Here is a 114126-nt window from a genome sequence, read left to right as displayed (position 1 = left end):
GCGGGCGTGGCGGAGCATCGAGACATGGTGCTCGGCGACGACGAGCAGCACGATCAGATCATGATCTGCGTGTCGCGCGCCCGCAGCGAAGAACTCGTGCTGGATCTTTGAACCCATCCCCATTGCATTGATTGCAGATACGCAGGTCAGGAGAAGCGCTAATGCTTACGCATGAAGAAAACGAATTGCTGTGCCGCGTCGAAGGCGACGCGCCGATGGGCCAGTTGATGCGTCGTCACTGGACGCCGGTCTGTCTCATCGAGGAAGTGAGCGAGCCGGACGGCGCGCCGGTGAAGGCGCGTGTGTTCGGCGAAGATCTCGTCGTGTTCCGCGATACCGACGGCAACGTCGGCGTGATGGACGAATACTGTCCGCACCGCCGCGTGTCGCTCGTGTATGGACGCAATGAGGACTGTGGCCTGCGCTGTCTTTATCACGGCTGGAAGATGGACGTGAAGGGCAACGTCATCGAAATGGTCTCGGAGCCCTCATGCAGCGACATGACGAAGAAGGTCCGTCACAAGGCTTATGAAACGAAGGAATGGGGCGGCTTCGTCTGGGCCTACATGGGTCCGCAGGATGCGATCCCCGCGTTCGTTGCGCCCGCGTGGGCGCCGACCGAGGAGACGCGCGTAAGCATCGCCAAGGTCATCGTGCCGTGCAACTGGGCGCAGATACTCGAAGGCGCGATCGATTCCGCGCACAGTTCGAGCCTGCATTCGTCGGACTTCGTGCCTGCACGCGTGGGCGGCGCGGAAGCCACCGCGAAGAACTGGCTGCGTCCGTCGACGGACAAGGCGCCGCGCCTGCAAGTGCATCGCACGAGCTATGGCTTCCGCTATGCCGCGCTGCGCCGGCCCATCCAGAATGCCGCGACGCATGACTATGTGCGCTCCACCGTGTTCGTCGCGCCGGCCACCGCGCTGATCCCGCCGAACAACCTCTACAACGTCGCCAACATCAACGTGCCCTGCGACGACACCAGCACCGCTTTTTATTTCATGGCGTGGGGGCATCCGGACAAGACGCCGGAAACCGAGACGTGGCGCAAGTTTCTCGGGCAACAGGCGGGCGTCGATCTGGATGCGACGTACCGGCCGCTGCGCAATCACGACAACCGCTTCTGGCAGGATCGCGAGGCGATGAAGAATGGCAACTTCACCGGCATCAAGGGCTTCCCGAATCAGGACATCGCGATGTGGGTGACGATGGGTCCGATCGCCGATCGCACCGAAGAAAGGCTCGGTGCCAGCGATGTCGCCGTGGTCGAGTTCCGCCGCCGCATGCTCGACGCGTTGCGGGAATTTCAGGCAGGCGAGGCTGGTATCGGTACGGGAGAGCAGGCGATTCCGCGCCACGTGTGCTCGTTCCAGGCGATGGTGCCGAAGGACACGGATTGGAAGCAGTTTCCCGCGCATCCGGTGTGGGTCGAGCCGGCTGTGGAAGCAGCGCCGGAGCTTGAAACGAACTACCAGGTGCAGGTCTGATGGAGCCGCTGCGGCTTGGAATCGTGGGCCTCGGGCGCGCGTTCTCGTTGATGCTGCCGACCTTTCTCGCGGATCCGCGCGTGCGGCTGGTCGCGGCATGCGACCCGCGCGAGACGGCGCGTGCGCAGTTCACAGCTGACTTCGATGCGCCGGCCTTCGCGGATATCGAGGCGCTCGCGCGCCGACCGGACATCGATGCGCTGTACATCGCCAGTCCGCATCAGTTTCATGCGGCGCATGCGCGTGTGGCGGCGGGGCATGGCAAGCACGTATTGGTCGAGAAGCCGATGGCGCTCTCGCTCGCCGAATGCGACGCGATGATCGACGCATGCCGTGAGGCGCATGTGCATCTGATCGTCGGCCATTGCCATAGCTTCGACACGCCCTATCTGCGCACGCGCGCGTTGCTTTCGTCGGGTGCATACGGCGACGTGAAGATGATCCAGGCGCTCAACTTCACCGACTATCTGTATCGGCCGCGCAGGCCCGAGGAATTGCAAACGGAAGAGGGCGGCGGCGCGGTGTTCAGTCAGGCGGCGCATCAGGTCGATATCGTGCGGATGCTCGCCGGAAGCCGCGTGACGCGCATCCGTGCGGCGGTCGGCCGCTGGGACGCCGCGCGCCCGACCGAAGGCGCGTACACGGCGACGCTGTGGTTCGAGAGCGGGGCGTTCGCGACGCTCTCGTACAACGGCTATGCGCACTTTGATTCCGACGAATGGACCGGATGGATCGGCGAGATGGGGCAGCCGAAGCATGCTTCTGATTACGGCACTGCACGCCGCAAGCTGGCCCGTGTGCAGTCGCGCGATGAAGAGGCGCGCCTGAAGGCTGCGGGCACGTATGGCGGCGCGGCTTATTCACCCACTCAACCCGATGCACGTTGGCATCAGCACTTCGGGCCGCTGATTGTCTCTTGTGAACGGGGCGACCTGCGGCCTTTGCCGGACGCCATCGTTGTGTATGGGGACGAACGCTGTGAACGCATCGCGCTCGATGCGCCGCAGGTGCCGCGCACTGAAGTCATCGACGAACTGATCGCCGCCGTGCAGGGCGATATCGCGCCGCTGCACGACGGCGTATGGGCGCGCGGCACGCTGGAAATCTGCCTTGCGATGCTGCGTTCGAGCGCGGAGCAGCGCGACGTGCTCATCGGCCGCGAGACGCTTACAACACAGGAACTTTGAATATGAGCAAGCTGAATTTGTCGGTCGCGGTGGGCAACTACGACCGCATGCGGCCGCTGGTGGATGGTGAGGTGCAGATCGACGGCGTCGATCCGGTGTTCATGTTGCAAGACCCGGAAGAGATTTTTTTCCGCGCCTTCCGTCATGCGGATTACGACATCTGCGAACTGTCGCTCTCCAGTTACAGCGTGAAGACAGCGGCGGGCACGAGTCCGTATATCGGCGTGCCGGTGTTTCCGTCGCGCGCGTTCCGTCATACGTCCATCTACGTGCGCAACGATCGCGGCATCGATACGCCTGCCGATCTGAAGGGCAAGCGCATCGGTGTGCCCGAGTATCAGTTGACCGCCAATGTATGGGCACGTCTGTTTCTCGAGGAAGATCACGGTGTCAAGGCATCGGACGTAACATGGGTGCGCGGCGGTTATGAAGAGACCGGCCGTGAAGAAAAGATCACGCTGAATCTTCCCGCCGATGTGCGTCTGGAGAACGCGCCGTCGAATGCGACCATCACAGGCATGCTCGCGTCCGGTGAAATCGATGCGGTGATCGGCCCGCGCGCGCCCTCGTGTTTCACGAACGGTCATCCGAACGTGAAGTATCTCTACGACGATCCGCAGAAAGCCGCCGCCGACTGGTACACGCGTACCAAGCTGTTTCCGGTGATGCATCTGCTGGGCGTGCGGCGCACGCTCGCCGAGCGTCATCCGTGGCTACCGGGCGCAGTGGCCAAGGCGTTTGAGAAGAGCAAGGCAGTAGCACTTGCAAAGTTGAGCGACACGTCCGCAACGAAGGTGACGCTGCCTTTCGTCGAGGAACAGTTGAGCAACGCGCGCCGCTTGATGGGCCACGACTTCTGGTCGTATGGTTTTGCGCCCAACCGGCATGTGTTGTCGCGCTTTTTGAAGCGGCATCATGACGAAGGTCTGTCGAGCCGGCTGCTGCAACCGGAAGAGCTGTTTCATCCGGCCACGCTGGAGAGCTTCAAGATCTGATCGGAGGGGTGTCCATGAAAGTCGAAGGGCAATGTCATTGCGGCGCGATCGCCTATGAAGCTGACGTCACGCCAGGAACCGTCGCCATCTGTCATTGCGCGGACTGCCAGACGCTGACGGGCTCGGCGTTTCGCGTGAATATCGCTGCGCCAGCGGAGAGCTTTCGCATCCTGAGAGGCGAGCCCAGACGGTATCTGAAGACTGCCGACAGCGGTGCGCGCCGCATCCACGCGTTCTGCGCGGAGTGCGGCGGGCCGGTGTATTCATCGGCGGAAGAGAACCCTTTTTCTTATTCGTTGCGAGTCGGCGCGCTGAAGCAGCGTTACGAACTCGGCGCGCCGAAACGGCAATCGTGGATGCGGCGGCGCTTCGACTGGCTCTCGGGTCTCGGCTCAGCGGAGGTGTTCGAAGGGCAGCCTTGAAGAGATAAACCTCTATTGCGTCCACGTTCGTTCGTGCTCATGCTCTCGTGACTGACTTACACGACCAAGCACGACCAAGCACGACCATGCACGACCAAGCACGACCAAGCACGACCAAGCACGACCAAGCACGACCAAGCACGACCAGGCACGACCTGACACGGAGACGTGAATGAGCAAAGTAAAAGTTGCCGGCTTCGGCGTTTCACTCGATGGCTTTGCTGCGGGCCTCGCTCAAAGCCTCGAACATCCGCTCGGCGTGCGGGGCCACGAACTCTTCCAGTGGTTTTTCCCGACGCGCACGTTCCGCGCGATGCAAGGCAAGGACGATGGCGATACCGGCCTCGACGATAGCTTCGCTCACCGCGCGATGGACAACTTCGGCGCCTTCATTCTCGGCCGCAACATGTTCGGGCCGGTGCGTGGAGCATGGCCCGACGATCAATGGAAAGGATGGTGGGGCGAAGATCCGCCTTATCACGCGCCCACGTTCGTGCTGACGCATTACGCGCGGCCTTCCATCGAGATGCTCGGCGGCACCACGTTTCATTTCATCACTGGCGGGATCGACGAAGCGCTGCACCGGGCCCGCGAGGCAGCGGGCGCACGGGACGTCAAGATCGGCGGCGGGGTTTCGACGGTGAAGCAATACATTCAAGCGGGCCATGTCGACGAGATCCATCTTGCGATGGCGCCCGTCGCATTGGGCGCTGGAGAATCACTCTTCGACGGGCTGGATCTTCATGCATTGGGATACCGGACCGTCGAGCATGTTCCGACCGAACGCGCCACGCACATCGTGCTGATGCGCTGAAGACCGCCGCGCTCAGATCACCACGTCGTTGGAAAACGCCGACGCGAATGCATTCAACGCCTCGATCAGCGCGGCATCGCCTGACTTTGTTGCCGTGCGCAGACGCGTGACGTCGGCGGCGAGGTTGGCGACGAAGCCGTGCAGCGCGTCGTTGGTCATCGCGATGCCTTCGTGCCGCTCGAAGAACGCCGATGCCTTCTCCGCCAGCAGGATGAGTGCAGCGGCATCGCCACCGGGCTGACGGGCGCCGTCACGGCATTGCAGCGCGAACGCGCGAATATCGGTCAAGCCCAGACCCCGTCTCGATAGCGATGCCGCTGCCAGTTCCAGATTCATAGTTGCTTCTCCAAAGATGAGGCGTCGCGCTGTGCGACCGGTCAGACGAAGGCGTTGATGCTGTCATACAGCAGCGCCACGCCGTCCATGAAATCGACGAGACGCATGGCCTCGTCGGGATTATGCGAACCGTTCTGGTTGCGCACGAAAATCATCGCGCTGCGAATGCCGGCTGCGGCGAACATGGCGGCGTCGTGACCCGCGCCGCTCGGCACGTGCGGCGCGGGCAGGTTCAGTGCTTGCGCATGCTGTTCGAGCAACGCGATCCAGCCCGCATCCATGCGCGCAGGCGCGGTCTGCAACAGCGCGCCCGTTTCGAAGCGCACGCCATGGGAGGCAGCCGTGTCCGCGAGCGTGCGTTCGAACACGTCGAGCACCTGCGCCAGCATGTGCGGGTCCGCGCTGCGTGCTTCAAAGCTGAAATCGACTTCGCCTGGAATGCGCGAGATCGCGTGCTGTTCCGCGCGCGTGCCGAACACGCCGCACGTGATCACGAGGTCCGCGCCCTCGGCAAGCGCGCGCTTCCAGTACGCATCGAGCGCGCTGACCACGTGCGCTGCCGCGAACACCGCATCGTGACGGCGTTCGCGCGGCACCGCGCCCGAATGACCCGGCTCGCCGATACAGCGCACGTTGCGATAGCGCACGTTGCCACGTATGGACGGCACGATGGCGACCGCGCGTTGCGCATCGTCGAGCAGCGCGCCCTGTTCGATATGCAACTCGATATAGCCCGCGACGTCGTTCGCATCGAGCAGCACATCGCCCGCCGCGATGGCTTCGACGTCCGCGCCTGCTTCGCGCATGCAGGCCGCAAGCGTTTCGCCCGTCGAGCGCTGTTGCGCGTCCAGCGTCGCGCGCGGCAAGCGGCCGAAGAGCGCGCTGGAGCCGATATACGCCTTGCCGAACCACGCGCTTTCTTCGCCGCGCAGCGCGAGCACGCGCAGCGGATGCGTGCCGCGTCGCATTTCGTCGCGCTGCCGCATGAGGCACAGCAGACCCGCGATCACGCCCGCGAGGCCGTCGAAGTTGCCGCCCTCCGGCACGGAGTCCATGTGCGAGCCGCACAGGATGGGCCGCGTGCATGCGTCGTCGGGATGCGAGAAGGTGACGTTGCCCGCGCGATCGACGTGTGCGGCGAAGCCTTCTGCCTGCGCGAACGCCGTCAGCAGTTCGAGCGCACGGCTTTCGCCCGCGCCATACGATGCGCGTGTCACGCCTCTGCCTTCAGCTGTGGCTTCGCGCACTGTGTCGAAGAGCTGCTGTGCGATGTGCGCGTAATCAATCGATGCCGTCATGCGAGTGCGCTCATGCATCATGGGCCGCGGCGAGAAACTGGCGCAGTTCGTCGGTGCGCGGCTGGTTGAAGAGCACGTCGGGTGCGCCGCTTTCATGAATGCGCCCTTGATGCAGGAACACCACGCGATCGCAGACCTCGCGTGCAAAGCGCATTTCGTGCGTGACCATCACGAGCGTCATGCCGCCTGCCGCCAGTTCCTTCATCACCGCGAGCACTTCCTGCACGAGTTCCGGATCGAGCGCGGACGTGATCTCGTCGCATAGCAATGCCTTGGGCGACATGCACAGCGCACGGGCAATCGCCACGCGTTGCTGCTGTCCGCCGGACAGTTGATCGGGATAGGCATCGAACTTGTCGCTGATGCCAACGCGTTCCAGTTGCAGGCCCGCTTGCATGCGTGCTTCGGCGGACTTCATGCCGAGCACGATCATCGGGGCGAGCATCACGTTGCGGCCGATGCTCAAATGCGGAAACAGATTGAACTGCTGGAAGATCATGCCGACCTGAGTTCGTAACTGCTTGAGTGCCGCGGCGTCGTCGGACAGGGGTGTTCCCGCCACATCGATGCGGCCGCCGTCGATGCTCTCCAGCCCGTTGATGCAGCGCAGGAGCGTGCTCTTGCCCGAGCCGCTTCTGCCGATCAGCGAAATGACTTCGCCGTGGCCGATGTTCAGGTCGATGCCCTTGAGCACTTCGTTGCCGCCGAAGCGCTTGGTGACGTGGTCAATTGCGATAAGGGGCATTGAAATGCTTCTCCAGATGGCGGCTCAGCGCAGACAGCGCCGAGCACAGCAGGAAGTACAGCAGCGCGACGAGCCCGAAGGTTTCGAGCGGCCGGAAGGTCGTGTTGCTGATCATCGCGCCCGCCTTCGTGAGTTCGACGAAGCCGATGATCGACGTGACCGAGGTGTTCTTGACGATCTGCACGCAGAAGCCGACGGTCGGCGCGACGGCGAGACGGCCGGCCTGCGGCAGCACGATGTGGCGGTATTGCTGAAGGCGCGTCATCGCCAGCGAAGCCGATGATTCCCACTGTCCGCGCGGCACCGCTTCGATGCAGCCGCGCCAGATTTCAGCGAGAAACGCCGCTGACCACAGCGACACCGCCATGCCCGCCGCGAGCCACGCGGGCACGTCGAAGCCGCACAGCGCAATGCCGAAGAACACGATGAACAGTTGCATCAACAGCGGCGTGCCCTGAAACAGTTCGATGAAGGCGGCCGCCACAGCGCGCGGCATGCGTGCGGGCGTCAGACGCAGCCACATGATCGCGAACGCCAGCGCGCCGCCGCAGACGAAGGCGACGCACGAGAGCGCCACGGTCCAGCGCAGCGAGGCGAGCAACACGCGCAGGATGTCCCACAGGGTGAATTCCATGGCGGCTTATCTCGCAGGGCGCGCGGTCACGAAGCGCTTGCCGAGCGTGCGCAGCGCATGGCGCAGCGCGATGGCGAGCAGCAGATACGTGAGCGTCGCGGTGGCGTAGGTTTCGAACGAGCGGAAGGTGCGGCCCTGAATGAAGTCCGCCACATGCGAGAGGTCCATCAGCGCGATCTGCGAGCAGACCGAGGTCGTCAGCATCATGATGATGAACTGGCTGGTCAGCGCGGGCCATACCTTCTGCAATGCGGGCCGCAGCAGTACGTGACGGAACGTTTGCAGACGCGTCAGCGCGAGGCTCGCGGCGGCTTCATGCTGGCCGCGCGGCGTGGCCGCAATGGCGCTGCGCAGGATCTCGGTGCCGTATGCGCCGAAGTTGATCATCACGGCCAGCAGCGCGGCCTCGATGGCATCGAGCCTGACATGCAGTTGTGGCAGGCCGAAGAAGATGAAGAACAGTTGAATCAGGAACGGCGTGTTGCGGAACACTTCCACATAGGCACGCGTGATGGCGCGGGCCCACGGCTTGCCTTCCGCATGAATCCACGCACCGGCGATGCTCAGCGCGAACCCGCCGAGGCCGCCGGCGATGCTGACGGCAAGCGTCATCGCCACGCCCTGGGCGAGCAGGGGCAGATACGGCGCAATCGCGCCGAAGTCGAATTGATAGGACATGGTCTGAGGCTATCCGGAGCCGATGCGGCGGAAGGGCGCTTCACTGCCTCATGCAACGCATGGGAGGCGGATGAGGCAGTGGAGCGCGTCAGGGTTTTGCGTCGAGCGGTTGCTTGAGCCACTGGCGCGACAACGCGTCGAGCTGGCCGCTGGCCTTCTGTGCCGTGAAGACGCTGTTGACGGCGGCCAGCATGGCGCTGTCGCCTTTGCGCACGGCGGCGCAGACCGGCGAGTCGATCAGCAGCAGCTTCTGTGCGAAGTGCTTCTGCGGATTGTCGGCCAGCAGCTTCGCGCCGACGATGTTGCCCGTCGCGAGGTATTCCGTCTGCCCGGACAGGAAGGCCGCCACGGCCGAACTGTTGTCCTGGTAGCGCGAGAACAGCGTGCCGGCCGGGGCGTTCTTCGTGATGAACAGGTCTTCCTGCGAGCCTGTTACCACGCCGATCTTCTTGCCCTTCAGGCCGCCGACGTCCGAGAGCGCGTCGGTTTGCGGGCCGAACACCGCCGTGTAGTACGGCGCGTACGGCGAGGTGAAGTCGATCACTTCGGCGCGTTGCGGATTCTTGCCGAGATTGAGTACGAGGTCGACCTTGTTGGTGACGAGGAACGGAATCTTGTTGGCCATCGTCACCGGCACGATCTGCAGCTTCACATGCAGCGCGGCGGCGGTCAGCTTCGCCACTTCGACATCGTAGCCATGGAGTTCCATGTCGCTGCCCACCGAGCCGAACGGCGCGTAATCCTGCGGCACCGCGACGCGGATCACGCCGGTCTTCTTCACGGTGTCGAGCGTGTCGGCCTGCGCGGCCGGGGCGTGGCTCAGCAGCGTCATCGCGCAGGCAACCGATAACATGGCCGCACCCAGGCGGCGCTTGAACGTAGCGGTGAGACTCATCGTGCAGACTCCGGAATGGACTTCAGGAAAGCGTGGAAGGCTTCATCGAATACCGCGGGGGTTTCCAGCATCGGCGAGTGGCCGCTGTCGGTCATGGCGGCGAGCGTGCTGTTCGGCAGGCCATCCAGGAGGCGCTGCGCATGCTCCATCGTGCGGCCGCTGTCGTGCGCGCCCCAGACCACCAGCGCGGGCAGTTGCACGCCGGGCAGGTGCGTGCGCATGTCGGTCTCGATCAGCGAGGACTGGATGTCGATCATCGCTGTCAGCGGCGCGGCCTTGGCGCGCTCCACGTAGCCGTCGAAGAAGGGCTGCGGCAGTTCGCGGAACCAGTGCGCGCTGATCTCGCGCATCGTGTCGATGCCTTCGTTTTCCAGTTGCGCGAGCAGTGCGCGGCCGAGCGCGTGATTGGTCATCGAGGGACCTGTGCAGACCAGCACGATGCCGCCGAGCTTTTCCTGATAGCGCACGGCCGTCATCTGCGTGACGACGCCGCCCATTGAATGACCGACCACAACGGGACGTTCCAGTTCGAGCCGGTCGATGAACGCGGCCACGCGGCGCGCGAGCGCCTCGATGGTGAAGCCATCGGGCGGCGCGTCGGAGCGCAGGAAGTTGTCGATGGCGAGACCGCGATAGCCGGGCGGCAGCGCGTCGATGGTGCGTTGCCAGAGTTCGGACGAGCTGCCGAAGCCGCCGTGCAGGAAGATGACCGGGCGGCCTTCGCCACCGCTGTCGGTGTAATGAACGCGGGCGCCGTCGAGTCGGATGATGGGCATGAAGTGCTCCTGGTTGGATGGAGCGAGTATCGGGCGGCAAAACCAGCGGGCCAACGTTCATTTTTATGATTTGACGCAGATTTATGGTCCATGTAACTTTTTTGAGTCACGGACCACCATTAAAAAAAGCAACGTATGGAGAGTTTTCGCGCCATCGGGGAGCGCCTGAAATGGCATCGCCAGCAATTGAAGATGACCGCCGACGAAGTCGCCGAGGCCATCGGCGTCTCGCGCGCGCTGTTGCACCGGTATGAAGCGGGCAATATCGTCAAGCTGGAAACGCTCGAAAAATTTGCGCGGGTATATGGCATGTCGCCGAGCACGCTGCTCGGGCTCGGCGCCGAATATCTGACCGACGGGTTCCGCTTTTTTGAGCGGGTCGCGAGCCTGGAAGAGAAGGCGGACCGGGTGTCAGTCGTGTTCGGGCCGCTGATCTACGTGCTGAGTTCCGCGGGTTACGACCGCTCGCTTGCGCGCAGCTTGCACGATCCGCAGGACCTCGATCCGCTCACGCCCGCCGAAGGCCAGCGTCTGTTGCAGGTCCTGGAGCGGCGCAAGGCGATCTTCCGTTTCCGCCAGCCGGCCATGGTCAACATCGTTCCGTTGAGCAGCATCGAGCGCTATCTTGCCAACGGACTCGCGGTGACGGCCGACAAGCCGTATGCGGAGCGCGCCGAACTCAGGCGCGAGGCCGCGCGCGAGATCGGGCATATGGCGGACCTGATCGCTTCGCCGCCGATCCATGTGCAGATCGGCCTGACAACGCAGCCCTTGCCCACCTCCGGCTATCAGATCATCCACGCGGAAGGGCGGCGGTATCTCGTGAACAGCCCGTTCCGGATCGGTCAGCCGACCAACCTGCGCTACGGCGTGGGCACCATCACGGAAGATCCCGAGGCGCTGGCCAAGCACGATCATCTGACCGGAACGCTGTGGCAAAGCGCGTTGAAGGGAGGGCAGGCGGTGCTCGAGCTACATCGGCTTATCAAGAAGTATTCGGACTGAGTGTGATGGTTTGCGGGTGAGGGCACGAAGGCGTGGCTCAAGCCTTGTGGTCCGGAGGCGAGCGAACTTCGCGCTGACCGCATCGAGCCGGCTTTGCCTCCCTGCGTGAGTTTGAAGAACCTGGCTTGCCTCGTGCCCTTCCAGGTCCGTTGCGACGAGACAGGGTTCGCGCGTGCATCGCCTTGCCGGAACGCGAACCCCTTTCGGCATGATGTGCGCTTAGTAGTAGCGCCAGTGTCCCGGTATCCATCGGCCATAGGGCCCATAGTGCGCAGGCACCCATACATATGGCGCTTGCGCTACGACCGGCGGCACAACGACAACGGGCGCAAGCGGCGCGACCACGACGGGCGCAGGCGCCGCGACTACGACGGGCGCAGGCGCCGCGACTACGACGGGCACAGGCGGCGAAGCCGTCACTACGGCGGCAGGCGCCACCACAGGAGCCGTCTGCGCTGACGTCACGGCCGTATCGGCAACGGGGTCTGCCGCCACGGGCGCGGCCGCCACGGGCGTGGCCGGCAAGGGGCCGAGCAGCTGGCCACTGGGCGTGTCATACACTGCGCACCCGCCCAGTCCGAGTCCCAGACCCAGCACGGTGATTGCAAGGAAGGTTTTCATGGTTTCGCCACTCCAGCCATAAAGAGTCGAGCCAGCCTCTTCGAGAGGTCCGGCGGCACGCACGCGCGTAATGGAACGGTCAGGGTGAATCATCTCCAGTGCCCCGGAACCCAGGCGCCGTAAGCGCCATAATGCGGCGGCACCCATTGCGCGGCAGGCAAGGGCTCCACCACACATCCGCCGAGCATCCCGGCCAATAAACCCGACACGATAAATAATCTGAATAGCCTGTTCATTTGCAGCTCCAATAGCAAATCAAAGATGGGGGGGTGAACTGTCGTTGCGCCGTCATTCGGTCTACCACCGGCGATAGCCGCCGTGGTAATAGGCGACCCGCGCATGCCATCCGTAATACGGATGCCACCATCCCCAGCCGACCCCGGCGTGATAGCGCCACAGATAGCCCGCGGCCGGCGCCAGACCCACAGGCGCGGCATAGACCACTCCCGGCGGCGCGACCATGGGCAGCGGCGCGACGACGACAGCCGGAGGCGGCGCGATCACAACAGCCGGAGGCGGCGCGACCACGAAAGCCGGAGGCGGCGCGACGGCCACGACAGGCGCCACGATGACCTGCGCCTGGACGTTCGAGCGATAGAGCGCGCCTGCGAGCGCAAGAAGGGTGGCGGTGGCTTTCATGATCGGTTGAACCTCGTAGGACGTTATTAAATTGATTCGCGCAATCACATTTCCGGGCGACACGTTTTTTGAAACGGTAGTGAGCCGCTTTGCATAAACCGCGCGTGAACATGACATTAGCCAATCGTGCGTATTACCTCGAACGAGAATCTCGTTGGTAATAGCTCTTTAACGTCGCTGTGCGTTTTGAACCGTCGCGTCCGTCCGGCTTTACGTGTAACGGAATATTTTTCGCCGATAAATAACGGAATACGTTTCGAAATTTAAAACGATGTGCGATGAGAAAAACTTGAGAATGGAAACGATTGGAACGCGCGCGTGCTATCCGCTCATCTACTGACCAAAGGAAGGTCTGCTGGCGCAGTCGCGGCGGCGTCCCGGCGCTCGTGTTTTCAAAGGCTTTGCTTGTCGATGAAAAGCTGCATCAGCAGCTCATCGTGCGCCCCGTCCCGCGGCGAACATTGAGTTACGTTCGAGCCCGAATTGCTCGAATCCGAGCGATGCATACAGCCGTATCGCGGCTGCGTTGTCCGCGTTCACGGTCAGGTTCAACTGCGTGATGCCCGGCGTGCGCTGCGCGAAGGCGATGGCTTCATCGAGCAAGCTGCGGCTGATGCCTTTGCCTCTCATGTCCTGGGCCAAATACACACCCCAGACGAAGGCCTTGTGACTCAACTTCCGTAGAGCCTCGCGCTTCACGCCTGCGATGCCGATCAGGCGCGATCCTTCAAAGCAGCCGAACACGCCCTGGTCGTCGTTTGTGTTGAGCATGCGCTCGATATGCGCGGCGGAGCGGTCCACTTCTTCTTCATGACTCGATGCAAACGATGCCGGACATTCGCTGAGTCCGGCGAGCCGCAGCGCCTGGAACGAGGATGCGTCGGCTGCGGTGAGAAGACGAACAAGCATGGCGGCTCCGCGATTCATGAGGAAGACGATCCTTACTCATGGCTTTCGAAGGGAACATATTTCCGGCTTTACGCGCGGCAAGCGCAACGTCCCCACGCGCTGACCATCAAGTCTCAGTCATGTGAGCCGACATACGTTCGAAGGAACGCCGCACGGTGCCGCGCATCGTCACAGATGCGCACGCAGCCACTGCCACGCGAGCGGTCCGCAGATCACGCTCCAGGTCATGACACCGATCACGAGCGCCACCGTCACTGCCGCGCTGCCGCAGTCCTTCGCGCGGCCGGACAGTTCATGGCGTTCGAGCGAGATGCGGTCGATAGCCGCCTCGATGCTCGAATTGATCAACTCGACCAGCAGCACGAGCAGCACCGAGGCAGCCAGCAAGACGCGCTCGGCGCTCGTGACTGGCATGAGGAACGCGATCGGCAACAACACCACCGCGATGCACACCTCCTGGCGGAACGCGCTTTCCTCGCGCCAGGTCGCGACGATGCCGTCGCGCGAATGACGCAGCGCGAAGAAGCCGCGCAGCAGGCCGCTGCGTTTGCCGTTGCCCGGCTTGGAAGGAGGCATGGCCTTGGACGATGACTGCGAAGTAGAGGGACGAACCATGACGCGTATGTGGCGTTTGTGTTGAAGGGATTTGATGCGGATACAAATTGTTTCAAATTATGCTACTGTTGCGCCCGCTGTTTCGCAACGAACGTGCGCAATGCGCTTGACAGACAGCATAAAAACAACAACGGACCGCGCCTTGCCGCCGTATGCCGCATGCATCTTTTGCTTCTGCACTGTGCCTCAGAAAGTCATTGCAGTCCGCGCCATCGCGACGCTGCCGCCTTCCGCGCGCATCGTCCGACCTCTTTCCTTTCATTGCCGTCCCGCTGCCCGTCCCGGTCGCAGCGCATCGATCGTCGTCCCGTCTCACATCATCAAGCACGCAGCCTTGAAGCACGCGGCGTGCGGCCGTAAAACCCGGAAGCTGATCTGTCGATGAAACCAGTCGTCTCGTTCTGCATGTCTCTCGCGCTGGCCGCCAGCGCCCTGTACGCCGCCGTGCTGCCTGCCGCGCAACTCGCACCGCCAGCCGCGGCCGCGCTGAATCCTGCCGCGTCTGCAAACGCCTCCACGATCCACGTGCCGTTCGCGGCGCTCGGCGCCTATCAGGCGATGCATCTTCGCGGCCTCGAAGATGCGCGCTCCATTGCGCTCGGCGTGCGGCTCGACCGCGTCGTGACCGGCGCGCGGCTGCGTCTGCGCTATACCTATTCGCCGTCGCTGGTGTTTCCGCTGTCGCATGTGAAGGTCTCGCTCAATAACGAGGTGATCGCCACGGTGCCCTTCGACAAGGATCACGCCGGCTCCATGGTCACGCAGGACATCGTGCTCGATCCGAAGCTGCTGACCGACTATAACCAGTTCGGGCTGCGCTTCATCGGTCATTACACGCTCGATCATTGCGAGGATCCGGCCAACACCGCGCTGTGGGCCGACGTCAGCCCGACCAGCGAATTCATTCTCGACACCGCGCCGATCAAGCTCCCCGACGATCTCGCGCTGCTGCCCGCACCGTTCTTCGATGCCCGCGACGTGAGCCGTCTCACGCTGCCGTTCGTGCTGCCCGCTTCTCCCGACAACGCGACGCTGCGCAGCGCCAGCGTGCTCGCGTCGTGGTTCGGCGCGCTCGCTGATTATCGTCAGGCGCGCTTTCCCGCGTTGAACACGCTGCCGACGGACCAGCACGCGGTGGTCATCGGCACGCGCGCGCAGTTGCCCGCGAACCTGACGCTGCCGGCCATCGATGGCCCGACGATCCTCGTCACCGACAACCCGGCGTCCACGGACCGCAAGCTGCTCATTGTGACGGGCAACGACGCGGCGCAAGTCGACGACGCCACCGCTGCACTGGTGCTCGGCCGCACGGCGATGTCCGGTGCGTCGGTGAAGGTTGCGCACGTGGATATCGGCAAGCCGCGCGAGCCTTACGATGCGCCGCGCTGGATGCCGACCGACCGGCCCGTGAGCTTCAAGGAACTCGTCGACGATCCGTCGCAACTGCAAGTGACGGGCGGCGCGCCCGACGCCATCCGCCTGAACCTGCGCGTGCCCGCCGACCTGTTCTCGTGGAACAGCGCGGGCGTGCCGCTCAATCTCCGTTACCGCTATACGGCGCCGACGGTGCAGAACAATTCGGCGCTGGCCGTCGATATCAACGAGCAGCTCGTCAAATCGTTCCGCCTGCCGGCGGCCAAGAGCGACGACAGCCAGGGCCGCTTCAGCCTGCCGATCCTCGCGAGCGCCAACAACGGCGCGAACAATGCGCTCGACATTCCGGCGTTCCGCGTCGGCAGTTCCAATCAATTGCAGTTGCGCTTTACGCTTGAATCGCAGAAACAGGGCTTGTGTGCGGGCGTGGCGTCGAATCCGGCGCGCGCGGCCGTCGATCCGGACTCGACCATCGACTTCTCTGGTTTCGTGCATTACGCGCAACTGCCGAATCTCGCGTTCTTCGCCAATAGCGGCTTTCCGTTCACGCGCTATGCGGATCTCGCGCAGACGGCTGTCGTGATTCCGGACCGGCCCGCCGCGAACGAACTCGAAGCCTTGCTGACGATGATGGGCCACATGGGCCAGTGGACCGGTTTTCCGGCGCTGCGCGTGAGCATCGCGCGTCCGGGCGATGTGCCGGGGCTTGCACAGAAGGATCTGCTGGTGATCGGCGGAGCGCCTTCGTCGCCGGTGTTCGCGCGCTGGCGCGATGCGTTGCCGCTTTCCATCGCGAGCACGGCGGCCACGCCCGATCAGGCCGCGCAAGGCGGCATGACGCGCGCGTCGTTCTCGATCGGCGAGCGCTGGCGCGACGGCAAGCTCGTCACGCACGGCGGCGCGTCGCTCGACCAGAGCGGGCCGATTGCCGCGCTGATGGGCTTCGAATCGCCGGGCACGAAGGGACGCAGCGTCGTCGCGCTGGCCGCGACGGGCGCCGGCCGTCTCACCGATCTGCTCGACGTGCTGGAACGGCCCGACCGCGTGGCGCAGGTGCAGGGCGATGTGTCGCTGGTGCGGCGCGGCGGCGTCGACAGCATGCGTGTCGGCGATACCTATCTCGTCGGCTATGTGCCGTGGTACGCGAAGCTGTGGAGCCGTCTGATGCTGCATCCGGTGCTGCTTGGTTTGCTGGGCGCGCTTGCGGGGCTGCTGATCGCGGTCGGCGCATTCGCCGCGCTGCAGGAACTGGCTGCACGCCGCCGGGGCATCTGAACGATGAAGCGCATCCCCGGACTTGAGCCGATGCTGGCCCTGGCCGCGTCTGCGGTCTTGTTTGCGGTATTCGCGGCAGCCGCCGTGCGCAGCGGCGGATGGCGGCTCGCACTGGCGCGACGGAGCAGGTAGATGAAGGCTCTGTTTGTGAGGCGCGGGTGCGCCGCTGTGGCGATGATGTTCGCGTGTGCTGGTGTGGCGGGTGCACGCGGCACAACCAACGCAACCAACGCAACCAACGCAACCAACGCAACCAACGCAACCACCGCAACCAACGCAACCAACGCAACCACCGCAACCACCGCAACCACCGCAACCACCACAACCACCGCAACCCGCATGGCGCCCCCCGCCGCGTCTCGCACTTGCCTCCCAGCCACCAACACCGCACCTCTCTCAACTTGGCCGCGCTGGGAAGTCTTCAAGCGCGACTTCGTCTCGAAGGAAGGCCGGGTAATCGACGTGGGTTCCGCCGATGCGCGCACCGTCTCCGAAGGCCAGTCCTACGCGCTGTTCTTCGCGCTGGTGGCGAACGACCGCGTGAGCTTCGACACGATCCTCCACTGGACTGAAGACGAACTGGCGCAAGGCGATCTCACGTCGCATCTGCCCGCCTGGCTGTGGGGACGCGACGACACGGGCAGCTTCCGCGTGCTCGACACGAACGCCGCATCGGACGCCGATCTCTGGATTGCCTACGCGCTCATCGAAGCGGGCCGCGCGTGGGGTGAACGCAGTTATACGGCGCGCGGCGCGGCGCTTGCCCGGCGCGTGCTCGACACCGAAGCCGCGCAGTTGCCGGGTCTCGGTCTCACTTTGCTGCCGGGGCCGGTGGGCTTTCATCCGGCGGCCGATACCTGGCGCGTCAATCCAAGTTATGTGCCGTTGCAGGTGCTGCGCGGCATCGGCGGGTCGCTGCCTGACGATCCGCGCTGGCAGCGTCTCGCCGCGACGAGCGCGCGCATGCTGACCGACACGGCGCCGCATGGCTTCTCGCCCGACTGGGCGCTGTATCGCGTGCAAGGGGGCTTCGCTCCGGACGAGGACACGCAGGCCGAGAGCGCCTACAACGCGATTCGCGTGTATCTGTGGGCAGGTCTGCTCGACGCCGCCGATCCGGCGCGCGCAGCGCTGCTTGACCGCTTCGCGCCGTTCGCCGCCTATATCGCGGAACACGGAGCGCCGCCCGAGCGTATCGATACACGCAATGCACAAGCCGGCGCGAACGACGGCAACGCGGGCTTCTCCGCCGCCGCCGTGCCTTTCCTCGCAGCACGCGGCGAGACCGCACTCGCCGACACACAGGCGGCACGTGCCGCGAACGCCGCCGCGCCGGGCTATTACACGAGCGTGCTGACGCTGTTCGGCCTGGGCTGGCGCGAAGGCCGCTATCGCTTCGACGCCGACGGCCGCCTGCACGTCGCCTCGCTCGATACACGCGTTTGCGAGGGTGCGAAGTGAAGCAGACGCGCCCGATCTCATTCAAACGCCTGCGCATGGCGCTGGTTTCGCTGAGCGCGGTGTGCGCGTTGCCGTGTGCCGTGATGCCGGCGCATGCCGCTGACTCTCGCGCGCCGGTTCAGACGGCGCACGAGCCCGTCATGCCCGTGCTCGCCGAGCGTCTCTACGGCACCGCGCGGGCGTGGGGCAACAAGCATCGGGACGACCTCGCGCTGCAGGCCATCGACAAGGCCTTGCTGATCGCTCCGAACGATCCGCGCTTGTTGGCTGAACGCGTGCGCATCCAGTTGCGGCTCGGCCGGGCGCAGCAAGCGCTCGCCACGCTCACCCGCATGAAGACGCTCGCGCCGGACGCGCTGCTCACGCGCCAGCTGGACGACGAGTATCGCGTCGCCGTGAGCGGCCGTCAGGAAATGGCGACCATCCGGCTGTTGTCGCGCAGCGGCCAGTCCGACGAAGCGGCGCGCCGGCTCGGCGCGTTGTTCCCGCACGGCGCGCCTTCCGGTGCGCTCGGCGCCGAGTACTACCAGATCATCGCGGCGACGCCTGCGCGACGCCAGGAAGCACTCGATGCATTACGACGCCGCGTCGCTGCCGATCCCGCCGACGTCGATGCCGCGCAGACCCTGGCGCGCCTGCTCAACAGCAGCGACGCGACGCGCGCGGAAGCGAACCGCATCGCGTGGAATCTCGCGACCCGCGACGACACCGACCGCAATGCCGCGCTCGATGTCTGGCGTCACGTGCTGCAATCGGCGGGTGCGGATGTCGCGTATTTGCCGTCCTTGCGCGCCTATCTCGCGCTCGTGCCCGACGACACCGAATTCAAGGACCGCGCCGCGCTGCTCGACGCGCGCGTCGAGGCGCAGCATGCGCTCGAACGCGATCCGGACTATATCGCGCAACAACGCGGCCTCGCGGCGCTGACGCGCGGCGATCTCGCCGCTGCGGCGCCCTTGCTCGCGCGCGCGGCGGCAGCGCGGCCGAACGATGCGGACGCTGTCGGCGGCCTGGGCATGGTGCGCATGCGCGAGGGCAATCGCGACGAAGCGCGCGTGTTGTTCGAACGTGCCGCCTCGCTGGGCGGCGACGATCGTTCGAAATGGCAGAGCCTCGCGCGCACGGCGCTGTTCTGGGGCACGCTTGCGCATGGCCGCGATGCGGCCGCCGCCGGCCGGCCCGCCGATGCCGAGCGCTATGCACGTCAGGCGCTCACGCTCGATCCGGGCAACGCCGACGCCAGCGTGCTGCTCGCCGATGCCTTGCTCGCGCAGGGCGACTTCAAGCACGCCGAGCCGCTGCTGCGCGCGCAGCTCGCCGGCCGCGCGCCGAGCATGCCGGCGTTGCGCAGCACGCGCACGCTGCTGGAGAGCACGGGACGCGCCGACGAAGTGGAGCCGTTGATCGCGGCATTGCAGATGCGCTTCACGTCCGCCGAAGATCGCCAGAGCCTGGTGGAGATGCGCGCGGACAAGGTCGCGTCCGACGCGAAGCAACTCGCCGATCAGGGCCGCAATGGCCCGGCTGCGCAGCGCTACGAGGCGTCGTTGCGCATCGAGCCGGATCAGCCGTGGACGCGTTTCGCGCTGGCGCGTCTCTATCAGAACCTGGGTCTGCCGCAACTCGGCCGCGCCGTGATGGATGACGGTCTGGCACGCGCGGGACAAGGCGAGAAGCAAGGCGAAAACGCGGCGCAGATGCATTACGCAAGCGCGCTCTATCGCAATTCGCTCGACGATCTGGCGGGCGCGCAAGCCGCGCTCGCGGGCGTTCCGGAGTCCGCGCGCAGCGACGCGATGCGCGCGCTGTCCCGCAACCTCGACGCCCAGCAAGCCTTGCTCGATGCCCGCGCGGCCTACGCGCGCAACGACATTGACGCCGCGGAGCATGCGCTGTTGCGCGCTGAAACGCTGGCGCAGGACGATCCGAACCTGCTTGCGTCGGTGGGTTCGCTGTATATCGATCATGGCGACACGCAGCGCGGTCTTGCGCTGATGCGTGACTGGATGGATGCCCATCCGGAAGCCACCGATGCCGACGTGCGCCTGCGCTACGGCGACCTGCTCGGCAGCGCGCGCCGCGAGGACGCGCTGGCAGCGACCCTCGCCACGGTGCGCCGCGACCCCGCGCTCACGCCGCGTCAGGCTGAACGTCTGGAAGACCAGGCGCTGCGCATGACGTTGCGTCAGACCGACGACGCCATCGACGCAGGCGACTATGCGCGCGCGCAGACGCTGCTTGCCGGCGTGAGCGCAGCGGGCCGCCGCGACAAGCGCTATGCCTTCGAAGTGGCGGATCTGGCGCGCGTGCAGGGCGACTATGCGCAGGCGCGCGCCGCGCTCGCACCGGTGCTCGCCGCCGCGCCCGACGATGCCGAAACGCAGCTCGCCCTCGCGCGCGTGCTCGGCGACGATGGCCAGCGCCGCGACGCGCTCGCGCTCGTGCAACGGGTGGTGGATGCCGCCGCGCCCGGCGATATCGACACACGCCTGTCGGCGGCGCGCCGTTATTCGGCGCTGCATCGTCCGCTGGCGGCGCAGGCCATCACGCAGCCGTTGCGCGTCACGTATCCGGCGCGGCCGGACGTGACCGTACAGGCCGGGCGCGTCGCGGAAGACCTCGGCGCCTATGAGGAAGCGGCGTCGCTGTATCGCCTCTCGCTGGATCAGGAGCGCGCAGCGGGCATCACGCCGGGCTTCAGCACGCCGGCGGGCGCGTCGGGTTTTGCAAGCGGCTACGCTCGGGCCCGCCCGACGCCCGCGCAAACCGCTCTCGACGACCTCGACCAGCGGCGCGATCCCGAAGTGGAAACGGCATGGATTCCCGCGTACAAGTCCGGCGATGCGGGCGTCTCGGCGTATCGCGCGCAGCAGGTGCCGATCTACGCGCAGATTCCGTATCGCTACGACGGGCATTTCTTCGTCCACGCCGACGCCGTGCATCTCGATGCCGGCACGCTCGACATCAGCGGCATCGACCGGACTTCGGCCACGCCAAGCCTGCCTTACGTGGTGCAGACCTTCGGCACGAACGCCGGCTTCTACGACGGCACCGCGCAGTCGGCGGCGCAGGTGGCCCAGTACCTGAAGACCTCGCCGGTCACGACGGGCGACCTGCATCAGCACGCCAACGGACTGGGCGGCGGCGTGGGCTATCAGTCCGACGCATGGCGTCTCGATCTGGGCTCGTCGCCGGTCGGCTTCCCGGTGCATTACCTGGTCGGCGGCGCGCGCTACAAGTTCGATGCGGGTCCGGCGAGTTTTTCGGTATCGGCCTCGCGCCGCGCGGTCACGAGCAGCGAGCTGTCATACGCGGGCCTCACCGATCCGCTCACGCACGTCACCTGGGGCGGCGTGCGGCGTGACGGCATCGACCTGCACATGGGCGTCGACTTCGGCCGCGTCAGCGCCTTCGCGGATCTCGGCGCGGGTGTGCTGAGCGGACGCAACGTCGCGAGCAATCAGGAGTTCATCCTGCGCACGGGCTTCACGGTGCCGGTCTACGAACGCGGCGCGATGCGCGTGCTGACAGGCCTCGTCGGCAATGCCTGGCACTACACCGACAACCTGCGCTATTACACCTTCGGACAGGGCGGCTATTACAGCCCGCAGCGCTATCTGTCGCTGGGCGTGCCGATCGAATGGATGGGCAAGCGCCATGACTTCCGCTGGGACATCACGGCGACGGTCGGCGTCTCCAACACCTACGAAAAGGATTCGCCGTACTTCCCGAACGGCCTGCCGAATACACCCGGACTGAGCCAGACGAACCTCGGCAACCTCGTGTTCGGCGGCAGCTCGACGCGCGGCGTCGGCTTCTCGTACGGGCTCGGCGCGACGCTCGAGTATCGCGTGAATCCGCATCTGGTCGTGGGCGGGCGCGTGAGCATCGATCACTCGCATGACTATGCGCCGAGTTCCGGGATGATCTATGCACGCTTCGCGTTCTCGGCACGCAAGGACGAATACCGCATCGGGCCGCAGCCGGTGCGTCTCTATTCGAGCTATTGACATGCATCCGACCCCCCTGAGCGACGCGCGCGACGCGTCATCGAAAGCAGGACAGACCGACGTGAGCAACGAGACTGACCGCCACGGCGGAAGCGGCGTGTTCGCCGCGCTCGCGCAGTGGTTGCGCGGACGCCTGACCGAAGGCGAGCACACGGCGAGCCGGCTCGCCATCGAGGCTTTGCCCGACGATCTCGCGACGCTCGCGCCAGGCGCGCTGCATGCCGTGCACGTTACGCCGGGATCGCCGGAATGCGACGCGCTGATCTGGTCCAGCGCGCGCGCCGCGAACACGCGCCACGTGACGGTCGTGCTGGCGCGCGAGCGGGCGCAAGCGGCTGCTCGCCTGCGCGAACTCGGTTTCTCCGGCGCGGCGGCGCAGGGCTGGCCGCGTCATCTGAACGTGCTGGCGATGCCGGCCGATGCGCCCACCGAAGCCGGCGCAGAAGGCCCCGTAACCGAGCCGCCCGCGTTCGCGCGGCTGTTCGGCGGACTGCGCGCGCTGAAGCGTTTTGGCTTGCGGCGCGGCGCGCTGGTGTTTGTCGAAGGCGCCGGGCGCTGGTTCAGCTGGAACGATCAGGCCGCGCTGGCGCGGGAAGGACGTCTGTTGTCGGGCTGGTGCGCTTCGCGCGGCATCACGATGGTGCTGCTGCTCGGCCCGAACGCCGGCGAGGAGGAAGACGACCTCGACGACGCCCCGCCTTACGCCGGCCGCAGCGAACTGAACGGCGCGTGCGCGGGCGTCGCGCGGGTGCGCCGCTCGCATGGCGAACTGCTGTGGCAAGTGGATTTCTGGCGCGCGGGCAAGGCGCTCGTCACCGGCGACGTGCGCGCGCTGCGCTTCACCGGCGATGGCCGCCTGACCGTCGCACCGCAGGAGCGCGTCGCGACGGATCAGGCCGGGCAGCAGTCGCGTCTCGCTCGCGATGAACAGCGCGTCGTGACCTGCCATGCCGTCACCGGCGCTCAGGCCGGCGTGCCGCACGACTGGGAGGTACTGGCGGATCGCGATGCCGTGGTCGCCGAATGCGAGGGCGCGCGCGGCGCGACCATCGTGCTGGCGTATCGCAACCGCGCGGAACTGGACGCGCTGTGCGCCGCCGTGCATACGCTGCGCCGCCGCTGCGGCCGCGCGCTGAAAATCGCGGTGGTGGAGCGCGGCGAAGTGCTGCGTCATCAATACGAACTGCTGATGCTGAGCCTGGGCGCGAATCTGGTTGTCGGACGCGACGTGCCGTTCTCACGGCTCGAATCGCTGTTGCAGTCGTTGCAAGGACAGCTCTATACGCGCGCGCTGGTGCCGGACTATCGCACGGCGCTGGCCGCGTCGCTCGCGGATGCCGCGCTCGGTTATCTCAACCTCGCCGCCTTCTGCGCGCACACCCATGGCGCGCTGGCGCGCGGCGCGCTGCTGCGTCTGCCGCACGTGCTGGCCCGGCTCACGCTGCCGCCCGCGCTCGCGCACGTCGAGGCGCTGGGGCAGTGCCATCCGCGCCGCGCGGGCGATGTCTTCACGGCGGACGCCACGCATCTCTATGTGTTCCTGTTCGGTTGCCGTCAAGCCGATGCAGGCGCCGCGCTGGCGCGCATCTTCACGGCGCCGGTGGAGAGCATCGCGAAGGACGTGACCTATCTGGCGAACGAGCAGATCGAAGCAGCGTTGCAGGTGCTCGAAGCCGCGAACCGGCGCGCGCCCGCTGCGGACTATACGGATTTGTTCGCAGCGTCTTCACGACCCCAGATCGCACACGTTGAGCAAGAACCGCAAGCAGCCGATTCCATCGAGCGCGCCCGCGCTGAACTCGCGGCAATCGAACACGCGCTGCACGAGGACACCCGCCGGCACGCGGCGCTCGACGAACTGCACGGCAAGCAACGCGTGCGCCGCGCGGTGCCTGCGCGCATGCCGCTCGCCGAACCGAGGAATTGAACCATGGACATCCTGTTGTTCTCCGTGATGATCGGCGCGCTCGCGGGCGTGCCCGCGTGGATGATCTGGCAACGCGCGAGCGCGCGGCGCGGCCTGGCCGATCTGCGCGGCTTCGATCCGCGCGATGCGGTGTCATGCATGATCGAACCGGTCGCGCTCAACGCGCGCCTGCTGCCCGAGCGCAGCGACGAGGCTCGCTCATGAAAACCATCGCCCTGATTTCCACGGCGGGCGGCGCGGGCCGCACGACGCTTGCCGCCGCGCTCGCAACCTTGCTGGCCCGCGCGGGACGCGAGGTGGTCGCGCTCGATCTGGATCCGCAGAACATGCTGGGCGCGCATCTCGGTCTCGACGAATTGCCGCCGTCCGGTATCGCTCAGGCGCTGACCGGCGCGGCGCGTCACTGGCACGATCACACCTTCCGCAACGAAGACGGCGTGCTGTTCGTGCCGCATGGCCAGGTGACGCTCGCCGAAGCCGCCGCGTGCGATGCCCAGCTCGCGGCGCAGCCGCGCTGGCTCGAACGCGCGCTGGGCGAGATTGGCTTGCCGGAAACGGGCGTGGTGCTGCTCGATACGCCGCGCTATCCGTCACCCCAGGCGGATCACGCCGTGCGCGCCGCCGATCTCGTCCTGTGCGTGACGCCGCCCGAACCCGCCGCCTGCGCGACGCTGGTCGCGCGTCTGGCCGCGCTGCGCGAAACCTGTGCCGACGTGCGGCTGGTCGTGAACCGGCTGAACCCCGCGCGCGAGATGCAGCGCGATCTGCTGGCGATGCTGCGGGTCGCCTCGCACGGCGCGTTGCTCGCACAGCGCATCCATGTCGATGCCGCGCTGCCCGAAGCCTTCTCGCGCGGCGCCTGGCTGTTCGACGAAGCGCCGCATTCGCAGGCATCGCACGACCTGCATGGGCTCGCGCATGAACTCGATGCGTGGCTGCCCGCGAAAACAGCGGACGTGACGGCATGAAGCCCTTTCGCAAGCACGCTATCGACTGGATCGCGCGCGGACTCGGCGTGCCGGACACGCGTTCGGCGATCGACTGGTGGATCCGGATATTTTTCAAGCCGCCGCGCGCGGGCCGTCGCGACATCGCGCGTGAACTGCTGCGGGCCTTCGTGCTGACGTGGGCGCGCGAGTGGGGTGTCATGGACGTGCGCAATCCGTGGGCGTGGCTGCTGCGCGCGTTCGTGCGGCCGCCGCGTGCCGACGCGAAGCGCGCGCGCGTGCGTCTCGCCGCCATGTCGCGCGTGCTTGGAAGGGTGTCGGCGCCCATTGGACACGCGCTGGCGTGGGCGAAACGCGCGATCGAGGCACAGATCGACAAGCTGCCATGGTCTCGCTGGGGCGCGCATCTCGAAGGCGGCGCGAACGGCCTCGGCCGCGTGCGTTTCCTGCTGCCTGTGCTGGCCGCCATCGGGCTGCTGCTGTGGGCGCTGGTCGGCACCTCGCCGCTCGCGGGCCATGGGCAGTTCGGCTTCTTTGCCGTGCTGATCGGCGTGGCGCTGGTCATCCGCCGCATTCCCGGACGCATGCCGGTGCTGATTCTCGCGGCCATCGCGCTGCTCGTCACCGCGCGCTATGTCTGGTGGCGCACCACGCAGACGCTCGACTTCCGCACGCCGGGAGAAGCGGTGGTGGGTTACGCGCTCTTCGCCGCCGAAGCCTATACGTGGATGATCCTGCTGTTCGGCTTCATCCAGACGGCCTGGCCGCTCGACCGCAAGGTATCGATGCTGCCCGCCGATCCCGCCCTGTGGCCGAGCGTCGACGTCTATATTCCGACCTACAACGAACCGCTCGCGGTCGTGAAGCCGACGCTGTTCGCGGCGCAGGGCATCGACTGGCCGGCGGACAAACTGCGCATCTATCTGCTCGACGACGGCCACCGGCCCGAGTTCGAGGCGCTCGCGCGCGAGGCGGGCATCGGCTACATCACGCGCGATGACAACCAGCACGCGAAGGCGGGCAACATCAACCGCGCGCTGGCGAAGACGCAGGGCGACTACATCGCGATCTTCGATTGCGATCACGTGCCCACACGCTCCTTCCTGCAAGCGACGATGGGCACCTTCTTCGCCGATCCAGCATGCGCGATGGTGCAGACGCCGCATCATTTCTTCTCGCCCGACCCGTTCGAACGCAATCTCGGCACCTTCCGCCGCGTCCCGAACGAAGGCAGCCTGTTCTATGGTCTCGTGCAGGCCGGCAACGACCTGTGGAACGCCACCTTCTTCTGCGGCTCGTGCGCGGTCATCAAGCGCGCGCCGCTGGAAGAGGTGGGCGGCATCGCCGTGGAAACCGTGACGGAAGATGCGCATACGGCGCTCAAGCTGCATCGGCGCGGCTATACGACGGCGTATCTGCCGACCGTGCAGGCTGCGGGTCTCGCCACCGAATCGCTCGCGAGCCACATCAAGCAGCGCACGCGCTGGGCGCGCGGCATGGCGCAGATCTTCCGCATCGACAATCCGTTCATTGGCCGGGGCCTCGGCTTCTTCCAGCGCCTGTGCTACGGCAACGCGATGCTGCACTTCTTCTACGGCATCCCGCGCCTGGTGTTCCTCACCATGCCGATGTGGTACCTGTTTTTCCAGATGTACTTCATCAACGCGGCGGCGACCACGATTGCGGGCTTCGTGCTGCCGTACATCGTGATTGCGAACATCGCGAACTCGCGCATGCAGGGCAAGTACCGCCACTCGTTCTGGGCCGAAGTGTATGAGTCCGTGCTGGCGTGGTACATCGCGCTGCCGACCACCATCGCGTTCTTCAGCCCGAAGCACGGCAAGTTCAATGTGACGGACAAGGGCGGCCGCATCGACCAGACCTATCTCGACTGGGCGATGAGCAAGCCGTATCTGATCCTGCTCGGCCTGAACGCGGCGGCGATGGCCTTCGGTCTCTACCGCCTCGCCTTTAATGCCGGCGACGAAGCCGCGACCATCCTGATGAACGTTTTCTGGACGCTCTACAACCTCGTGATGCTGGGCGCGGCGGTGAGCGTCGCGCGCGAGGCGCGGCAGGTGCGCGTCACGCACCGCATTGCGATGAACATGCCCGCCACGCTCGTGCTCAACGACGGCAGCACGGTTGCGTGCCGCACGAGCGACTACTCGACGGGCGGTCTCGGTCTCGTCGTGGAAGCGGGCGCGCTGGACCTGCGCGCGGGCGATACGCTCGGCGTCGTGGTGACGCGCGGCGAGCGGCCGTTCCATTTTCCGGTGCGCGTGTCGCGGCATGCGGGCGCGCATCTGGGCGTGCAGTTCGATGCGCTCACGCTGGAACAGGAACGCCGGCTCGTGCAATGCACGTTCGGCCGTGCCGATGCGTGGCTCGACTGGGAAGATCACAGCGAGAAAGATGCGCCGCTCAAGGGCCTGAAGGAAGTGTTGCTGATGGGCTTCGAAGGCTATGCGCGTCTGTTCGACGGCGCGCGGCGCACGTTGCTCGCATGGCTGTCGCTGGACCGGGCGCGCTATTGAACGCGGCGTTCAAAAGATTTGCACGGCGCGCCGTTCAGGAAAGGGCGCGCCAAACACGAGCACGACAATGACATTCTGGAACCTGTATTTCATCATCAAGCTGGCGCTGTTCTCCACGGGCCATCTGCAACCGCTGTGGTGGGCGAACATTGCGTTCGCGCTGGCGCTCGCGATGAGTTCGCCGCTGCGCGCGCGACTGTGGCGCGCGGTGCGGCTCGTCGCCGGACTGGCGATTGGCCTGCCGCTCATGTATCGCGAGGCGAACGTGCCGCCGTTTGCGCGCATCGTCGAGGAGTTCGGCAATCTGCGCACCTTCAGCTTCGACTATTGGCTCGAACTGCTGCCGCGCTTTCTTCCGCCGATGCTGATCGTCGTCGCGTTGTGCGGGCTGGTCGCGTATCTCGTCGTCAACCGCTGGCTGCGCGTGGCGACCTTCGTGATCATTGCGTTGCTCGCGCTGCCGATGTGGCAAGGCGCGAACGCCGTGCTCGCGCGCCTGCATGCCGCGCCGCAAGACACGGCCGTGGCTGCGGCGGGCACTGGGCCGTCGAGCGGCCCGCTGGACTATAACGCGACGCTCGCCGCTTTCCGCGCGAAGGAATCGCAGCGGCAGGTGAGCTTCGGGCATCTGTCGGCGGATCAGAAGGAACAGTTCGATGTCATCGTTCTGCATATCTGCTCGCTCTCGTGGGACGACCTCGATGTATCGAAGGAGCGCAATCATCCGTTCCTCTCGCACTTCGACTATCTGTTCACGAACTTCAGCACGGCGGCGAGCTATAGCGGTCCCGCCGCGATCCGCGTATTGCGCGCGGCGTGCGGACAGGAAGCGCATGCGGACCTGTACAAGGACGCACCCGCGCAATGCCACCTGATGGCCGACCTTGCGCAAGCGGGCTATACGCCGCAAGTGACCTTCAATCACGATGGTCACTTCGACAATTTCACGCAGGTGGTGAAGGACAATCTCGGCGTGCCGAACGTGACGATGGTGCCCAACACCGGCGCGCAGGTCGGCATGCATGCGTTCGACGGCTCGCCGATCATGGACGACTACGGCACGCTGGCGAACTGGTATGCGCAACGCGCGCAGGTGCCGGGTCCGGTCGCGCTCTACTACAACACCATCAGCCTGCACGACGGCAACAAGCTTCCCAACAGCAAGCTCACGAGCCTGGAGTCGTATCCGGTGCGCGTCAACAAGCTGATGAGCGACTTCGACCGTTTCGCCGATCTGATCCAGCAATCGGGCCGGCGCGCAGTGATCCTGTTCGTGCCCGAACACGGCGCGGCCCTGCGCGGCGACAACAATCAGGTCGCCGGCCTGCGCGAGATTCCGACGCCTTCCGTCGTGCATGGACCGGTGGGCGTGCGTCTGGTCGGCTTCACGGGCAATCATGGGCCGACCACCGTCGTCGATCAGCCGACCAGCTTCCTCGCGGTCGCGCAGTTGTTGTCGAACCTGGTGTCGAACAGCCCGTTCAAGCCGGGCGTGACGCTCTCGCAATATGCGGCCAATCTCCCGCAAACGCCGATGATCGGCGAGAACGAAGGCACCGTCACGATGAAGACGGCAAACGGCTATGTCGTGAAGACGCCGGACGGCGTATGGCTGGAGCAGAAATGAGCGATGCGTTGCAGGGCGCGAAGCCGCCACGCGGACAGCATGACGTTGCGGCGCTGGCGCACAAGCTGGAAGGGCTCGACGCCGCACGTTATTTCGATGCCCAAGCCGATGATGAATACCGCGCGGCGCTGCGACGCTGGACGACGCTCGCGCGGCTGATGGGTCTCGCGCCTGCGCAGGGCGCTGCGAACCACGAAGCGCCGCTTGCTGCGCTCAGTACCGCCAGGTCAGATTGACGCTGCCATTGATCGGCGCGCCATACGTGCCATAGCTGTATTCCGTCGTGGCCCAGTACTTCCGGTTGAGCGCGTTGTTCAACGTGCCGGTGATGCTGAAGTGGCGGTTCACATCGTAGCGGGCCATCAGGTCGAGTTCGACATACGAGCCCTGATACGCCGTTCCCAAACCTTCCTCCACGTAACGTGTGGCGCTTTGCCAGCGCACGCTGCTGCCGAGCATGAGCTTGTGATCGAGCCAGGGCAGCCGATATGTGGTCGAGAGATGCGCCGACTTGCGCGGCACGAACAACTGCGTGGATTGCCCGGTGTTGTCGTAGACCCGCAGGATGGTCGCGCCCGCGCTGACGTTCCAGTCATGCGTCAGTTGCCCGGCAATCTCCGCTTCGATGCCTTGCGAGGTCGCGTCGCCCGCCGAGTAATAGTAGTTCGCCGTGTCCGGATTGAAGCCGGCCTGCGTCGCGACGTTCGACTGGTGAATCCGATACACCGTCAGCGAGGTATTCAGGCGGTTGTCGAGGAACGCGCCCTTGATGCCGGCTTCCACGCTGCGTCCGCGCGCCGGACCGAGCAACTGGTTGTTGACGTCGAGATCGGTTTGCGGATTGAAGATCTTCGTGAAGCTGGCGTAGGCAGTGATTTGCCGCGTCAGATCGTAGGTCAGGCCGATATAGGGCGCCGAACCTGCCGATTGCTGGTTGTAGCCCGCGCCGTCCGAACTGCCGCTGCTGGCGGCCTGCGTATAGTTGATCCCGAGAAGAAGATGCGCGCGGTCCGTCAGGCTCCAGCGCGACGATGCATAGAGCGAGCGGCGCACGTCGAGATAGTTGACGTGCGACGTCGCGGCGCCAAAGGACGGCTCCGGATAGGTGCCCGCCAGGAGGTCGGCGTAGGCGACGGGCACGCCGTCGCCGTCGCCTTCAGCGGACGGATTCGAGAACTGCGAGCGCGAGAAATTGGCGCCGAACACGAGGTCATGCGTGCGGCCGAACAGATCGATCTTGCCGGTGACGTTCGAATCCAGCACCAGCTGGTGGTTCGACGACACATACGACGACGTGTACGAATTGACGCCGGAGCCGTCGGCATTCAGCGAACCGTACGGATAGAAGAATTTGGCGTTGTTGTAGATGTCGTTGTAATTGACGGTCGTCTTCCAGGTCCAGCGCGAACCGAGTTGCTGGCTCAGTTCGGCGAAGGCCCGCTGTTCCTGCGTGTTGAAGTAGGCCCATTTCGGCGCCATGCTCGCGCCGACGCCGTAGCTGAGTTGATTGCCCGCTGCATCGAGCAAGGGCAGGCCGCCCCAGCTCGCGCCCTTCAGACGGTTCGATTCGTAGCTGAAGCCCACGGTGGCCAGCGTGCTCGGCGTGAGGTTCGCCTCGACGACGCCGTAGACGATATCCTTGCTCGGCTGCAGGCGGTCGGTCCAGGAATTGCCGTCCTGATGCACCGCGACCAGACGGCCGGCCACGGTGCCGGCCTGATTGAGCGGACCGGAAATATCGACGTCCACTCGTTTCGTGTCCCACGATCCATACGACACGTTGCCCGATGCCTGGAACTGGTAAGTCGGCCGCTTGCGGACGAAGTTCACCGTCGCCGACGGGTTGCCCGTCTCCGCATTCAGTCCGTCCGCGCCCCGCAATACCTCGATGCGGTCATACAGTGCCGTGTCGATGTCGCCATACTGCGACGTGTATTCGAGCGGCGTGCCGACGCCGTCGAATTGCAGGTTCGTGATGTGAAAGCCGCGCGACATGAAGTCGGTCGCATACGAGTCGTACGGCTCCACGGTCACGCCCGTCACGTGACGCAATGCATCGTTCACGCTGTTCAGCTGGAAGTCGTTCATCTCGGCGCGCGTGAGCACGGATACCGATTGCGGCGTTTCCTTCGGTGCCAGCGCAATCTTGCTGCCTGCCGTGGTCGAGCGGATGGTATAAGCGCCGGTCTTTTCGGTGGGCGGCTGCACGTTGTCCGCGTTTGCCGTCACGCTCACGGCAGGCAAGGTTGCATCCGTGCTGCTGGCTTGAGTCGTCGCGGCGGGCGCTGCATGGCGAATGGTCACCGTGCTGCCTTCCGTGTCCGCGACGAGCGGGCTGCCGTCAAGCACGCGTCCAAGCGCCTGCGACACGGTCATGCGTCCTGTCACGGCAGGCGCGGTGCGGTTCGCCACCAGCGAAGGCTCGACCAGCATCTGCACGCGGGCGGTGCGTGCAAGCTGGTTCAAGGCGCCGCCGAGCGGTTGCGCCGGAATCGCGAAGTCGAAGCTCGCGGCAGCGGTTGCGGCGGACGGTGTTTGAGCGCGTGCGTCGGACGCATTGAACGACGCGACGGCAAGAACGACGGCCGCCGTCATGGCGGTCCGCGGAAGGCGAGGGTGCGGCATCAACGACATCTCCAACGGTAATGAATTAAAGGCACTACCGGAGAAGACGCAGCGCTGCCGCGGACCCTGACATCGATATCGACATTTTTTTCGCGGATGGCACGCTCAGACGGCGCGCACGATCTCGGTCATGTCGCCATGGCTGCGCACGCGCACCGGCAGCACGCGCGGCAACGCACGAATGAAGCTCGCGGCCTGCCTGACGTCGAAGCTGCCGGTCAGATGCATCGCGGCCACCGAGGGATCGGCGATGACCACATGCAGCGCCGTATAGCGCTCGAATTCCTGAAGCGCGTGTGCGAGCGTGGTGTCGTCGAAACTGACGCGGCCTTCGCGCCATGCGCCGACGTCGGCGGGAGAAACGGACGCAACCGGTTCGAGGCGGCCCGCGGCATCGGTGACAACGGTCTGCCCTGCAACCAGTTCGACCAAGGGCGGCGACGCCGCTGCCACGCGCACGCGTCCTTCCTCCACGTCGATCCGCACATTGCCGCGTTCGAGGCCCGTGTCCGTGCAGCGCACGGCGAAGCGGGTGCCGATCACCGTGACTGTCACGGAGCGCGCGAACACGTTGAACGGCGCCCGTGCATCCGATGCCACCGTGAACATCGCTTGTCCATGCGTCAACCGCACCTCGCGGCGGTCCGGGAAGAAGCGCGCTTCGAGTTGCGTGGCGGTATCGAGTTGCACGGTGCTGCCGTCGGGGAGCGACACGGTCTGAAGCTCGCCACGGCGCGTCTCGAAGCGCTGTGCGTAGGTGGGCGTGCGCAGCCATTCGTCGCGCAGCAGCTTCCAGCCGAGCGCGCCGCCCGCCATGGCGACCGCCGTGCCCGCCAGCGCGAAGCGCGGCACGAAGAAACGGCGGCCCGGCGATGCGGGCCTGGGCGTCAGGCGCGCAATGTCTTCTTCACGCAGAGCGCCGAGCGCCGCCCAGGTCGCCGCGATCCTGTCGTAAGCCTCGCGATGCGCCGCGCGTTTCGCGAGCCACGCGGCGAACGCGGCGTCGCCGGCTGCATCGGTTCGCTCCCGGCGCTGGACGAACCAGGTCGCGGCCTGCTGTACGACGTCGTCGTCGTGTGAGGAAGCGTCGGTGGGAAGAGTGGGTCGTCTCATGGTCTTGTCGTCAGCGCGCATGAGGATGAAGACGCATGACGAGGCGAATACCTGACATCGTGGGGGCGGGGGTGCGATCAATCGTCGGTGCGGACTGTACCATCCCAGGCCGCCAGTTCCCTCCGGCAGGCCAGCACGGCGCGAATGATGTGCTTCTCGACCATGTTGCGCGTAATCCCCATGCGCGCGGCGATCTCGAGATGGCTCAGGCCATCGAACCGATGCAGCATGAACGCTTCACGGCAGCGCGGCGGCAATGCCTCGATAGCCCCGATCAGCATCCGCGTGCGCTGCGTCGCTTCCCACGCATGTTCGGGCTGGGTGCAGGGGTCGGCGAGCGGTTCATGGTCGTCGTCAAGCTCCACGACATGCTGCGTGCGCACGCTCGCGCGCCTGAACGTGTCGATGACGAGGTTGCGCGCCGTGCGATACAGGAGGCCGCGCGCATCATGGATCGCCGTGCCCGACGCATGTAGCGCCAGCACGCGGGCGTAGCTTTCCTGAGCGATGTCCGATGCCGTGTCCGTGTCCTTCACTCGCCGTGAAAGAAAGCGCAACAGCTCGCGGTAATAGCGTTCGACCACTGGAAGAGAGTTGGTTTGTCCGGGCTCGATCCAGGGGACGGGTGAAGGTCACGCACATGGATTTCTGCATCAATGAGAATTATTATCGTTTAGAATGAACTAACCAGACAAGCTAAAAGTGTGGATCGGGTGATCGGGTCGCTTCTGGCCGAGTGACGGCAGCGCGACGAGCAAGCTCGTCGTCGCGCCATCGCGCGTCCGCTCAGAAGGGCTTGTACGGCAGGAACTTGCCGTCCAGCGTGATGACCGCACGCGATCCGCCTTCCGGGTCGTCCACCTTCTTGATGTCGATGCGGAAGTTGATCGCGCTGATGATGCCGTCGCCGAACTCTTCGTGCACGAGCGCCTTCAGCGTCGTGCCGTAGACCTGGACCATTTCGTAGAAGCGATAGATGGTCGGGTCAGTCGGCACATTGCCGGGGATGCTGCCGCGCAGGGGAATCGTTTGCAGCAGCGCGGCGGCGTCGCCGTCCATGCCGAGCTTCCCGGCGACGCGCTGTGCGGCCTGTTCCGGCAGCGGATGCTGGCCGAGAATCGCCGCCGTGACGTAGGGCACGCTCAGGCCGGTGCCTTCCGCGAGTTCGGCATAGGTCAGGCCCAGGCGCGCCTTGGCTGCGACGAGCGCCTCGCTCAGCGTGGCACGCGACAACGGCGAGATCTGCGATTGCATGATGTTTCCTCCTGTCGATTCGAACAGCGGGAAGCACAGTTGAACACTTCAAAAATCCGGCGTCCGTGCTTTGAAGTCACGCTGGTGTCGCGGTGAATATTGTCCGGACTACAATCCGCACAACTCGCATCCAGTTTTTTCAACAACGATGTTCGCACCCGCATCGCAGTTCGCGCTGCGCGCCAAGCAACGAGAGATCGCCTCGTTGCAGCTGCTGGCTGACCGTATCAAACTCGTCGATCTCATCGGCCGCACCATTCACGTCCTGCAACGCGAACGCGGCATCACGAGCATCTTTCTCGCGTCCGGCGGCAAGCGCTTCAGCGAAGAGCGCATGACGGCGCGCGGCGAGCTTGCGCCGCTCGCTGCACAATTGCAGGCGCATCTCGAACTCCAGCTCGCGCCGGAGCGCGATGCGTCGTCACGCATGCTCGCGCTGATCGCATGGGTGTTGCTCGACCTCGACTCGCTCGATGCATTGCGTGGACGGATCGACCGTCGCGGGATGTCCGCGCCGGCTTCCGTATTGGCCTTCAGCAAGGTGATCGGCGGCTTGATGGAGCTCGTGTTCCAGTTGGCCGACGGCGCGCCCGAGCCGGCCATTTCGCGGCTGCTCGTCGCGCTGGTGCATGTGGTGCAGGGCAAGGAAGAAGCGGGACAGGAACGCGCGGTAGGCGCGCATATGTTCGCGTCGGGCGGCTTCCCGGCGGACCAGCAGCAACGCTTGCTGCATCTGATCCACGCACAGGACAGCAGTCTCGACGTCTTCGAGAATTTCGCCGATGCCGCGCAGGCCGACTGGTGGACCCGCCGTGCGCTCACGCCGCACGCGGGCGCGCTGATGCGGCTGCGGCGCATCCTGTGCGGCGCGCAGGCGGGCGAGGCGCTCGATGCATCGCTGACCGAATCCTGGTTCGATGCCAGCAGTGCGCGCATCACCGACCTGTGGCATCTGCAACTCGCGCTGACGGCGCTCGGCCGCGCGGCGTGCGATGCGTCCATCGCGCTCGCGCAACAGGCGCTGCGCGACTCCGAAGCGCTGTTGCAGGCGTTGCGCGACACGCCGCCCACGCACGCGCAGGCGCTCGATCATTTCTTTGCAGGCGATGGCGCGCCGGTCCCGTCGGACACGCTGATCGGCGCGGACCGCGCCACGATCAGCAGCCTGAAGTCGGTGCTGGAGGCGCAGTCGGCACGGCTCGCGCGCATGGAAGTCGAACTCGACGAAGCACGCCGCGCACTGCATGAACGCAAGCTCGTGCAGCGGGCGAAGCACGCGTTGATGGCGCGTCATGGTCTCAGCGAGGACGTCGCCTTCAGGCTGTTGCAGAAGACCTCGATGGACCGCAACCGCTCGCTCGTCGAGCTTGCTGAAGAGATCCTGATTTCGCCGGAGACGGTGAGTTTCTCGCCGGGTCATGCGCGGGCGGACAAGCGCTCTTCCTGAGCACGCCTGCACTACATTGGTCCCGCCAATGCGCCGAAGCACTTCCGCAGTGCAGCCGCAAATGCACGATCGGTACGCACGCCCCGTCATACCGGTGTGAACGCTGCATGGTATGGAAGGTGCTTTTAGAGGGCATCAAGCTAACGGTGGTTTGATCGTCGTGCAGGCATCACGCTGCGCGTCAACCCGTGGATAACGAAGTCCGCGCACCAGGTCACGCATGTGAATGCGTTGCCCGTGCGCGGTTTTTTTTTGGCATTTCAAAGCGAGTACCCCCATGGCCTACCTGTCTCCCGCCGAGTTCGTTCCGAAGATGATCGATGCAGGCGAGTCCAAGCTGCTGATGTCCACCCGCGATACGTTGATCCGCGCCTACATGGCCGGCGCCATCCTTGCGCTGGCGGCGGCGTTCGCGGTCAGCATCACCATCAACACGGGCAATGCGCTGGTCGGCTCGCTGCTGTTTCCAGTGGGCTTCTGCATGCTGTATCTGCTGGGCTTCGACCTGCTCACCGGCGTGTTCACGCTCGCGCCGCTCGCCGTGCTCGATGGCCGTCCCGGCGCAACGTGGGGCGGCGTGATGCGCAACTGGTCGCTGGTGTTCATCGGCAACTTCGCGGGCGCACTGACCGTGGCCCTGTTCATGGCCATCATCTTCACGTTCGGCTTCTCGGAAGCGCCGAACGCCATCGGACACAAGATCGGCGGGATTGGCGAGGCGCGCACGCTGGGTTATGCGGCGCACGGCGCGGCGGGCATGCTGACGCTCTTCATTCGCGGCGTGATGTGCAACTGGATGGTGTCGACCGGCGTGGTGGCGGCGATGCTGTCGACGTCGGTGACCGGCAAGGTCGTCGCCATGTGGATGCCGATTCTCGTGTTCTTTTACATGGGCTTCGAACACTCGGTCGTCAACATGTTCCTGTTTCCGTCGGGCCTGATGCTCGGCGGTCACTTCACGCTGATGGACTATTTGCTGTGGAACGAGATTCCCACGGTCGTCGGGAATCTCGTCGGCGGTTTGACGTTCGTCGGCGCGACGCTGTATAGCACGCACTACAAGACCGCGCCGGCGCGTACGCCGGGTGCGCGCAGCGTGCGGGTGAGCAAGGCGTGAGAGCCAAACGCCCCGATGGAGGGCGGCTGAAGCCGCTCGAAGTCCGCCCTCCGCGCCGTTGAATTTCATTCAACAAGTCATTTCTTTTTTGAACTGGCCGGTCCCATACCGGCTGATTAACCTGATCGAAGTCGAGTCAGGCGAAGCCCGATCTCGCCGATGAACCCCTTCGAACAGGTGAGACATGAACGGATTGAAAATGCTGGGCGCGGCGTGCGCGTGCGCCGTTGCATCGCTTGCGGCGATGCCCGCGCATGCCGTGAACTGGGACTTCGCGACCGCCAACGCGCCCGGCAATTACCAGACGAAACTGGACGAGAAATTCGCGGCGGCCGTCGCCGCGGCCACGCAGAACGACGTGCAGATTTCCGTTCACGCCGGCGGACAGCTGGGCTTCAAGGGCCCCGAAATGCTCGGCGTGATCCGCGACGGACTGGTGCCGATCGGCTCGTTCCAGTTCGCGCAGCAAGTGGGCGTCTCGCCCGTTCTCGGCGCGTCCTCCGTGCCGTACCTGGTGTCCGGCTTCGACGAGATGAAGACCTTCCGCACCGTCTCGAAGCCCTACTACGACGCCGAATTCAAGAAGTTCAACCAGAAGCTGCTGTTCACGATTCCGTGGCCTGGTCAGAACATCTTTTCGAAGGCGGAACTGGCGAACGCGGACACCTTTCGCTCGATGAAGATCCGCACCACCGACCGCAACGGCAGCGATTTCTTCCGCAGCCTGGGCGCCTCGCCTGCGCAGATTCCATGGGGCGAAGTGGTGCCGGCGCTGTCGACGGGCGTGATCAACAGTGTGTCGACGTCCACTTCGTCGGCGGTGGACGGACAGTTCTGGGACTTCCAGAAGTTCTGCAACGTCGTCAACTGGCAGTCGAACTTCGAAGGTGTCACGGTCAATCTCGACGCATGGAACAGGCTCAGCCCGAAAGACCAGAAGGCGATCGAGGAAGTCGCGGCGAAGCTCGAGCCTGAGTTCTGGGAAGCGGCGAGAGAAGAAGACACGCGCAACTTCACGATGCTCAAGGACAAGGGCATGGCGATCTATACGCCGCCCGCCGACGTGCGCAATGCCATGGCGGCGAAGGGCAAGGCGAGCTGGACCGCCTTCGAACAGGCCGTTCCTTCCGCCCGGCCGCTGCTGGATCAATACCTGAAGGCGGCCGGCAAGTAAGCAGCCGCATCCTCTTTCTCGCACCGGCCACGGACCGAAGCGGAGCGAATCAATCATGGAAAACATCGAATCAGGAGCCCACGTCACGGGCTCCCGCGGCCGTGCGTTCGCGCAGAAGGCGTTGCTCGCGATCGACACGCTCGCGCGGCTCGACGGCTGGCTCGGCGCGCTGTGTCTGTTCCTGCTGTGTCTGCTGATGATCGCGGGCATCGTCGTGCGGACGCTGTCGAGCATGGTCAGCTGGCTGCCGAAGGACATTCCGATCGCGTGGGAATACAGCTCCTACCTGATGGCCGTGACCTTCACCTTCGGCGCGGCGCTCACCTTGCGTGCCGGCGGCCATATTCGCGTGCGGATATTCCTGTCGAACGCGTCGCCCGCTGTAGTGACGGCGCTCGAATGCATCTCGAGCGCGGCGGGCCTGGCCTTCGCCACGTTCTTCTCCATCGCGATGACGCACTTCTCGTATCAGGCCTACACGCTCGACGAACGCTCGCTTGCCAGCAATACGCCGCTGTGGATACCGGAAGCGCTGGTCGCTTTCGGCGCGATGCTGCTCGCGTTGCAACTGCTCGCGCGTCTCGGCCAGCTGATGCTCGGCGAGCCGGTCGAAGACAAGAACCTGATCCGCTGAGCGCAGCGGCGATCACACGGAGGTAACGCATATGGGAACCGTACTGGCCACGATGGGCGTGCTGCTGTTCGGCGGACTGTCCATCGGTATCTGGGTCGGACTGACGCTGGCGATCACCGGCTCGCTCGCGCTCTTCATCTTCAAGTCGATACCGGTCGACCGCCTCGTCGCGCAGTATGCGTGGAACGTGATGACCACGCAGGAACTGCTGGCGCTGCCGCTCTTCATCGTGATGGGCGAGATCCTGTTCCGCACGCGCATTTCCACGTCGCTGTTCAAGGGACTCGCGCCATGGGCCAGTCTGTTGCCCGGCAAGCTGCTGCATTCGAACGTGATCGGCTGCTCGCTCTTCGCGGCGATCTCCGGATCCTCGGCCGCGACGACGCAGATCGTCGGGCGCGTGACGCTCGCCGAACTCGACCGGCGTCACTATGACCGCCGCATTTCGATGGGCAGCCTCGCGGGCGCAGGCACGCTGGGCTTCCTGGTGCCGCCTTCCAACATCATGATCGTGTACGGCGTGCTCGCGCAGGTGTCGGTGCTGAAGCTGTTCGCGGCCGGACTCGTGCCCGCGATCCTGCTCGCGTCCTGCTTCATGGCGTGGATCATGATTCACACGACGTGGAACAAGAAACTGATCCCCGAGGAAGAGAGCATGACGACGCTGCCGTGGAGCGAGCGCTGGGCTTCGCTCAGGCATCTCGCGCCGGTCTCGCTGCTCATCGGCGCGGTGCTCGGCAGCATGTACGGCGGGCTGGTCACGCCGTCCGAAGCCGCGGCGGCCGGGGTAGTGGGCGCGCTGGCGATTGCCGGGTTCCAGCGCGACCTGAGCATCGCCAAGCTCAAGGAAGTGGGCCTCGGCGCGGTGAAAACCTGCTCGATGATCGCGCTCATCATTCTGGGCGCATCGATCCTCGGCAGCGCCTCGGCGTTCCTCGGCGTCGGGCAGGCGGCGGCGTCCTTCGTGCATCAGCTGCATCTGTCGCCGTTCGCGCTGCTGTTCGTGCTGTTCATCGGCTACATCCTGCTCGGCTCCTTCCTGGAAGGCTTTTCCATCATCGTCATCACCTTGCCGATCGTCCTGCCGATGGTGCTCGCCGCCGGCTTCAACGCGATCTGGTTCGGCATCTTCCTGGTGATTGCCGTCGAGATCGTGCAAGTGCATCCGCCTATCGGCTTCAACCTGTTCGTGATCCAGGGCATCACGGGCGAGAAGCTGTCCGTCATCACGAAGGCCACGCTGCCGTACCTCGCGCTGCTCATCCTGTTCGGCATCGCGCTGATTGCGTTTCCGCAGATCGCGCTGTGGCTGCCCGAACACCTCGGCATGAAATGAACGCAACGACCCTCCGCCCATTGCATCGTCAAATGAAAAACACCATGACGTCCAGGTTTGCTGTTTCAGTGGATATCGGTGGCACGTTCACCGACTTCGTCGTGCTCGACCACGAGACACAACGCGTGACCACCGCGAAGGTGCTGAGCACGCCGCCGCGCCCGGAAGAGGCGATCTTCTCGGGTTTCGACCATCTGCGTGACGACGCGCACCTCGATCTCGCCGCTTGCGACGTGTTCCTGCACGCCACCACGGTCATTACCAATGCCGTGATCGAGCGGCGCGGTCACGACTTCATCCTGCTGCATACCGAAGGCTTCGGCACGACGCTGGAGACCGGCCGCGAGCATCGTTACAACGTGTCCAACCTGCGGCTCGCGTTTCCGAAGCCGCTGACGAAACATCGGCTGAAGGTGGCGGTGCAGGAGCGCGTGGCCTATGACGGCGAAGTCGTGCGGCAGCTGGACAAGGACGCGCTGCTGGCGGACGTGCAGCAGCTGGTTGAGGCCACCGGTATCCGCAACTTCGCCATCTGTTTCCTGCACGCGTTCCAGAATCCCGCCAACGAACGGCTCGTTGAAACATGGCTGCTCGAAGCGTTTCCGGATGCGGTCGTCTCGGTGTCCAGCGCGCTCGCGCCGCGCTCCGGCGAATACGAACGCTGGATGACCTGCGCGGTGAATGCGTTCACCATGCCGTTGCTGGCGCAATACGTAACCCGTCTGGATGCCGGCGCGCGCGAGAAGGGCTTCGACGGCCGCCTGCTGATGATGACGTCCTCCGGCTTGCCCTTGCCGATCGATCACTGCGTGCGCGCGCCGGTGCGGCTGATCGAATCCGGACCGGCGGCAGGCGTGCTGGCGGCGCGCGAGATTGCCGCACGCAACGCGCCCGACGATGCCGCGCCGGACGCGCACACCGTGCTCGCCTACGACATGGGCGGCACGACTGCCAAGGGCGCGTTCCTGATCGGCGGGAAGGTCGATGTGCAGGCCGGGCTCGAAGTGGCGCGCGAAGGCGCGTTCGAAGCGGGCAGCGGCTTCCCGCTGATGATCCCGGCGCTGGATCTGATCGAGATCGGCGCGGGCGGCGGCAGTATCGCGGAGATCGACGAACGCGGCGCGCTCTCGGTCGGACCGCGCAGCGCGGGCGCGGCGCCGGGACCGGCGTGTTACGCGCGCGGCGGCACCGAAGCCACCGTCACGGACGCGAATCTGTTCCTCGGCTTTCTGGGCGAAGCGAACTTTCGCAACAGCGGCATCGAAGCGACGCGGACTGAGGCGCAGCGGGTCATCGAAGAACGGATCGCGCGCCCGCTCGGGATCGCCGTGGAGCGCGCGGCGCTCGGCATCCACCGCACGATCAACGAGAACGTGGCGCGTGCCTTTCGCGTGCATGCGGCGGAACGGGGTCTCGATTACCGGCGGGCTACGCTGGTCTGCACCGGCGGTTCGTCGCCGGTACATGCGCTGCCCATTGCCCGTCTGCTGTCGATCCTCCGTGTGATCTTTCCGTTCGCGGCGGGCGTGGCATCGGCGATGGGCCAGTTCGCGAGCAGCGAAGGCATCGTGCTGCAACAGACGCGCAAGATGAACCTCGCGGACGTGGACGATGAAGTGATCCGCCGCGCCGTCGATGCGCTCATTGCCGCCGAGCCGTATGCGCGCCAACTCGTGTCGGGCGGCGCGCAGACCAGCGTGAAACTCGGCATGCGCTACGAGGGGCAGGATTCCGAGATGACGGTCGAGATATCCGCTGACGGACGTTATCTCGATGCGGCCGCGATCCGCACGCGCTTTCTTGCCGCGTACAAGGAGATTTTCGGCCTGAACTTCGCCGACTACGGTATCGAGATCAGCACCTGGGAGGTCGAGGTGTCGATGCCGGAGCAACTCAAGTCCGTGCGCCGCTTCACCTACGACGCGCTGACGCCCGCCGCGCACCAGGAGAAGGCGCCGCGCGCCTGCTACATCAGCGACGGCGAGCGCGATACCTGGACCGACGTGCCCGTGTTCAACCGCTATGCATTGCCGGTCGGCTGGACGCGGACGGGTCCCGCGCTGATCGAGGAGAACGACACGACCCTCTACATTCCCGCTTACGCGCACGCTCGTGTGGCGCCGACGCTGGACCTCATCGCGGAGATCATGCAGTGACAACCCCAATCAACATGGATCCGGTGGATGCCGGCATCATCTGGTCGCGCTTCGTTTCCGTCGCCGACGAAATGGTCTCGGCCATGGAACGCACCGCCTTCTCGACGATGGTGCGGGCCAGCGGCGACTTCTCCTGCATGCTGTTCGACGCGCGCGGCCGTCTGATCGCGCAGGGCGCGACCAGCGTGCCGTCGTTCACCGGCACGGGTCCGAGCACACTCGGCCACATGCTCGCCGCGTTCGATGCAGCCACGTTGCGCGACGGCGACATCATCGTGACCAACGATCCGTGGATCGGCACCGGGCATACCTTCGACATCAACGTGATGAAGCCGGTGTTCCATGAGGGCGCGCTCATCGGGTACTGCCTGACCGTGTCGCATCTCGCGGATGTCGGCGGCGTGGGGATGGGTTCGGTCGCGCGCGACGTCTACGAGGAAGGCTTCTCGCTTCCGCCGGTCAAGTTGTACGAGGCGGGCGTGGAGAATCGCTTCGTGATCGAGTTCATCAAGAACAACGTGCGTACCGTCGATTACGTACTCGGCGACATCTACTGCAACATCGCGGCCTGCAACGTGGGCGCGCAGGGACTCGTCAGGATTCTCACGGAGCACGGGCTCGCCACGACGACGGATGCCGCCGACGCCATCTTCGCCCTGACGCGCAAGTCGATCCTCGCGAAGCTCGAATCGATGCCGAAGGGACGCTACGCGGCGACGATCCCGGTCGAGGGCGGCAGCGATTTCCCGGATATTACCCTGGCCGTCGCGGTGACGCTGAGCGACGCGGGCTTCGCCTATGACTTCGCCGGCACGGATCCCGTGGTGGGGCGCGGCGTGAACGTGCCGCTGTGCTACACGCGGGCGTTCTGCTACTTCTGCACCAAGGTGCTGGTGGCGCCGAACATCCCGAACAATCAGGCGATCCTGGACTTCGTCACCATCGATGCCCCGGACAACTGCATCCTGAACGCGCTGCGTCCGAACCCGACCGGCGCGCGCCATGTGTTCGGGCATTTCGTCGGGCCGCTGATCTTCAACGCGCTCGCCGATGCGTTTCCGCATGACGTGCAGGCCGACTCGGGCATGGTGTTCCAGATGAACCTGCGCGGTCAGACGCGCGCGGGCAAGCCGTATTCGTCCATCTACTTCTCGGCGGGCGGCTATGGCGCGCTGCTGGGCTACGACGGCCGCGCGGCACTCCCGGCGCCGGCCAATATCATCGGCGGCTCGGTGGAGTTCTGGGAGCAGCAGATCAGTTGCACGTTCCTGCGCAAGGAGGTGCTGGAGGACACCGGCGGCCCCGGCGAGTATCAAGGCGGCAACGGTCAGGTCTTCGCGATTCGCAACGACACCGGGCGGCCGCTCGAAGCGTCGTTCATGGCGTCGCGCACGCGCATTGCGGCGAAGGGATTTGCAGGCGCGCAGCCGGGCGCGCACCGGCAGGTGATCGTGGATGGCGTGGAGACCGATCCGAAGGCGCGTGTGCTCATTCCGGACGGCGGCATCGTCGAGATTCGCGATGCGGGCGGTGGCGGTTTCGGCGATCCCGCCCGGCGGCCGGTTGCACGCATCGCGGCGGACCTCGAGGCGGGGCTCGTCAGCGCGCAATTCGTCGCGGCGCATTACCCGCGGCAGTCGCGCGAACTTGCCTGAAAAGCATTGCCTGAAACGACGGCAAAGCGCCGATACAATCGGCTTGCAAGGCTTCACTTCATTCACGAAGAGGACTCTCATGGAAGGCGTGATCGATCTCGGCGGCAAGCGGTTCAAGCGCCGCTTCGTCCGCAGCGGCGACATCCGGTATCACATGGTGGATGGCGGAACCGGACCGACGGTCGTGCTGCTCGCGGGCTTCCCGCAGACGGCGTATGCGTGGCGCCGCGTCCAGCCGCTGCTGGCGGGCGCGTACCGCACCATCGCCATCGACCTGCCGGGCCAGGGCTACACGGACAAGCCGATGAGCGGCTACGACACCGAAACCGCCGCGGCTCGCATCCACGAGCTGCTGAAGACGCTGGGTGTGGGCCGGCATTTCTATGTGGGGCACGACATCGGCTCGTGGATCGCGTACCCATATGCACATCACTACGCTGACGATCTCGATGGCATCGTGTTCATCGACGGCAATATTCCGGGTATCACGCTCAAGCCGGAAGTGTCGGTCACGGCGCCTTCGAACTGGCGCAGCTGGCATTTTCTGTTCAATGCCGTGGAAGACCTGCCTGAGGCTCTGATTGCGGGCCGTGAGCGCATCCTGATCGAATGGTTCTTCAATCGCAAGACCGCGAACGCGATGGCGACCTTCGAAGCCGCCGATGTCGACGAGTACGTGAAGGCCTATGCGTCGCCCGGCGGGCTGCGCGGCATGCTGGGCTATTACCGCGCCGTCGAGGAAGACATGCGGCAGAACCAGCAACTGTTCGCCAGGCGCATCCGTCCGCCGGTGCTGGCGCTCGGCGGCGACGTCGGCAGTGCGCCGACCATCCACGAACTGATGCAACCGCTGTGCGAGCGGCTTGACGGCGGCGTGATCGAAGCATGCGGTCATTACATTCCCGAAGAGCAGCCTCACAAGCTGGCCGACGAGCTGATGCGCTTCTTCAGTCTGTGCCTGGGTCGCTGACTTGAACTGCGTTATGCTGGCCGTCATCGAAAAGCGAAGGACAGGTTCATGACGGCTGAGTCGAGGAAGAAGAACGGCGAACCGGCGGATACGGCAGCCGACACGCGCCGCGTGCGCTTCCCGCCGCTCAAGTCCCTGATTGCCTTCGAGGCCGCCGCGCGTCATGGCAGTTTCACGCAGGGCGCGGACGAGATCGGCATCACGACGTCCGCCGTCAGCCACCATATCCAGCAACTCGAGGACTTCCTCGGCGTGCCGTTGTTCCAGCGCCATGCGGGCCGCGCGGTGCTGACGGTCGCCGGCCGCTCGTACGCGCGCGAACTCGAGAAGGCGTTCGGCCTGATCGCGAATGCGACCAATGCGCTGGCGCCGCAGTCGTGGGGCGGCTATCTGGCGATTGCCGTGCCGAACAGCTTCTCGGTCAAGTGGCTGCAGCCGCGCCTGCAAACCTTTCTGAAGGCCAATCCGCTGTTCCGCGTGCGCCTCGCCACGCTGCATACCCACGAACTCGATTCCAACCGTTACGACATCGCCATCGCGCACGGTCCGCAAACGCCCGGTCTCAAGCTGGCCGAGCCGTTGCTGGTCGAACGGCTGAGGCCGCTGTGCAGCCCGCAACTGGCCCGCGAGATCGCGCTGGAAAGCCCGCGCGATCTCGCCAGGGCGACGCTGATCCATTCGAACAATCCGCTGAACTGGGTGGACTATTTTCGCCGTGTGGGCAATCTCGTCGTCAAGCCGGCACACGATTTGTGGCTCGACCGTTCGGCCATGGCGATCGAAGCCGCGGTCGAGGGTTTGGGCGTGGTGCTGGAGAGCGAGATTCTCGCGGAAGAGGAGTTGCGCGACGGACGCCTGATCGAGCCTTTTCCAGACCCGAAGTATCACGTCGACAATATCTCGTACTATCTGCTGCGGTCTTCGAGCCTGCGCAACTCGGCCGAGGCCGCCGTGTTCGAGAAGTGGTTGCGCGCGGAACTCGAGATGGCGAACCTGCGGACGATGTTCTGAGCGCCGCGCCGCTTAGCTTGGTGTAGCCGGAAAGGCGTTGCGCCAGTCCAGGCCCGCGAGCGTCGTCGTACGGGGACGGTATTCGCAACCGATCCATCCGGCATAGGCACTGTCGTCGATGGCGCGCAGGATCGCATGCCACGGCAGACGCCCTGATCCGGGTTCATGGCGGCCCGGCAGATCGGCTATCTGGATATGCGCGATCTCTTCCTGATGCGTGGTGAACGCGCGTGCCACGTCCACGCCGCTCATGCCGGCGTGATAGCAATCGAACAGCAGTCTCACATTGCGTTGCAGGAACGCGCTCGCGTGGTCGAGACTTCGAAGAAAGTAGCCGGGCACGTCCTGCTGATTCAGGCATTCGAGTACGAAAGTCACGTTTGTTCCTGATGCCCGCGCGGCCGCCCATGCGAGGTTGTCGCGAAAGACCGCTTCGGCTTCTTCTTCCGGGCAAGTATCCGGCCGCTTTCCGGCGAGCAGATGGATGAGGCCGCAGCCGAGGGCGTCGGCGTAATCGAGCGCCTGATCGATGCCTTCGCGGAACACATCGACATGGCCTGGCAGGCACGCATAGCCGTTCGCGCCGGTCATACCCGCCTGCGCCGCGGGCGTGTTGATGAGCACCTGGGTCAGGTTCCAGCGTTCGAGTGCGCGCCGAAGCTCGGACGGGTCGTACTCAAAGGGCGAGGCGTACTCGACAGCGTCGAAGCCTTGCCGCGCGGCCGCTTCGAAGCGTTCCATGAACGGCAGTTCGGTGAACAGCCATTTGAGATTCGCGGCGAAGCGGCGCTTCATGTCAGCCCCACGATCATCTCGACTTCCACTGCCGCGCCATGCGGCAATTGCTGGACGCCGATCGCACTTCGCGCGTGCCGGCCGCGCTCACCGAGGGCATCGATCAACACGCGCGATGCGCCGTCGATCACCGCGCCTTGCTGCGTGAATTCCGGCGTGGAGGCGACGAATCCCGTGAGCTTCACGATCTGTGCAACGCGCGCGTGGCCATCGAGCGCGCGGGCGAGCGCTTCGAGGCAAGCCTCCGCGCACAGTGCGGCGGCCTGGCGGCCATCGTCCACGGACAGGTCGGCGCCGACCTTGCCCGAATACATCACGACGCCATTCTGGCGCGGCAACTGGCCGCTCACGAACGCGAGGTTGCCGAACACGGTGACGGGCGTGATGAGTGAACTGGGCGTGTGCTGATTGAGGTCCATTGGATCGTGCTCGCGAGTCAGAAGACAGTGAGGCCGAAGCGCGCATAAGCGTGACGGGCCGTAGCGGAGAACAACGCGTCGACGAACGCGGCGCTGGCTGGCAGACCTGCGCTTGCGTCGAACATCGCGACATCGAAATCGGTGTAGTGCTGTACCTCTTCAGGCAACGGACCGGCGAGCGCGATGCCGTCCACCATCGCCAGTTCGCTCATCTGCTGGATCGCGACATCCGCTTCGCCGCGCAGGATGCACTCGCCCGTCAGGCCCTTTTCGATGATGGTTGCGCGCGCATCGACTTGTTCCGCGATACCCAGTCTCCGAAGCAGCGACGCGAAGTACACGCCGCTCGCACCTGTACGCGAGCAGGCGACCGAGCGCGCGTCGAGGAGCAGCGTGCGCAACGCATCGACGTCGTGCAGGGACGGTAGGGCCACGTCTCCGGCAACGGCAATGCCGACGCCGGTCCTGACCAGCGCACGCACGCTCGGCGCAGCGACGATCCGGTCTTGCGCGAGGCGCTGCACGCAGGCGCGCGTCGCGATCAGCACGTCCGCCTGTGCGCCGCCCGAGATGCGCTGTTGCAGCACGTTGGTGGGATCGAAGAGCGCCTGCACTTCGATTCCGTGTTCTGTCTCGAAGCAAGGGATCACCGTATCGACGAGCGCGCGCTTCACGGCCAGCGTGCTCATCAGCGAAAAGGAAGAGAAGGGGGGCGGACGCATCAGCAGGACACGCCAAGGCGTTTCTTCAGATGCGCGATCGCACTGCGCGGCGCTGAAAAAACCGGACACGCCGCAACGGCCGTGACGGCATCGAGGGCCTGCGCCGTCGAGAAATGCGCGAGCATGATCGCGTCGTAGCCGTGCAGGCTCGCGGCCTTGTCCGCGACCAGACGGTTGTGTGTCGCGGCATCGCCGGCGCGCAGATGGTCGATCGCATCGTCCACCACGAACGTCGAAAGCGTCGCGCCCGGCTTGCTGCGTTCGGCTTCCTCGAAGAATTCCGCGACCATCGTCGGCAGGGCGGGCGCGAAGGTCGCGAGCATCGCGATGCTTTGACCCTGCGCCAGCGCGTCCGCGAACATCGCGGTATTCGGCTTGCACACCGGGATGGGCAACTCGGCGTCCGCTGCTTCGATGGCGGGGCCGAAGGCCGAGCAGGTAGCGAGCACGGCATCGGCGCCGGTCTCACTGCCATAGCGCGCGAGGCGGATGAAGCGCTGCCGCAGCGCGTCGTCCAGGTCCCGGTTCTTGCCGCGGGCGGCCGTCAGGCCGTCGTCGAGCAGATTGCTCAGTTTCGCTTCGGGCCAGTCAGTGGCGAACGCGGCCTGAATCGGCGCGATCGCGACGGGCGTCGCGTGCAGGAGCACGATGGAATGGTCGAGTTTCATGGAGGTCGGTGCGCCGTGTGCGGGCGCCGGATCGAGCGTCCGGCAACTCATCCCAGCGTACCGGCCCGCATGCGGCCGCTCAAACTCAAAGAACGCAACAGGTGTTGAGTCGATGTCACCGGCGCGAATGCGTCCGTGCTCGACCGCCGTCTCAAGATCGCGGAGGGACCGGGTGCGGCCGAGGCAGCGTGTTGCGCGGGCTGTCAGCGCCCTTTCGCAGGGCGACCTTCAACATGCCGCCGCGCCAGTTCCTGTTCAGTTCAGGCGCGCCTCTTCAGCACGCAGCGTCAGTACGCGCACGCCGTTGCGCGTCACCGCAACGGTATGCTCGAATTGAGCGGAGAGCTGACCGTCGCGGGTAAGGACGGTCCAGCCATCCTGCTCGGTCCACACGGCGGAGCGTCCCTGGTTGAGCATCGGTTCGATGGTGAACACCATGCCTTCCTGCAAGCGCAGGCCCGTTCGCGGCCGGCCCCAGTGCAGCACTTGCGGATCTTCATGCATCTCCCTGCCGATGCCATGACCGCAATATTCCCTGACCACCGAATAACCGTTCCTGCGGGCATGCCGCTCGATGGCATAACCGATGTCACCGAGCGTGGCGCCGGAACGCACCGCCTTGATGCCCTTCCACATCGCTTCGTAGGTCACCTGCACGAGCCGCCTGGCCGGCGCGGCAACGTTGCCGATCAGATAGGTCTTGCTCGAATCCGCGATATAGCCGTTCTTTTCGAGCGTGATGTCGAAGTTGACGATGTCGCCGCTTTGCAGAATCTCCGCGTGGGACGGGACGCCATGGCATACCACGTCGTTGCGGGACGCGTTGAGCGCGTAGGCATAGCCATATTGCCCCTTGCTTGCGGGACGCGCGCTCAGTTCATCGACGATGAGACCGTCCACCAGATCGTTGACCTGCATCGTGGACATGCCGATCAGATCCAGCTTGTCCAGATGACCGAATACCTGCGCCAGCAGCCTGCCCGACTCGGCGAGCAAGGCGATTTCCTCCGGACGCTTGGTCACGCTGGCGCGACTCCGGCAAGCCCGGCGGACTCGGTAGCCACGCCCGCCGCACGTAATTCCCGCGCGACGATCTCATTGAGCGTCATGCCGGGAGTCATCTCGCACAACATGCCGGCCTTGATCCAGAAAGCCGCCTGCGCGTTGATGGACCGGCACGACACGGCGCTGGCCTTGCGGATCTGATCGTGCAGATCGTCGTCGATATTGACGATGCCCATGCTCTTCTCCTTATATGAAGCATATACGAATCGTATATTGGAAGGGAGGGCAGTGCAAGTCCCGGTAGGACGGCATGCGGCCGCTGGCTAAAATGCTCGCTTTGACCCCGCTCGAGCGTGCATCGCGAACATGAAGGTCGAACGTCTCGTCGAAATGAAGATCTTCAAGGCCGTCGCGGAAAGCGGCGGCTTCACCGCCGCGGCGCTCCTGCTCGATCTTCAGCAGCCGTATGTCAGCCGCGCCGTCTCGGCGCTGGAGAAGCGCCTTGGCGTGGCGCTGTTGCGGCGCTCCACGCGCAGTCTTCAGGTGACGCAGGAAGGGCATCAGTACCTCGCGCTGTGCAAGCGCGTGCTCGATGACATCGATACCGCCGAGGCGCAACTCGCGCGCGCCAGTCAGGACATGACCGGCGGCATTCGCGTGACAGTGGCGACGTCGTTCGGCATGGACCAGATCGTGCCGCTCATTCCGGGTTTTCTCGAACGTTATCCGGGGCTGCGCGTGCGGCTTTCGCTATCGGACACGCTGGCGGACATCATCGGCGAAGGCTTCGATGTCGCGATACGCATGGGCAGCCTGCAGGACTCGAATCTCGTGAGCCGCAAGCTGTGTCATCTGCAACGCGTGGTCACCGCGTCGCCCTTGTACATTGCGCGGCACGGCGTGCCTTCGGTGCCCGCCGATCTCGCCCGGCACAACTGCCTGATGTGGGAGCCGCCCATGGATCATCTGAATCACTGGCCATTCATGATCGACGGCGAGCGTACTTCCATGCTCATCAACGGCAATTTTCAGACGAGCAGCGGCGTGAGTTCGGTGAACATGTGCCTGGCGGGCGTCGGCATCACGCGCATGGCGGAGCACATGGTGTTGCCGTCGATCCGCAGCAAGATGCTCGTGCCGCTCCTCACCGACTTCCAGCCCAGCGACGAAACCGCCATCTATGCGCTGTATCCGCGCGATGCGTCCCTGCATCCACGGGTGCGGGCGTTCATCGACCATGTGGCGGAGCGGCTCAGGCGGCCGCCGTGGGCCGCCTGAGCACGAGGTGACGTCAGCGGTCAGCGGTCGTCGAGCGTCTTCGGCAGGCGCATGGTCATCGCGCCGCCGAGCACGAGAAACGCGGAGATCACGTACATGCCGACCTCCGCGTGCCCGACCATCACGTTGAGCATGCCGACGAGCCAGGGCGACATGAAGCCGGCGATGTTGCCCACCGAATTGATGAACGCGAGCGCGGCGGCCACCGATGCGCCGACGAAGAGACTCGTCGGCAACGCCCAGAACAGTGCGATGCACGAGTAGACACCTGCGGCGGCGACGGAGAGACAGGCTGTCGTCACGAGCGGACCTGCCGAGAACCACATGCTGGCCGCAAGACCCGCTGCGCCGATCACGATGAACAGCGCGAAATGCACGCGGCGGCCGCCCGTGCGGTCGGCGCTGCGGTTCGATACATACAGCGCGATGGCCGCGAAGATGTTGGGCACGGCCGAATAGAGCCCGATGGCGAAGGGATCGATCACGCCGCTGCGCTTGATGAGCGAGGGCATCCAGAAGCCCAGCGCGTAGAGGCCCATGATGAGGCAGAAGTAGATGCCGCAGAACTCCCACAGCTTGCGGTTGGCGAGGAACGCGCGCACGCTCGAATGATCGACCTTGTTGGCGTTTTCCGCGCGCAGTTCCGCGAGCACGTTCTGGCTTTCTTCTTCGCTGATCCAGCGCGAGTGCGCGGGATCGTCATCGAGGAAGGCGAGCACGATGAACGCCAGCGCGACGGCTGGAATGGCTTCGATCAGGAACAGCCACTGCCATGCCGCGAGATGCTCGTTGCCGGAGAGCGCGTGCAGGATATAGCCCGAGATCGGCCCGCCGACGACGAACGCGAGCGGTGCGCCCATCACGTAGATGGACATCGCGCGGCCGCGGTAGCGCGCCGGGAACCAGAGCGTGAGCAGATACATGATGGCGGGCGCGAAGCCGGCCTCCGCGGCGCCGAGCAGAAAGCGCGCGATGTAGAACATGGTGGGCGTCTTGACGAAGATCATCGCTGCCGAGATCACGCCCCAGGTCAGCATGATGCGCGCGATCCACTTGCGCGCGCCCACCTTGCGCATCACCAGATTGCTGGGCACCTCGAAGAAGAAATAACCCGCGAAGAAGATGCCCGAGCCGAGACCATAGATGGCGTCGTCGAAGTGCAGTGCATCGAGCATCTGCAGTTTCGCGAAGCCCACGTTGACGCGGTCCAGATAGGCGACCAGATAGCAGATCAGCAGCAGCGGCAACAGCCGCCAGTAGGCGCGGTAATACGTGCGGCTCGTGTCTGTCTGCCGGACGGTGTCTTCACCATAGAGCGCTTCCATGCATGTCTCCGATGTAAGTATTCTCGAGCGCTTTCGTGCGGCATGCGCGACGTGCAGGATCGCTCATGCCGCCGATGTACTGGGGGAACGCCGGTGCGTCAGTCGAGGTAGTCGGGCTCCTGCTCGTTGATCTCGTAAAGCATGGTCTGGAAGTGCAGCCAGCTGATGAACGAATTGCCCAGATGCTGATGCGAATACTCCGCGAAGGTGGGATCGATCTGCACCGGGCGCGATTCGGTCGCGTCCATCAGCAACTGCATCCTGCAGCAGTGATCGAGCGCGATGAAGGTCCACACCGCGTCGTCGATGCTGTGGCGGCTCGCGGTCAGCAGGCCGTGATTCTGGTGGATGATGGCCTTGTGATCGTTGAAGGCGCGCGCGATCGGATTGCCCGAGTCGTCCGCCACCGGCACCTTGCCCGCGCCGTCGCGCACCACGGCATGGCTGCCGTAGAACATGCAGGCATCCTGCGTTACGTAATCGAGCGGCTTGCCCATCGCGGCCCACGCATCGCCGTGCACGGTGTGCGCATGGCATGAGCCGATGATGTCGGGGTTATCGGCGTGGATTGCCGAATGCAGCACGTAGCCCGCGCGATTCACCGCATGCTGGCCTTCGATCACCGTGCCCGTGTGATCGACGAGGACGAGCTGCGAGGTCTTCGTGCGCGACCACGGCACGCACATCGGATTGGTCCAGAAGAGTTCGGGGTGTTCGGGATCGCGCACCGTCAGATGGCCGCCGAAGCCGAAACTGAAGCCGTGCCGGGCGAAGATCCGGCACCCGGCGGCGAGATGTTCCTTGCGATAGCGGCGCTCCTCGGCGGAACTGGCGAAGCTGGGTTCCTGCGGGAAGATCAGGCCGTCCTGCGTGGGACTATAGATCGAATCCTTGGCGTCCATCAGCACCGATACATCTCCTCGTGTGGGGTGAGGAGCCAGTATAGGAGCGGAGTTTCGAGGGATTCAGGGGGCGGCAGGAATAGGTTTTATGCAAGGGAACGGGATGGAAAACCCTGAGCCAGGCGCATGGGATGAGCCGCGAGGCACGCGATGCAGCGAGCCTGGTCTTCAGCCTGATACGAGAACCTGTGACCTTCCGGCATGCACGCAACGATGTTGTCCGCCGCCTCCAACGTCCGGTTGCCCCACGGATTCGTGAGCGCGCAGGTCATGCCGCCGACGTGGAAGCGTTCATCGTCTGCGCAGAAGAAGCGTCCGGATTGTTGGGTCGGAAATGCGGCCATCAGCCGGTCCCGACAGTCGTCCTCTTGCACTCAGGAACATGCTGCTTCCTGTCCATGTCACGAAACCGCTAAGCTGACCTTTCCCGCCCAAGCACCGGACCGTGCCATGAACCTGCGCCCCTTCCGCATCGCGATCCCCGATGCCCAGATCGACGATCTCAAACAGCGCCTCCGCCAGACCCGCTGGCCGGCCGCGCTCGATGCGGACGATTGGGAAGACGGCACGAGCCTCACCTATCTGCAACGCGTCTCGGATCACTGGCTCAAGCATTTCGACTGGCGCGCCCAGGAAGCTCGTCTGAACCGTCTGCCGCAGTTCCAGGCGATCATCGACGGCCAGGACCTCCACTTCGTCCATCAGCCTGGCCGGGGCCCCGCGCCCATGCCGCTCATCCTGACGCATGGCTGGCCCGGTTCCTTCATCGAAATGGAACGGATCATTCCGCTGCTGACCGATCCGGCCGCGCATGGCGGAGACGCGGCCGATGCGTTTCACGTCGTCGTGCCTTCGCTGCCGGGTTTCGGTTTTTCCGCGCCGCCCGCCGGTCCGGGTTGCAGCGCGCGCCACATCGCCGGACTATGGCGCGGGCTGATGAACGGCCTCGGCTACGAACGCTTCGGCACGCAAGGCGGCGACATCGGCGCAACGGTTTCGTTGTGGCTGGCGCGCTGTTTCCCGGAGGATGTCATCGGCGCGCATGTCAATTACATTCCCGCCAGTTTCCGGCCGGCAATGGGCCCGAGCCTGCCTCCTCCGAGCGCGGATGAACAGGCCTATCTCGACACGGTCGCCACATGGGCCTCAACGGAAGGCGCGTATGCGGCCTTGCAAGGCACGAAGCCGCACACGCTGAGCTTTGCCATGACCGACTCTCCCGTGGGACTCGCCGCGTGGGTCGTGGAGAAGTTCCGGACCTGGAGCGATTGCGACGGCGACATCGAACGCGCATTCACGCTCGATGACGTGCTGACCGACGTGTCCATCTACTGGTTCGGCCACATGCTCGATGCGTCGTATCGCATCTACAAGGAGAACCGCCGTCAGCCGCTGAGTTTCGCTCCGTCCGAACGCGTTTCGACACCGCTCGGCGTCGCGCTGTTTCCGCGCGAGTTGCCGATGCCGCCGCGCTCGTGGCTCGAACGCGTCTTCGATGTGCGCCGCTGGAACGCGATGCCGCGCGGCGGACATTTCGCTGCGCTTGAGCAGCCGGATTTGCTCGCCGAAGAGATCCGCGCGTTTTTCAGACCGTTGCGCGTGAAGTGAACGCGCGCAGCGCGAGCAGCTTTACATTTCACCCGGTTTCTCCTTTCATTCATGTCGGAGCGTCGCCTCCAGCGGACGCGGCGCGCGTCGCACGACGCGCTCACTGACAAGGAGAAGGGTATGGCCAAGTCGCAACGCACGCAGGCCGCAGCCAGGAAGACACGGCCGGCCGCGAAGACGTCTCCCCGCAGCAAGGCCGGCGACATCGAACGCATCGCGCGCCTGATTCGCGCTCAGGGCGAAGCGCTGCTCCAGCGGCCGAACGTGACCAGTGTCGGTATCGGCATGAAACAGGTTGGCGGCAAGACCACCAACGTGCCGGCGCTGCAATTCACCGTCGAGCAGAAGCTGGCGCCCGAAACGCTCGAGGCCCGCGCCATTACGCCGCTGCCCGAAACCATCGAGTTCGAAGGACGCCGCATTCCGGTCGACATCCTGCAACGCAGCTATGTGCCGACCTTCAAGGTGGTGCAGGTCGAAGCCAAGCCGGCACGCAAGGCGCGTCAGGATCCGCTTCGCGGCGGCATCAGCATCGGCCATATCCGTTCCACCGCCGGGACGCTCGGGACCATCGTGCGCGACGTCGCGACGGCCCAGCCGCTGATCCTCAGCAACTGGCACGTGCTCAGCGGAGCGTCCGGCGTGCCGGGCGACACGATCGTGCAGCCGGGCCCGTTCGACGACGACCGCGTCGCGCAGAACGCCGTCGGCAAGCTGGTGAGAAGTCATCTCGGTATTGCGGGCGACTGCGCGGTGGCGAGCATCGAGAGTCGTCAGTTCGATACCCGGCTGCTCGAACTCGATGTCGCGGTGGCGAACATCGGCAAGGCCGAACTGGGCGATCTCGCCGTCAAGAGCGGCCGCACGACGGGCGTCACGTATGCCACCGTCACGCGCATCGAAGCGCTCTTCAAGATGACCTATGAAGGCGTCGGCGAAAAGGCGGTCAGCGGCTTCGAACTGGAGCCATCGCCCGCGCATCCGGCGGCGGATCACCAGATCTCGAAGGGCGGAGATTCGGGATCGGCGTGGATGGCCGTCAATCCGAAAAACGGCAAGGTGACGGACACGATGCTTGGCCTGCATTTCGGCGGCGAAGCGGAAGGCTCCGCCAGCGATTACGCGCTCGCTTGCCACGCGTATGCGGTCTTCCAGAAACTCGAAATCTCACCCTGGACGGGCGAACCGGCGCCACAGGCCACGGCACGAAACAGGGCGCCGCATGACAGCCCGCTGCGCACCGGTTTCGACTCCGGCTTCCTCGAGTTCGCCGTGCCGAGGCCCACCTTCCTGAAACGGGTCGAAGCGGATCTGCGCGGTCTGGAAGGACAGGATTCGATCGACTATTGCCACTACACCGCGTGGCTCTCCGCGTCGCGGAAGCTGCCGTTGTGCTGCGCGTGGAACATCGACGGCGGCGCGAAAAAAACGATCAACCGCAAAGGCCTCCGCTTCGTCAAGGACGAGCGCGACGGTCTCGACGCGTTCCAGATCGGCGATGAACTGTACCGCCGCAACGACATCGACCGCGGCCATCTCGCGCGGCGCGACGATCTCGTATGGGGCAGTCTGGAGGAAGCGCGGCAGGCGAATCAGGACAGTTTCTTCTTCACCAACATGACGCCGCAGCATCGCGCCTTCAATCAGTCGAAGCTGAACGGCAAGTGGGGGCTGCTGGAGAACGCCGTGCTCGAAGACGTCGTGCTCCACAAGCTGCGCGTGAGCCTGATGGGCGGCCCCGTGCTCGATCCCGACGACGCCGCTTACCGGGGCGTGCAGCTTCCCCGGCAATTCTGGAAAGCCGTCTTCTTCACCGACGACGAAGACCACGACAACAAGGCCCGCGCATTCCTGCTGACGCAGGACGATCTGCTCAAGACGCTCAAGCCTGAAGCGCTCGAACTCGACGAGTTTCGCTGGTATCAGGTGCCGCTCGGCAAGATCGAAACGCTGACGGGCCTGCGCTTCGGCCGCGCGTTGCATCAGATCGACACGAAGTTTCCGGAAAGCGCGGGCGAGCCGGCCCTACTCATCGAAGGCAGCAATTTCTTCGGATGAGGCCGCTTATTTCGGCATCGGCGTGAAGGTGCAGCCGGACGTGGTCCGATTCTGGCAGCAGGCTTGCAACGCGGCGATGGAGTCGCGATGCGCGGCGCTCCACTGGGCTTCGCTCAGGTTGGTGTCCGTGGGCATCCAGTGGCTCAGCGGAAAGCGGTTGGCAAGCGTGCCGTTACCCGGCGCGGGTCCGCCGGTCGAAAGGCCGAGAAAGACCTCGCACGTCTGCTTCGTGCCGATCCGGTGGCAGCCGACGCAGGTATTGCCCGGCGTGCTCATCGTTTTCAGACGCTCCATCTGGAAGGCCGGTCCGATGCTCGAATACTTGCCCCAGGGATCGGTCGGCACCTTGTCCCACACCTGCGCGATGAACGGGCTCATGATGAACGGCCCGGCATCGTGGCATGCAATGCAGTTGGGCTTTTTGGCGGCCAGCTTGTCCGGCGTCTGCCAGAACTCGACCGCCGCAAGCTTCGGCGCGGGCGGCGTCTTCTCGTCGGGCGGCGGGACGCGCGACGTGTCCCAGCCGGAAGTCGGATCGGGCGGATCCTTCGAGGCAAACCAGCACGTCTTGCCATTCCCTGTGTGATGCAGCACGATCACGACCTCGTCGAAATGGGCCGCGACCGTGTTGCGAGGATCGTTCTTGCGGCAATAAGCGGAAATCTGCGTTGCCCCGCGCGACAGATCGAGAATCCTCGCGCCGGGCATGCACTGCTGCGCTTTGTCATCCCGAGGATAAAGCAGCGATGGGCGGTCGCAACGCGCGGGATGTTCGTCCAGCCCGATCCGCCTGCCGTCGACGGTGATGGGTATTTCGGCGCCGCTGGTGCAATCGAAGGGCGGAATCGCGCCGATTTCCCGCGAACACTGCGCGCCATAGTCGAGGATGCTCTGCGGCTGCGGCGGAGCCGCTTCGACGGCAAGCACCACGGCCAGCGCAGCGACGACAAGCGCGCGTCTCATGATCCCGCTCCGCCCTTGAGCTTCGCCCGCGCGACCCGGCGGATCGCTTCCTTGTACCTGACGTAGCCGGTGCACCGGCACAGGTTGCCGCCGACCCAGGTATCGATCGCGTCGTCGATCCGTTCGGCGGACGCGCCGTACTGGCCGAGATGCTCCAGCATGGCCGTCGCGGCCATCAGGAAGCCGGGCGTGCAGTAGCCGCACTGGAACGCGAACGCTTCCAGAAAACTCTGCTGAAGCGGCGCGAGCCGATTGCCTTGCGCCAGGCTCTCGACCGTATAGACGTGCTGGTTCGCGAGCGTGCTGACGGTGGTCACGCACGCAAGCGTCTTCTCCAGCAGCGCATCGGGCCGGTTGCGAATGCCGACCGTGCACGCGCGGCACACGCCGATCCCGCAACAGACCTTCGTGCCGGTCAGGTCGAGGCGCTCGTGCAGATAATCGGCGAGGCTCATGTCGGCATCGTCGGCGCTGACGGTGAGCGCCTGGCCGTTGACGTGCAGCCTGATGACCGCGCCGTTCACTTGAGGGCCTCGCGGATCACTTGCGGCGTCACCGGCGTCTGCCTGAAGCGGTGTCCCGTCGCCATGGCGAGCGCGTTGAGCAGGGCGGGCGCGATCGGGCACATGACCGCTTCGCCGATCCCGCGTGCCGCGCGTTGCTGGCCGTCGTCGGGCGGGTCGAGCGTGTGGAGTTCCTGTTCGGGCGCCTCCTGCATGCTCATGATCCGGTACCGGTCCAGATTCCATGTGCCGTTGCCCGGGCCGTCCCGTCCGGGAGGACAGGTTTCGCTCAGCACGTTGCTGAGGGCCATCGCCACCGCGCCGTGCGACTGTCCGCTGACGATCTCCGGGCACAAGAGACGACCGGCGCTCAGCGTGCTCACGACCTGCTCGACTTTTACGCGGCCCGTTTGGGCATCCACCGCAACGGATACGAGCGCCGCCGCCGGCGCATAGTTGGTTCGCCCATAGCCGACGATGATCTCCTTCGGCTCATGCAGGACGCCGTGCGTCACGGGGCGCAGTTCGCTGACGCTCGGCCCGGTTGCGATGAAGTCGCAGTCCATCATGCTCATGCCCGACTTGAAGACATAGTTGCTCTTCCAGAAATCGCCCGCGTAGGTGAGATGGGTGGCGGCAACGGTATGCAGGCGCTGGCGGTTGATGGCGTCGAGCAGCCTGGACCAGGTCAGCGACTCGCGCCCCGGAGCGCTGAGATTCCCGTCGATCCATTTCAGGTCGCCGTATCCGACCTTGTCATCGCGCCAGATCGCGCGGGCGGCCGGCAGGACGCTCTGAAGCATCAAGGTCAATGCCGCGCGATCGACCGCCTGAACGTGATGGAACGCGCCGAGGCACGCGCTCGACGATCCGAACGGGCTGGACAGCCCCTTGGCGTTGCGGAACTTGCTCCAGCGGCCGGATTGGCTGGCATCGTAGTCATCGATGGCCGTGAAGACGGCCGCGTCGCTCATCCTGATCTGTTGCGCATTGCGGCCGAGATGCCGGGCCGGCGCGAGCGCCAGCGTGGTGGCCGCGCCGTTGCCCATGTCGGTGTAGTGCGTCACCACGCGCACGCCCGTCGTCTGGCCGATTTCCACCAGCGCGAAGACGCCATCCTTCGCCGTGCCATAGGCTTGATTGGACATGGCGAAGCCGACGCCATAGCGCAACCCGTCTTTTGCGCGCTCGCTGCGGGTACGCATGCGCCCGGTCCAGAGCGGATGCGTTTCCAGCCGCTTCAGATGCTGGGTCAACTGGAGATCGAACAGGATCTTTCCGCCCGTGATGGTCCGGCTGCCCGGCGTGCCGAGCAGGTTCATGCGGCGGATCTCGAACGGGGACTTGCGGAGCGCGTGAGCGGCTTCGTCGAGCAGGGTTTCGATGGCGATGAAGGCTTGCGGCCCGCCGAAGCCGCGCTGCGAGCCGCCGTAGATTTCCGGTGAGAAGAACGTGACGCCTTCGGCGCTGGCACGCGGAATGTCATAGCAGCTCATCGCGCTCATCGCCGCGAGGTCGCCGACCGCGCCCGTCAGGTTCTGCCTGCCGCCGGAGTTCAGAAGGAACCGGCTGCTGAGCGCCTGGATCCGGCCGCCGCGATCGAGCCAGATCGATTCTTCGAATCTCGTCTCGGTGCGTTTCAAGCCCACCTGAAACTGTTCGTAGCGCGACAGTTGCCAACGCAACGGCGCCTTGGCGAAGCGCGCGGCGAGGCCGAGATACGCTGGAAACGGCGACTTGTCGCGCCCGCCGAAGCCGCCGCCGGGATAACAGGCAATGATGTCGACGCGCTCGGGTTTGAGGTCCTTGGTGGCGAGCAGAAAGGCGACGCTTGCGCCATCGTCGCGCGGCGATTGCGTGCCCAACACCATCTTCATGACGCGCGTGTCCGGGTCGAACCACGCGAGGCCCGATTCCGGTTCCATGAAGACCGGGTCCATGGCGGGAGTCTGGAAGAGGTGTCCGTCCGTGGTGCCGAATTGCAGCCATTTCCCTTTGCGGACCTGATCCCGGGCCAGGTCGAGGATGCCCTCGCGTTCGTCACGCGCGACCGCCTTGAACGCCTGCGTCGGGTTGCCGTTATTGTCCGGCTGCATGTTGGTGTTCCAGAAGCCGGTTTCATCGTTCCGGACGTAGATCTTGCTGTTCTTGAAGACATCCGAATTGAGCGTCGGATACGGCTTGACGACGTCGGGTTTCATTGCGCCGTAGCGAATCACGGCCGGATTGAAGTCGAGGATCTTCTTCGCCCGGCGATAGATGTCGAAGTTATCGAAGATCAGCAATGCGACCGGCTGTCCATAGCATCCCGCCGGTGCGGATCGTTGCGCGAACAACTCGGCGGCAGGATGGCCGATGCCGCTGCTGTCGGCGGAGGCGGGGATGTCGTGTTGTGCAAGCGTCTCGCTGGTGATGACCACGGCCGGCTTCAGCGCGCCGGGCAACATGCTGAGGTCGATATCGTCGATGACCTGATCGATGCGGTCGCAGCGCAGCGCGTACAGCCAGTTTTCCTGCTTCGGCCAGCCATTGAAATCCGCTGCCTTGAAGTCGCGCGCATAGACCTTCGCGCCCGTGACCTTGCTGACGCCTTCGATCCGCCAGCGCGCCTTGCCGGGTTCGGGCGCCCAGTCGGGGTTGCCGGCCTGCATCAGCAACGCGTTGTCGGCGGTGTGTGGCGACGCGTCATCGACGGCGTGCGTGGCGCAACCCTCCATCAGCGACGCGATTCCGCTGACCGTGACCGTGGCGGCGCTGCCGCCGACAGCCTTGAGGAAGGCCCGCCGTGTAACCGGAAATCGACCGTCCATGCTGCCCTCGACACAGGGTAGTTCGCAACCGCAAGGATGGGCCTGCACGATAGCCGTTCGTGCAGCGGCGACTTCAGCTTCTACTGCTCAGGCAAGCGCGCAATGCGCGCGGTGTCGGGATGGACGTCGGTTAGATATGAAATTAGGCGATGACCCGGGTCTAAACAAGGTCAAAATGCAGCGCTTTTCCGCTCGTTGTTCGCTCTTGTCGTGAAAGAGCGCTGCAGAGGAAGTGTCCAGTCGTTCGGTTCAGCCGCTTCCGGATCTCCGTGGACTCAATACCCCAACGCCCGGTCATACACATGCTGCAAGGGCTTGCCCTCGAGATGCTCGCGCAGCGCCCGCGCAACCTGCTCCGCGCGTGCGCCGCGAGAAGGCAGCGACGCCACATGCGGCGTGACGACCACGCCCGGATGCGACCAGAGGCGGCTGTCCGGATCGAGCGGCTCTTGTTCGAAGACATCGAGCCACGCGCTGCGCAAGCGGCCTTGGTCGAGCGCGGCGAGTACATCGTCGAGCACGACTTGCGGGCCACGGCCCGCGTTCACGATGGACGCGCCCATCGGCAGTTTGGCGAGCAAGGCCGCGTCGATCATGCCGCGCGTCTGCGGCGTGTCGGGCAGCAGATTGACCACGATGTGCGCGTGATCGAGCAGGGCATCCAGTGCCTCATTGCCGCTGAAGCACGTCACGCCCTGCAGGTTCCTCGGCGAACGCGACCAGCCCCGGACCTGAAATCCGTTCAGCGCGAGCCGTTGCGCGCAGGCCGCGCCAAGTTCGCCGAGCCCGAGCACGGCCACGTTCGTCTCGCCCGAGCGCCTGCCGAACAGCTCGTCATTCCAGCGGCGCTGGCGCTGCGCATCGTGAAGCGCGGCCAAGTCCCGCGTGATGCCGAAGCACGCGGCCATCACGTAGTCCGACATGCGTTCGGTGGTCTCGGGCGTGACCATCCGCACAATGGGCAGATGCGCGGGCACGGAACGGTCCGACATGATGTGATCGACGCCTGCCGCTGCGCTGAACACGATCTTCAGCGCGGGCATGCGCGCGAGACGCCCCGGCGTCGGCTCCCAGACGAGGACGAAGTCCACCTGGGCATCGTCGACTTCGGGATGGTTCCAGCCGCGCACCTCGAGTTCAGGCAGCCACTTCGCAAAATGATCCTGCCACTCGCCGACCGCGCCGGGTCCGCCCGAATTGACCAGTAACAACATGAAAACGCCTCTCCTCGATAATGCGATTCGATTCCGGAAACAAGGTGCCGCGTCAGACGCCCGGACGGCATCGGGCGGCCACGTCCGCGAGCCATTCGTCGCGGAACTCCTTCATGAACGAGACGAAGGTGCGCCCGAGCTTCGACAGCGGACGATGCGTCGGGTACATCAGCCCGACGCGAAAGCGGATACAGGGATCGACCGGACGGGCATCGACGCGATCCAGATAGCCATGCACGCTGAACGGATCGACGAAACCGATGCCCAGGTCCAGCGCCGCCATCTCGCAGGTGGCATGCGACAGCGACGTATCGATGCGCGTGATCCGGCTCACGTCGTGACTGTCGAAGAAACGGTCCACATGGACGCGCGGCTGGTAATGACCGGTCATCGAGATGAAGGTGCGGCCGTCGAAGTCCTGCGGCGCCAGCACATCCTTCGCCGACAACTCGTGCTGCTTCTTCATCACCGCGTAGTAGGGCACGTTGCAGAACTCGTCGACGGTAAGTTCGTGCGCGACCGCAGGCAGTTCGGCCAGCCCGAAGTCGATCTGCTGCGCCGCGATCCAGTCCTCGATCTTCGAGGACATCTGCACGTCGAGCGACACGTCCACTTCCGGATGCGCCTCGCGAAAGCGCGCGATCACGGTGGGCATGAAGGTGATGCCGAGCGCGGGCATGCAGGCAATCGCAATGCTTCCAACGCGCAGCTTGCGCACGTCGGCGGCGAGTTCGGCAATGCGTTCGTGCGAACGGATGGTCGCCTCGACCTGCTCGCGGATCATGCGGGCTTCCGGCGTCGGCACGAGCCTGCCGTTCGCGCGGTCGAACAACGTGACGCCCAGCGCGCGCTCGAAATCGCTGATGAGCCTGCTGACCGACGGCTGCGACAGCCCGAGCAGTTCGGCGGCGCCGATCATCGTGCCGACTTTCATCGTGGCCTGGAATGCTTCGAGTTGCCGGATGTTCATGATGACGACGGCGCAACCGCCCTGCAAACGGAAGCCCACATCCTAGGAGGAAAACCGTTCGAGAGCAAAGTCACGCGGATCGACGCGCGGACGGTCGCCGGTCACCAGATCCGCCAGCACTTGCCCGGCGGCCGGCCCGATGCCGAATCCGTGTCCCGAGAAGCCCGAGCCGAGATGAAAGCCGGGCAGCGCCTTGACCTTCGAGATGACCGGTATGGCGTCCGGCGTCACGTCGATCATGCCGGCCCATGCACGCTGGATCGTCGCGCCCGCGAAGCTCGGGAAGGTGGCCTTGAGCCGGGCGAGCGCGTCGTGCAGCATCGGCAGATTGGCGGCCGGGTCCAGCGTCCTGCATGCTTCGAACGGCGAGGGACGGTCGAGGCCGAAGCGGCGCGGAATCATCATTTCCTCGAAGAAACGCCGGCCCAGGCGCAGCTTCAGATACTTGCGCTCGCTGAGCCACGCGCGCATGAACTTCGTGCTGAGACGGATGCTGTCGGGCGTGAGGTCCGCCACCGATGCGCCGAGCTTCGACACCGTATAGCCGCCATCGCTACGCTTGCGGCACGTGAAGTCGCCGCCGTTGATGGTGACGTCGAGGCCGGCGTCGATGGGCGCGGTCTGCATCACCGAGGCATGCACCTTGAGCTGCGGAAAGTCGATGGCGTGATTGCCGCAGAACAGCCGCGACCACGCGCCGCCCGCCAGCACCACGTCCGCGCATTGCACGCGCCCGTGCTCGGTCACGATGCCCGCGACGCGTCCGGCGGCCACGTCGAGCCCGCGCACCGCGCAGTGTTCAATGATGCGCGCGCCGTGCGCCCGCGCCAGATCGGCGATGCCGCGCGTGGCGGCGAGCGGCTCGGCGACGCCGTCGGAGTCGCTGTACAGCGCGCCCGCCCATGGCCGCTGCGAAGGCGGGATCAGTTTCGCGAGCGCGGAGCGGTCCATGAGCCGCGCGTGCGCGCCCTTCGTTTGCGCGGCGTCGAGCCATTTCTCGTGCGCGGCCATGTCGGCATCGGAGGCGGCGAGATAGGCGAGGCCCGTCGTGCGATAGCCGACATCGACCTGCGACTGGAGCTCTTTCCAGAGTTCGTTCGCGAGCATCGACAAGGGCAACTCACGCACATCGCGGCCCACGCTGCGAATCCAGCCCCAGTTGCGCGACGATTGCTCGCCGGCCACCGTGCCCTTTTCGAACACCGCGACGTCGATGCCCTTGCGGGCCAGCGCCAGCGCGCAACTCACGCCGATGATCCCGCCGCCGACAATGGCGACGGACACTTGCTTGGGCAGATCCGGTTTCAACTCGCGTGCTCCGAAATGAGTCAGTTGATGCGGCCCGGACGTCAGGCCAGGCGCTTCCGGCTTGCGGCGAGACCGCAGAGCGCGAGCGCCGAGACGGCGATCAGATACCACGCGGGCGACATGATGCTGCCGGTCGTCTTGACCAGCAGGCTCGTCACCAGCGGCGTGAGGCCGCCGAACAGCGTCATCGCGATCACATAAGCGAGCGACACGCCGGTCGTGCGGCAGCTCGCCGGAAACAGCTGCGTCAGCAGCGAACCGACCGGCGAGTAATAGAAGCTGTAGAACACCAGCGAAAGAATGCACTGAAACGCGACGAGCGTGACCGGGCCCGGCGCGCTTGTCAGCATGTAGAACAGCGGCAGGATCAGCACCATGCCGGTGACAAGCGCGGCGCGCATCACTTTCACGGTGCCGAAGCGGTCCGCCGCCATGCCGCCGACCAGTGGCAGCAGCACGCACACCAGGCCGCTCGCAATCGACGACGAAAACGCCGCATCCTTGCTGACGCCGAGATTGTTGATCGCGAAGGTCGGCATGTAGATGTTGATGAAGCTGGCAAGTCCGCCTGCGCCCGCGACGATCGCGCCGATCAAGACGGCCGCCTTGTGCGAGCGCGCCGTTTCGCGCAGCGGTGAATGCTCGGTCTTCTTCACCTGTTCGAAGTCGGCGGTCTCGCTCACCTTGCGGCGGATATACAGGCCGACCGGCCCGATCAGGCAGCCGAACACGAAGGGCAGACGCCAGCCCCACGAATTGACCTGCTCGGCCGTCAGGAAGTGGTTGATGCAGTAGGCAAACAGCGACGAAGTCAGCACCGCGAGGCCCGACGCCGAAAACTGCAGGCTGCCGAAGAAGGCCATGCGGCGCTTGTCCTGTTCGGTCAGGAACGAGTTCGCCGCGCCGAATTCCCCGCCCGCCGAGAAGCCTTGCAGCAGCCGTCCGGCGACGAGAATCACCGGCGCGAGCACGCCGATGCTTTCATAAGTCGGCACGATGGCGATGGTCGCCGTGCCGAGCAGCATCAGCAGGGCGGCCAGACTGAGCGCGAAGCGCCGGCCGCGCCGGTCCGCGATGACGCCGAGCACGATCGCGCCCACCGGACGGATCACGAAGGAACTGCCGAAGGTGAGCAGACTGAGCAGCAACGCGGACTGCCCGTCGCCGGTCGGAAAGAACAGCTTCGACACCGTGATCGCGAACATCGCGTACACGAGCAGGTCGAACCATTCGAAGAAGGTGCCGAAGTTCGCGGCGATGACGTCCCGCACGCGGTTTGGAGCGGGTTGGTCCACGACGGGAGTGTCCAGGGTGCTGGCCTTGTTCAACATATTCATCCTTTGCAGTCTTGAGCAGGCGGAGCGGCCGCCGGATGCCGTGGTGCCAACGTTCAATAGCGATAGTGCTGAAACAGACCTCAACTGCCTTTCAAAAATCACTGCGCCGCGCCCAGCGGCGTGCTGCGCGCGAAGCTCCGGCCATGCCAGAGCAGACAAGCGGGATCGACATCGCGGCGCGACGAAATCCGCTCGATCACGCCGACGAAGATCGAATGCGTGTAGCCGTCGTGGCACTTGTCGAGCCGGCAATCGAGCACGACGGCGGCATCGGCGAGCACAGGCGCGCCGGTTTCGAGCGTCGTCCACTGGCCGGGCTCGAAGCGCGCATCGCCTTTCGCCGCGCGAAAGCGGTCGACGATGTCGCTTTGTTCCACCGACAGCAGGTTCACCGCGAACGTGCCGTGCGCGACGATCGCGTCGTGCGCCGAGGCGTTCTTGTTCACGCATACGACGAGCGAAGGCGGATCCGACGACAGGCTGCACACCGACGTCGCGATCAGCCCGGCGGGCTTGCCGTCGCGCAAGGTGGTGACGGCCGTCACGCCTGCCGCGAACAGCGCCATGGCGTCCTGGAAGCTGTGTTCCGTATCGGTTGCGGTCGGCATCATCGCGTGCCTCCGCTGGACCTGAAAACGCTCGGCGCGAGGCCGAGATTCGCGCGCAAGGTCGTGCCTTCATAGCGCGAGCGGAACAGCCCGCGCCGACGCAGCTCGGGCACGAGAAAATCGCTCATGTCGTCCATGCCGGTGGGAAGAATCGGCGGGCAGATGTTGAAGCCGTCGGCGGCGTCGTTGCGGAACCATGCCTCCATTTCGTCGGCGATATCCGCCGCCGTGCCGATCAGCAAACGCACGCCGAACGTCGACGCCACGCGCTGACCGAGTTGCCGGATGGACAGGTTCTCGGCATGCGCGACCTCGACCAGGTTCTGCGCGATGCTGCCGATGTTCTTCGTGTTCATCGTGTCGAGAGCGGGCACCGGACCATCCAGCGGATAGCCCGACAGATCGCCCAGCTGGCCGTACAGCGCGGCCAGTCCGCTCAGCGGATGGATCAGCGCCTGGAGTTCATCGTATTTGTCACGGGCTTCCTCACGCGTGGCGGCAACGAAGGGCGCGATGCCCGGCATGATGAGCAGGTCATCCGGCTGCCGGCCGTGAGCAGCGAGCCGGCCTTTGAGGTCGGCGTAATAGGCCTGTGCGCTGCTGAGATCGTGCGCGTTGCTATAGACCACTTCCGCACAGCGCGCCGCGAGCCTGCGGCCCGCCTCCGACGCGCCCGCTTGCACGATGACCGGCTGTCCCTGCGGCGTGCGCGCTGAGTTCAGCGGGCCGCGCACCTGGAAGTGCTTGCCCTTGTGGTTCGGTGTGTGCAGCTTCGCTTCGTCGTAGAACAGGCCCGACGCCTTGTCGCGCACGAAGGCATCGTCTTCCCAGCTGTTCCACAGCGAGCGCACGACGTCCACGAATTCATCGGCGCGTTCGTAACGGTGCGCGTAGGCGAGGTTCTCGGTGCGGCTGAAGTTCTGCGCCTCTTCATCCGACCACGACGTCACCACGTTCCAGCCCGCGCGCCCGCCGCTGATGTGATCGATCGATGCGTACTTGCGCGCGATGTGGAACGGCTCGTTGTACGTGGTCGATGCCGTCGCCACCAGACCGATGTTGCGCGTCGTGGCCGCGAGCGCCGCCAGCAGCGTCAGCGGTTCGAGTTCCGCGTTGCGCATGTCGCGGGCAAGCGAGCCTTGGGGATTGTCGTTGGCGCGGATGCCGAGGCCATCCGCGAAGAAAATCATGTCGAAGTGAGCGGCTTCCGCCTTGCGCGCCGTGTTCAGGAAATGCTCGAAGCTGAGCGCGCCATCGGCGGGCACCGACGGATGCCGCCACGCGGCCACGTGATAGCCGAGATACCGCATCGAGAGACCGAGTCTGAGCTTGCCGTCCTTCGTCATTCCGACACCTCCATGTGCTGCCGTTCATCTCGCCGCTCCGGTGTGAAGCGGCGTCATGTAAGCATGGTGAGTCGCGAAATCGGGCGACTCAACGCTGTCAAAATTGGTTGGCTATCCGGAAAGCGAATAGGGCGGCGTCAGTGCGGTGCTGCGGGCCTCCGGGACTACTCGTAAATGACGAAAATCTTTCGTACCGTCTCGATGTTGCGCCACACGCCGGTGAAACCGGGCTTGATCAGGAAGCTGTCGCCGGGGCCGTAGCGCACGGGCGAGCCGCCGTCCTCGGTGATTTCCACGACGCCCGACAGGATGTGGCAGAACTCGAACATCTCGCCCCGGATCGAGCGGTTCGCGCCCGGCGTCGATTCCCAGATGCCGGTCTGGATCTTGCCGTCGAAGGCTTCGTCGAGGAGCCACGTCTTATTCTGCGGATTGCCCGATATCAGCCGTTCGGGCAGCGGCGCGCCGGGTTGGGGCGCGAAACCGGGAGCAGTGTCGAGTGAGACGAGGAGGGACATGGGCTTCGTTTTTTAAGGTCGTGTCAGGGAGAGCGAACGCCGCGATCACAGCAATCCGGCGTCGCGCATGCGATACCAGCTCACCACCGCCGCGAGATAGAGCCGCTGCAAGCCGTGGAACGGGATCGGCGAGATACGGGTCAGCGGGAAGGGCAGGGCGCGCGCATCGCGTGTGAGGGTGTAGCGGGCGAGCGCATCGCCCATCGCGGTTTCCAGCGCGACGCCCCGCCCCATGCAGCCGATATTGATGAGCAAGCCCGGCTCGGGTTCATGCACATGCGGCAGGAAATCGCGCGTCACCGAGACATGGCCGCACCAGCGGTGATCGAAGCCAATGCCCGCGAGTTGCGGGAACATCTTCACGACGGCGCGTTCGAGATGCGCCCAGTCGTTGTTCGATGCAGGCTGGCGGAACGGCCCGCGTCCGCCCATCAGCAGACGGCCCGTATGGTCCTTGCGGAAATACAGCAGCAGGTTGCGCGTGTCGGACGAAACCTGTCCGCCCGGCATGACGCTCTCCGCTTGCTGCGCGGTCAGCGGCACGGTGGAGAGTTGGTATGAGTTCGGCGTGATCACCGTGCTCGACAGCTTCGAGGACAGTTCGCGCGTGTAGGCATTGGTGCATACGATGACCGTTTTGGCCGTCACATGCGGACCGAGGGCCGTGTTCACCTTCCACGCATTGCCTTCCCGCTGCCAGCCCGTCACGGGCGTCCGGCCGAAGATGCGCGCGCCCGACGCAATCGCCACGCGGGCAAGTTCTCGCGCATACGTCAACGGTTGCAGGCCGCCCGCGCGCGGGTCGAGCCAGCCGCCCTTGTACGCATGCGTGCCAAGCAGGTTGCGCACTTGCGTGGCATCCAGCAGTTGCGCGCCTTTCAAACCGCGCCGCTCCCATTGGCGCATGCGCGACTCGACCGTGTGCAGCGCGGCGTCGTTGTGCGCGCCTTGCACCCAGCCGTGGCGCACGTGCGGCACCGCGAGCTTTTCGGTGTCGATCATCCTGAAGACGTGCTCGGTCGTGGAACCGGCGAACGCCGCCACCGCGCGGCCCGCTTCAGGGCCGAAGCGCGCTTCCAGTTCGTCCGGATCGTACTTGAGGCCCGGAATGATCTGCCCGCCGTTGCGGCCCGAGCCGCCCCAGCCCGGTTCGCGCGCTTCCAGCACGACGACGTTCACGCCGTGTTTCGCGAGATGGCAGGCCGTCGACAAACCGGCATAGCCCGCGCCGACGATCACGACATCCGCCGTGCAGCTTTCGCCGAGCGCGGGCGTGGAGACAGCGGGAAGGGCTGTGTGAGCCCACAGCGAAGGGGCCAGCGGAAAGAGTTCGCCGGGCGCTGTGGCGCGGAATTGCGCGGCGGGCGTCAGCGTGGAATCAGACATGCTCGATGACTCGCTTCAAAAAGTCCTGTGTTCGCGGATGCTGCGGATTGCCCAGCACTTCCCTGGCCGCGCCCTGTTCGACGATCCTGCCGCCGTCCAGAAACAGCACGCGGTCCGCGACATCGCGCGCGAAGCCCATTTCATGCGTGACGACGATCATGGTCATCTGCTCGTCGGCGAGGTTGCGCATCACCGCGAGGACTTCGCCGACCAGTTCGGGGTCGAGCGCGGAGGTCGGCTCGTCGAAGAGAATGGCCTTCGGCTGCATGGCGAGCGCCCGCGCGATTGCCACGCGCTGCTGCTGGCCGCCCGACAGTTGCGCCGGATACGCGTGTTCCTTGGCGGACAGGCCAACGCGCGCCAGCAGGCTGCGGCCGCGTTCCATGGCTTCCTTCTTCGGCTCGCGCTTGACGAAGATGGGCCCTTCGATCACGTTCTCGAGCACCGTCCGGTGCGGAAACAGGTTGAAGCGCTGGAACACCATCGACACGCTCGCGCGCAGTTCGGCGATCGAGCGATGCGCCGCGTCCACCTTGCGCCCTTCGACCGTGATCGTGCCCGACTGATAATTCTCCAGCCCGTTGATGCAGCGAAGAATGGTGGACTTGCCCGACCCCGAAGGCCCAATGAGGCACACCACTTCACCCTTCGATACCGTGGCCGACACGCCCTTGATGACTTCGAGCGAACCGTAGCTCTTGTGAATGTCGTGCAGTTCGATCATGTGCGTCCGCTCCCGAGTCTCTTTTCAAGCTGGCCCACGAGCAGGAACAGCGGAATGCACATCACCAGATAGAGCGCCGCGACCAGCGTGAAGACCGTCGTGTTCTGGAAGGTGGACGATGCGATCAGCTTGCCTTGCAGCGCAAGCTCGGCCACCGTGATGGTCGATGCCTGCGAGCTGTCCTTGAGCATCATGATCATGGTGTTGCCGTAGGGCGGCAGCGCGATCCTGAAGGCCTGCGGCAGGATCACGCGGCGCATGGTCATCGCGCCGCGCATGCCGATGGAATGCGCCGCCTCGATTTGCCCCTTGTCGATCGCCTGGATACCGGCGCGGAAGTTCTCCGCCTGGTACGCCGAATACGCGACGCCCAGACCGATGATCGCCGCCTGCAACGCCGTGATCGAGATGCCGAAGTCCGGCAGCACGAAATAGATCACGAAGAGCTGCACGATGATCGGCACGCCGCGAATGAAATTGATGAAGCCGCGCGCAATCAGGTCGAGCGAACGCACGCCCGAGACCCGCATCAGCGCCCATACCATGCCGAGCACGGTGGAGAGCAGCAGCGAGCCAATCGTGACGATGATCGTCAGCTTGACGCCGCGTAGAAGGATCGGCAGGTATTCGGCCGAGTGCTGGAAAAAGTCTTGCATGAATCAGATTCTCCTGGCCGTTGCCGGCCAGAGCAGGGTTGCTCGAACATGGTCGGCGCGCCGGAGCCGGACAGGCCCCGGCCAGATGGAGATCACAGGCCCCACTTCTTCACGATGGCGTCGATCCGGCCATCGGCCTTGACCTTGGCAATGGCGGCGTTGAGCTTCGCGATGCGCTCGGGATGCCCCTTTTGCACTGCAATGCCGATCTGCCCCGGCATCACGGGCTTGTAACTGGTCACGAGACGCGTGTTGTTGAAGCCGCCGTGCGAGACCTGATAGGCGAGGATCGGATAGTCGGCGACGGCGGCATCGACGCGGCCCGTATTGGTGTCGCGCAGCAGATCCTGGAGCGTTTCATAGACCTTCACTTCGGCGAACAGGCCGGAGTCCTGCATCGCCTTCAGGAACGGCGTGCCAATCTGCGCGCCCACCACCTTGCCCTTCAGGTCCGCGAAGCTCACGTAGTTCTTCGTGTCCGACTTCGGCACGATCAGACCTTCGCCGTACTGGTAGACGGGGTCGGTGAAATCGACCACTTTCTGGCGGTCCGGCGTGATGAACATCGCGGCGGCCACTGCATCGATCTTGCCGGTCGTGAGCGACGGAATCAGCGCCGACCACGCCAGCGGCACGGTGGTGACGGTATCGCCCGCTTCCTTGCCGACCAGGCTCATGATGTCGACCATGACGCCGGTGATGGTGTCGTTTTTCGTGTCGAGGAACGTGAACGGGACGCCCGTGGGGGTGGAGCCCACTTTCAGCGTCTCGGCGCCTGCCGTGCCGCTCAACGTGACCCCCGCTACCATCGCGATACCCGCGAAAAATCCAAGCCAGTTCCTCATTGCGAAGCTCCCCTTTGAAGTGATCGTTTTACCGTGATGTCGCGTGTCGCGTCGAAGATTTCACGCTGCTTTCGGTATACATTAACCACATCAAAAAAGCGTAACAAGCCTAGATTGCAGGTTTTTTGTGGGTATTTTCCCGTTCTAACGGATTTTCGGTATGCTGAACCGATGGGTAACGCCGGCTGGCGACCCGAGCGACAGAGAGGAAGAAGATGTCGGACGACGACGTGATTGCCGAAGGCGCGGCCAACGGGCCCTTGCGCGGCAGCGTGTACGGCAGCATCAAGGCCGGGATCCTGGAGATGCGCCTGCTGGCAGGCGCGCCGCTCCAGGAAGTAGAACTGGCGTCGCACTACGGCGTGAGCCGCACGCCGGTGCGCGAGGCGTTGCGGCAGTTGCTCGACGAAGGGTTCGTCGAACGCAAGGGGCGTTTCTATCAGGTGAAGGAGCTGACGCCCGGCGACGTGCGCGACCTGTACGAAGTGCGCGAGAGTCTGGAAACCACGGCGGTGCGGCTATGCGTCGAGCGCGCCGACGATTCGATCCTCGACCGGCTGCGGGAAACCATCGCCGGGCAGGTGGACGCGCTGGCGGCGAATGACCGGCAACGCTTCTCGGTATACGACTCGGCCTTCCACCTGACGCTCGCGGAAGGCGCGGGCAACGGGTTGCTGTTGCAGCAGTTGACGGCCATCCACGAAAAGATCCGCCTGACGCGCGGCCGCGAATACGACGTGCCCAACTGGCTCAAGTATTCGATCGACGAACACTCGCGCGTGCTGAGCGCGCTGGAACGTCGCGATGCCACCATCGGCATCGCGGAGATGACGTATCACATTCGCAGCGTGGTCGATCTGCACTTCGGGACGCGTCGGCGCAAGGATTGAACGTCACTGCCGCGCGTTGCGCGGCAGTGAATCCCTACCTCAACGCGCCTCCGCCGGAACACGCGCCGCATGCGGACGCGAGCGCACGATCGCCGCGACCAGCAGCGCGCCCAGCACGAGCCCGCCCGCCACGACGAACAACGCTGTATCGGTGCGTCCGGTGATGTCCTTCAGATACCCGATCATGTACGGCGAGACGAAGCCCGCGAGATTGCCGAGCGAGTTGATCATCGCGATGCCCGCCGCCGCCGTGACGCCGGTCAGGAACGCGGTCGGCAGGCTCCAGAACAGCGCCGGAATCGACAGCACGCCCATGTTCGCGATACACAGCGCAATCAGGCCGAGGACCGGCTGCGTCTGCCACAGCACGCACAGCGAGAAACCGACTGCCGCCATCGCGAATGCCACGATCAGATGCCACTTGCGTTCGTTATGCCGGTCGGCGCTATACCCGAAGGCCAGCATGCTGACGATGGCGCACACACCCGGAATCGCCGTCATCACGCCGATGGTGAACGCATCCTTCACGCCCATTTTCTGCACCAGCGTCGGCATCCAGAAGCTGATTGCGTAGAGCCCCATGTTGTAGACGAAGTAGATCACGACCAGTGCCCAGATGCGCCCGTTGCCGAGCAGCGCGGCGAAACCGTGGCCGAGCTTGTCGCGATTCTCCGCGGCGAGCAGGCCGGTCAAGTGCGTTTTCTCCGGCTCCGACAGCCACTTCACGCGGGCAATGTCCTCGCTCATGCGGAAGAAGATATAGATGCCGAGCAGCACGGTGGGCACGCCTTCGACGAGGATCAGCCATTGCCAGCCGCGCAGGCCGCCGAGTCCCGACATGAAGCCGAGAATCGAGCCCGACACCAGCCCGCCGATCACCCCCGACGAAGCCAGCGCAATGTAGAACACGCCCCAGGCGCGGCCGCGTCGCACGGACGGATACCACTGGCTCATGTAGTAGATCGCGCCCGGAATGAAGCCCGCTTCGGCGAGCCCGAGCAGGAAACGCATGATGTAGAACTGCGTGGGCGTGCGCACGAAAATCGACGCGCACGAGATCAAGCCCCACGTCACCATGATGCGCGAGATCCAGCGCCGCGCGCCCACCTTGTGGAGGATCACGTTGCTCGGCACTTCAAGCAAAAAATAGCCGACGAAGAAGATGCCCGCGCCGAAGCCATAGACGGCGTCGCTGAAGCTCAGGTCGCTCGCCATTTGCAGCTTGGCGAAGCCCACGTTCACGCGGTTCAGATAAGAAAAGAAAAAGCCGAGCATTAAAACCGGAAGAATCCGTATCGATATTTTCCGGAACAGCGCGTTTTCGTCGATGGTCTGCATTGCTTGTCTCGTAATGGTTTTTTTGGGCCGAGCCCGGGTCAGTCGATTCGATAAAAGCGTTTCGCCGTGCCGGCGAAGAGCTGGCGCAGTTGCGTTTCGTCGGCCTGCGGAACGGCCGCGAGCACATCGGCGACGATCTCCGTCATGCTCGCCGACAGATTGCCCACCGGCAGATTGCTCGCGAACATCGAGCGGTCATAGCCGAACAGTTCCACGGCTTCGCGGATCACGCGGCGGTTGCTCGCGCTGTCCCACGTACCGTTCGGCAGGCCGAGTTCCGATACTTTCAGGAACACGTTGGGGCAGGCCGCGAGCGCTTCCATCCCCGTGCGCCAGATCGCGATGCCTTCCTCCGAGCGGTCGAGCGGCAGGCCCAGATGATTCGTGACGATCGGCGTGTCGGGAAACGCCCGCGCCACCGCCGCCGCTTCCTCCAGATGCCAGTACGGCACGCGCAAGTCCCACGAGAAGCCGTATTTGCCGAGCAGGGCGAGGCCGCGCAGCCAGGCGTCGTCCTGCATCGTGCCGGGGCGTCCCTGCACCGAGTCGCCCGGGCCCGCCGAGATTTCCGGCTTCGAGCGCACGCCGCGCATCAGCGGGCTTTTCGCATGGCCCGCGAGAATCGCTTCGCAATCTGGCTGCACGAAGAACACATGGCCGACGATCGCGCTCGGCAGCCCGGTTTTGGCGTTCAGTTGCGTGAGCCATTCGGTTTCGCGCACCTGTTCCTTGCGCGAGCGTTCCGCTTCCACGTGCACCGTGCCGATCACATCGAAGCCCGCCGTCGCGCGGCGATATTGCTCGGGCAGGAAGTCGCTGCACATCTGGCGGTAATCGCCGAGGAAAAAGGTGTCGTCGTATTCGTCGGTGAGCCACGGAAACGTGCCGTCCGACAGATCCCAGAAATGATGATGGGCATCGAGGATCGGCAGTGTGAAGCCGAGCGCGTTGTCGGTCCGGGTGGTCATGCGGAAGTCCTTTGAGTGGTCAGGAAGCCAGTCCGAGCGGGCGATACACACGCTCGGCCGTGTCATGGAAAAACGCCCGCTGCTGCGCCTGCGGCCACGCGCGCACGAGTTGCTTGAAACCGTTCAGCAGGCCGTCGAGCGAGATGAACATGCCGTCGACCGGAAAGTTACTGCCGAACATCAGCCGCTCCGCGCCGAACAGCGCGTGCAGCGTATCGGTGACCGGCTGGTTCGCCGCCACGCTCCACGGCTGGCCGCGTTCGCACAATCCCGACACCTTCACGGCGACATTCGGCAGCGCGGCGAGCGCGGCCATCGCTTGGCCCCAGCCGCGCAGCGTGTCCGGCGAGCGGTCGCCCGGCACGCCCGAGTGATTCACGATCAGCAATGTTTCGGGAAAGTCGCGGGCGAGGCGGGCGGCCTCGTGCATCTGGGTCCACGGCGCCTGCAATTCAAAATGCAATCCGTGTTGCGCGAGTTGCGCATAGCCGCGCAGCCAGCGCGCGTCGGACATCAGCGTGCGGCCCGCGTCATCCGGCGCGCCGGGCTTGTGGCGCACGCTGCGCACGCGTTCGAACGCAGCCTGCGCGGCGAGCAAGGTGCCGGTGTCGTCGCGATCGAGCCAGGCTTGCGCGGCGATCGCATTGGGCCGTCCGCTCGACGCCGCCAGTTGCGACACATAGCGCGTCTCGCCGAGCGGATCAGCCGGATCCCATTCCGCTTCGACATACACGCTGCCGACCACGTCGTGACCGGCGGCATCGCGCAGATAGTCCGCCGGCAGGTAGGTGCGCTTGATCGCGGAATAGTCGCCGTAGCGGTGCGGCACCAGCGTGTCGCCCGCGAGCCACGGATAGTGATTCGCTTCGAGATTCCAGAAGTGCTGATGGGCGTCGATGACCGGGCCGTCGTAGCGCGTCGTCATGCGCGCTCTCCGGCTTTGCCGCCGCCGAAGTCGATCAGCAGCGAGCCGACCAGATACGCGAACGCCGCGGCGGCGAAGAACAGGATGACGGCGTTGAAGCCGCCGGTGGCATCGACGAGCACGCCGACGACGATCGGCACCACGATGGCGCCACCCGTGCCCGCGAAGTTCATCACGCCGCCGACGAGGCCGACCTGTTCGCGCGGCGCGAGCATCGCGGGAATCAGCCAGTAGAGGCCGCCCCACAGATGGAAGAACACGCCGAGCGACAGCAGCGCGACCGCATAGCGAATGTCCGACACGAAGGGCAGCGCGAGCAGGCAGACCAGCGACATGCCGCCCGACAGACCGAACAGAATCCGGAACGCCACCTTGCGCGAGAAGCGCTTTTGCAGCCAGTCGGCGGTCACGCCCGACAGCACTTCGCCGATGGCGCCCGCCAGAAAGATCAGGAAGGTAGCGAAGCCCATGCTGCGGATGTCGAGACCGCGTCCGGCGGAGAGATAGTTCGGTCCCCACGTCACGAGCCCGAAGAACACCATGGCCCAGCCGATGCGGCCGACCACCATCGCCGCGATCGTGGCGCGCGAGAGCGGCGCTTTCTGCGCGCGAGGCGCTTCCCCGGCGGCGAGCTTTTGCGCGCGGATATAGGCGGCTTCGCTTTCGTCGATACCGGGATGCTGTTCGGGCGTTTCGCGCAGCAGGCGATACACCACCAGACCGAACACGATGGTCAGCCCGCCGACGATCAGGAACGCCGTGCGCCACGAGCCCGTGAACGCGAGCAGCGCGCTGATGGCGAGCCCGCCGATGGCCGAGCCGAGCGGTGCGCCGCTGTCGATCAGCGTGACGCCGCGCGCGCGTTCGGCAGGCGGCAGCCACGCGGCCGTGAGCTTGGTCGCGGCCGGCATGTACGGCGCTTCGAACACGCCGAGGCCGATGCGCGACAGGAGCAACGTCACGCCATTCACCGCGAAGGCCGCGAGACACTGAAAGCCGCCCCACAACACCGCCGCAATGCCGATCATGCGACGCCCGCCGAAGCGGTCGGCGGCCCAGCCGGCGGGAATCTGGAACGTGCTGTAGGTCCAGAAGAATGCCGAGAGAATCAGCCCCTGCATGGTCGCGGCGAGATGGAACTCGTGCACGATGGTCGGCATCGCGATGGACAACGACATCCGGTCGACGCAGTTGATCGTGTACAGCACGAACAGCAGCAGCACCATGCGCCAGCGCGTGGTGGACGCGAGCGAGCGGATCGATCCGGACGATGCCGCAACGGGACTTTCGGTTTGCATGTCTCTTCTCTCTATTTCTGATTCGAGTGCGTCAACGCTCAGTGCGCCGGGTTGCGCTGCCATGCCGCGTACAGCGCGGAGCCTTCGAGATCCAGCGCGGCGAGCGGCACCCGTTCGCCCTTCGCGACATCGGCGAGCAGGCGCTTGTTGGCCGCCAGATAGAACGGCGCGGCGCCGCCGGCCTTGGCCGTATCGACGAGCAGGGGCGTCGCGCCCTCGATGGTGTGGTGATGGCCGCCCATCGTCAGCGTCTCGCCCGCCTTGAAGTCACGCTCCACGCGCGCCACCATGCGCGCGTGCGGCCGTTGCGCGGCGCTGCCCGTCGGCTGGTTGAGCAACACGGCGGAGAACAGGCTCATCGGGGTTTCGAGACCCATCAGGTGATAGGGCAGGTAGATGCATGCGTAGCGTCCGTTCTTGCCGACCACATGGCCCTTCTGCTTCAGCAATTGCCAGGTCTCGTCATCCTTGCAGCGCACGATGACGAATACGCCGCCGCCAAAGCTGACGTCGTCCGGACGGCGCAGGCAGTTGAAGACATCGACCACGCCGGTGCGCTCCAGAATGCCGCCGTCTTCCTTCGGCACGAAGATGTCCGCCAGTTCGCTGATGCGCGCGAGCGGGTAGTTCAGCGCGTCGGCGGCGGGCAGCAGGCCGGTGGAATTCGCGACCACGTTCAGTTCGCAATAGTCGGGCGTCGCGCTTTGCGGCAGCATCGAAAGCGCCTGGCTGCGAGTCGCGAGCGTCGCGGGGATGTCGTCGCCGAGCGCCCAGCACGCATCCAGCGACACCGCGTGGCGCTGCTCCAGATAGTCGATGCTGTGCGCGGCCGGATCGTAGATGTAGTCGTATTCGCTCGACTTGCCCGCCGCCACGACTTCGAAGCCGAGGACCCGCGCCCACGTGACGAGGCCAATCAGGTTGCTCGGCTGGTCGCCGTCGGGCGTCGTGTAGACGACCTTGTTCTCCAGCGCCAGCTGGTTCAGATACGGTCCGACGACCGAGTCGGTTTCCTTGGTCGCCATCGCGACGTGCACGCCGCGCCGCAGCGCGTTCTCCGCAATCCGCACGCTCGCTTCGGGCTGGCCGGTCGCCTCGACGAGGATGTCGAGCTCCACGCCGTCGAGCAGCCGGTAATCGGCGACCAGCGCCATGCGGCTGTCCGCGCGCGCGGTGCGGACATCGGCGGCATCGTTGCAGACGGCGACCGCGCTGGCGTCGAAACCGAGCGAGGCGAGGGTGGCGAGCGTGCCGTCCACGTCCAGGTCGCACAGCGCGGCGATCTCGATGCCCGGCAACGCGCGGCATTGCACCAGCAGCGAGCGGCCGAAGCCGCCCTTCGGCCCGACGAGCGCCATGCGGATCGTGCGGCTGCCGAGCGACTGGAAGAGATGTTCGTAATTCATGTGTGTTCGTCCTTGTCCTTGGGCGAGCGGGAGTGTGCTGTGCCGCACATTCCGGCGGATGACGGCCTGAAGCGGCGGTCGTTTTCAGGTTGAGCGGTCTGCCTGATGATCTGGCGCGGTATACCAATGATCGGGCTGGGCGGCCTGTTGAAGACGTTCTGTAGCGGTACCCGTCAATCGGGTGTAAAGCCTTATTGGATAAGGCTTTCACAGGTCTCCGGGCGTGGCTTCCTGCCGGTTTCATCGTTATTCGCGACGGCGCTTCATCTGCTTTCATGTGATGAAATTGCCGTTTTGGTATACCAAAATTTATCCGGAGGTCATCATCCGGTCAAGTGCGGGATAACACCATGGAGAGCAAAAGGCTTGCGCGGCTGTCTTCGCCGTACGCGCGCTGGTAAAGTGGCATACCAACAGAGCCGACGATGCGTTTCGGCCAAGAAGGATCGCCCCATGACGGATTCCGAAGACGACATCGAAGCTTCAGGGAACGGCGAAGCGCCCGACGAACTGCTGTCGATGCAGATCGCGCAGCGTTTGCGCACGCTCATTGCCACTGACGAACTCAAGCCCGGCGAGCGCCTGCGCGAGCGCACGCTGGCCGAGCGGCTCGACGTATCGCGCACGCCTCTGCGCGAGGCTTTGAAGGAGCTGGCAAGCGATGGCTTAGTGGTCGTGCTGCCGAAGCGCGGCGCGGTGGTGGCAGACCTGGGGGCGGCGGAAATCGCCGAGAAGCTGGACGTGCTGGGGGTGATCGAGGCGTTCGGTGGCGAGGCGGCCTGCCGGATGGCGACCGGCGAGGAGATTGCCGAAATCCGCGCGCTGCATCATGAAATGCATGCGGCATACGAGCGGCGCGACCGGATGAACTACTTCCGGCTCAATCAGGCGATCCATACGAGCATCATCGCGGCCGCAAAGAACGCGACGCTCAGGGAGGTGCACGAGCGCCTGAACCGGCAGTTGTACCGCTACCGGTTTCAGGGCAGCGTGACGTCGGAGACGTGGCATACCGCCATCGACGAACACGAGGTCATCATTCGCCTGCTGAGCGCCCGCGATGGCGCGAAGCTCGGCGAATTCCTGCGCCGGCATGTGCACAGCACGTGGGAGCAACTGTCGCCGCATGATACGGAACCGGCCCCCGCCGCGGAACACGAGGCGCAATGACCGGCTCTTTCGTGCTTTCGTGCGTCAGATCACTTCGTTCAGCGCCTTCTCGAAGCGGGCCACGGCGCCCGTCACATCATGCAGTTTGTCGAGGCCGAACAGGCCGATGCGGAAGGTCTTGAAATCCGCCGGCTCGTCGCACTGGAGCGGCACGCCGGCCGCGATCTGCACGCCCGCGTCGGCGAACTTCTTGCCGGAACGGATGCCGTCGTCGTCCGTGTAGCAGACCACGACGCCCGGCGCTTCAAACCCCTTCGCCGCCACGCTCCTGAAGCCCTTGTCGGCCAGCACGGCCCGAATGCGCCGGCCCAGTTCCAGTTGCTCGGCCTTCACCTGGTCGAAGCCATAGGCCTCGGTTTCCTTGATGACGTCGCGCAGGATCGCGAGGCTGTCGGTGGGCATCGTCGCGTGATACGCGAAGCCGTTGTTCTCGTAGGCTTCCATGATCTGCAGCCACTTGCGCAGGTCGCAGGCGAAACTGCTGCTGGTCGTCCCGTCGATGCGCTCCCGAGCCAGCGCGCTCAGCATGACCAGTCCGCAGCATGGCGACGCGCTCCAGCCTTTCTGCGGCGCGCTGATGAGCACGTCGACGCCGCTTGACTGCATATCCACCCAGACCGTGCCCGAGGCGATGCAGTCCAGCACGAACATGCCGCCCACTTCGTGCACTGCGTCCGCCACGGCGCGCAGATAGTTATCGGGCAAGATGATCCCGGCGGCGGTTTCGACATGCGGCGCGAAGACCAGATCCGGCTTGTGTTCGCGGATCGCCGCGACGACTTCGTCAATGGGCGCCGGTGCATAGGCGGCCTGCTGTCCCGCTTCGACCGGACGCGCTTTCAGCACCACGGATTCGGACGGAATGCCGCCCATGTCGAAGATTTGCGTCCAGCGGAAGCTGAACCAGCCGTTGCGGATCACGAGACACTTCTTGTTCGTGGCGAACTGCCGTGCCACGGCTTCCATGCCGAACGTGCCGCTGCCGGGAACGATGGCGACGGCATGCGCGTTATAGACTTTTTTCAGTCCGGCGGAGAGATCGCGCATGACGCCCTGGAACAGCTGCGACATGTGGTTGATCGACCGGTCGGTGTAGACGACCGAATATTCGAGGAGCCCCTCGCGGTCGACATCAGGGAGTAACGCTGGCACGCTCGCCTCCTGCACTTGGGAAAAAGGGGTGAAGACCGATTCTAACGAAAGCCGCCCGATGACGCGTCGCGCGGTCCGTGCCGTTCAACGCCGCCCGCTCGACTTCGACAGCGCCTCGCGAAAGGTTTCGACGAGCCGGTTGTCCTCGCCCGCGCGCGTGAGCATGACGAGCTTGGTCCGCAGATCGAGATCGGCGACGGGAATGAAGCGCACGTCGCGCCGGTTGTTCTTCGAGGTCGAGCGGCCGACGAGCGTCGCACCCAGCCCCGCGCCCACCAGCGCGAGCGCCGTATGAATCTCGATGGCCTCGTGCGCCACACGCGGAGCGCCGCCCGCGCGCTTGAGCGCGGTCAGCAACTGCTGGCCGAACGGACTGCGCGCATCCTTGGGGTAGTGAATGAACGGCAGCCGCGACAGTTCCGCCGCCGTCACCGAGCGCTGTTTCGCCAGCGGATCGCCGGCCGGCACCGCTGCGACGAACGGTTCGTCGAGCACGACGGCGCGGTCGAGATCCAGACTCGGTTCGAGCGGCCCGATGAAGCGCGAAATGCCGACATCAATCCGCCCCTGACGCAAGCGCTCGGGCTGATACTCGGACAGCGCCTCGACCAGATCGAGATGCACGTCGGGACAGCGTTGACGAAAGCGCCGCACCGCGGCCGGCAGCACCGAATAGGACACCGAGCGCACGAAGCCGATACCCAGCCAGCCGCGCTGCCCCGATGCAATGCCGCGCGCTTCGTCGTCGAGCCTGCCGGCGTGGGACAGCAATTCCTTCGCACGCGGATAGAAATATTTGCCCAGCGACGTGAGCTCCATCGGGCGGCGCGAGCGGTCGAACAGTTCGCCGCCGAGATGCGCTTCCAGTTGTGCGAGTTGCATGCTGATGGCCGTCGGCGCAACGTGCAGCGCGTCCGCCGCGCTCGTCGCGCTGCCTGCTTCGACCACTGCGCAGAAGTATCGGACCTGTCGTAGATTCATTTTTTTTGAGCTTAGGCTCAGAAATCGATGTTTGATAGCGAAGAAACTTTATCTAAAACTGTCGCTACCATCAAACTTTCAGACTTCCAAATCGAGAGACATGAGCAGTCACCAGACATCCGCCGATCTCATCGCGGCGCTGCGCGCACTCGGCAGCGCCACCGTCTACGAAGCCCAGGGCGCGCACGGCGCGCTCGACAGCGGCATCAAGCCCATTCATCCGTCGATGTGCATGGCCGGCCCGGCCGTGACCGTCGATACCCGTCCCGGCGACAACCTGATGCTGCACTACGCGATGCTGAAGGTGAAGCCCGGCGATGTGCTCGTGGTCGACGCCAAGGGTTTTCTCGAGGCCGGTCCGTGGGGCGACGTGTTCACCGCACTCGCGCTGCAAAAGGGACTCGCGGGGCTCGTGATCCACGGCGCGGTGCGCGACGCGCGCACCATCATCGACATGGGGTTTCCGGTGTTCAGCCGTGGTTTGAGCATCAAGGGCACGGGCAAGAACCAGCCGGGCCGCGTGAACGTGCCGGTGTGCATCGGCGATGTAGCCATTCAGCCCGGCGATATCGTCGTGGGCGACATCGATGGCGTAGTCGTCGTGCCGAAGCACGACGTCGAACGCGTGGTGCAGGTCAGCCGCGCGCGCGAACAGAAGGAGAGCGTGTTCCGGCAACGGATCCGCGAAGGCGCGAGCACCGTCGAACTGCTGGGATTGCAGGGCACACTGGAGCGGTTCGGCCTGAATTGACCGCGTCCGTTTGTGAATCAACCCGATAAGAACCGCATAAAAGCCGCCAATATGGAGCGAGACAACATGAAAGAATCAACCGGAATGCCCGTGATGGACACCGTGGCCGCCACGGCGCGTCCGACGCGTTATCGCTGGGTCGTCGCCACGCTTTTCTTCCTGATCTACACGGTCGCCGCTGCCGATCGCGCGAACCTCGGCATCGCGTTGCCGTTCCTGCGGCGCGAATTCGCGATGAGCAACGCGGAAGCCGGTGCGCTCGTCAGCGTGTTCCTCATCGCGTATGCCTGTGCGCAGCTGCCCTCGGCGTGGATCGTGTCGCGTTTCGGCGTGCGCCGCACGCTGCCCATCTCGATGATCCTCACGTCAGTGGCCACCGCGCTCACCGGCGTGGTGGGCTCGCTGTTCGCGCTCAAGATGTGCCGTCTCGCGCTTGGTTTCGCGGAAGGCCCGTTGCCGCTGGGCATTGCCGCGACGATCAACCGCTGGTTCCCGGCGAAGGAGAAGGGCACGGCATCCGGCCTGTTTCTTTCGGCGGTGAAGTTCGGCCCGGTGATCACGCCAATCATCGGCGCAGCGGTCATCTCGCTGTGGGGCTGGCAGGCCATCTTCATCGTGTTCGCGGTGCCGGGCGTGCTGTTCTCGGCGGTGTGGTGGCTGATGGTGGCCGACCGTCCGTCCGATAGCCGCGCGGTCAATCAGGCCGAGCGCGACCTGATCGATACGGCCAAACCCGGCACGCCTTCCGCGACGCAGATCGAGCGCACGCGCGCGATGCCCTTGCTCGACCGCCTGACGCGCGTGCGCAGCGAGAAGCCGCTGGAGACGAGCCGCGCCGTGGCGACCTCGTGGAACATCTACGGCTGCGCATTGGGTTACTGCTGCCAGCTCGGCATTTCGAGCGTGCTGCTCGCGTGGATCCCCACCTATCTGCTCAACGTGAAGCACTTCAGCGTCGCGGGGATGGGTTTTGTCGCCGCCGCGCCGTGGGTGGGCGCCGTGTTCGGCAACATCGCGGGCGGGCTGCTCTCGGACCGCGCGCTCGGCAAGCGGCGCAAGCCCGGCATGATGTTCTCCGCCATCGCGACCGCCGTCATGATGGTCGCGCTCATCAAGTCCCCGGCCTCGCCCGTCGTGTACGGCTTCCTGATCTTCATGACCGGCGTCACGCTGAGCATCGGCTTTTCCGCCTACATGGTGTATCCGACCTCGTTCGTATCGAGGGAGAAGTTCCCGCTGGCGAACGCCATCGTCAACATGGGCGGACAACTCGGCGGCGCGGCCACGCCGTTCATCGCCGGTCTGCTGCTCGATCACTTCGGCTGGAATTACGTGTTCGGCTTCATGTCGGCCATTTCCGCGCTCACTTTCATCATCCTGTTGACGATCTCGGAACCGCTCGACGTCGAGCCCGTGCGTCAATATCGATAAAAGGCGTCACCAATTGATTGGACTGACTGTCATGCCGCGCCTAACATGTGCCGGACATCGCAAATCAGCATCGAGTTGAACCGCTCACGGCATGCAAGCGCACACACCACCCCGAAGACTCAAACCCATCCTCAGCCTCGATGACTTCGAGCCGGCCGCCCGGCGCTTCCTGCCGCGTCCGGTGTTCGGCTATATCGCCGGAGCGGCGGAAACGAACGCGTCGCTCGCACAGAACCGCCTGAGCTTCCAGGACTATGACTTCGTGCCGAACGTGCTCGTCGATGTGTCGAAGCGGTCATCGCATGTCGATCTCTTTGGCGTCCGGTATGCATCGCCTTTCGGCATTGCGCCGTTCGGCCTGGCCGCGCTGTCCGCGTATCGGGGCGATATCGTGCTCGCGCGCGCGGCGCAGCAGGCCAACGTGCCGATGATCATGAGCGGTTCGTCGCTGATCCGTCTGGAGGACGTCGCCGGCGTGGCGCAAGGAAGCTGGTTCCAGGCCTATCTGCCGGGACAGACCGTGCAGATCACACAACTGATCGACCGCGTGCGCGCGGCGGGCTTCGGGACGCTCGTCATCACGGTGGATACGCCGGTTGCGGCCAATCGCGAGAACAACATCCGCACGGGCTTTTCAACACCCCTGCGGCCCACGTTACGTCTCGCGTGGGACGGCGTGACGCATCCGGCATGGCTGATGGGCACCTTCCTGAAGACCGTGCTGAAGCACGGCATGCCGCACTTCGAGAACAACTACGCCACACGCGGCGCACCCATTCTTTCGCCGAGCGTGTTGCGGGACTTCTCCGATCGCGGACATTTCACCTGGGATCACCTCGCGATGATCCGGCAGATGTGGAAGGGCCCGCTGGTGGTCAAGGGCATCCTCAACCGGCGCGATGCAGCGAAGGCCTGCCAGACCGGCGCCGACGGCATCATCGTGTCCAATCATGGCGGACGGCAACTCGACGGCAGCGTGGCGCCGCTGCGTGTGTTGCCGGGGATCGTGGAAGCGTGCCGGGACGTGCCGGTGATGATCGACAGCGGCGTGCGGCGTGGCACCGATGTACTGAAGTGCCTGGCGCTCGGCGCGAAGCTGGCCTTCGTGGGGCGGCCCTTCGCGTATGCGTCGGCGATTGCGGGCGAGGCGGGCGTGCGCCATGCCGTCCGTTTGCTCGCCGACGAAGTATCGCGCGACATGGGCATGCTCGGCATCACGTCGCTCGATCAGCTGGATGCCTCGTTCCTGTTGCAAAAGTCGTTCACGCTGCCCGCGTCCGGGCGGCAGCCGTCTGCTTAGGCGACGGCCCGCTGCACGGTTTGCTGGCGGCCGAGATGCATCGTCGCCACGCTCAGGACGACGAGCGCGAACGCCGGCAACTCCCGCCAGCCGAACCGTTCTCCCATCGCCCACCCGATCAGCAGCGCAACCGCTGGCGCGAGACAGGTCGCGACGGACGACGCAACGGCGCCGAAGCGGTCGGGCAGGGAGCAACACGGGAAGAACGACACGCCGGTTACCCGCACGCCGCCGCCGATCACGAGCGCCACGGCCGCGAAAGGATTGTCGAGCAGGTGGCTGATGCCGTCGAAATCCGTCACGGCCGCAAGCACGAGCACGAGCACGGCGATGCCCATCTGCCAGGTCGCCAGTGCGAGCGGCGGCAAGCCCAGGGGTGACAGGAAGACGCGCACGAAGACCTACAAGAAATCGGCTACCGGACGGAGGTCTTCTCGCCCGCGGGTCTCGCCGGCGCTCAGCGAGAATACTTCGAATGACTACTCCGCGCCCGCGCCGGGAGTACCGACGATGCCTGTTCGAGCATGATCGACGACGCTGTCGACGTGTCCGTCGGCAAGTGGCGGACGCCGATGCACGTTCAATTGCACCTGACCTTGGCGCTCGAAGCCGGCCACCCGATCGGCGAACGCGGGATTTCGGTCGCTAGCGCCGGGTTGGCTCCATCGCGCCATACGGGCTAGATGGAGCCAATACGGACGCGAAATGTCTATCGCATGAAAGAGCGGGCGGAGTCGTCCGCTGGCAAGGCGCGCGAGTTCAAGGTGCTGTTCAATGGAAAATCCGACAGGCTCGCGAGCTTTGCGAGCTTTGGCTCGCGCTCATTCCTGCACGATCTCTGTCTTCAATATGTTTTGCAAGGGTGACTAGAGGTCAGAGCGTGGTTGCAAAGCAAAACGCGGCTCAGGCAGCGGCACAGCAGGCGGCGCAACCGTAGTCGGCAAAGTTGAAGTCCAATTGGGATTTGTTCGAGGTGTGAATATCTGGAGGCTGTCGGGCGTGGCAACCATGCTTCCTTCGTTGAAGGCGGTGTCCAGATAGTTACGCATTCCATTCGCAACGCTCGATTGGTCTTGATACATGAAAACGCCGTTGTTCGGATCATATACCATATAGTTGTCATCGCTGAATCGTTGAATCAAGAGTGTGTGACCATTTGTTTGATGATCCAAATTGTCTCCGCTTCCTATTCCAATTCTCAAAACGCCCATGCCATCTGCCGGTATGCCGGGCAGGTCACTTATAAAATCGTTGATACGACCGTCCCGATTTATATCCGTGCGTCCAAGGTATGTAGAGGTACTATATCTTCCATAATTATCCAGCCCTAATAAATTTGGGTGGTTCTGGAAATTGTCTATTCTATCGTACATATCTCGTGCATGATTATGGCGTATGTCGGCACGCATACCTTGTACTGCGGTAAAAATATTTGTCGGCACACGATCGTTCAGCGGATCGGTATTGCGATCAACTCGGCGCATGGTTTCGCGAACCAGCCCTTCGCATTGTCCCTGTTCTCCGCGAAGGCGCGCGTTATTCGCTTGCGAAAAAGGAATATGCACGAATGAGTCATATTCAAGCGCCTCTCCTCCACGGCATTCCGGGTAATCTGGGGAAACGCACTTGGTAACCATCGCTCCTCTCTTTTCAATCTCATGAGGGTCGTTTTGAGTTTGCTCTTCAGTACTGGCCGATGGCTTGAGGGCAGTCGTGGAAGTTTCAAGTTTCGGTTGATCGTTGCCCTTATTCGATGAGGATGTCTCCGGCCCGCGCGGCGCATCGGGAGATGCAGCAGGCGAACCTGCCGATCCATTTTCAACTGCCCCTCCTTTTTGAATATCATGAAGGTCTTTTTGAGTTTGCATTTCAGTACTGATCGATGGCTTGGGGGTAGTCGTGGAAGCTTCAATATTCGGTTGATCGGTGCCCGTATTCGATGAGGATGTATCCGGCGCGCGCGGCGCATCGGAAGATGCAGCAGGCGATACAGCAGGCGAACCTGCCGAACCATCGTCATTGGATTTTTCGAAATCGGATGCAGAATAGGTTGAGGATGAATTGCTTGATACGGGAAGAACCATGATCACATTTCTTGGGTAGCGTTTGCAGATCAACGACTCGCGGTACATTTTTTGGGGTGCCGGCTCGCTGTGTGGCGTTGAAAACGAGTTTCAACCGCTCACGGCTCAGGATTACAGAGTGAGATGAGTCAAGGTGGTGGATATGTAGTCAGGGCTGCCATGCCATCGAGCTGCTCGCCGACGAAGTATCGCGCGACATATGGGCATGCCCGGCATCACGTCGCTCGATCAGCTGGATGCCTTGTTCCTGTTGCAGAAGTCGCTCACGCTGCCCATGTCCGGACGGCATCCGTCTGCTCAAGCAGCGGCCCGCTGAACGGTTCGTTGCCGTCCGAGATGCAGGGTTACCACGCTCAGGATGACGAGCACGAACGCCGTCAACTCCAGCCAGCCGAAACGCTCTCCCACCGCCCACCCGATCAGCAGCGCGACCGCTGGCGCGAGATAGGTTGCGGCGGACGAAGCAACGGCGCCGAAGCGGTCAAGGAGGTAGTAGTACAGGAAGAACGACACGCCGGTTCCCAGCACGCCGCCTCCGATCACGAGCGCCACGGCCGCGAAAGGATCGTTGAGCAGGTGGCTGACGCCATGAAAATCCGTCGCGGCCGCGAGCACGAGCGCGCCAATGCCCATCTGCCAGGTTGCCAGCGCGAGCGGCGGCAAGCCCAGGGGTGTCAGGAAAACGCGCACGTAGACGTAGGAGAGCCCGAGCACCATCGAACTGGTCAGGAGCCACAACACGCCCGACAAGTCGATCGTTCCACTCGCGCCTTCCCAGGGCCGTGCGATCAACGTGATGCCGAGGAAGCCCAGCAGCACGCCGAAGGTCATCGTGCTGTTGAGCTTCTCGCTTCTCAGGAAGAGCGCGGAGAAGATGGCGGTGAAGAGCGTGGCCGCATTCGCCAGCATCGCAGCCATGCCGGAGGGCACAAGCGCCGTGCCCCGCGTGATTGCGACATAGTAGAACGCCGTGGCGAGAACGCCCATCACGCAGAAATGATGCAGATGACGCAACTGGCGCCGTTCGATGACCTTCGTGCGCCACGCGACGAACGCCAGCGGCAGAAAGCCGAACAGCACGCGCACGAAGGCGATCTGCATCGGCGTGATGGACGACGCGGCCCACTTCATATAGATGAAGTTGGAGCCCCAGAACAGACCCAGCAAGACAAACGCAATCCGCGCCTTGCTCATGTTGGCTGCTTCTCTGAAGCAGCCGTCATTGCTGGAGCCATTCCTTGAGCTTCTCCGGATGCGCATCGACGAACTTCTTCGCGGCGGCATTCCAGTCGTTCGATGCATTGCCGTCGAGCTCGATCTGCTCGACCTCGGCCAGCGTCAGCTTGTAATGCTTGATGAAGGTAAAGGCGCGCGGAAACTTGGTCGCGAATTGCTTCGAGCCGAAGCCGCGAATCTGTTCGTCGCCGCCCAGCACGCCCTTGGGATCCTTCAGATAACGCATCTTGTACTTTTGCCATAACCAGTGCGGGCTCCATACCGTCGCGACAATCCAGTTCTTCGCCGGATAAGCACGCGAGATGGCCGTGAGCATGCCGGCCTCGCTTGCGCGAATCAGGTTATAGCCCGCGAGATCGTATTCCTTGAGCGCCTTCTCCGACGCCACCATCTCGCCCGCACCCGGTTCGATGCCCTGAATCGTGCTGTTCAGCTTGGTCTTGACTTCCGGCTTGTTCAGATCGGCGATGGAGGCCACTTCGCTCTCGGGTACATAGTCGGGCACCGCCCAGCCGATCCTCGCGCCCGTGTAGATCACGCCGAGATCGTCCATCTCGTCCTTGAAGCGCGCGTAATAGGCCGCGTGCGTCACCGGGAGCCACGCGCCCAGCATCAGGTCGACGTCGCCGCGCGCCACGCCCTGGAACTGAATGCCCAGGTCGGCGACGATCAACGTGACCGGCTGATTCAGTTTCGTTTCGAGCACGTATTTGGCGGTATAGGTGACCGCCTGGGTGTCGGCCCAGTTGGCGAGTGAAATCTTGAGCGGATCGGCGGCGCTGGCGGTCATCGCGAATGCAGCGGTGGACACTGCAATGCCAGCCTGGAGAACGAAACGTACAAGCGTGGACTTCTTCATGTGAGGCTCCCGGTGTTCTTGCCGCGACGAAGAAACTGAATCGATCTGCTGATTGATGGAATACCCTGATTAGTGCTTTGAAAGTGCTTGCCAACGCGATGGGGCTTGAGTATTCGAGTGCATTAATGGACTGTCAACGTGATTTGAAGTTGTGACGCCATTACTTCAGGTTATGCGAAGCGCGCCGGATCACGCATCAAGCTTCGAAGTTTCTGCGCGCATAGAAGCGCTGCATTTCGTGATCTTGCGGGCGGACGCCGGTAAATACTTCGACGAATGCCGGGATGCGCTTCATGCGCGTCTCGAACGATTCCTCCGCACGCATGGCCGCATAGCCCACTTGCGTGAGATACGTGGTGCGGGCGCGCACGTCCGCCACATCGGCGTCATAGCCGAAGCGCACGAAGGTTGCGGTCAAGACCTCGATGCGCAGCGCGTCGTCTTTCTGAATGAGCCGTGTGATCTCGGGCGACTGCTGCGCCCAGTTGCGGATGGCGGCTTCGAAGCGGGTGTCGAACAGGGCGTTGTCGAACCAGCAGTCGAAGATGTTCAGCATCGCCTCGCAGATGCTGTCGGCATAGGCCTCGTTGCGCGTGACCCAGTTGCCCGTGTTCTTCTCTTCCCAGCGCGCGACCAACGCGTTCAGCAATTCGTCGCGGTCGCGGAAGAACCAGTAGAAGCTCGTGCGCGCGAGATTCAGCTTCTTGGCCAGCGGCAGAATGCGCACCGCTTCCACGCCGCCTTCCAGCAGGCTTTCGTAGGCGCAATCGAGCCACATGTCGGCTGAGCCGCGCACGGTATCGACGGTCTGATCCATGGCATTTCCTTCTTGCTTACTTGCGATTCTCGTACTGTACACCACTGTCGTTTCACTTGACACATGTGTACATGAGACCTAATCTGAGCGCACGACACGTCTTTCGATTCCCCCAATCGTCCCCCACGAGGCGCTCAAGTCCACGGACCCGCTGCTCCAGCCCTACACGCTCAAACAACTCACGTTTCGCAATCGCATCATGACGACGTCGCACGAGCCCGCCTATGCCGAGGACGGTATGCCGAAAGAGCGGTATCGCGCGTATCACGTCGAGCGCGCGCGGGCCGGCATCGCGCTGACGATGACGGCGGGTTCCGCTGCGGTGTCGAAGGACAGTCCGCCGGTGTTCAACAACATCCTCGCGTACCGGGATGAAGTGGTGCCGTGGATGAAGGATCTCGTCGACGAATGCCACGAGCACGGCGCGAAGGTGATGATCCAGCTCACGCATCTGGGCCGGCGCACGCGCTGGGACAAGGGCGACTGGTTGCCGGCGGTGTCGCCGTCGCATCATCGCGAGCCTTCGCACCGTGCGTTTCCCAAGAAGCTGGAAGAGTGGGACATCGAGCGCATCGTGAAGGATTTCGCCGATGCCGCCGAACGCATGAAGGCAGCCGGCCTCGACGGACTCGAGATCGAATCGTACGGGCATCTGATGGACCAGTTCTGGTCGCCGCTGACGAATACGCTCGAAGGTCCGTATGGCGGTTCGCTCGATCATCGCCTGCGCTTCACGTTCGACGTGATGCGCGCGATGCGTGAACGGGTCGGCGAACATTTTCTGCTTGGCATTCGTTATACCGCCGACGAAATGATGGGAGGCGGCATCACGAAGGAAGAGGGCATCGAGATTTCGAAACGGCTGAAGAACAGCGGGCTGGTCGATTTTCTCAACATCGTGCGCGGACATATCGATACCGATGCCGGCCTCACCGATGTCATCCCGATCATGGGCATGCGCAGCGCGCCGCAACTCGACTTCGCGGGCGAGATTCGCGAGGCGACGAACTTTCCCACGTTTCATGGCGCGCGCATCCAGGACGTGGCGACGGCGCGCTTCGCCATCGAGTCGGGCAGGATCGACATGGTCGGGATGACGCGTGCGCACATGACGGATCCGCATATTGTGCGCAAAATCATCGAGAAGCGGGAAGACGACATCCGGCCTTGCGTCGGAGCGAACTACTGTCTGGATCGCATCTATCAGGGCGGCATGGCGTTATGCATTCATAATGCCGCGACCGGACGCGAGCTGGAGATGCCGCACCGGATCGCGCCGGCGCAGACGAAGCGCAAGATCGTGATCGTCGGCGCGGGGCCGGCGGGACTCGAAGCGGCGCGCGTGGCGGGCGAGCGTGGACATGAGGTGACCGTGCTCGAAGCCATGAACGATCCGGGCGGACAGATTCGCCTGACCGCGCAGAACGTGCGACGCAAGGAGATGATGGGCATCGTCGACTGGCGCATGGCGCAGTGCGAGAAGTTCGGCGTGCGTTTTGCATTCAATACGTGGGCGGATACGGAAACGGTGCTGTCCTACAGTCCGGATGTGGTGATCGTCGCGACGGGCGGCATGCCGCATACCGAGGTGTGCAGTACGGGCAACGAGCATGTCGTCTCGTCGTGGGACATCATTTCGGGCGACGTGAAGCCGGGCGCCAACGTCCTCGTCTTCGACGATGCCGGCGATCATGCGGCGCTGCAAGCGGCGGAAACCATTGCGCAGGCGGGCGGCAAGGTCGAGGTGATGACGCCCGATCGTACCTTCTCGCCCGAAGTGATGAGCATGAACCTGGTGCCGTACATGCGTGCCTTGCAGAAGCTCGCGACGACCTTTACCGTGACTTTTCGTCTGGAGGCCGTGCGCCGCGAAGGCAAGGAACTGGTGGCCACCATCGGCAGCGACTATGGCGGCGTGACGAAGGAACAGCGTTATGACCAGATCGTCGTCAATCACGGCACGATTCCGATGGACGAGCTGTACTTCGAACTGAAGCCTTTGTCGCGCAATCTCGGCGCGGTCGATTATGAGGATCTCATCGACGGCAAGGCGCAGGTTGTCGAGCGCAATCCCGAGGGGCGCTTCCAGCTTTTCCGCATCGGCGATGCAGTCTCCGCGCGCAACACGCATGCGGCCATCTACGACGCGCTTCGGCTGATGAAGGATATCTGAATGGGCCCACGGCGATGACGGCGCGTTTCGATGTGAGCGACAGCCTGTCCGGTGCGCTTTCCTTGAGAGCCATCAAGGCCTTTCTCGCGGCCGCGAAATGCCGAAGCTTCACGGCTGCGGCGGACATGCTGTGCGTGACGCCTGCGGCGATCAGCAAGCAGGTGCGGGAACTGGAAGACTACCTCGGCACGACGCTCTTCGTGCGGACCGGCAGGGCCGTCACCCTCACGTCCGATGGCGAAATGTTCAAGGATGCCGCCCAGCTTTCCCTCATCAACATCCATCAGGCGGCCGAGCGTCTGCGCAAGAAGATCTCCGCGCGGCAGACGCTCATCGTGTGCTGTTCACCGGCGTTTTCCGCGCTCTGGCTGCACCGGCGTCTGCCCGAGTTCATCCAGGCGCATCCGGATATCGAACTCACGGTGCTGGCGACGCAGAACTTCATCGCGATGGAAGCGGGCGTGCAGCCGGACGTCTACATCGCGAAGCTCGCGAGCATGCGCGACGGCTACGACACCGAGCACCTCTTCGACGACGAGGTGTATCCCGTCTGCACGCCGCAGTACTTGCAGCGCCATGGTCCGATCGATACGCCGGAAGCGTTGCTGGGCATGTCGCTGCTCGACATCAGCGCCTATGGCCGGTCACAGATCTCCGAGCATATCGACTGGAAGGTCTGGCTGGCGCTGCACGAAGTGGACACGGTCTGGCGCGCCGACATTCCGCGCCAGCTTTTCACCAGCAACGATTACCCGGCCATGGTGCAGATGGCGCTGGCGCATCAGGGCATCGTGCTTGGCTGGCATCACCTGGTCGGGCATCTGGTCGCAAGCGGCGACCTCGTGCGCCCGCTGCCGCACAAGACAGTGATGAAGAATCGCGGCCATTATCTTTCCGTGCGATGCGACAAGACCGATGCTCTCGTATGCAGAAAGTTCTGCGAGTGGCTCAGGCCGCAGCTTGCGCTTTTCGCACACGCCAAGGATGCCGCTTCAACAAAAAGTTGAAGCAGAGCCGGAGAAAACGTCGTTTGGGTTGCGCCGCGAACTCGAATAAATTGCCTCATGCGCCGCGCCTGCCGTGCGGCATCAACGAGGACAACAGCGATGGGCTTCAAGCGAACCCTGCACGCGGTGGAGACGCATTCGGGCATACCGATGCGCGTGGTCACCGGCGGAATCCCGCACATTCCCGGCGACACTGTCCGGGCCAAGATGCACTGGCTGGCAGCGAACGACGATGGCTTGCGCAAGCTGCTGCTGCGCGAGCCGCGCGGCTATCCGGCGCATTGCTGCAATATTGTCGTGCCGCCGTGTCATCCGGAGGCGGACGCGGGCTTCATCATCCTCGAACAGGTCGAGTATCCGATGATGTCGGGCGGCAACACCATCTCCGTCGTCACGGTGCTGCTGGAAATGGGCATGCTGCCGATGCGCGAGCCCGTCACCGAACTGACGCTGGAAGCGCCCGCAGGGTTGATCCGCGTCGTCGCGGAATGCGAGCGCGGCAAGGTCAGGCGGGTAACGTTCAGGAACGTGCCGGCGTTCGCCGCGCATCTGGACGCCGTCATCGACGTGCCGCATCTGGGCAAGGTGCGCGTGGATGTCGGCTGGGGCGGCATGTTCTATGTCATCGCGGACGTGCGGCAGTTTGCGGGGCTCGAACTCAAGCCTGAACATGGCAAGGAAATCGCGCGGGTATCGGCGCTGATCCGGCAGGCGGCCATCGAGCAGTTGCCGGTCGCGCATCCGGACTATCCGGGCGTAGGTATCACCATCTCGCAGCTTTCGGGTCCGTCGGATGATCCTCGCGCGGACTGGAAGAACGCCGTCACCATGCCGACCGGTCCGCTCTCCTGGGACGATCCCTCGACCTGGACCGGCGCGATCGATCGTTGTCCCTGCGGCACCGGAACGTGCGCGAAGATGGCCGTGCTGCACGCGAAGGGCGAGTTGCCGTTGCATCAGGACTTCCGGCATCAGGGCATCCTTGGCACGGTGTTCACGGGCCGACTGGTTGAACAGGCGCGCATCGGCGAACATGATGCGGTCATTCCCACGCTGTCGGGCACCAGCTGGATTCATGGCATCAACACCATCGTGCTGGATCACGATGATCCTTTTCCCGAGGGCTATATCGTGGGCGATATCTGGCCGCATCAGCAGGAGCATTGAAGATGCAGATCGTGACGGCGCAGCAGATCAGGGCGGTGCTGGACTGGACGGGCGTGCTCGACGCACTGCGCGATGGACATGCGGGTGCGCGGCCGATCGGGGACAGCTATTTTGTCGGCGATGCCGGGTTTGGCCTGTTCAGCCGGGGCGTGATCCTGCCGGGCAAGGGCGCGGGGTTCAAGGTCGCGTCGCTCTGTCCGGCCAATCAATCCGCCAGCCCGCCGCGGCCGACCGAGCAGTCCGCTTTTCTGGTGGTGGACGAGCACAGCAGAAGCATCGTCGCGATGCTCGACGGTCCGGAGATCACGCGCTGGAAGACCGCCGCCGATTCCGCGCTGGCCGCCACGAAGCTGAGCCGGGAGGACAGCGAGGTGCTGCTCGTGCTGGGTGCGGGGCCGGTTGCGCTGGCTTTGGCGGAGGCTTATCTGCACATTCGGCCGTCGCTTCGCGAGGTGTTGCTGTGGAATCGCACGCTGTCGAAGGTGGACGCGATGCGAGTGGCGCTGGAGAGCAGGAGCATCCGGGTGCGCGTGGTTGAGGATCTGGATGAAGCAGTTGCGCGCGCGGATATCGTGACGGCGGCCACTGGGGCATCCCTACCTGTGATACGGGGAGAACGGGTTCGCCCGGGTACGCATGTGGATCTGGTGGGCGGCTATCGTCCGGACATGCAGGAAGCCGATTGCGATGCACTCAAAGGCGCGCGCATCTTCGTGGACGACCGCGAGAATGCGAGCGTTTCAGGAGACATCCTTATCCCGATGCAGGCGCAGATCATTCATGCCGGGCAGATCGAGGCGGACCTGTTCGAGTTGTGTCAGGACACGGCATTTCATCGCGATGCAAGCGACCGCACGGTGTTCAAGAACGCTGGCGGTGCGTATCTGGATTTGCTCGTCAGCCAGTATGTCGTGGAGCGGCTGAGGTCGTGCTGATGCGCGAGTGGGTGCCACCACTTGCCGCAAGAGACGCTACCGCACCTTCACCCGCCGCTCCAGCCAGCGCGTGAAGCGCGAGATCGGATAGCAGTAGGCAAAGAACACCACCAGCGTCGCGACATACGTCAGCACCGTGAAGCTCGAACGCGCGACCGTGCTGCTGGCGATCTGCGCAGTATCGATCAGATCGTGAATCCCGACCAGCGACGACAGCGCCGTGCCCATCGTGATGATGGCGTAGACGTTCGTCCACGGCGGCAGCATGCGGCGAGCGCATTGCGGCAGGATGATATACACGAGCACCTGGCGCCGCGAGAATGCCAGCGATTGCGCGGCTTCCCATTGCGCGGTCGGCGTCGAGGCTATCGCGCCGCGAAAGATTTCCGCGATGTTCGCGCTCGCCGGCAGCGCCAGCGCGAGCGTCACCTTGAGCCAGTCCGGGAACGGCAGCGTCGTGCCGAACACCGTGAATTCGAAGGGAAACACATAGGTCGTGAAATAGATCAGCACGAGCCACGGCGCGTTGCGAAAGGCCTGGATCAGCCCGCGCGCCACGCGTCCCGCGAACGAGCGCGACAACGCGATGGCGCCCGCGATTACGCCGCCGATCGTGCCGAGCACCACCGCGCCCAGGCTGATGAGAACGTTGAGCAAGAAGCCGTGCGCGAGCGCGGGCGTCCATTCGACGAGTTGCCCGAGCGTGTCGATGCGCGACCCGGCTTCGGGCGCGATCGCCCATAACAGCGCGCCGAACGCCAGCACGCCGCCGATCGCCGCCGTGCCCGACGTGAAGCCTTGCAACGGCCGCGTCCTGCCGCGCGAGGAAGGCAGTGCCGAAGGAGAAACGAGTGCGTCACGCGCCATAGCCGGGGATCCACAAACGGCGTTCCAGCCAGCGGCCCGCGCGGCTCACGAGCCACGTCAGCACGCCGTAGAACAGAAGAATCAGCACCATGAGCGCAAGCACGTTGTCGCGTTGCGTCCAGATCATGATCGATTGATAGGTGATGTCGCCGACCGCGATCGCCGATGCCAGCGCCGATGCCTTCACCAGCTCCACCGCGTTGTTGACGAGCGTCGGCAGCGCGGTGCGCAGCGCGAGCGGCAGTTCGATGCGCCAGAAGCGTTCAGTGCGATCCAGCCCGAGCGACACCGCGCCTTCGATAGTCTGCGCCGGCACGGCATCGAATCCGGCGCGCAGCGCTTCTGCATGGAACGCGCCCTTGTGCAGCGAAAGCACCATCACGATCCAGAAGAACGGCTTGAACGGATTGTCGATGTGATGGATCTGCAACCCTTGCGTGATGAGCATGTTCACGACGAGAAACGCGCAATACAGCTGCACGAGCGTCGGCGTGGCGCGCGTCAGTTCGATGAACGCGCGCGCGGCGGTCGCAAGCCACATGCGCCGGCCGCGCACCGCGACCAGCAGCGCCAGTCCCGCAATCGCGCTGCCGATCATGGTCGCGAAGATGATCTCGACGCTCACGCCGATGCCTTGCAGGAACGGATCGCGTTCATAGGCATCGAGCAGGAAGCGAAAGTCGAAGCCGCCGCGCGCGGCCCAGTCGAGAACGGGATGCAGTGATGCGTTCATCTCACGGCCCCTTCGGCGGATTCGCGTGCCATTCGGCGAGCGCGGCGGAAGGCGGCAGTCCGGCCTTCGCCTCCGACGCTATCAGAAAGCCGCTGCGATGCCACGCCTCGACGATGCCATTGAGCTTCGCCGCCGTGTCCTTTTCGCCCTGGCGCACCCAGATGACCGACGACGCCGGGATCAGTTCGGGCTGCAAGGTACGGTAGTCGCGCCATTCGGGATCGTGCTGCTGCAATGGATAGAGCAGGGGCGCCGCGTCGTGTACGGCCGCGACGCAACTACCGCCGCGCAGCGCGAGCAAGGACTGCGACGCGCCGGGAAACGCGCGCGGCACGGCGCCGTAGCGTTCCACCATCGGACGGATATAGCTGCTGCCTTGCGAGATGCAGACGGGTTTGCCGCGCAGGTCTTCCCAGCGCGTGATGCCGCTGTTATTGGACGTGATGGCCGTGCCGCCGACGCGGTAATACGGCGTCGGCACGAAGTCGAGTATCTCCGCGCGTTGCGGCGTGTACTCCATGTTGGCGATCAGGATGTCCGCCTTGCCTTGCTGAAGAAACTGCACGCGAGTCGAAGGCTGCACGGACACGAGATTGACCTTGACGCCGAGCTTCTGGCCGATGTCGTTCGCCAGATCGACGTTGATGCCGCGCGGCTGCTGGGTCTGCGGATCGAGTGAGCCGAACGGACTGCCCGCGATCATCACGCCGACATCGATCTGATGACGCGACGCGATGCGGTCGAGGGTGGCGTCCGCGTGGGCGGCGAGGCTCAACGAAGCAAGCAGCGCGCTTGCGGTTGCGCGGATTGCGCGAACAAGAAGGGAAGTTGTAATCATGCGAGACGTTGAAGGATGCGGAGCAGGGCAGCACCCGACGATAGCGGCATGCCCGTGCCTGGCCAACGAAGCGAATCTGCTAAGCAAATGGGGCTAACCGGCAAATGGGCATTGGCCAATCCGCGATAAGCATGTGCGGATTCGATGGTTCGCGCCCGCAGGACCGGTTCATAGAATTCATGACCGACTTGCACAGGACCCGCCGATGGCTCATCTGATTCTTTCCCGCCGCGCCTCGCGCATCGGCCTTGCGCCCAACGCGGCGGCCAAGGCGCGCGCGCAGGCGCTCGCGGCCAGCGGACGTTCCGTCGTCGAACTGACCGCAGGCGAACCCGACTTCGACACGCCCGAGTCCATCAAGCAAGCCGCGATTGCAGCGCTGGCGGCCGGCGATACGAAGTACACGCCACCCGCCGGCACCGCCGACCTGCGCGCCGCCATCCGCGACAAGCTCGTACGCGAGAACGCGCTGGACTATGCGCCGGAGCAGATCATCGTCAGCGGCGGCGGCAAGCACGTCATCTACAACGCGTTCGCCGCGACGCTGCGCGACGGCGACGAGGTCATCGTGCCCGCGCCCTACTGGCAGTCGTTCCCGGCCATGGTGTCGATCAACGACGGCACGCCGGTGACCGTCGCCTCACGGCCCGAAGAAGGCTACAAGCTCACGCCCGCCACGCTGGAGGCGGCCATCACGCCGCGCACGCGCTGGCTGATCCTGAACACACCATCGAATCCAAGCGGCGCGGTCTACGCGACGGACGAACTCGCCGCGCTCGCCGTTGTGCTGCGGCGTCATCCGCATGTCTGGGTGCTGCTCGATGAAATCTACGAACACATCCGTTTCGATGAAGGCACGCGCGAACATTTCCTGCGCATCGCGCCGGATCTCGCGGATCGCACGCTGATCGTCAACGGCGCATCCAAGCCTTACGCGATGACCGGCTGGCGCGTCGGATACGGCGCGGGGCCGGCTGAACTGATCGCCGCGATGACCATCGTGCAGTCGCAATCGACCTCGTCGCCGTCCTCCATCGGACAGGCGGCGCTCGCTGCCGCGCTCCGCGGCGACCAGGCTTTCGTCGCGGCATCGGTAGCGGCGTATCGCGAGCGGCGCGACCTGTTGCTCGCCGCCTTCGCGAAGATCGACGGCGTGCGCTGTGTGCCGCCGCAAGGCGCGTTCTTCGCGTTCGTCGATGTGAGCGCGCTGATCGGCGCCGTCACGCCGAACGGCGAGACCCTTGCCAGCGACGTCGATCTGGTCGCTTACCTGCTGCATGAACACGGTCTTGCCGTGGTGGACGGCACCTCGTTCGGCACGCCGGATCACATTCGCCTCTCGATGGTCGCGGACCCCGCGCAACTGACCGAAGGCGTTGCGAGGCTCGCCACGGCCATCGAGGCGTTGCGGCGTTCGCCTCTCACTTCACAACGGGAGGCGGCATGAACCGGGCCGCGCTCGCATCGACGTTCGACGCACCCCTCGCCGCTGCACCGCGCGCTGATGACGCGCTGGTGTCGATCCGCGACCTGCATCTCGCCTATGACGGCGTGCCGGTGCTCAACGGCATCGACCTGTCGGTGAGGCGCGGTCAAGCCGTGTCGATCATCGGGCCATCGGGCTCCGGCAAATCGACGATCCTGCGCTGCATCAACGGCCTCGCGACGCCCCAGCGCGGCACCATCCATATCGACGGCATCGACGTAGGTGCGCAGCAGACCGAGGCCCAGCGCCTGGCCTTGCGCAAGCGCGTGGGCTTCGTGTTCCAGCAGTACAACCTGTTCCCGCATCTGAGCGTACTCGACAACCTGACCATCGCGCCGCGACGCGTTCTCGGCAGGAGCCGCGCGCAAGCCGAAAGCGACGCGCACGCGCTGCTCGCCAAGGTACGTCTCGCCGACAAGTCGCAGGTGTATCCGGGCGAGTTGTCGGGGGGACAGCAGCAGCGTGTCGCGATTGCCCGCACGCTGGCCATGCGTCCCGATCTGATCCTGTTCGATGAAGTCACGTCAGCGCTCGATCCCGAGACCGTCGGCGAGGTATTGAACGTGATCGGCGAACTGGCGGACGAAGGCCAGACCTGCGTGCTCGTCACGCATGAGATGCGCTTCGCCGCCGAGATCAGCGATGAGGTCTTTTTCACGGAACGCGGCGTGATCGTCGAGCACGGGGCGGCCGCGCAACTGTTCGGCCAGCCGCGCCACGAGCGCACGCGGCTGTTTCTCCAGCGCGCGCGCGGCGAAGACCGGAGCCGTTCGCCGTTGCGCGCCGTCTAAACCTTTCCCCACGAAACATGACTACCACGCAGAAAGAACAACGACGCCGCGAAGCGGTGCAGGCGCTGCTTGCCGATGCTCGCGGCATCGTCGAGGAAGACGGGCTGACGCGCGCCGCGCTCGAACGCCTGAGCGCGCGTCTTGCCACGCTTGCCACGCAGGACGGTCTCTTCGATGCCGCCGACTTCCCGCCGCCGCAAGTCCACAGCGGCGATACCTCGGTGCGTTACCGGTTGAACCCGGACGAAGAGGGCTTCGCGCTCTATCTCAACTCGCTGTTGCCGGGCAAGACCACGATCCCGCATAACCACGACACGTGGGCGGTCATCGTCGCGGTCGAGGGCGAGGAGTTGAACCGCGTGTATCGGCGCGTGGACGACGGCGTTGACCCTGACCGTGCGCAGCTCGACGTGGCGCGCGAGGTGGTGGTGCGGCCCGGTACGCCCATCGCGTTCCTGCCCGAGGACATTCACAGCATCCACGTGAACGGGAGCGCGCCCACGCTGCACTTTCATCTCTATGGCAGGCCACTCGAAACGCTGACGGGCCGTCTCGGCTTCGAGCCGGACACGGGTCGCGTCGTGCGCTACAACGCCGAGCACATGAAGCGCGCGACGCAGGCGGTGGGCTGATGCCGGAACGCCGCGATCATCTGCATACGCGCGTGCTGCATGCGGGCGCACCTGCTTTCGACGGCGGCACCGCGCCCGTCAACGCACCGCTCGTGCGCACGAGCACGGTCCGCTTCGACAGCGATGCCACGCGCGCCGCGTTGCATCATCGGCGGGAGGCGGGCGAAGCGGTCGCGACCTATGGACGTCATGGCACCGCGACGCATCGCGCGCTCGAAGCGGCCCTCGGCGAACTGGAAGGCGCGGAGCATGTCCTGCTCGCGCCGTCCGGGCTCGCGGCCGTCACGCTGACGTTCATCGCGCTGCTCTCTCCGGGCGATCACGTGCTGGTCCAGGACAGCGTGTACGGGCCGGTGCGCGAGCGCATCGAGCCCTTGCTCGAACGGCTGGGCGTCGCGTTCTCGTACTTCAATGCAAGCGCCGGCCTGCCGCATGATGCGGTGCGCGCCAACACACGGTTGATCTATGCGGAATCGCCGTCGTCGTTTCTGTATGAAGTGATCGACCTGCCCGCGCTCGCCGCCTTCGCGAGGCAGCATGGCGCGCTGCTCGCGGCGGACAACACGTGGGGCGCGGGCGTGCTGTATCGGCCGCTGGAACGGGGCGCGGATATCTCGATCCAGGCGATCACCAAATACGTGAGCGGGCACTCGGACCTGATGCAGGGTGCGGTCGCCGTAAAGGATCGCGACGTGGGGCGCCGCCTGCGGGACACGCACGAGGCGCTGGGTTTGTCGGTCGGCGCAGACGATGCCTGGCTCGCGCTGCGCGGCGTGCGCACACTGGCCGTGCGGCTCGCGCAGCATCAGCGGCATGCGCTGCACGTGGCGCGCTATCTCGCGGATACGACCGGCTACGTCGCCCGCGTGTTCTATCCAGCGCTGCCAGAAGATCCAGGTCATGCGCTGTGGCAGCGTGACTTCCATGGCGCGAACGGGTTGGTGTCGTTCGCATTGCGCAATGCCGCGCACGCCGATGCCGCCGCTTTCGTCGATGCGCTCCGGCTGTTCGGCATCGGCGCCTCATGGGGCGGTTATGAAAGCCTGGCGCTGATCGCGCCTGCCTCGCGCCTCGCGATGCACGGCGTGTGGCGCAGCGGTGCGCCGGTGGTGCGGCTGCATGTCGGGCTCGAAGATCCGGGCGATCTCGTCGACGATCTCGCGCAGGCTTTCGCGCGCATTGCACGCTGACTTTCTCTTTATCGCTGGACGGGCCGTTCACGAAGAGCGGCCGCCGGCTTCTGACTGGATGATTCAATGAAGCATCGCTCAAGCGCACGCTCTGCCGCGCTGTTCTCCGCATTCTTCACGGTTGCGCTCGTTGCCGCCGGGCCGGCGCATGCCGATGCCACGCTGGACCGCATCAAGGCGCGCGGCGTGCTGGTCGTCGGCGTGGTGCTCGATGGCACCTATGGTTCGCTCGATCCCGCGACGCGCCGGCCCATCGGCTACAACGTCGAACTCGGACAGAGCCTGGCGCAGCATCTGGGCGTGAAGTTCGAGGCCGTGGAAGTGACGCCGCCGAACCGCGTGCAGTTCCTCCAGCAAGGCAAGGTCGATGCGCTCATCGCCAGCATGCAGTACACGAAGGAACGCGACGAGATACTGAGCTACGTGCCGACGCCGTTCGAGGAGATCGGCGGATCGGCGATGGTGCGCAAGGGCGCGGGCATTCACGAGTGGGCCGATCTGCGCGGCAAGCCCGTGTGCGTCTCGCAGGGCAGCAACTACACGAAGCCGCTGATCGAGCAGTACGGCGCGCAGGTCAAGGGCTTCAAGGGCATGCCGGAAGCATTGCTGGCATTGCGCGGCGGCGCGTGCGTCGCGTCGGTGCATGTGACGCCGGGCATTCAGGCGCGGCTGCTGAACGAACCCGCCGAATGGAAGGACTATGAAGCGCCGATCGGCACGCAACTGATTCCGTCGCCCTCGGTGATCTGGGTGCGCAAGGGACAGGGCGATACGGTCGCGGCGCTCGACGGCATCGTGAAGGACTGGCATCGCACGGGCTTTCTGATCGACGAAGGCAACAAGTGGCACATGCCGCCCTCGAAGCAACTGCTCGCGTGGCATCAACAGTACGCGGGCAAGCAGACTGCGGCCGCACAGACCAGCGCAAACAAGGACTGATGCATGAGCGATGCTATCGACGTGGACGCCGAAGCGCGTCGCGCGCTGGATCTCCTCGGGCCGCTTCCGGAGAACTGGGTGCCCGCCCGCGAAGGCATCGACCACGATGTGTTCGTCGTGGGCGGCGGGCAGACCGGTTGCGCAATGGCGTTCGCGCTGCGGCGCGCGGGCATTGGGCGCGTGAGCGTCATCGATGCGGCCGCCGAAGCAGCGGGTGCGGGCGTATGGCTCAATCGCGCGCGGATGAATACGCTGCGCACGCCCAAGACGCTCGTCGGTCCGGAAGGCGATGTCGCGGGCCTGAGTTTCAGAGTCTGGTATGAGGCCCGTTTCTGCGGCGCAGCGTACGAGTCCATCGAGCGTGCGCCGCGCACGCTGTGGGCCGAATACCTCGCGTGGTACCGCGCGTTCCTCGATATTCCCGTGCGCTATGGCGTGCGTCTCGTGCGGATCGAACCTGCGCAGTCGTACTTTCGCCTGCATCTCGAAGTGGAGGGCGAGACGCGCATCGAAACCGCGCGCAAGGTCGTGCTGTGCAATGGCGTCGCGGGCAATGGCAAAGCTTTCGTTCCGGAGGCGCTCGCGCAACTGCCTTCGAGCATGCTTGCGCATACCTCGCAGGCCATCGACTTCGACGCGCTGCGAGGCAAGTCGGTCGCCGTGATCGGCGCGGCGGCCTCGGCGTTCGATGCGGCCGCCACGGCGCTCGAAGCCGGCGCCGCGAACGTGCATCTGTTCGCGCGCCGCGCCGTGCTTGCCGCGAAGCCGGTCTCGCGCACGCGCGGCTATCCGGGCGCCTACGACAACTATCCGGGCCTGCCCGACGCGCTGCGCTGGTCGCAGGCCCGGCGCTTTCGCAACGAAGGCTCGACGCCGCCGCGCGATTCGGTCGAACGCGTGACGCGCTTCGCGAACTTCCATCTGCATCCGGGCGCGGCGATCGAGGCGGCGCACATCGACGCTCGTCGCGCCGTGCTGAACACGCCTGGCGAGTCGTTCGCTTTCGATTTCGTCATAGCGGGGACCGGTTACGCCATTGACCTGTTCGCGCGTCCCGAACTCACCGAGGTTGCGCCGCACGTGCGCCTGTGGCGCGAGCAGTACACGCCGCCGCCCGCTGAAGCCGACGCTGCCCTCGGCGCGCATCCCTATCTCGGCGAGGCGCTCGAATATAGGGAAAAGAAGCCGGGCGCGGCGCCCTGGCTGCGCGACATTCATGTCTACAATCCAGCAGGCTTCGTCAGCGCGGGCGTGCCGGTGGGCGACGTGCCGAGCATGCGGCGCGACATTCCCGCCGTGGTACGGCGGATCAGCCGGGATCTGTTCCACGCCGATCTCGACCTACACGCGGCACGCCTGAACGCCGACGTGCCCGCCGACTTCGACACGGCGTTCTACGCGGCGAACGTGTGGCGAGCAGGGGAAGCACAGACGGCCGACGCGTGAGCGGAATGCCTGGCGCGGATTGATCTGCTTGACGATATCGGCGGCGATGGCGCGCGCCTGCTTGTCGGACGTCGGCGCGAAGATGCCCTGCCACGCCGACGACGAGGTGTTGTAGTCGCGTTCGCCGAACACGCGACCGCTTTGCAGATCGCGGAAAGTGACGCGGGCCTGCATGAAGGCATTGCCGGTCATGATGCCCAGCGTGTAGCGCGCACCGGGCGCGACGAAGTGGAAGTCCTCTACGTAGACGTCGACCACTGAGCCCGCGCCTTGACGCGCCGTGCGCTTGACAGTCTCGTCGAAGAAGGTCGAACTGGCGTCCCTGGATGCGCCTTCCATGGCTTCGCGCCATTCCGTCTGCACGCACGGCCAGTCCGATGCGGACGTGGCAACCGAAGATCCGTTCATGCGCAGCACGATGGTATGCGTGGACGCTGCCGGCACCACGACGCCCGGTTGCGTGGTCTTGGCGGTCGGCGATGCCGTGTCCTGGGTTTGCAGCGTAGCGGCACATCCGCTCAGAACAATGGCGATGCCCGCGAGAGTCAGGGAAGACAGATGACGTGTGCGCATGTTCGACTGGTTTGTTGGAGGTGCGTCACAACATAAAAAATAAGCGCCTTGCACGGCGCGCCGGTAGGTCAGTAACTGACCGTCAAGGGTTCCGGATGCTCGCGGGTCAGTACGATCTTGCTGCCCAGGGGCCATCCCGTGCGTTGCGTCGGCGTGGACAGCGGCGTGCAGGACTCGGTTTGCGTGCTCCGTTGCGATGCGATGCTGAACGACTGCGAAGAAGCGGTGTTGCTCGCGACATAGGCGGTGACGGTCGTGCCTTCGCGCACCACGACGGCGGGCGTCGGACCTTTGGAGGCGGTCACGATGGGGTCGCCGCTGCAATCGGCGGAAGTGTAGTAGAGCAATGAGTCAACGCTGTGATAGAGGAATAGCGACGCCGATGACGGCGCCTTGATGCCGCTGGGATCGTCAGTCGTCGTCTTGCGCTTCAAGGGGGCGACGAAACGCGTGTTGCCCCGCGTGACCAGCGGCCCATGGTTGTATTGGAAGTGAGAAAGTGCGCCGACGGTGTGGCCGGCTGCATCGAGCACATTGGGCGGCATAGTCGGCGCACTCGGCGCACTCGGCGCAACGGCAGCCGGTGACGTCTGCGCGTGAGCGAGGCTCGTGCCGAGCAAGGTCAGCAGCGCGATGAGCGCCTTGTTCATGGTCAGTCTCCTCGAAGCATGAGTCACGATGATCCGGCTCAGTAGCGAACCGTCAGCGGCTCGGGATAGTGCTGCGTGAGCGAGAAAGATGTCTGCGGCGTCCAGTACGAAGGCACCGAGCGGGTTGCCGTCACGCACGAGCCGTCATACGAGATATAAGAGTTCGCAGTGAGCGGACTGCCATAACCGGGACCGGCAATGTAGGCAGTCACGTCCGCGCCGGTTCTCACGAGCTCGACGGGCCGCGGCGACGATCCCATCATGATGAGTGGCGCACCGCTGCAATCCGCGGACGGAAACGTCGCAGCGGTGTCATCCGCCCATTCGAACTGCGACTCCGAATACTGAGTGGCGGAGATCTTCTCGTGACGCAGCGGCATGAACACTGCCGTGCGCCCGAAGTTCAGATAGACGCCTTGCGCGCGCTCGTAGCTCTCGACCGGGCCAACCGGCTTGCCTTGCGCATCGAAGACTTTCAGTACGTTGGTCTGGCCGGCTGTGTTCGAAGCAGGGGTTGCAACTTGCGCATGCGCGACCGTCGCGCTCACAAACAGCAGGGCTGGCAAGGTAATGCTGCGCATCAGTGGCTCCTCGATGTCGTTATGCGGGAGTGAGTCAGTAATCGATCGTCAGCGGTTCGGGATAGCGCTGTGATACGTCGAAGCTCGACTCCGGCCTGACGCTCTGCATGGTCGCCTTCTGTGCGACGCAGGAGGTGCCGTTCAGGATGGAAGCAGCGGGGATGGGTGTGGTGTTCGTATCGCTGCCGACATAGGCCACGACATCGGCGCCTTGACGAACGGCGACTGACGAGCGTGGCCAGTTCGAGTCGTAGTTGATGACGGGCTGTCCGCTGCAATCCGCGCTTTCGAAGCAGGCGGTGTTGAGCGTCGACCAGGCGAAGGCATTCGCCGGCGCGCCGATGCGGGTGCTGGTGCCGGACGCATCCAGCGGGCGGCCGATGCGCACGAAGGTCATGGCGCCGTTGATCGCGATATAGACGCCGTCTGTGCCGTTGTATGAAGCCAGCCGTCCGATAGCCTTGTGATGGACGTCATAGACCTTGAGCGCCGGCTTCTGCGGGCCCTGCGCCGACGTGGCGGGCACGCTGGATTCGTCGGCATGGGCGGCCGTGATGGCAAGCATCAGAGTGGTGGCAACGCTGACCCAACGTATGAGCTGTCTCCTCGACTCGTCGGGCACTGCGTGCATGCCTTCGACGTGTCCTGGTTATCGCTTCTGTTTATCGCCAGCGCCGAGGATAGGGAAAGCCTTTCGAATTTTCAAGCGAACACTTAATTGACACAGTTGACAGACCCGACACCCGGCAATATCCTTGTTATACGTTCAACAAACACTGAATCGGGATGATAGCGGGCTGCCAGAACAGGCGGCAACGCGTCATGCCGCCTGACAGGAGCGGAAAAGGATGAGCAACGAATCCGGCGCATTGATGCAGATGCTCGAAGCCTTCGAGGCTGCGTGGAACGCCCACGACGCCGACGCATTGATGAGCTTCATGACCGACGACTGTGTATTCGACACCTCGGCGGGGCCGCATCCGTTCGGGCAACGTCATGAAGGACGCGAGGCGGTCCGCCGCAGCTACGCGGCCATCTGGGACACCTTTCCCGATGCGCGCTGGAACGACGCACGGCATTTCGTCGACGGCGACCGCGGTGTTTCTTACTGGACGTTCACCGGCACGAAGCGGGACGGAAGCCGCGTCGAGGCACGCGGATGCGATCTGTTCCGGTTCAAGGACGGGCGAATCCAGGTGAAGGACTCGTATCGCAAGAACGTACTCCAGGGATGAGGCGGGTCATCGAATGAACGACGAACTCGCCTTTCTGTCCGCTACCGACCTGGCGGAAGCGTATCGCCGGAAGCATCTGTCGCCGGTCGAGGTGACGCGGGCCGCGCTGACGCGTATCGAACAGCTCAATCCGCGCATCAACGCAATCTACTGGCTGGCGGCGGACGAAGCGCTCGATGCGGCCCGCGCCTCGGAAGAAAGATGGCGGCGCGGCGCACCGCTCGGTCTGCTGGATGGCATTCCCACGACGGTGAAGGACGCGTTGCCGGTGGCCGGCATGCCGGGCTATCGCGGATCGGCCTGCACACCCGATGGCGGCATCGCGGCGCCGTTCGATGCCCCGGCTGTCGCGCGGTTGCGTGAGTCCGGCGTCATCCTGCTTGGCAAGAACACCATGTGCGACTACGGCATCATCGCAGGCAGCGTTAGTTCCCGCTTCGGCGTCACGCGCAATCCGTGGAACCTGTCGAGATCGGCGGGCGCGTCGAGTTCCGGCGCCGCGGCGGCGGTGGCAGCGGGCCTGCATCCGCTCGCCCTCGGCACCGACATCGTGGGCTCCATCCGGCTGCCTGCATCCTTCTGCGGACTGGTCGGACTGAAGCCCTCGTATGGCCGCGTTCCCTATTACCCGCCGGTCAGCCCCGCGCTGGTCGCCGGACCCATGGCGCGGAACGTGGCGGACGTCGCCCTCATGCTCGATTGCATCGCCCGGCCCGACCCGCGCGACTTCACTGCATTGCCGCCTGCGGGACAGTCGTACCACGAAGCGTCGAAGCAGCCGCTCGATAACGTCCGCATCCATCTCGTGACCGATCTGGGCTTCGGCCTGAGTCCGGATGCCGAAGTGGTCGAGGCGGTTCGGGCAGGGGCCCGGCGGCTGGAACAAGCAGGTATCGCCTCGATCGAGGAACGGCCCGCGCGCTTCGCGCATGAACGGGTCGAGGCCGCGGAACGGTTCTATCGCGCGCGCTGTTTTGCGGAATTGAACAAGCACGCGCCCGAGCGGCAGCCGTTGTCACCCTTGTTGTACGAATGGACGCGCGCCAGCGCCGGCGAGTCCGCCGAGTCCGTGATCGACGCGATGCAGGCGTTGCTGGCGCTGCGCGAGCAGGCCATGGCGCTGCTGGATGATGCCGACTTCCTGATCCTGCCCGCCACGCCCGCCGCTGCATTCGCGGCGGAGCGGGCCGCCCCCGACGAAACACGGTTGTTCGATCCCTGGTGCAACACCTTTCTGTTCAACCTCACGGAACAACCGGCCATATCGGTTCCGTGCGGCAAGACCCTGGACGGCCTTCCGATCGGCATGCAGATCGTCGGCAGGCGCTATGACGATCTCGGCGTGCTGCGGCTTGCCAGACTTTTCGAGGATCTCACGGGCCCGTTCGAAGCCTGCCCGGAGCTCTGAACACCACGATGACACGCACTGCCATGAGTCTGCGAAGGAGAGTAAATGATGGGCAATGAACACCTCACCGGGCCGAGCATCCAGGACGATTTTCGCGCCTGCTTCCAGCGTCACATGACCACCGTCACCATCGTGACGTCGCAGTTCGGCGGCTTGCGCGCGGGCCTTGCGGCCACCGCCGTGTGTTCGTTGTCCGACTCGCCGCCTTCCATGCTGATCTCGATCAACCACAACGCACGCGCCTGTGAACTGATCCGTGCGAGCGGCGCGTTCTCGGTGAACATGCTCGCCGATTCGCAAATGGAAGTCGCCACGGTCTTCTCGCGCTCGGCCAAGAGCGCCGACGAAGCCGAGCAGAAGTTCATCAACGGCGGCGTGTGGGAAGAGCAGGGCGGCCTGCCATGGTTGAGCGGCGCGCTCGCGAACGTGTCGTGCCGCGTGCTGAAAGAAGTGCCCGTTGCGTCGCACTCGGTGTTCATCGGCGAAGTGCAGGGCATCCGGCTGCTCTCGAATGGCAACCCGCTCCTGTATGGATTCCGTGAATTCCACGGCAAAGGTCTGCCCCTGCAACAGGCCGTCTCCGCTTCCGTCGCTCGCTAGCCGCGCCCCTAACGCACTCACGCGCCATCTCACGACATCTCATGAATCACGAACTCGGACCGGAAGCGCAATTCTTCGCTTATCTGAAGCAGGGAAAGTTCATGCTGCAGCGACATCGCACGAGCCACGACCATGTGTTCTATCCGCGCGCGCTGCATGCCCGCGGCACGATGGACGACTTCGAATGGGTCGAGGCATCCGGTGACGGCGTGATCTATTCCTGCACGCACATGCGTCGCCCCGCTGAACGCGGCGGCGACTACACCATTGCGCTGATCGATCTGGCCGAGGGGCCGCGCATCTTGTCGCGGCTCGTCGATGTCGAGCCCGAGCGCGTTTCCATCGCCATGCCGGTTCGGGCAACCATTCTCGTGCGTTCGTGGTCGAGTACCGAGCCCGACTGTCCTGTCGTGGCGTTCACACCGCTCACACCGCTCACACCGTCACTAGGAGACCGCTCGTGATCGATTCCTTGCGCGGCAGTACGGCCATCGTGGGCACGGGCCATTCGGCGCTCGGCAAGGTGCCGGGCTGGAGTTCGCTCGAACTGATGGCCCAGGCCACCCGTGCGGCGCTCGACGATGCCGGCATCACGCTGGATGAAATCGATGGCGTATGCGCGAGCACGCTCTATCACTTCCTGCCTTCGCTGTCCGCCGCGGAGTACCTCGGCATCCGGCCGAAGTGGTCGGGTTCGGAATCGGTCGGCGGATCATCGTTCATGTCGGATGTGCTGCAGGCGACGCTCGCGATCAACGCCGGCTTATGCGAAACGGTGCTCATCGCGTATGGCAGCAACGCCCGTTCGAGCGGCAACCTGAACGGGCTGATCGAGACGCCGCGCTTCGAAGCGCTCTACGAACTCCCCGTGCCGATGGCCGGCTACGCGATGGCGACAGCCCGGCACATGCACCAGTACGGCACGACGCGCGAGCAATTGGCCGATGTGGCGGTCTCGGCGCGGCGCTGGGCGCAGCTGAACCCCGAGGCCACCTCGCGCGCGGATCTCTCGCGGGAAACGGTGCTCGCGGCGCCGATGATCTGCGATCCGCTGACGCGCTACGACTGCTGTCTCGTGTCGGACGGCGGGGCGGCGGTCATCCTGATGTCGGCGGAACGGGCGCGTGCGCGCGGCATGAAGTCCGCTTATGTGCTGGGTGTGGCGGGTGCGCACTGGCATCGCGAGGTTTCGCAGATGCCGGACCTGACCGTCACGGCCGCCACGGAAAGCGGTGCGCGCGCCTATGCGATGGCGGGCATCACGCCGCGAGACGTGGATGTGGTCGAGCTGTACGACGCATTCACCGTCAACACCATCCTGTTCCTCGAAGACCTGGGCTTTTGCCGGAAGGGCGAGGGCGGCGCGTTCGTCGAGGGCGGGAGGATCGGACCGGGCGGGTCATTGCCCGTCAACACGAACGGCGGCAGCCTGTCCTGCGTTCATCCGGGCATGTACGGCCTGTTCTGTCTGATCGAGGCGGCGCGGCAAGTGCGAGGCGATGCGCGGGGCTTTCAGGTCGAAGGCGCCGAGATCGCGATTGCACACGGTAACGGGGGCACCTTGTCGCATCAGTGCACGACGATCCTCGGCGCCGATACGACCGTCTGACGGACTGCATTGGATCAGAACGGAGCGGGAACGGTTTGGGGCAATGCGCCTCGTCAAAATGCAACACGGAGACTGAAAAATGAAATTCACATTGCTGGCCATCCCCTTCATGCGGCAGCGGGGCGAGCACGTCGCACTCGCGGGACGTGATCCGCAGCGCTTTCAGCGCATGATGCACGCGGTGCGCGATCAAATGACGTTCGCCGAGGAACTCGGCTACGACGGCTTTTGCATGACCGAACATCACTTCCAGGTGGAAGGCGTCGAGGCCACGACCAATCCGTTGATGTGGAATCTCTTCGTCGCGCAGCACACGAAGAAAATGCGCGTCGGGCAGTTGGGCATGAACCTGACGGCCATGAATCCGATCAAGGTCGCGGAAGATATCGCGATGCTCGACCAGATGACCGGCGGCCGTGCCTTCGCGGGCTTCTCGCGCGGCAATACCGCGCGCTGGACCGCGACGATGGGACAGCATCTCAACATCCTCTCGGCGGAGTCCGACCGGTCGGAAGCGGACCAGCGCAATCGCCGGGCGCTGTACGAGAACTGGAAGATCGTCAAGTCCTTGTGGATGGACGATCTGACCTCGTTCCAGGGCGAGTTCTGGAAAGTCCCGGAGCCGGTGCCGTGGGAATTCAATCCGACGCGCGACTGGGGCGCGGATGCGGTCGATGGCGAAGGCATCCTGCGCAAGGTCGGGATTACCCCGCGTCCCTTGCAGACGCCGTATCCGCCTGTCTATGCGCCGTTCAGCTATTCGGTCGAAACCGCGCGCTTCTGGGGGGCGGAAGGCGGAAAGATGGTGTCGTTCGTCCGGCCCGAGAAAGAGGAGTTCATGCCGATCGTGCTCGACGCCTGTCTGGAAGCCGCGCACACGGCCGGGCGCAACAGCGCGCCGCGCGACGTGCTGGCGATCGGCGGACATCTGGTCATGGGCCGCACCGAAGCGGAAGAGCGCGCATTGAAGGAGGGTTTCATCGAGCTCTTCAACTATGCCTATGATGCGCCTCCGTACCATGTACCGATGGGCCGCGTGTGGACCGGTTCGCCTCAGGCCGTGCTCGACGACGTCATGCGCCTGCATGAAAAGTACGGAGTAGACGAGTTTTTTGTCTGGCATCACATTAACTACTTCGGCGATGAGCTCGAACGCGGCTCCTTGCAGGCCTTCGCGGACGCAGTCATCGCAAAGGTTCCGAAAGACTGACGGACAGCGGCACACGAAACTCCGCTTGCGGCATCCCGGTCGGAGTCGTCAACCCGGCGCGCATGACGCATGCGCGGCCACGCATTCAAGCCTTGGGAGCAATCGATGAATACGTTCGGGCAACTTGTCCAACGGCACGCGCGGGTGCGCGGCAGTGCGCCTGCTTACGTCGATCACCGACGTCGCACGACCTGGCAGGACATCCATCTGAACAGCGATGCACTCGGGCGCTACATGCGCGAGCTGGGTGTATCGTCGGGCGATCGCGTGGGCATCGTGTCGCCCGATTGCGTCGAAGTCGCCGAGGTCTTCTATGCCTGCGCGAAGATCGGCGCATTGCGGGTGGGGCTCAACGGCCGTCTTGCCGCACGGGAACTCGCGCAGCTGATCGATGACTCGGCGCCGGCCGTGTTGTTCGTCCATGCCCGCTACGGCGCGATGGTCGAAGCCGCGCTTCTCGAGAGCACGCAGAAGCCGGTTGTCATCGGCATGCACGACGGCCATCCGTTCCTGCTCGACTACACCGAGTGCCTCACGCAGGCCGCGGGCAGCGACCCGCTGCCGCAGACGCCCAACGATCATCTGATGATCTGCTACACGACCGGCTCGACGGGCTTGCCCAAGGGAGCCGTGTACCAGCACGAGGCTATGCTGCGCTCGACCCAGGCCATCGCGCTCGCGGAGGGTGCGAACCATGACGATGTATGGCTGCATGCCATGCCCGCGAGCGGCGTACCCATCATGCATCTGTTGCGCAATGTCGTGCACGGGTCCAAGACGGTCATCGTCGGGGACTGGGATCCGGCGGCGGCGCTCGCGCTGATCCAGCAGGAGAAAACCACCATCACCGTGCTGGTGCCGACGATGCTCGCTTCACTGGTGACGTCGGGACAGGCGTCCGATTTCGACCTGAGCTCGATGCGTCAATGGGGTTACGGCGCTTCGCCCTTGCCGCCCTCGATGGTCCGCGAAGCCGCGCGCGTGCTGGGCGGCAAGCTGCTTCAGATGTACGGGACCACCGAGCTGATGGGCATGTCGATGATGCTGTTTCCGTCCGAGCACGAACTGGCGATCCGGGAACGTCCGGGCCTGCTGTCATCGGCGGGGCGGCCCTTGCCGTACGTGGACGTGCGTATCGTCGATGACGAGATGCGCGACGTTCCGGCCGGCGAAGTGGGCGAACTGCTGATCCGGACCGAGTTCGTGACCTCGGGCTACTGGAACGCGCCTGAGAAATACGCCGAAGCGGTGAAGGACGGCTGGCTCTGCACGGGCGACATCGCCCGGCAGGATGAAGACGGCTACCTCTACCTGAGCGACCGTGCCAAGTTCCGCATCAAGACTGGCGGCTACAACGTATTCCCGACCGAGATCGAAAACGTGATCGCCGAGCACGAAGCCGTTCGTGAAGTTTGCGTCGTGGGTTTGCCCGATGAGAAGTGGGGCGACCGCATTCACGCCGTCGTCTCGGTGCGCGCCGGATTCAGCCTCACGCCCGACGACGTGCGCGCGTTTTGCCGCGACAAGATTGCCAGCTTCAAGATACCCAAGACGGTCGAGATCTGGGACGAGATTCCGAAGGGACCGACCGGCAAGATCCAGAAGCGATCCGTCATCGATTCCTACCTGCAGGCGAATTGAGCCCGTCCGACTCCGCACGGAGACGCGCCCGCGCGTCTCCGTGCGGAGGCCCGGGGTGGGGGGGCGCCGCGCGGCGGGAGGGGGCTGGACGGGTAAAAAATATCGACCGCGGTTGGTTGCACAGCATTGCAACCG

The 114126-nt window shown here is 64.7% G+C and carries 107 protein-coding genes (1 of these 107 running past the window's edge); 51 read left to right on the top strand and 56 right to left on the bottom strand.

Annotated elements, in window-relative coordinates; translation table 11 throughout:
• From QCE63_RS36200 to QCE63_RS36175, 6 genes are all read left to right on the top strand, one after another.
• On the top strand, window positions 1-111 hold the 3' portion of the coding sequence (locus QCE63_RS36200; RefSeq protein ID WP_309840180.1) for a PDR/VanB family oxidoreductase. 864 nt of this gene lie to the left of the window's left edge; 111 of the gene's 975 nt are visible here — the last part of the coding sequence; its start codon lies off the left edge, out of view; the stop codon is at window positions 109-111.
• Window positions 112-161: 50 nt separating this feature from the next.
• Window positions 162-1487 carry a Rieske 2Fe-2S domain-containing protein gene (locus QCE63_RS36195; RefSeq protein WP_309840179.1) on the top strand — a complete coding sequence of 442 codons (1326 nt, stop codon included), beginning with the start codon at window positions 162-164 and terminating at the stop codon, window positions 1485-1487.
• The gene (locus tag QCE63_RS36190) at window positions 1487-2674 is read left to right on the top strand and encodes a Gfo/Idh/MocA family oxidoreductase (protein ID WP_309840178.1); all 1188 of its coding nucleotides are present in this window, start codon (window positions 1487-1489) and stop codon (window positions 2672-2674) included. The genes QCE63_RS36195 and QCE63_RS36190 overlap by 1 nt, the downstream gene beginning before the upstream one ends.
• Window positions 2675-2676: 2 nt before the next feature.
• Window positions 2677-3669: an ABC transporter substrate-binding protein gene (locus tag QCE63_RS36185; RefSeq protein ID WP_309840177.1), complete on the top strand. Its 993-nt coding sequence runs from the start codon at window positions 2677-2679 to the stop codon at window positions 3667-3669.
• A 14-nt stretch (window positions 3670-3683) separates the two neighbouring features.
• Window positions 3684-4091 (top strand): GFA family protein, encoded by a 408-nt coding sequence (locus QCE63_RS36180; protein WP_309840176.1) that lies wholly within the window; start codon window positions 3684-3686, stop codon window positions 4089-4091.
• Between the two features lie 172 nt (window positions 4092-4263).
• Window positions 4264-4905 (top strand): dihydrofolate reductase family protein, encoded by a 642-nt coding sequence (locus QCE63_RS36175; protein WP_309840174.1) that lies wholly within the window; start codon window positions 4264-4266, stop codon window positions 4903-4905.
• A gap of 12 nt (window positions 4906-4917) precedes the next feature.
• Here the strand turns inward: QCE63_RS36175 and QCE63_RS36170 are convergent, their stop codons facing one another.
• The 7 genes from QCE63_RS36170 to QCE63_RS36140 all read right to left on the bottom strand — a co-directional run bounded on the left by QCE63_RS36170 (window position 4918) and on the right by QCE63_RS36140 (window position 10267).
• Window positions 4918-5241 carry a hypothetical protein gene (locus QCE63_RS36170; protein WP_309840172.1) on the bottom strand — a complete coding sequence of 108 codons (324 nt, stop codon included), beginning with the start codon at window positions 5239-5241 and terminating at the stop codon, window positions 4918-4920.
• A 41-nt stretch (window positions 5242-5282) separates the two neighbouring features.
• Window positions 5283-6539, bottom strand: a complete 1257-nt coding sequence (locus tag QCE63_RS36165; protein ID WP_309840170.1) for a hydantoinase/carbamoylase family amidase — start codon at window positions 6537-6539, stop codon at window positions 5283-5285.
• Window positions 6540-6549: 10 nt separating this feature from the next.
• Window positions 6550-7284: an amino acid ABC transporter ATP-binding protein gene (locus QCE63_RS36160; RefSeq protein ID WP_309840169.1), complete on the bottom strand. Its 735-nt coding sequence runs from the start codon at window positions 7282-7284 to the stop codon at window positions 6550-6552.
• Window positions 7265-7918 (bottom strand): amino acid ABC transporter permease, encoded by a 654-nt coding sequence (locus QCE63_RS36155; RefSeq protein WP_309840167.1) that lies wholly within the window; start codon window positions 7916-7918, stop codon window positions 7265-7267. Before QCE63_RS36155 ends, QCE63_RS36160 begins: the two co-directional genes overlap by 20 nt.
• A 6-nt stretch (window positions 7919-7924) precedes the next feature.
• Window positions 7925-8596 carry an amino acid ABC transporter permease gene (locus QCE63_RS36150; protein WP_309840164.1) on the bottom strand — a complete coding sequence of 224 codons (672 nt, stop codon included), beginning with the start codon at window positions 8594-8596 and terminating at the stop codon, window positions 7925-7927.
• Window positions 8597-8684: 88 nt separating this feature from the next.
• Entirely contained in the window at window positions 8685-9491 is an 807-nt protein-coding gene (locus QCE63_RS36145; protein WP_309840161.1) for a transporter substrate-binding domain-containing protein, read from the bottom strand.
• Entirely contained in the window at window positions 9488-10267 is a 780-nt protein-coding gene (locus QCE63_RS36140) for an alpha/beta hydrolase (RefSeq protein WP_309840159.1), read from the bottom strand. The genes QCE63_RS36145 and QCE63_RS36140 overlap by 4 nt, the downstream gene beginning before the upstream one ends.
• A 135-nt stretch (window positions 10268-10402) precedes the next feature.
• Here QCE63_RS36140 and QCE63_RS36135 point away from each other — a divergent pair, with 135 nt between their 5' ends.
• On the top strand, window positions 10403-11272 hold the full coding sequence (locus QCE63_RS36135; protein ID WP_309840157.1) for a helix-turn-helix transcriptional regulator: 870 nt from the start codon (window positions 10403-10405) through the stop codon (window positions 11270-11272).
• Window positions 11273-11491: 219 nt separating this feature from the next.
• Here QCE63_RS36135 and QCE63_RS36130 read toward each other — a convergent pair whose 3' ends face one another.
• From QCE63_RS36130 to QCE63_RS36115, 4 genes are all read right to left on the bottom strand, one after another.
• On the bottom strand, window positions 11492-11893 hold the full coding sequence (locus QCE63_RS36130) for a hypothetical protein (protein ID WP_309840155.1): 402 nt from the start codon (window positions 11891-11893) through the stop codon (window positions 11492-11494).
• 297 nt (window positions 11894-12190) lie between these two features.
• On the bottom strand, window positions 12191-12532 hold the full coding sequence (locus QCE63_RS36125) for a hypothetical protein (RefSeq protein ID WP_309840153.1): 342 nt from the start codon (window positions 12530-12532) through the stop codon (window positions 12191-12193).
• Window positions 12533-12964: 432 nt separating this feature from the next.
• Window positions 12965-13441 (bottom strand): GNAT family N-acetyltransferase, encoded by a 477-nt coding sequence (locus QCE63_RS36120; RefSeq protein ID WP_309840151.1) that lies wholly within the window; start codon window positions 13439-13441, stop codon window positions 12965-12967.
• 168 nt (window positions 13442-13609) lie between these two features.
• Window positions 13610-14017 (bottom strand): diacylglycerol kinase, encoded by a 408-nt coding sequence (locus QCE63_RS36115; RefSeq protein ID WP_309840150.1) that lies wholly within the window; start codon window positions 14015-14017, stop codon window positions 13610-13612.
• A gap of 420 nt (window positions 14018-14437) precedes the next feature.
• Between QCE63_RS36115 and bcsB the strand changes: the two genes are divergently transcribed.
• The 9 genes from bcsB to QCE63_RS36070 all read left to right on the top strand — a co-directional run bounded on the left by bcsB (window position 14438) and on the right by QCE63_RS36070 (window position 29450).
• Window positions 14438-16705 (top strand): cellulose biosynthesis cyclic di-GMP-binding regulatory protein BcsB, encoded by a 2268-nt coding sequence (gene bcsB / locus QCE63_RS36110; RefSeq protein WP_309840149.1) that lies wholly within the window; start codon window positions 14438-14440, stop codon window positions 16703-16705.
• A 339-nt stretch (window positions 16706-17044) separates the two neighbouring features.
• Entirely contained in the window at window positions 17045-18166 is a 1122-nt protein-coding gene (bcsZ, locus tag QCE63_RS36105; protein ID WP_404990249.1) for a cellulose synthase complex periplasmic endoglucanase BcsZ, read from the top strand.
• Between the two features lie 35 nt (window positions 18167-18201).
• Complete coding sequence (locus QCE63_RS36100; RefSeq protein ID WP_309840391.1) at window positions 18202-22176, top strand: cellulose synthase subunit BcsC-related outer membrane protein; 3975 nt, start codon at window positions 18202-18204, stop codon at window positions 22174-22176.
• Between the two features lies 1 nt (window position 22177).
• Window positions 22178-24103, top strand: a complete 1926-nt coding sequence (bcsE, locus tag QCE63_RS36095; RefSeq protein ID WP_309840147.1) for a cellulose biosynthesis protein BcsE — start codon at window positions 22178-22180, stop codon at window positions 24101-24103.
• A 3-nt stretch (window positions 24104-24106) separates the two neighbouring features.
• A complete protein-coding gene (locus QCE63_RS36090) occupies window positions 24107-24307 on the top strand; it encodes a hypothetical protein (protein WP_309840146.1) in 201 nt (66 codons plus the stop codon).
• Window positions 24304-25071, top strand: a complete 768-nt coding sequence (gene bcsQ / locus QCE63_RS36085) for a cellulose biosynthesis protein BcsQ (RefSeq protein ID WP_309840145.1) — start codon at window positions 24304-24306, stop codon at window positions 25069-25071. The genes QCE63_RS36090 and bcsQ overlap by 4 nt, the downstream gene beginning before the upstream one ends.
• The gene (bcsA, locus tag QCE63_RS36080; protein WP_309840144.1) at window positions 25068-27587 is read left to right on the top strand and encodes a UDP-forming cellulose synthase catalytic subunit; all 2520 of its coding nucleotides are present in this window, start codon (window positions 25068-25070) and stop codon (window positions 27585-27587) included. The genes bcsQ and bcsA overlap by 4 nt, the downstream gene beginning before the upstream one ends.
• A gap of 67 nt (window positions 27588-27654) precedes the next feature.
• Entirely contained in the window at window positions 27655-29214 is a 1560-nt protein-coding gene (gene bcsG / locus QCE63_RS36075; RefSeq protein WP_309840142.1) for a cellulose biosynthesis protein BcsG, read from the top strand.
• Complete coding sequence (locus tag QCE63_RS36070; protein WP_309840140.1) at window positions 29211-29450, top strand: hypothetical protein; 240 nt, start codon at window positions 29211-29213, stop codon at window positions 29448-29450. The genes bcsG and QCE63_RS36070 overlap by 4 nt, the downstream gene beginning before the upstream one ends.
• On the opposite strand, the gene QCE63_RS36065 is transcribed toward QCE63_RS36070, so the two are convergent.
• The 4 genes from QCE63_RS36065 to cynS form a co-directional block, all read right to left on the bottom strand.
• Window positions 29428-31809, bottom strand: a complete 2382-nt coding sequence (locus QCE63_RS36065; protein ID WP_309840138.1) for a TonB-dependent siderophore receptor — start codon at window positions 31807-31809, stop codon at window positions 29428-29430. The genes QCE63_RS36070 and QCE63_RS36065 overlap by 23 nt on opposite strands.
• Before the next feature lie 135 nt (window positions 31810-31944).
• The gene (locus QCE63_RS36060; RefSeq protein ID WP_309840136.1) at window positions 31945-32952 is read right to left on the bottom strand and encodes a FecR domain-containing protein; all 1008 of its coding nucleotides are present in this window, start codon (window positions 32950-32952) and stop codon (window positions 31945-31947) included.
• A 77-nt stretch (window positions 32953-33029) separates the two neighbouring features.
• The gene (locus QCE63_RS36055) at window positions 33030-33536 is read right to left on the bottom strand and encodes a sigma-70 family RNA polymerase sigma factor (RefSeq protein ID WP_309840134.1); all 507 of its coding nucleotides are present in this window, start codon (window positions 33534-33536) and stop codon (window positions 33030-33032) included.
• Window positions 33537-33738: 202 nt separating this feature from the next.
• Entirely contained in the window at window positions 33739-34209 is a 471-nt protein-coding gene (gene cynS / locus QCE63_RS36050; RefSeq protein WP_404990253.1) for a cyanase, read from the bottom strand.
• A 145-nt stretch (window positions 34210-34354) separates the two neighbouring features.
• Here cynS and QCE63_RS36045 point away from each other — a divergent pair, with 145 nt between their 5' ends.
• The 9 genes from QCE63_RS36045 to QCE63_RS36005 all read left to right on the top strand — a co-directional run bounded on the left by QCE63_RS36045 (window position 34355) and on the right by QCE63_RS36005 (window position 45706).
• A complete protein-coding gene (locus tag QCE63_RS36045) occupies window positions 34355-35653 on the top strand; it encodes a nitrate- and nitrite sensing domain-containing protein (RefSeq protein ID WP_309840130.1) in 1299 nt (432 codons plus the stop codon).
• Between the two features lie 277 nt (window positions 35654-35930).
• A complete protein-coding gene (locus tag QCE63_RS36040) occupies window positions 35931-36770 on the top strand; it encodes a formate/nitrite transporter family protein (protein ID WP_309840128.1) in 840 nt (279 codons plus the stop codon).
• Between the two features lie 184 nt (window positions 36771-36954).
• Window positions 36955-37944 carry a TRAP transporter substrate-binding protein gene (locus tag QCE63_RS36035; protein ID WP_309840126.1) on the top strand — a complete coding sequence of 330 codons (990 nt, stop codon included), beginning with the start codon at window positions 36955-36957 and terminating at the stop codon, window positions 37942-37944.
• Window positions 37945-37999: 55 nt separating this feature from the next.
• Window positions 38000-38578 (top strand): TRAP transporter small permease, encoded by a 579-nt coding sequence (locus tag QCE63_RS36030; RefSeq protein WP_309840124.1) that lies wholly within the window; start codon window positions 38000-38002, stop codon window positions 38576-38578.
• Window positions 38579-38609: 31 nt separating this feature from the next.
• Window positions 38610-39914, top strand: a complete 1305-nt coding sequence (locus tag QCE63_RS36025; protein ID WP_309840122.1) for a TRAP transporter large permease subunit — start codon at window positions 38610-38612, stop codon at window positions 39912-39914.
• 44 nt (window positions 39915-39958) lie between these two features.
• Window positions 39959-42070 (top strand): hydantoinase/oxoprolinase family protein, encoded by a 2112-nt coding sequence (locus QCE63_RS36020; protein WP_309840121.1) that lies wholly within the window; start codon window positions 39959-39961, stop codon window positions 42068-42070.
• Complete coding sequence (locus QCE63_RS36015; protein ID WP_309840119.1) at window positions 42067-43725, top strand: hydantoinase B/oxoprolinase family protein; 1659 nt, start codon at window positions 42067-42069, stop codon at window positions 43723-43725. Before QCE63_RS36020 ends, QCE63_RS36015 begins: the two co-directional genes overlap by 4 nt.
• 79 nt (window positions 43726-43804) lie before the next feature.
• Complete coding sequence (locus QCE63_RS36010) at window positions 43805-44695, top strand: alpha/beta hydrolase (protein ID WP_309840117.1); 891 nt, start codon at window positions 43805-43807, stop codon at window positions 44693-44695.
• 48 nt (window positions 44696-44743) lie between these two features.
• Window positions 44744-45706 (top strand): LysR substrate-binding domain-containing protein, encoded by a 963-nt coding sequence (locus tag QCE63_RS36005; protein WP_309840115.1) that lies wholly within the window; start codon window positions 44744-44746, stop codon window positions 45704-45706.
• Between the two features lie 12 nt (window positions 45707-45718).
• Here QCE63_RS36005 and QCE63_RS36000 read toward each other — a convergent pair whose 3' ends face one another.
• The 6 genes from QCE63_RS36000 to QCE63_RS35975 all read right to left on the bottom strand — a co-directional run bounded on the left by QCE63_RS36000 (window position 45719) and on the right by QCE63_RS35975 (window position 49551).
• On the bottom strand, window positions 45719-46501 hold the full coding sequence (locus QCE63_RS36000) for a TIM barrel protein (protein ID WP_309840113.1): 783 nt from the start codon (window positions 46499-46501) through the stop codon (window positions 45719-45721).
• Window positions 46498-46920 (bottom strand): RidA family protein, encoded by a 423-nt coding sequence (locus tag QCE63_RS35995; RefSeq protein WP_309840111.1) that lies wholly within the window; start codon window positions 46918-46920, stop codon window positions 46498-46500. Before QCE63_RS35995 ends, QCE63_RS36000 begins: the two co-directional genes overlap by 4 nt.
• Before the next feature lie 17 nt (window positions 46921-46937).
• Window positions 46938-47642 carry a substrate-binding domain-containing protein gene (locus QCE63_RS35990; protein ID WP_309840108.1) on the bottom strand — a complete coding sequence of 235 codons (705 nt, stop codon included), beginning with the start codon at window positions 47640-47642 and terminating at the stop codon, window positions 46938-46940.
• A complete protein-coding gene (locus QCE63_RS35985; RefSeq protein ID WP_309840107.1) occupies window positions 47642-48310 on the bottom strand; it encodes an arylsulfatase in 669 nt (222 codons plus the stop codon). The genes QCE63_RS35990 and QCE63_RS35985 overlap by 1 nt, the downstream gene beginning before the upstream one ends.
• A 255-nt stretch (window positions 48311-48565) precedes the next feature.
• The gene (gene map, locus QCE63_RS35980) at window positions 48566-49333 is read right to left on the bottom strand and encodes a type I methionyl aminopeptidase (protein WP_309840106.1); all 768 of its coding nucleotides are present in this window, start codon (window positions 49331-49333) and stop codon (window positions 48566-48568) included.
• On the bottom strand, window positions 49330-49551 hold the full coding sequence (locus QCE63_RS35975) for a ParD-like family protein (protein WP_309840104.1): 222 nt from the start codon (window positions 49549-49551) through the stop codon (window positions 49330-49332). Before QCE63_RS35975 ends, map begins: the two co-directional genes overlap by 4 nt.
• 130 nt (window positions 49552-49681) lie before the next feature.
• Here QCE63_RS35975 and QCE63_RS35970 point away from each other — a divergent pair, with 130 nt between their 5' ends.
• The gene (locus QCE63_RS35970; protein ID WP_309840103.1) at window positions 49682-50593 is read left to right on the top strand and encodes a LysR family transcriptional regulator; all 912 of its coding nucleotides are present in this window, start codon (window positions 49682-49684) and stop codon (window positions 50591-50593) included.
• Window positions 50594-50613: 20 nt separating this feature from the next.
• Here the strand turns inward: QCE63_RS35970 and QCE63_RS35965 are convergent, their stop codons facing one another.
• Both QCE63_RS35965 and QCE63_RS35960 read right to left on the bottom strand, forming a co-directional pair.
• On the bottom strand, window positions 50614-51918 hold the full coding sequence (locus QCE63_RS35965; protein ID WP_309840101.1) for an MFS transporter: 1305 nt from the start codon (window positions 51916-51918) through the stop codon (window positions 50614-50616).
• Between the two features lie 98 nt (window positions 51919-52016).
• Window positions 52017-52826, bottom strand: coding sequence for a class II aldolase/adducin family protein (locus QCE63_RS35960; RefSeq protein ID WP_309840099.1), 810 nt, complete (start codon window positions 52824-52826; stop codon window positions 52017-52019).
• 444 nt (window positions 52827-53270) lie between these two features.
• Here QCE63_RS35960 and QCE63_RS35955 point away from each other — a divergent pair, with 444 nt between their 5' ends.
• Complete coding sequence (locus QCE63_RS35955; RefSeq protein ID WP_309840097.1) at window positions 53271-54428, top strand: epoxide hydrolase; 1158 nt, start codon at window positions 53271-53273, stop codon at window positions 54426-54428.
• Window positions 54429-54548: 120 nt separating this feature from the next.
• Window positions 54549-56486 (top strand): DNA/RNA non-specific endonuclease, encoded by a 1938-nt coding sequence (locus tag QCE63_RS35950; RefSeq protein ID WP_309840095.1) that lies wholly within the window; start codon window positions 54549-54551, stop codon window positions 56484-56486.
• A gap of 6 nt (window positions 56487-56492) precedes the next feature.
• On the opposite strand, the gene QCE63_RS35945 is transcribed toward QCE63_RS35950, so the two are convergent.
• From QCE63_RS35945 to QCE63_RS35880, 14 genes are all read right to left on the bottom strand, one after another.
• Complete coding sequence (locus QCE63_RS35945) at window positions 56493-57449, bottom strand: hypothetical protein (protein ID WP_309840093.1); 957 nt, start codon at window positions 57447-57449, stop codon at window positions 56493-56495.
• Window positions 57446-57973: a 2Fe-2S iron-sulfur cluster-binding protein gene (locus QCE63_RS35940; RefSeq protein WP_309840092.1), complete on the bottom strand. Its 528-nt coding sequence runs from the start codon at window positions 57971-57973 to the stop codon at window positions 57446-57448. The genes QCE63_RS35945 and QCE63_RS35940 overlap by 4 nt, the downstream gene beginning before the upstream one ends.
• Window positions 57970-60762 carry a molybdopterin cofactor-binding domain-containing protein gene (locus tag QCE63_RS35935; protein WP_309840090.1) on the bottom strand — a complete coding sequence of 931 codons (2793 nt, stop codon included), beginning with the start codon at window positions 60760-60762 and terminating at the stop codon, window positions 57970-57972. The genes QCE63_RS35940 and QCE63_RS35935 overlap by 4 nt, the downstream gene beginning before the upstream one ends.
• 275 nt (window positions 60763-61037) lie before the next feature.
• A complete protein-coding gene (locus QCE63_RS35930) occupies window positions 61038-61976 on the bottom strand; it encodes a glyoxylate/hydroxypyruvate reductase A (protein ID WP_309840089.1) in 939 nt (312 codons plus the stop codon).
• A 52-nt stretch (window positions 61977-62028) separates the two neighbouring features.
• Window positions 62029-62946 (bottom strand): LysR substrate-binding domain-containing protein, encoded by a 918-nt coding sequence (locus QCE63_RS35925; protein WP_309840088.1) that lies wholly within the window; start codon window positions 62944-62946, stop codon window positions 62029-62031.
• Between the two features lie 42 nt (window positions 62947-62988).
• Window positions 62989-64254, bottom strand: a complete 1266-nt coding sequence (locus QCE63_RS35920; RefSeq protein ID WP_309840086.1) for an FAD-binding oxidoreductase — start codon at window positions 64252-64254, stop codon at window positions 62989-62991.
• 41 nt (window positions 64255-64295) lie between these two features.
• A complete protein-coding gene (locus QCE63_RS35915) occupies window positions 64296-65549 on the bottom strand; it encodes an MFS transporter (protein ID WP_309840085.1) in 1254 nt (417 codons plus the stop codon).
• Window positions 65550-65689: 140 nt separating this feature from the next.
• Entirely contained in the window at window positions 65690-66202 is a 513-nt protein-coding gene (locus QCE63_RS35910) for a flavin reductase family protein (RefSeq protein WP_309840084.1), read from the bottom strand.
• Window positions 66199-67545 carry an LLM class flavin-dependent oxidoreductase gene (locus QCE63_RS35905; protein ID WP_309840082.1) on the bottom strand — a complete coding sequence of 449 codons (1347 nt, stop codon included), beginning with the start codon at window positions 67543-67545 and terminating at the stop codon, window positions 66199-66201. The genes QCE63_RS35910 and QCE63_RS35905 overlap by 4 nt, the downstream gene beginning before the upstream one ends.
• Window positions 67546-67709: 164 nt before the next feature.
• The gene (locus QCE63_RS35900) at window positions 67710-68063 is read right to left on the bottom strand and encodes a cupin domain-containing protein (protein WP_309840080.1); all 354 of its coding nucleotides are present in this window, start codon (window positions 68061-68063) and stop codon (window positions 67710-67712) included.
• A gap of 45 nt (window positions 68064-68108) precedes the next feature.
• Window positions 68109-69449 (bottom strand): FAD-binding oxidoreductase, encoded by a 1341-nt coding sequence (locus QCE63_RS35895; RefSeq protein WP_309840078.1) that lies wholly within the window; start codon window positions 69447-69449, stop codon window positions 68109-68111.
• The gene (locus QCE63_RS35890) at window positions 69442-70173 is read right to left on the bottom strand and encodes an amino acid ABC transporter ATP-binding protein (protein ID WP_309840076.1); all 732 of its coding nucleotides are present in this window, start codon (window positions 70171-70173) and stop codon (window positions 69442-69444) included. The genes QCE63_RS35895 and QCE63_RS35890 overlap by 8 nt, the downstream gene beginning before the upstream one ends.
• Window positions 70170-70829 (bottom strand): amino acid ABC transporter permease, encoded by a 660-nt coding sequence (locus tag QCE63_RS35885; RefSeq protein ID WP_309840074.1) that lies wholly within the window; start codon window positions 70827-70829, stop codon window positions 70170-70172. Before QCE63_RS35885 ends, QCE63_RS35890 begins: the two co-directional genes overlap by 4 nt.
• 92 nt (window positions 70830-70921) lie before the next feature.
• Window positions 70922-71674 carry an ABC transporter substrate-binding protein gene (locus QCE63_RS35880; RefSeq protein ID WP_309840072.1) on the bottom strand — a complete coding sequence of 251 codons (753 nt, stop codon included), beginning with the start codon at window positions 71672-71674 and terminating at the stop codon, window positions 70922-70924.
• Window positions 71675-71889: 215 nt separating this feature from the next.
• On the opposite strand from QCE63_RS35880, the gene QCE63_RS35875 reads away from it, so the two are divergent.
• The gene (locus QCE63_RS35875; protein WP_309840070.1) at window positions 71890-72564 is read left to right on the top strand and encodes a GntR family transcriptional regulator; all 675 of its coding nucleotides are present in this window, start codon (window positions 71890-71892) and stop codon (window positions 72562-72564) included.
• Window positions 72565-72603: 39 nt separating this feature from the next.
• On the opposite strand, the gene QCE63_RS35870 is transcribed toward QCE63_RS35875, so the two are convergent.
• The 5 genes from QCE63_RS35870 to QCE63_RS35850 are packed head-to-tail and all read right to left on the bottom strand — an operon-like array spanning window position 72604 to window position 78499.
• Window positions 72604-73902 carry an MFS transporter gene (locus QCE63_RS35870; RefSeq protein WP_309840068.1) on the bottom strand — a complete coding sequence of 433 codons (1299 nt, stop codon included), beginning with the start codon at window positions 73900-73902 and terminating at the stop codon, window positions 72604-72606.
• Window positions 73903-73940: 38 nt separating this feature from the next.
• Complete coding sequence (locus QCE63_RS35865) at window positions 73941-74870, bottom strand: amidohydrolase family protein (protein WP_309840067.1); 930 nt, start codon at window positions 74868-74870, stop codon at window positions 73941-73943.
• Window positions 74871-74889: 19 nt separating this feature from the next.
• Window positions 74890-75795, bottom strand: coding sequence for an amidohydrolase family protein (locus QCE63_RS35860; protein ID WP_309840065.1), 906 nt, complete (start codon window positions 75793-75795; stop codon window positions 74890-74892).
• A complete protein-coding gene (locus QCE63_RS35855) occupies window positions 75792-77093 on the bottom strand; it encodes an MFS transporter (RefSeq protein ID WP_309840063.1) in 1302 nt (433 codons plus the stop codon). The genes QCE63_RS35860 and QCE63_RS35855 overlap by 4 nt, the downstream gene beginning before the upstream one ends.
• 38 nt (window positions 77094-77131) lie before the next feature.
• A complete protein-coding gene (locus QCE63_RS35850) occupies window positions 77132-78499 on the bottom strand; it encodes a homoserine dehydrogenase (RefSeq protein WP_309840061.1) in 1368 nt (455 codons plus the stop codon).
• 126 nt (window positions 78500-78625) lie between these two features.
• Between QCE63_RS35850 and QCE63_RS35845 the strand changes: the two genes are divergently transcribed.
• The gene (locus QCE63_RS35845; RefSeq protein ID WP_309840059.1) at window positions 78626-79669 is read left to right on the top strand and encodes a GntR family transcriptional regulator; all 1044 of its coding nucleotides are present in this window, start codon (window positions 78626-78628) and stop codon (window positions 79667-79669) included.
• A gap of 24 nt (window positions 79670-79693) precedes the next feature.
• Here QCE63_RS35845 and QCE63_RS35840 read toward each other — a convergent pair whose 3' ends face one another.
• Window positions 79694-80821, bottom strand: coding sequence for an aminotransferase class V-fold PLP-dependent enzyme (locus tag QCE63_RS35840; RefSeq protein ID WP_309840057.1), 1128 nt, complete (start codon window positions 80819-80821; stop codon window positions 79694-79696).
• 84 nt (window positions 80822-80905) lie between these two features.
• Window positions 80906-81802 carry a LysR family transcriptional regulator gene (locus tag QCE63_RS35835; protein WP_309840055.1) on the bottom strand — a complete coding sequence of 299 codons (897 nt, stop codon included), beginning with the start codon at window positions 81800-81802 and terminating at the stop codon, window positions 80906-80908.
• Window positions 81803-81902: 100 nt separating this feature from the next.
• On the opposite strand from QCE63_RS35835, the gene QCE63_RS35830 reads away from it, so the two are divergent.
• The 3 genes from QCE63_RS35830 to QCE63_RS35820 all read left to right on the top strand — a co-directional run bounded on the left by QCE63_RS35830 (window position 81903) and on the right by QCE63_RS35820 (window position 85284).
• Window positions 81903-82553, top strand: a complete 651-nt coding sequence (locus QCE63_RS35830) for a 4-carboxy-4-hydroxy-2-oxoadipate aldolase/oxaloacetate decarboxylase (RefSeq protein ID WP_309840053.1) — start codon at window positions 81903-81905, stop codon at window positions 82551-82553.
• Between the two features lie 66 nt (window positions 82554-82619).
• Window positions 82620-83984 carry an MFS transporter gene (locus QCE63_RS35825; RefSeq protein ID WP_309840052.1) on the top strand — a complete coding sequence of 455 codons (1365 nt, stop codon included), beginning with the start codon at window positions 82620-82622 and terminating at the stop codon, window positions 83982-83984.
• 91 nt (window positions 83985-84075) lie between these two features.
• Window positions 84076-85284 (top strand): alpha-hydroxy acid oxidase, encoded by a 1209-nt coding sequence (locus QCE63_RS35820; RefSeq protein ID WP_309840050.1) that lies wholly within the window; start codon window positions 84076-84078, stop codon window positions 85282-85284.
• Here QCE63_RS35820 and QCE63_RS35815 read toward each other — a convergent pair.
• On the bottom strand, window positions 85281-85679 hold the full coding sequence (locus tag QCE63_RS35815) for an EamA family transporter (RefSeq protein WP_309840048.1): 399 nt from the start codon (window positions 85677-85679) through the stop codon (window positions 85281-85283). The two genes, QCE63_RS35820 and QCE63_RS35815, sit on opposite strands and share 4 nt — an antisense overlap.
• 129 nt (window positions 85680-85808) lie before the next feature.
• Here QCE63_RS35815 and QCE63_RS35810 point away from each other — a divergent pair, with 129 nt between their 5' ends.
• Entirely contained in the window at window positions 85809-85967 is a 159-nt protein-coding gene (locus QCE63_RS35810; protein WP_309840046.1) for a hypothetical protein, read from the top strand.
• Window positions 85968-86150: 183 nt separating this feature from the next.
• Here the strand turns inward: QCE63_RS35810 and QCE63_RS35805 are convergent, their stop codons facing one another.
• The 4 genes from QCE63_RS35805 to QCE63_RS35790 form a co-directional block, all read right to left on the bottom strand.
• Window positions 86151-87368, bottom strand: a complete 1218-nt coding sequence (locus tag QCE63_RS35805) for a hypothetical protein (RefSeq protein WP_309840044.1) — start codon at window positions 87366-87368, stop codon at window positions 86151-86153.
• Window positions 87369-87665: 297 nt separating this feature from the next.
• A complete protein-coding gene (locus QCE63_RS35800) occupies window positions 87666-88562 on the bottom strand; it encodes a DMT family transporter (RefSeq protein ID WP_309840042.1) in 897 nt (298 codons plus the stop codon).
• A 25-nt stretch (window positions 88563-88587) separates the two neighbouring features.
• The gene (locus QCE63_RS35795) at window positions 88588-89463 is read right to left on the bottom strand and encodes a glycine betaine ABC transporter substrate-binding protein (RefSeq protein WP_309840041.1); all 876 of its coding nucleotides are present in this window, start codon (window positions 89461-89463) and stop codon (window positions 88588-88590) included.
• Window positions 89464-89659: 196 nt separating this feature from the next.
• The gene (locus QCE63_RS35790; RefSeq protein ID WP_309840038.1) at window positions 89660-90280 is read right to left on the bottom strand and encodes a TetR/AcrR family transcriptional regulator; all 621 of its coding nucleotides are present in this window, start codon (window positions 90278-90280) and stop codon (window positions 89660-89662) included.
• Window positions 90281-90395: 115 nt separating this feature from the next.
• Between QCE63_RS35790 and QCE63_RS35785 the strand changes: the two genes are divergently transcribed.
• The 4 genes from QCE63_RS35785 (at window position 90396) to QCE63_RS35770 (ending at window position 95562) form a co-directional block, all read left to right on the top strand.
• Window positions 90396-92453 carry an NADH:flavin oxidoreductase gene (locus QCE63_RS35785; RefSeq protein WP_309840388.1) on the top strand — a complete coding sequence of 686 codons (2058 nt, stop codon included), beginning with the start codon at window positions 90396-90398 and terminating at the stop codon, window positions 92451-92453.
• A 62-nt stretch (window positions 92454-92515) separates the two neighbouring features.
• Complete coding sequence (locus tag QCE63_RS35780) at window positions 92516-93460, top strand: LysR substrate-binding domain-containing protein (protein ID WP_309840036.1); 945 nt, start codon at window positions 92516-92518, stop codon at window positions 93458-93460.
• 99 nt (window positions 93461-93559) lie between these two features.
• Entirely contained in the window at window positions 93560-94627 is a 1068-nt protein-coding gene (locus QCE63_RS35775; protein ID WP_309840035.1) for a proline racemase family protein, read from the top strand.
• A 2-nt stretch (window positions 94628-94629) separates the two neighbouring features.
• Complete coding sequence (locus QCE63_RS35770; RefSeq protein WP_309840034.1) at window positions 94630-95562, top strand: ornithine cyclodeaminase; 933 nt, start codon at window positions 94630-94632, stop codon at window positions 95560-95562.
• A 36-nt stretch (window positions 95563-95598) separates the two neighbouring features.
• Here QCE63_RS35770 and QCE63_RS35765 read toward each other — a convergent pair whose 3' ends face one another.
• From QCE63_RS35765 to QCE63_RS35755, 3 genes are read right to left on the bottom strand one after another with little or no spacing between them, the layout of a single operon-like run.
• On the bottom strand, window positions 95599-96429 hold the full coding sequence (locus tag QCE63_RS35765; RefSeq protein WP_309840032.1) for an amino acid ABC transporter permease: 831 nt from the start codon (window positions 96427-96429) through the stop codon (window positions 95599-95601).
• Window positions 96419-97162: an amino acid ABC transporter permease gene (locus QCE63_RS35760; RefSeq protein ID WP_309840031.1), complete on the bottom strand. Its 744-nt coding sequence runs from the start codon at window positions 97160-97162 to the stop codon at window positions 96419-96421. The genes QCE63_RS35765 and QCE63_RS35760 overlap by 11 nt, the downstream gene beginning before the upstream one ends.
• A 1-nt stretch (window position 97163) precedes the next feature.
• A complete protein-coding gene (locus tag QCE63_RS35755; RefSeq protein ID WP_309840029.1) occupies window positions 97164-98000 on the bottom strand; it encodes a transporter substrate-binding domain-containing protein in 837 nt (278 codons plus the stop codon).
• Window positions 98001-98205: 205 nt separating this feature from the next.
• On the opposite strand from QCE63_RS35755, the gene QCE63_RS35750 reads away from it, so the two are divergent.
• From QCE63_RS35750 to QCE63_RS35725, 6 genes are all read left to right on the top strand, one after another.
• Window positions 98206-99447: an aminotransferase class I/II-fold pyridoxal phosphate-dependent enzyme gene (locus tag QCE63_RS35750; protein WP_309840027.1), complete on the top strand. Its 1242-nt coding sequence runs from the start codon at window positions 98206-98208 to the stop codon at window positions 99445-99447.
• Window positions 99444-100277 (top strand): amino acid ABC transporter ATP-binding protein, encoded by an 834-nt coding sequence (locus QCE63_RS35745; RefSeq protein WP_309840025.1) that lies wholly within the window; start codon window positions 99444-99446, stop codon window positions 100275-100277. Before QCE63_RS35750 ends, QCE63_RS35745 begins: the two co-directional genes overlap by 4 nt.
• Window positions 100278-100294: 17 nt before the next feature.
• On the top strand, window positions 100295-100909 hold the full coding sequence (locus tag QCE63_RS35740; protein ID WP_309840024.1) for a cysteine dioxygenase family protein: 615 nt from the start codon (window positions 100295-100297) through the stop codon (window positions 100907-100909).
• A complete protein-coding gene (gene metC / locus QCE63_RS35735; RefSeq protein WP_309840022.1) occupies window positions 100909-102099 on the top strand; it encodes a cystathionine beta-lyase in 1191 nt (396 codons plus the stop codon). Before QCE63_RS35740 ends, metC begins: the two co-directional genes overlap by 1 nt.
• Before the next feature lie 66 nt (window positions 102100-102165).
• A complete protein-coding gene (locus tag QCE63_RS35730) occupies window positions 102166-103038 on the top strand; it encodes a transporter substrate-binding domain-containing protein (protein WP_309840021.1) in 873 nt (290 codons plus the stop codon).
• Between the two features lie 3 nt (window positions 103039-103041).
• On the top strand, window positions 103042-104484 hold the full coding sequence (locus QCE63_RS35725; protein ID WP_309840020.1) for an NAD(P)/FAD-dependent oxidoreductase: 1443 nt from the start codon (window positions 103042-103044) through the stop codon (window positions 104482-104484).
• On the opposite strand, the gene QCE63_RS35720 is transcribed toward QCE63_RS35725, so the two are convergent.
• From QCE63_RS35720 to QCE63_RS35705, 4 genes are all read right to left on the bottom strand, one after another.
• A complete protein-coding gene (locus QCE63_RS35720; protein WP_309840018.1) occupies window positions 104380-105057 on the bottom strand; it encodes a hypothetical protein in 678 nt (225 codons plus the stop codon). The genes QCE63_RS35725 and QCE63_RS35720 overlap by 105 nt on opposite strands.
• Window positions 105058-105125: 68 nt before the next feature.
• Window positions 105126-105707 carry a hypothetical protein gene (locus QCE63_RS35715; RefSeq protein WP_309840017.1) on the bottom strand — a complete coding sequence of 194 codons (582 nt, stop codon included), beginning with the start codon at window positions 105705-105707 and terminating at the stop codon, window positions 105126-105128.
• Between the two features lie 38 nt (window positions 105708-105745).
• Window positions 105746-106288: a hypothetical protein gene (locus QCE63_RS35710; RefSeq protein ID WP_309840016.1), complete on the bottom strand. Its 543-nt coding sequence runs from the start codon at window positions 106286-106288 to the stop codon at window positions 105746-105748.
• Window positions 106289-106322: 34 nt separating this feature from the next.
• Complete coding sequence (locus tag QCE63_RS35705; protein WP_309840014.1) at window positions 106323-106853, bottom strand: hypothetical protein; 531 nt, start codon at window positions 106851-106853, stop codon at window positions 106323-106325.
• A 283-nt stretch (window positions 106854-107136) separates the two neighbouring features.
• Here QCE63_RS35705 and QCE63_RS35700 point away from each other — a divergent pair, with 283 nt between their 5' ends.
• The 7 genes from QCE63_RS35700 (at window position 107137) to QCE63_RS35670 (ending at window position 113991) form a co-directional block, all read left to right on the top strand.
• Window positions 107137-107523, top strand: a complete 387-nt coding sequence (locus QCE63_RS35700) for a nuclear transport factor 2 family protein (RefSeq protein ID WP_309840012.1) — start codon at window positions 107137-107139, stop codon at window positions 107521-107523.
• Between the two features lie 13 nt (window positions 107524-107536).
• A complete protein-coding gene (locus tag QCE63_RS35695; RefSeq protein WP_309840010.1) occupies window positions 107537-108931 on the top strand; it encodes an amidase in 1395 nt (464 codons plus the stop codon).
• Window positions 108932-108976: 45 nt separating this feature from the next.
• Entirely contained in the window at window positions 108977-109531 is a 555-nt protein-coding gene (locus QCE63_RS35690) for a flavin reductase family protein (protein ID WP_309840008.1), read from the top strand.
• 41 nt (window positions 109532-109572) lie between these two features.
• Window positions 109573-109995: an OB-fold domain-containing protein gene (locus tag QCE63_RS35685; RefSeq protein WP_309840005.1), complete on the top strand. Its 423-nt coding sequence runs from the start codon at window positions 109573-109575 to the stop codon at window positions 109993-109995.
• Entirely contained in the window at window positions 109992-111140 is a 1149-nt protein-coding gene (locus tag QCE63_RS35680) for an acetyl-CoA acetyltransferase (protein ID WP_309840003.1), read from the top strand. Before QCE63_RS35685 ends, QCE63_RS35680 begins: the two co-directional genes overlap by 4 nt.
• 79 nt (window positions 111141-111219) lie before the next feature.
• Window positions 111220-112350: an LLM class flavin-dependent oxidoreductase gene (locus QCE63_RS35675; protein ID WP_309840001.1), complete on the top strand. Its 1131-nt coding sequence runs from the start codon at window positions 111220-111222 to the stop codon at window positions 112348-112350.
• A 105-nt stretch (window positions 112351-112455) separates the two neighbouring features.
• Complete coding sequence (locus QCE63_RS35670; RefSeq protein ID WP_309839998.1) at window positions 112456-113991, top strand: AMP-binding protein; 1536 nt, start codon at window positions 112456-112458, stop codon at window positions 113989-113991.
• Window positions 113992-114126 lie beyond the last annotated feature (135 nt).

The organism is Caballeronia sp. LZ065 (genome assembly GCF_031450975.1).
Lineage (GTDB): Bacteria > Pseudomonadota > Gammaproteobacteria > Burkholderiales > Burkholderiaceae > Caballeronia.
Note: the sequence above shows the minus strand (reverse complement) of the source record. Positions and strands in the feature narration are given on the sequence as shown.

Coding starts and splice junctions, on each gene's coding strand:
- QCE63_RS35765 (WP_309840032.1), bottom strand. CDS start 96,429: ATGGCGCGTGACGCACTCGTTTCTCCTTCGGCACTGCCTTCCTCGCGC.
- QCE63_RS35995 (WP_309840111.1), bottom strand. CDS start 46,920: ATGGACCTCAATCAGCACACGCCCAGTTCACTCATCACGCCCGTCACC.
- bcsQ (WP_309840145.1), top strand. CDS start 24,304: ATGAAAACCATCGCCCTGATTTCCACGGCGGGCGGCGCGGGCCGCACG.
- QCE63_RS36180 (WP_309840176.1), top strand. CDS start 3,684: ATGAAAGTCGAAGGGCAATGTCATTGCGGCGCGATCGCCTATGAAGCT.
- QCE63_RS36140 (WP_309840159.1), bottom strand. CDS start 10,267: ATGCCCATCATCCGACTCGACGGCGCCCGCGTTCATTACACCGACAGC.
- QCE63_RS36160 (WP_309840169.1), bottom strand. CDS start 7,284: ATGCCCCTTATCGCAATTGACCACGTCACCAAGCGCTTCGGCGGCAAC.
- QCE63_RS36010 (WP_309840117.1), top strand. CDS start 43,805: ATGGAAGGCGTGATCGATCTCGGCGGCAAGCGGTTCAAGCGCCGCTTC.
- QCE63_RS36135 (WP_309840157.1), top strand. CDS start 10,403: ATGGAGAGTTTTCGCGCCATCGGGGAGCGCCTGAAATGGCATCGCCAG.
- QCE63_RS35750 (WP_309840027.1), top strand. CDS start 98,206: ATGGCTCATCTGATTCTTTCCCGCCGCGCCTCGCGCATCGGCCTTGCG.
- QCE63_RS35825 (WP_309840052.1), top strand. CDS start 82,620: ATGAAAGAATCAACCGGAATGCCCGTGATGGACACCGTGGCCGCCACG.
- QCE63_RS35955 (WP_309840097.1), top strand. CDS start 53,271: ATGAACCTGCGCCCCTTCCGCATCGCGATCCCCGATGCCCAGATCGAC.
- QCE63_RS36145 (WP_309840161.1), bottom strand. CDS start 9,491: ATGAGTCTCACCGCTACGTTCAAGCGCCGCCTGGGTGCGGCCATGTTA.
- metC (WP_309840022.1), top strand. CDS start 100,909: ATGCCGGAACGCCGCGATCATCTGCATACGCGCGTGCTGCATGCGGGC.
- QCE63_RS35880 (WP_309840072.1), bottom strand. CDS start 71,674: ATGAGGAACTGGCTTGGATTTTTCGCGGGTATCGCGATGGTAGCGGGG.
- QCE63_RS35790 (WP_309840038.1), bottom strand. CDS start 90,280: ATGGATCAGACCGTCGATACCGTGCGCGGCTCAGCCGACATGTGGCTC.
- QCE63_RS35950 (WP_309840095.1), top strand. CDS start 54,549: ATGGCCAAGTCGCAACGCACGCAGGCCGCAGCCAGGAAGACACGGCCG.
- QCE63_RS35830 (WP_309840053.1), top strand. CDS start 81,903: ATGAGCAGTCACCAGACATCCGCCGATCTCATCGCGGCGCTGCGCGCA.
- bcsA (WP_309840144.1), top strand. CDS start 25,068: ATGAAGCCCTTTCGCAAGCACGCTATCGACTGGATCGCGCGCGGACTC.
- QCE63_RS35965 (WP_309840101.1), bottom strand. CDS start 51,918: ATGGAAGCGCTCTATGGTGAAGACACCGTCCGGCAGACAGACACGAGC.
- QCE63_RS35755 (WP_309840029.1), bottom strand. CDS start 98,000: ATGATTACAACTTCCCTTCTTGTTCGCGCAATCCGCGCAACCGCAAGC.
- QCE63_RS35720 (WP_309840018.1), bottom strand. CDS start 105,057: ATGCGCACACGTCATCTGTCTTCCCTGACTCTCGCGGGCATCGCCATT.
- QCE63_RS36070 (WP_309840140.1), top strand. CDS start 29,211: ATGAGCGATGCGTTGCAGGGCGCGAAGCCGCCACGCGGACAGCATGAC.
- QCE63_RS35850 (WP_309840061.1), bottom strand. CDS start 78,499: ATGAATTACGAACATCTCTTCCAGTCGCTCGGCAGCCGCACGATCCGC.
- QCE63_RS36100 (WP_309840391.1), top strand. CDS start 18,202: ATGGCGCTGGTTTCGCTGAGCGCGGTGTGCGCGTTGCCGTGTGCCGTG.
- QCE63_RS35860 (WP_309840065.1), bottom strand. CDS start 75,795: ATGACGACGCGCTACGACGGCCCGGTCATCGACGCCCATCAGCACTTC.
- QCE63_RS35710 (WP_309840016.1), bottom strand. CDS start 106,288: ATGCGCAGCATTACCTTGCCAGCCCTGCTGTTTGTGAGCGCGACGGTC.
- QCE63_RS36185 (WP_309840177.1), top strand. CDS start 2,677: ATGAGCAAGCTGAATTTGTCGGTCGCGGTGGGCAACTACGACCGCATG.
- QCE63_RS36000 (WP_309840113.1), bottom strand. CDS start 46,501: ATGAAGCGCCGCTTCGCCGCGAATCTCAAATGGCTGTTCACCGAACTG.
- QCE63_RS36025 (WP_309840122.1), top strand. CDS start 38,610: ATGGGAACCGTACTGGCCACGATGGGCGTGCTGCTGTTCGGCGGACTG.
- QCE63_RS35870 (WP_309840068.1), bottom strand. CDS start 73,902: ATGCAGACCATCGACGAAAACGCGCTGTTCCGGAAAATATCGATACGG.
- QCE63_RS35970 (WP_309840103.1), top strand. CDS start 49,682: ATGAAGGTCGAACGTCTCGTCGAAATGAAGATCTTCAAGGCCGTCGCG.
- QCE63_RS35810 (WP_309840046.1), top strand. CDS start 85,809: ATGATCGACGACGCTGTCGACGTGTCCGTCGGCAAGTGGCGGACGCCG.
- bcsB (WP_309840149.1), top strand. CDS start 14,438: ATGAAACCAGTCGTCTCGTTCTGCATGTCTCTCGCGCTGGCCGCCAGC.
- bcsE (WP_309840147.1), top strand. CDS start 22,178: ATGCATCCGACCCCCCTGAGCGACGCGCGCGACGCGTCATCGAAAGCA.
- QCE63_RS35845 (WP_309840059.1), top strand. CDS start 78,626: ATGATCGGGCTGGGCGGCCTGTTGAAGACGTTCTGTAGCGGTACCCGT.
- QCE63_RS35895 (WP_309840078.1), bottom strand. CDS start 69,449: ATGTCTGATTCCACGCTGACGCCCGCCGCGCAATTCCGCGCCACAGCG.
- QCE63_RS35945 (WP_309840093.1), bottom strand. CDS start 57,449: ATGAGACGCGCGCTTGTCGTCGCTGCGCTGGCCGTGGTGCTTGCCGTC.
- QCE63_RS35685 (WP_309840005.1), top strand. CDS start 109,573: ATGAATCACGAACTCGGACCGGAAGCGCAATTCTTCGCTTATCTGAAG.
- QCE63_RS36175 (WP_309840174.1), top strand. CDS start 4,264: ATGAGCAAAGTAAAAGTTGCCGGCTTCGGCGTTTCACTCGATGGCTTT.
- QCE63_RS35795 (WP_309840041.1), bottom strand. CDS start 89,463: ATGAAGAAGTCCACGCTTGTACGTTTCGTTCTCCAGGCTGGCATTGCA.
- QCE63_RS35900 (WP_309840080.1), bottom strand. CDS start 68,063: ATGTCCCTCCTCGTCTCACTCGACACTGCTCCCGGTTTCGCGCCCCAA.
- QCE63_RS36060 (WP_309840136.1), bottom strand. CDS start 32,952: ATGAGACGACCCACTCTTCCCACCGACGCTTCCTCACACGACGACGAC.
- QCE63_RS35975 (WP_309840104.1), bottom strand. CDS start 49,551: ATGGGCATCGTCAATATCGACGACGATCTGCACGATCAGATCCGCAAG.
- QCE63_RS35835 (WP_309840055.1), bottom strand. CDS start 81,802: ATGAATCTACGACAGGTCCGATACTTCTGCGCAGTGGTCGAAGCAGGC.
- QCE63_RS36150 (WP_309840164.1), bottom strand. CDS start 8,596: ATGTCCTATCAATTCGACTTCGGCGCGATTGCGCCGTATCTGCCCCTG.
- QCE63_RS35775 (WP_309840035.1), top strand. CDS start 93,560: ATGGGCTTCAAGCGAACCCTGCACGCGGTGGAGACGCATTCGGGCATA.
- QCE63_RS35990 (WP_309840108.1), bottom strand. CDS start 47,642: ATGCGTCCGCCCCCCTTCTCTTCCTTTTCGCTGATGAGCACGCTGGCC.
- QCE63_RS35875 (WP_309840070.1), top strand. CDS start 71,890: ATGTCGGACGACGACGTGATTGCCGAAGGCGCGGCCAACGGGCCCTTG.
- QCE63_RS35805 (WP_309840044.1), bottom strand. CDS start 87,368: ATGGTTCTTCCCGTATCAAGCAATTCATCCTCAACCTATTCTGCATCC.
- QCE63_RS35910 (WP_309840084.1), bottom strand. CDS start 66,202: ATGATGCCGACCGCAACCGATACGGAACACAGCTTCCAGGACGCCATG.
- QCE63_RS35760 (WP_309840031.1), bottom strand. CDS start 97,162: ATGAACGCATCACTGCATCCCGTTCTCGACTGGGCCGCGCGCGGCGGC.
- QCE63_RS36065 (WP_309840138.1), bottom strand. CDS start 31,809: ATGACGGCGGCCGTCGTTCTTGCCGTCGCGTCGTTCAATGCGTCCGAC.
- QCE63_RS36045 (WP_309840130.1), top strand. CDS start 34,355: ATGTTCGCACCCGCATCGCAGTTCGCGCTGCGCGCCAAGCAACGAGAG.
- QCE63_RS36195 (WP_309840179.1), top strand. CDS start 162: ATGCTTACGCATGAAGAAAACGAATTGCTGTGCCGCGTCGAAGGCGAC.
- QCE63_RS35985 (WP_309840107.1), bottom strand. CDS start 48,310: ATGAAACTCGACCATTCCATCGTGCTCCTGCACGCGACGCCCGTCGCG.
- QCE63_RS36190 (WP_309840178.1), top strand. CDS start 1,487: ATGGAGCCGCTGCGGCTTGGAATCGTGGGCCTCGGGCGCGCGTTCTCG.
- QCE63_RS35770 (WP_309840034.1), top strand. CDS start 94,630: ATGCAGATCGTGACGGCGCAGCAGATCAGGGCGGTGCTGGACTGGACG.
- QCE63_RS35725 (WP_309840020.1), top strand. CDS start 103,042: ATGAGCGATGCTATCGACGTGGACGCCGAAGCGCGTCGCGCGCTGGAT.
- QCE63_RS36035 (WP_309840126.1), top strand. CDS start 36,955: ATGAACGGATTGAAAATGCTGGGCGCGGCGTGCGCGTGCGCCGTTGCA.
- QCE63_RS35740 (WP_309840024.1), top strand. CDS start 100,295: ATGACTACCACGCAGAAAGAACAACGACGCCGCGAAGCGGTGCAGGCG.
- QCE63_RS36155 (WP_309840167.1), bottom strand. CDS start 7,918: ATGGAATTCACCCTGTGGGACATCCTGCGCGTGTTGCTCGCCTCGCTG.
- QCE63_RS35865 (WP_309840067.1), bottom strand. CDS start 74,870: ATGACCACCCGGACCGACAACGCGCTCGGCTTCACACTGCCGATCCTC.
- QCE63_RS35730 (WP_309840021.1), top strand. CDS start 102,166: ATGAAGCATCGCTCAAGCGCACGCTCTGCCGCGCTGTTCTCCGCATTC.
- QCE63_RS35675 (WP_309840001.1), top strand. CDS start 111,220: ATGAAATTCACATTGCTGGCCATCCCCTTCATGCGGCAGCGGGGCGAG.
- bcsZ (WP_404990249.1), top strand. CDS start 17,045: ATGGCGCCCCCCGCCGCGTCTCGCACTTGCCTCCCAGCCACCAACACC.
- QCE63_RS36170 (WP_309840172.1), bottom strand. CDS start 5,241: ATGAATCTGGAACTGGCAGCGGCATCGCTATCGAGACGGGGTCTGGGC.
- QCE63_RS35745 (WP_309840025.1), top strand. CDS start 99,444: ATGAACCGGGCCGCGCTCGCATCGACGTTCGACGCACCCCTCGCCGCT.
- QCE63_RS35885 (WP_309840074.1), bottom strand. CDS start 70,829: ATGCAAGACTTTTTCCAGCACTCGGCCGAATACCTGCCGATCCTTCTA.
- QCE63_RS35855 (WP_309840063.1), bottom strand. CDS start 77,093: ATGCAAACCGAAAGTCCCGTTGCGGCATCGTCCGGATCGATCCGCTCG.
- QCE63_RS35670 (WP_309839998.1), top strand. CDS start 112,456: ATGAATACGTTCGGGCAACTTGTCCAACGGCACGCGCGGGTGCGCGGC.
- QCE63_RS35800 (WP_309840042.1), bottom strand. CDS start 88,562: ATGAGCAAGGCGCGGATTGCGTTTGTCTTGCTGGGTCTGTTCTGGGGC.
- QCE63_RS35905 (WP_309840082.1), bottom strand. CDS start 67,545: ATGACGAAGGACGGCAAGCTCAGACTCGGTCTCTCGATGCGGTATCTC.
- QCE63_RS35715 (WP_309840017.1), bottom strand. CDS start 105,707: ATGAACAAGGCGCTCATCGCGCTGCTGACCTTGCTCGGCACGAGCCTC.
- QCE63_RS36090 (WP_309840146.1), top strand. CDS start 24,107: ATGGACATCCTGTTGTTCTCCGTGATGATCGGCGCGCTCGCGGGCGTG.
- QCE63_RS35935 (WP_309840090.1), bottom strand. CDS start 60,762: ATGGACGGTCGATTTCCGGTTACACGGCGGGCCTTCCTCAAGGCTGTC.
- QCE63_RS36165 (WP_309840170.1), bottom strand. CDS start 6,539: ATGACGGCATCGATTGATTACGCGCACATCGCACAGCAGCTCTTCGAC.
- QCE63_RS35820 (WP_309840050.1), top strand. CDS start 84,076: ATGCAAGCGCACACACCACCCCGAAGACTCAAACCCATCCTCAGCCTC.
- QCE63_RS36115 (WP_309840150.1), bottom strand. CDS start 14,017: ATGCCTCCTTCCAAGCCGGGCAACGGCAAACGCAGCGGCCTGCTGCGC.
- QCE63_RS35705 (WP_309840014.1), bottom strand. CDS start 106,853: ATGCTTGCCATCACGGCCGCCCATGCCGACGAATCCAGCGTGCCCGCC.
- QCE63_RS36030 (WP_309840124.1), top strand. CDS start 38,000: ATGGAAAACATCGAATCAGGAGCCCACGTCACGGGCTCCCGCGGCCGT.
- QCE63_RS35700 (WP_309840012.1), top strand. CDS start 107,137: ATGAGCAACGAATCCGGCGCATTGATGCAGATGCTCGAAGCCTTCGAG.
- QCE63_RS36125 (WP_309840153.1), bottom strand. CDS start 12,532: ATGAAAGCCACCGCCACCCTTCTTGCGCTCGCAGGCGCGCTCTATCGC.
- QCE63_RS35890 (WP_309840076.1), bottom strand. CDS start 70,173: ATGATCGAACTGCACGACATTCACAAGAGCTACGGTTCGCTCGAAGTC.
- QCE63_RS35925 (WP_309840088.1), bottom strand. CDS start 62,946: ATGAACATCCGGCAACTCGAAGCATTCCAGGCCACGATGAAAGTCGGC.
- QCE63_RS36020 (WP_309840121.1), top strand. CDS start 39,959: ATGACGTCCAGGTTTGCTGTTTCAGTGGATATCGGTGGCACGTTCACC.
- bcsG (WP_309840142.1), top strand. CDS start 27,655: ATGACATTCTGGAACCTGTATTTCATCATCAAGCTGGCGCTGTTCTCC.
- QCE63_RS36040 (WP_309840128.1), top strand. CDS start 35,931: ATGGCCTACCTGTCTCCCGCCGAGTTCGTTCCGAAGATGATCGATGCA.
- QCE63_RS36130 (WP_309840155.1), bottom strand. CDS start 11,893: ATGAAAACCTTCCTTGCAATCACCGTGCTGGGTCTGGGACTCGGACTG.
- QCE63_RS36005 (WP_309840115.1), top strand. CDS start 44,744: ATGACGGCTGAGTCGAGGAAGAAGAACGGCGAACCGGCGGATACGGCA.
- QCE63_RS35930 (WP_309840089.1), bottom strand. CDS start 61,976: ATGTTGTTACTGGTCAATTCGGGCGGACCCGGCGCGGTCGGCGAGTGG.
- QCE63_RS35690 (WP_309840008.1), top strand. CDS start 108,977: ATGATGGGCAATGAACACCTCACCGGGCCGAGCATCCAGGACGATTTT.
- QCE63_RS36120 (WP_309840151.1), bottom strand. CDS start 13,441: ATGCTTGTTCGTCTTCTCACCGCAGCCGACGCATCCTCGTTCCAGGCG.
- QCE63_RS35695 (WP_309840010.1), top strand. CDS start 107,537: ATGAACGACGAACTCGCCTTTCTGTCCGCTACCGACCTGGCGGAAGCG.